Source organism: Kaistella gelatinilytica (assembly GCF_015679325.1).
GTDB classification, from domain to species: domain Bacteria; phylum Bacteroidota; class Bacteroidia; order Flavobacteriales; family Weeksellaceae; genus Kaistella; species Kaistella gelatinilytica.
Genome location: NZ_JADPVI010000002.1, coordinates 288358 through 403700, shown reverse-complemented (window position 1 = coordinate 403700; position 115343 = coordinate 288358). Strand labels below are relative to the sequence as shown.

95 protein-coding genes, 1 tRNA gene and 1 pseudogene (2 of these 97 only partly in view) are annotated in these 115343 nt (G+C 37.1%); 58 read left to right on the top strand and 39 right to left on the bottom strand.

Annotated features, from left to right (window positions below):
- Positions 1-175 carry the 3' portion of a hypothetical protein gene (locus IV494_RS09015; protein ID WP_196079828.1) on the top strand. 398 nt of this gene lie to the left of the window's left edge, so the window shows 175 of its 573 coding nt (coding positions 399-573); the start codon falls outside the window, past its left edge; the stop codon is at positions 173-175.
- 100 nt (positions 176-275) lie between these two features.
- On the opposite strand, the gene IV494_RS09010 is transcribed toward IV494_RS09015, so the two are convergent.
- Entirely contained in the window at positions 276-1103 is an 828-nt protein-coding gene (locus IV494_RS09010) for an alpha/beta fold hydrolase (protein ID WP_196079827.1), read from the bottom strand.
- Positions 1104-1617: 514 nt separating this feature from the next.
- On the opposite strand from IV494_RS09010, the gene rpoB reads away from it, so the two are divergent.
- From rpoB to IV494_RS08985, 5 genes are all read left to right on the top strand, one after another.
- The gene (gene rpoB, locus IV494_RS09005) at positions 1618-5445 is read left to right on the top strand and encodes a DNA-directed RNA polymerase subunit beta (RefSeq protein WP_196079826.1); all 3828 of its coding nucleotides are present in this window, start codon (positions 1618-1620) and stop codon (positions 5443-5445) included.
- A gap of 82 nt (positions 5446-5527) precedes the next feature.
- A complete protein-coding gene (rpoC, locus tag IV494_RS09000) occupies positions 5528-9793 on the top strand; it encodes a DNA-directed RNA polymerase subunit beta' (RefSeq protein ID WP_196079825.1) in 4266 nt (1421 codons plus the stop codon).
- Positions 9794-10039: 246 nt separating this feature from the next.
- Entirely contained in the window at positions 10040-10351 is a 312-nt protein-coding gene (locus IV494_RS08995) for a DUF3467 domain-containing protein (RefSeq protein WP_039353067.1), read from the top strand.
- A gap of 550 nt (positions 10352-10901) precedes the next feature.
- Positions 10902-12119: a hypothetical protein gene (locus IV494_RS08990; protein WP_196079824.1), complete on the top strand. Its 1218-nt coding sequence runs from the start codon at positions 10902-10904 to the stop codon at positions 12117-12119.
- 211 nt (positions 12120-12330) lie between these two features.
- The gene (locus IV494_RS08985) at positions 12331-12612 is read left to right on the top strand and encodes a DUF427 domain-containing protein (RefSeq protein ID WP_196079823.1); all 282 of its coding nucleotides are present in this window, start codon (positions 12331-12333) and stop codon (positions 12610-12612) included.
- Positions 12613-12754: 142 nt separating this feature from the next.
- Here IV494_RS08985 and IV494_RS08980 read toward each other — a convergent pair whose 3' ends face one another.
- Together IV494_RS08980 and IV494_RS08975 are read right to left on the bottom strand one after the other, a co-directional pair.
- The gene (locus IV494_RS08980) at positions 12755-14869 is read right to left on the bottom strand and encodes a helix-turn-helix domain-containing protein (protein WP_196079822.1); all 2115 of its coding nucleotides are present in this window, start codon (positions 14867-14869) and stop codon (positions 12755-12757) included.
- A 95-nt stretch (positions 14870-14964) separates the two neighbouring features.
- On the bottom strand, positions 14965-15888 hold the full coding sequence (locus IV494_RS08975) for a LysR family transcriptional regulator (protein ID WP_196079821.1): 924 nt from the start codon (positions 15886-15888) through the stop codon (positions 14965-14967).
- Between the two features lie 85 nt (positions 15889-15973).
- Between IV494_RS08975 and IV494_RS08970 the strand changes: the two genes are divergently transcribed.
- The 5 genes from IV494_RS08970 to IV494_RS08950 all read left to right on the top strand — a co-directional run bounded on the left by IV494_RS08970 (position 15974) and on the right by IV494_RS08950 (position 20318).
- Entirely contained in the window at positions 15974-17410 is a 1437-nt protein-coding gene (locus IV494_RS08970; RefSeq protein WP_196079820.1) for an NADP-dependent isocitrate dehydrogenase, read from the top strand.
- Positions 17411-17538: 128 nt separating this feature from the next.
- Positions 17539-17823 (top strand): hypothetical protein, encoded by a 285-nt coding sequence (locus IV494_RS08965; RefSeq protein ID WP_196079819.1) that lies wholly within the window; start codon positions 17539-17541, stop codon positions 17821-17823.
- 62 nt (positions 17824-17885) lie between these two features.
- The gene (locus IV494_RS08960; protein WP_196079818.1) at positions 17886-18839 is read left to right on the top strand and encodes an L-threonylcarbamoyladenylate synthase; all 954 of its coding nucleotides are present in this window, start codon (positions 17886-17888) and stop codon (positions 18837-18839) included.
- An 11-nt stretch (positions 18840-18850) separates the two neighbouring features.
- A complete protein-coding gene (locus IV494_RS08955) occupies positions 18851-19711 on the top strand; it encodes a DUF6671 family protein (protein WP_196079817.1) in 861 nt (286 codons plus the stop codon).
- 148 nt (positions 19712-19859) lie between these two features.
- Positions 19860-20318, top strand: a complete 459-nt coding sequence (locus tag IV494_RS08950; protein ID WP_196079816.1) for a hypothetical protein — start codon at positions 19860-19862, stop codon at positions 20316-20318.
- Between the two features lie 65 nt (positions 20319-20383).
- On the opposite strand, the gene IV494_RS08945 is transcribed toward IV494_RS08950, so the two are convergent.
- Positions 20384-20908 carry a gamma carbonic anhydrase family protein gene (locus IV494_RS08945; RefSeq protein WP_196079815.1) on the bottom strand — a complete coding sequence of 175 codons (525 nt, stop codon included), beginning with the start codon at positions 20906-20908 and terminating at the stop codon, positions 20384-20386.
- 186 nt (positions 20909-21094) lie between these two features.
- Here IV494_RS08945 and IV494_RS08940 point away from each other — a divergent pair, with 186 nt between their 5' ends.
- The 3 genes from IV494_RS08940 (at position 21095) to IV494_RS08930 (ending at position 23561) form a co-directional block, all read left to right on the top strand.
- Positions 21095-21973, top strand: coding sequence for a NifU family protein (locus tag IV494_RS08940; protein ID WP_196079814.1), 879 nt, complete (start codon positions 21095-21097; stop codon positions 21971-21973).
- A 168-nt stretch (positions 21974-22141) separates the two neighbouring features.
- On the top strand, positions 22142-23170 hold the full coding sequence (gene hemH / locus IV494_RS08935; RefSeq protein ID WP_196079813.1) for a ferrochelatase: 1029 nt from the start codon (positions 22142-22144) through the stop codon (positions 23168-23170).
- Between the two features lie 13 nt (positions 23171-23183).
- Entirely contained in the window at positions 23184-23561 is a 378-nt protein-coding gene (locus tag IV494_RS08930) for a VOC family protein (protein WP_196079812.1), read from the top strand.
- Between the two features lies 1 nt (position 23562).
- Here IV494_RS08930 and IV494_RS08925 read toward each other — a convergent pair whose 3' ends face one another.
- The gene (locus IV494_RS08925; RefSeq protein ID WP_196079811.1) at positions 23563-24774 is read right to left on the bottom strand and encodes a type IX secretion system plug protein; all 1212 of its coding nucleotides are present in this window, start codon (positions 24772-24774) and stop codon (positions 23563-23565) included.
- Positions 24775-24922: 148 nt separating this feature from the next.
- Here IV494_RS08925 and IV494_RS08920 point away from each other — a divergent pair, with 148 nt between their 5' ends.
- Positions 24923-25558, top strand: coding sequence for an MBL fold metallo-hydrolase (locus IV494_RS08920; RefSeq protein ID WP_196079810.1), 636 nt, complete (start codon positions 24923-24925; stop codon positions 25556-25558).
- Positions 25559-25614: 56 nt separating this feature from the next.
- On the opposite strand, the gene IV494_RS08915 is transcribed toward IV494_RS08920, so the two are convergent.
- From IV494_RS08915 to IV494_RS08865, 11 genes are all read right to left on the bottom strand, one after another.
- Positions 25615-26175: a thioredoxin family protein gene (locus tag IV494_RS08915; protein WP_196079809.1), complete on the bottom strand. Its 561-nt coding sequence runs from the start codon at positions 26173-26175 to the stop codon at positions 25615-25617.
- A gap of 84 nt (positions 26176-26259) precedes the next feature.
- Entirely contained in the window at positions 26260-27159 is a 900-nt protein-coding gene (miaA, locus tag IV494_RS08910) for a tRNA (adenosine(37)-N6)-dimethylallyltransferase MiaA (RefSeq protein WP_196079808.1), read from the bottom strand.
- A 584-nt stretch (positions 27160-27743) separates the two neighbouring features.
- Positions 27744-28085, bottom strand: coding sequence for a YkvA family protein (locus tag IV494_RS08905; RefSeq protein ID WP_039353006.1), 342 nt, complete (start codon positions 28083-28085; stop codon positions 27744-27746).
- Between the two features lie 66 nt (positions 28086-28151).
- Positions 28152-28703, bottom strand: a complete 552-nt coding sequence (locus IV494_RS08900) for a TlpA family protein disulfide reductase (RefSeq protein ID WP_196079807.1) — start codon at positions 28701-28703, stop codon at positions 28152-28154.
- Positions 28704-29267, bottom strand: a complete 564-nt coding sequence (locus tag IV494_RS08895) for a thioredoxin family protein (protein WP_196079806.1) — start codon at positions 29265-29267, stop codon at positions 28704-28706.
- Between the two features lie 62 nt (positions 29268-29329).
- Positions 29330-30391 (bottom strand): chorismate synthase, encoded by a 1062-nt coding sequence (gene aroC / locus IV494_RS08890; protein ID WP_196079805.1) that lies wholly within the window; start codon positions 30389-30391, stop codon positions 29330-29332.
- 115 nt (positions 30392-30506) lie between these two features.
- On the bottom strand, positions 30507-32123 hold the full coding sequence (locus IV494_RS08885; protein ID WP_230380045.1) for an LIC_10190 family membrane protein: 1617 nt from the start codon (positions 32121-32123) through the stop codon (positions 30507-30509).
- A 72-nt stretch (positions 32124-32195) separates the two neighbouring features.
- On the bottom strand, positions 32196-32795 hold the full coding sequence (locus IV494_RS08880) for a YMGG-like glycine zipper-containing protein (protein WP_230380043.1): 600 nt from the start codon (positions 32793-32795) through the stop codon (positions 32196-32198).
- A 148-nt stretch (positions 32796-32943) separates the two neighbouring features.
- Positions 32944-33014, bottom strand: a tRNA-Cys gene (locus tag IV494_RS08875).
- A gap of 48 nt (positions 33015-33062) precedes the next feature.
- On the bottom strand, positions 33063-33572 hold the full coding sequence (locus IV494_RS08870; protein WP_196079803.1) for an RDD family protein: 510 nt from the start codon (positions 33570-33572) through the stop codon (positions 33063-33065).
- A gap of 30 nt (positions 33573-33602) precedes the next feature.
- On the bottom strand, positions 33603-34979 hold the full coding sequence (locus tag IV494_RS08865; protein ID WP_196079802.1) for a DUF4403 family protein: 1377 nt from the start codon (positions 34977-34979) through the stop codon (positions 33603-33605).
- Positions 34980-35135: 156 nt separating this feature from the next.
- Between IV494_RS08865 and IV494_RS08860 the strand changes: the two genes are divergently transcribed.
- Together IV494_RS08860 and ribB are read left to right on the top strand one after the other, a co-directional pair.
- Entirely contained in the window at positions 35136-36161 is a 1026-nt protein-coding gene (locus IV494_RS08860) for an LLM class flavin-dependent oxidoreductase (protein WP_196079801.1), read from the top strand.
- A gap of 173 nt (positions 36162-36334) precedes the next feature.
- On the top strand, positions 36335-37456 hold the full coding sequence (gene ribB / locus IV494_RS08855) for a 3,4-dihydroxy-2-butanone-4-phosphate synthase (protein WP_196079800.1): 1122 nt from the start codon (positions 36335-36337) through the stop codon (positions 37454-37456).
- 122 nt (positions 37457-37578) lie between these two features.
- Here the strand turns inward: ribB and lnt are convergent, their stop codons facing one another.
- From lnt to IV494_RS08825, 6 genes are all read right to left on the bottom strand, one after another.
- The gene (lnt, locus tag IV494_RS08850; RefSeq protein WP_196079799.1) at positions 37579-39216 is read right to left on the bottom strand and encodes an apolipoprotein N-acyltransferase; all 1638 of its coding nucleotides are present in this window, start codon (positions 39214-39216) and stop codon (positions 37579-37581) included.
- Positions 39217-39616: 400 nt separating this feature from the next.
- Positions 39617-39976, bottom strand: a complete 360-nt coding sequence (gene folB / locus IV494_RS08845; protein ID WP_196079798.1) for a dihydroneopterin aldolase — start codon at positions 39974-39976, stop codon at positions 39617-39619.
- 328 nt (positions 39977-40304) lie between these two features.
- Positions 40305-41324 (bottom strand): quinolinate synthase NadA, encoded by a 1020-nt coding sequence (nadA, locus tag IV494_RS08840; protein WP_196079797.1) that lies wholly within the window; start codon positions 41322-41324, stop codon positions 40305-40307.
- 3 nt (positions 41325-41327) lie between these two features.
- Positions 41328-42059: an NAD(P)-binding domain-containing protein gene (locus tag IV494_RS08835; RefSeq protein ID WP_196079796.1), complete on the bottom strand. Its 732-nt coding sequence runs from the start codon at positions 42057-42059 to the stop codon at positions 41328-41330.
- Entirely contained in the window at positions 42056-42619 is a 564-nt protein-coding gene (gene gmk / locus IV494_RS08830) for a guanylate kinase (RefSeq protein ID WP_196079795.1), read from the bottom strand. Before gmk ends, IV494_RS08835 begins: the two co-directional genes overlap by 4 nt.
- Positions 42620-42716: 97 nt before the next feature.
- The gene (locus IV494_RS08825; RefSeq protein ID WP_196079794.1) at positions 42717-43574 is read right to left on the bottom strand and encodes a YicC family protein; all 858 of its coding nucleotides are present in this window, start codon (positions 43572-43574) and stop codon (positions 42717-42719) included.
- Positions 43575-43704: 130 nt separating this feature from the next.
- Between IV494_RS08825 and IV494_RS08820 the strand changes: the two genes are divergently transcribed.
- From IV494_RS08820 to murI, 5 genes are all read left to right on the top strand, one after another.
- Positions 43705-44757, top strand: coding sequence for a PASTA domain-containing protein (locus IV494_RS08820; protein WP_196079793.1), 1053 nt, complete (start codon positions 43705-43707; stop codon positions 44755-44757).
- Positions 44758-44826: 69 nt separating this feature from the next.
- Entirely contained in the window at positions 44827-45885 is a 1059-nt protein-coding gene (locus tag IV494_RS08815; RefSeq protein ID WP_196079792.1) for an RluA family pseudouridine synthase, read from the top strand.
- 49 nt (positions 45886-45934) lie between these two features.
- The gene (locus IV494_RS08810) at positions 45935-46885 is read left to right on the top strand and encodes a PorP/SprF family type IX secretion system membrane protein (RefSeq protein WP_196079791.1); all 951 of its coding nucleotides are present in this window, start codon (positions 45935-45937) and stop codon (positions 46883-46885) included.
- Between the two features lie 156 nt (positions 46886-47041).
- A complete protein-coding gene (gene hemW, locus IV494_RS08805) occupies positions 47042-48166 on the top strand; it encodes a radical SAM family heme chaperone HemW (protein ID WP_196079790.1) in 1125 nt (374 codons plus the stop codon).
- A 309-nt stretch (positions 48167-48475) separates the two neighbouring features.
- Positions 48476-49306 (top strand): glutamate racemase, encoded by an 831-nt coding sequence (murI, locus tag IV494_RS08800; RefSeq protein ID WP_196079789.1) that lies wholly within the window; start codon positions 48476-48478, stop codon positions 49304-49306.
- 127 nt (positions 49307-49433) lie between these two features.
- On the opposite strand, the gene IV494_RS08795 is transcribed toward murI, so the two are convergent.
- The 3 genes from IV494_RS08795 to IV494_RS08785 form a co-directional block, all read right to left on the bottom strand.
- A complete protein-coding gene (locus IV494_RS08795; protein ID WP_196079788.1) occupies positions 49434-50045 on the bottom strand; it encodes an RsmD family RNA methyltransferase in 612 nt (203 codons plus the stop codon).
- A gap of 50 nt (positions 50046-50095) precedes the next feature.
- Positions 50096-50449 (bottom strand): four helix bundle protein, encoded by a 354-nt coding sequence (locus IV494_RS08790; protein ID WP_196079787.1) that lies wholly within the window; start codon positions 50447-50449, stop codon positions 50096-50098.
- Between the two features lie 77 nt (positions 50450-50526).
- Positions 50527-51249, bottom strand: a complete 723-nt coding sequence (locus IV494_RS08785; RefSeq protein ID WP_196079786.1) for a DUF3822 family protein — start codon at positions 51247-51249, stop codon at positions 50527-50529.
- A gap of 160 nt (positions 51250-51409) precedes the next feature.
- Here IV494_RS08785 and IV494_RS08780 point away from each other — a divergent pair, with 160 nt between their 5' ends.
- Positions 51410-51715 carry a DUF6370 family protein gene (locus tag IV494_RS08780; protein WP_230380041.1) on the top strand — a complete coding sequence of 102 codons (306 nt, stop codon included), beginning with the start codon at positions 51410-51412 and terminating at the stop codon, positions 51713-51715.
- 158 nt (positions 51716-51873) lie between these two features.
- Here the strand turns inward: IV494_RS08780 and IV494_RS08775 are convergent, their stop codons facing one another.
- Positions 51874-52368: a Smr/MutS family protein gene (locus IV494_RS08775; protein WP_196079785.1), complete on the bottom strand. Its 495-nt coding sequence runs from the start codon at positions 52366-52368 to the stop codon at positions 51874-51876.
- A 324-nt stretch (positions 52369-52692) separates the two neighbouring features.
- Here IV494_RS08775 and glyA point away from each other — a divergent pair, with 324 nt between their 5' ends.
- The 28 genes from glyA (at position 52693) to IV494_RS08635 (ending at position 83463) form a co-directional block, all read left to right on the top strand.
- Complete coding sequence (gene glyA / locus IV494_RS08770) at positions 52693-53958, top strand: serine hydroxymethyltransferase (RefSeq protein WP_196079784.1); 1266 nt, start codon at positions 52693-52695, stop codon at positions 53956-53958.
- A 545-nt stretch (positions 53959-54503) separates the two neighbouring features.
- The gene (locus tag IV494_RS08765) at positions 54504-54977 is read left to right on the top strand and encodes a regulatory protein RecX (RefSeq protein WP_196079783.1); all 474 of its coding nucleotides are present in this window, start codon (positions 54504-54506) and stop codon (positions 54975-54977) included.
- A 779-nt stretch (positions 54978-55756) separates the two neighbouring features.
- Positions 55757-56401 carry an outer membrane beta-barrel protein gene (locus tag IV494_RS08760; protein ID WP_196079782.1) on the top strand — a complete coding sequence of 215 codons (645 nt, stop codon included), beginning with the start codon at positions 55757-55759 and terminating at the stop codon, positions 56399-56401.
- Between the two features lie 67 nt (positions 56402-56468).
- Entirely contained in the window at positions 56469-57269 is an 801-nt protein-coding gene (locus tag IV494_RS08755) for a polysaccharide biosynthesis/export family protein (RefSeq protein WP_196079781.1), read from the top strand.
- A gap of 6 nt (positions 57270-57275) precedes the next feature.
- The gene (locus IV494_RS08750; RefSeq protein ID WP_196079780.1) at positions 57276-59600 is read left to right on the top strand and encodes a GumC family protein; all 2325 of its coding nucleotides are present in this window, start codon (positions 57276-57278) and stop codon (positions 59598-59600) included.
- An 84-nt stretch (positions 59601-59684) separates the two neighbouring features.
- Positions 59685-61037 carry a nucleotide sugar dehydrogenase gene (locus tag IV494_RS08745; protein WP_196079779.1) on the top strand — a complete coding sequence of 451 codons (1353 nt, stop codon included), beginning with the start codon at positions 59685-59687 and terminating at the stop codon, positions 61035-61037.
- Between the two features lie 90 nt (positions 61038-61127).
- Positions 61128-61976 carry an ABC transporter permease gene (locus IV494_RS08740; protein WP_196079778.1) on the top strand — a complete coding sequence of 283 codons (849 nt, stop codon included), beginning with the start codon at positions 61128-61130 and terminating at the stop codon, positions 61974-61976.
- Between the two features lie 702 nt (positions 61977-62678).
- A complete protein-coding gene (locus IV494_RS08735; RefSeq protein ID WP_196079777.1) occupies positions 62679-63923 on the top strand; it encodes an ABC transporter ATP-binding protein in 1245 nt (414 codons plus the stop codon).
- On the top strand, positions 63911-64576 hold the full coding sequence (locus IV494_RS08730; protein ID WP_196079776.1) for a CatB-related O-acetyltransferase: 666 nt from the start codon (positions 63911-63913) through the stop codon (positions 64574-64576). The genes IV494_RS08735 and IV494_RS08730 overlap by 13 nt, the downstream gene beginning before the upstream one ends.
- A gap of 1 nt (position 64577) precedes the next feature.
- Positions 64578-65519 (top strand): glycosyltransferase family 2 protein, encoded by a 942-nt coding sequence (locus tag IV494_RS08725; RefSeq protein WP_196079775.1) that lies wholly within the window; start codon positions 64578-64580, stop codon positions 65517-65519.
- 2 nt (positions 65520-65521) lie between these two features.
- On the top strand, positions 65522-66382 hold the full coding sequence (locus tag IV494_RS08720) for a glycosyltransferase family 2 protein (RefSeq protein WP_196079774.1): 861 nt from the start codon (positions 65522-65524) through the stop codon (positions 66380-66382).
- Complete coding sequence (locus IV494_RS08715) at positions 66369-67442, top strand: glycosyltransferase WbsX family protein (protein WP_196079773.1); 1074 nt, start codon at positions 66369-66371, stop codon at positions 67440-67442. Before IV494_RS08720 ends, IV494_RS08715 begins: the two co-directional genes overlap by 14 nt.
- A gap of 59 nt (positions 67443-67501) precedes the next feature.
- A complete protein-coding gene (locus tag IV494_RS08710) occupies positions 67502-68644 on the top strand; it encodes a glycosyltransferase family 4 protein (protein WP_196079772.1) in 1143 nt (380 codons plus the stop codon).
- Between the two features lie 2 nt (positions 68645-68646).
- A complete protein-coding gene (locus IV494_RS08705) occupies positions 68647-69534 on the top strand; it encodes an SP_1767 family glycosyltransferase (protein ID WP_196079771.1) in 888 nt (295 codons plus the stop codon).
- Positions 69535-70509 (top strand): glycosyltransferase family 2 protein, encoded by a 975-nt coding sequence (locus IV494_RS08700; RefSeq protein ID WP_196079770.1) that lies wholly within the window; start codon positions 69535-69537, stop codon positions 70507-70509. It begins immediately after the preceding gene.
- Entirely contained in the window at positions 70502-71509 is a 1008-nt protein-coding gene (locus IV494_RS08695; protein WP_196079769.1) for a glycosyltransferase family 2 protein, read from the top strand. The genes IV494_RS08700 and IV494_RS08695 overlap by 8 nt, the downstream gene beginning before the upstream one ends.
- Positions 71506-72663: a polysaccharide pyruvyl transferase family protein gene (locus IV494_RS08690; protein WP_196079768.1), complete on the top strand. Its 1158-nt coding sequence runs from the start codon at positions 71506-71508 to the stop codon at positions 72661-72663. The genes IV494_RS08695 and IV494_RS08690 overlap by 4 nt, the downstream gene beginning before the upstream one ends.
- The gene (locus IV494_RS08685) at positions 72660-73844 is read left to right on the top strand and encodes a glycosyltransferase (protein WP_196079767.1); all 1185 of its coding nucleotides are present in this window, start codon (positions 72660-72662) and stop codon (positions 73842-73844) included. Before IV494_RS08690 ends, IV494_RS08685 begins: the two co-directional genes overlap by 4 nt.
- A complete protein-coding gene (locus IV494_RS08680; RefSeq protein WP_196079766.1) occupies positions 73841-75268 on the top strand; it encodes a glucosamine inositolphosphorylceramide transferase family protein in 1428 nt (475 codons plus the stop codon). The genes IV494_RS08685 and IV494_RS08680 overlap by 4 nt, the downstream gene beginning before the upstream one ends.
- A 23-nt stretch (positions 75269-75291) precedes the next feature.
- Positions 75292-76458 (top strand): glycoside hydrolase family 88 protein, encoded by a 1167-nt coding sequence (locus IV494_RS08675; RefSeq protein WP_196079765.1) that lies wholly within the window; start codon positions 75292-75294, stop codon positions 76456-76458.
- On the top strand, positions 76455-76871 hold the full coding sequence (locus tag IV494_RS08670; protein ID WP_196079764.1) for a hypothetical protein: 417 nt from the start codon (positions 76455-76457) through the stop codon (positions 76869-76871). The genes IV494_RS08675 and IV494_RS08670 overlap by 4 nt, the downstream gene beginning before the upstream one ends.
- 18 nt (positions 76872-76889) lie before the next feature.
- Positions 76890-77099 carry a DapH/DapD/GlmU-related protein gene (locus tag IV494_RS14865; RefSeq protein WP_196080154.1) on the top strand — a complete coding sequence of 70 codons (210 nt, stop codon included), beginning with the start codon at positions 76890-76892 and terminating at the stop codon, positions 77097-77099.
- Positions 77090-77863 carry a glycosyltransferase family 32 protein gene (locus tag IV494_RS08660; RefSeq protein WP_196079763.1) on the top strand — a complete coding sequence of 258 codons (774 nt, stop codon included), beginning with the start codon at positions 77090-77092 and terminating at the stop codon, positions 77861-77863. Before IV494_RS14865 ends, IV494_RS08660 begins: the two co-directional genes overlap by 10 nt.
- 6 nt (positions 77864-77869) lie before the next feature.
- Complete coding sequence (locus IV494_RS08655; protein WP_196079762.1) at positions 77870-78982, top strand: glycosyltransferase family 4 protein; 1113 nt, start codon at positions 77870-77872, stop codon at positions 78980-78982.
- Positions 78983-79005: 23 nt separating this feature from the next.
- Positions 79006-80097 (top strand): EpsG family protein, encoded by a 1092-nt coding sequence (locus tag IV494_RS08650; RefSeq protein WP_196079761.1) that lies wholly within the window; start codon positions 79006-79008, stop codon positions 80095-80097.
- Positions 80098-80991: a glycosyltransferase family 2 protein gene (locus tag IV494_RS08645; protein WP_196079760.1), complete on the top strand. Its 894-nt coding sequence runs from the start codon at positions 80098-80100 to the stop codon at positions 80989-80991.
- Positions 80991-82091, top strand: coding sequence for a glycosyltransferase (locus tag IV494_RS08640; RefSeq protein WP_196079759.1), 1101 nt, complete (start codon positions 80991-80993; stop codon positions 82089-82091). Before IV494_RS08645 ends, IV494_RS08640 begins: the two co-directional genes overlap by 1 nt.
- Before the next feature lie 202 nt (positions 82092-82293).
- Entirely contained in the window at positions 82294-83463 is a 1170-nt protein-coding gene (locus IV494_RS08635) for a glycosyltransferase family 4 protein (protein WP_230380035.1), read from the top strand.
- Between the two features lie 347 nt (positions 83464-83810).
- On the opposite strand, the gene IV494_RS08630 is transcribed toward IV494_RS08635, so the two are convergent.
- The 6 genes from IV494_RS08630 to IV494_RS08605 all read right to left on the bottom strand — a co-directional run bounded on the left by IV494_RS08630 (position 83811) and on the right by IV494_RS08605 (position 89464).
- The gene (locus IV494_RS08630) at positions 83811-84029 is read right to left on the bottom strand and encodes a hypothetical protein (RefSeq protein ID WP_196079758.1); all 219 of its coding nucleotides are present in this window, start codon (positions 84027-84029) and stop codon (positions 83811-83813) included.
- On the bottom strand, positions 84026-84430 hold the full coding sequence (locus tag IV494_RS08625) for a DUF5675 family protein (RefSeq protein ID WP_196079757.1): 405 nt from the start codon (positions 84428-84430) through the stop codon (positions 84026-84028). Before IV494_RS08625 ends, IV494_RS08630 begins: the two co-directional genes overlap by 4 nt.
- Positions 84431-84432: 2 nt before the next feature.
- On the bottom strand, positions 84433-85191 hold the full coding sequence (locus tag IV494_RS08620; protein WP_196079756.1) for a hypothetical protein: 759 nt from the start codon (positions 85189-85191) through the stop codon (positions 84433-84435).
- A 601-nt stretch (positions 85192-85792) separates the two neighbouring features.
- Positions 85793-86086 carry a hypothetical protein gene (locus IV494_RS08615; protein ID WP_196079755.1) on the bottom strand — a complete coding sequence of 98 codons (294 nt, stop codon included), beginning with the start codon at positions 86084-86086 and terminating at the stop codon, positions 85793-85795.
- A gap of 752 nt (positions 86087-86838) precedes the next feature.
- The gene (locus IV494_RS08610) at positions 86839-87687 is read right to left on the bottom strand and encodes an RteC domain-containing protein (protein ID WP_196079754.1); all 849 of its coding nucleotides are present in this window, start codon (positions 87685-87687) and stop codon (positions 86839-86841) included.
- 43 nt (positions 87688-87730) lie between these two features.
- Positions 87731-89464 carry a helix-turn-helix domain-containing protein gene (locus IV494_RS08605; RefSeq protein WP_196079753.1) on the bottom strand — a complete coding sequence of 578 codons (1734 nt, stop codon included), beginning with the start codon at positions 89462-89464 and terminating at the stop codon, positions 87731-87733.
- Positions 89465-90201: 737 nt separating this feature from the next.
- Between IV494_RS08605 and IV494_RS08600 the strand changes: the two genes are divergently transcribed.
- Positions 90202-90624 carry a MauE/DoxX family redox-associated membrane protein gene (locus IV494_RS08600; RefSeq protein WP_196079752.1) on the top strand — a complete coding sequence of 141 codons (423 nt, stop codon included), beginning with the start codon at positions 90202-90204 and terminating at the stop codon, positions 90622-90624.
- Between the two features lie 214 nt (positions 90625-90838).
- On the top strand, positions 90839-91162 hold the full coding sequence (locus IV494_RS08595) for a hypothetical protein (protein ID WP_196079751.1): 324 nt from the start codon (positions 90839-90841) through the stop codon (positions 91160-91162).
- A gap of 53 nt (positions 91163-91215) precedes the next feature.
- On the opposite strand, the gene IV494_RS08590 is transcribed toward IV494_RS08595, so the two are convergent.
- Genes IV494_RS08590 through IV494_RS08580 form a run of 3 tightly spaced genes read right to left on the bottom strand, consistent with a single transcriptional unit; the run spans position 91216 to position 97093 of the window.
- On the bottom strand, positions 91216-92559 hold the full coding sequence (locus IV494_RS08590) for a RagB/SusD family nutrient uptake outer membrane protein (protein ID WP_196079749.1): 1344 nt from the start codon (positions 92557-92559) through the stop codon (positions 91216-91218).
- Between the two features lie 10 nt (positions 92560-92569).
- Positions 92570-95779 carry a SusC/RagA family TonB-linked outer membrane protein gene (locus IV494_RS08585; RefSeq protein WP_196079748.1) on the bottom strand — a complete coding sequence of 1070 codons (3210 nt, stop codon included), beginning with the start codon at positions 95777-95779 and terminating at the stop codon, positions 92570-92572.
- 6 nt (positions 95780-95785) lie between these two features.
- The gene (locus IV494_RS08580) at positions 95786-97093 is read right to left on the bottom strand and encodes a TlpA family protein disulfide reductase (RefSeq protein WP_196079747.1); all 1308 of its coding nucleotides are present in this window, start codon (positions 97091-97093) and stop codon (positions 95786-95788) included.
- Positions 97094-98236: 1143 nt separating this feature from the next.
- Here IV494_RS08580 and IV494_RS08575 point away from each other — a divergent pair.
- Positions 98237-98551 (top strand): hypothetical protein, encoded by a 315-nt coding sequence (locus tag IV494_RS08575; protein ID WP_196079746.1) that lies wholly within the window; start codon positions 98237-98239, stop codon positions 98549-98551.
- A gap of 83 nt (positions 98552-98634) precedes the next feature.
- Here IV494_RS08575 and IV494_RS08570 read toward each other — a convergent pair whose 3' ends face one another.
- Positions 98635-98784, bottom strand: coding sequence for a hypothetical protein (locus IV494_RS08570; protein ID WP_196079745.1), 150 nt, complete (start codon positions 98782-98784; stop codon positions 98635-98637).
- A gap of 135 nt (positions 98785-98919) precedes the next feature.
- Between IV494_RS08570 and IV494_RS08565 the strand changes: the two genes are divergently transcribed.
- Positions 98920-99087 (top strand): DUF3606 domain-containing protein, encoded by a 168-nt coding sequence (locus tag IV494_RS08565; protein WP_196079744.1) that lies wholly within the window; start codon positions 98920-98922, stop codon positions 99085-99087.
- Between the two features lie 362 nt (positions 99088-99449).
- Here the strand turns inward: IV494_RS08565 and IV494_RS08560 are convergent.
- Positions 99450-99869 (bottom strand): annotated as a pseudogene (locus tag IV494_RS08560) (endonuclease domain-containing protein).
- Between the two features lie 376 nt (positions 99870-100245).
- Between IV494_RS08560 and IV494_RS08555 the strand changes: the two are divergent.
- Entirely contained in the window at positions 100246-100791 is a 546-nt protein-coding gene (locus IV494_RS08555) for a hypothetical protein (RefSeq protein WP_196079743.1), read from the top strand.
- A 376-nt stretch (positions 100792-101167) separates the two neighbouring features.
- Here IV494_RS08555 and IV494_RS08550 read toward each other — a convergent pair whose 3' ends face one another.
- Positions 101168-103723 carry a M4 family metallopeptidase gene (locus IV494_RS08550; protein ID WP_196079742.1) on the bottom strand — a complete coding sequence of 852 codons (2556 nt, stop codon included), beginning with the start codon at positions 103721-103723 and terminating at the stop codon, positions 101168-101170.
- 379 nt (positions 103724-104102) lie between these two features.
- Entirely contained in the window at positions 104103-105086 is a 984-nt protein-coding gene (locus IV494_RS08545) for a lipoate--protein ligase (RefSeq protein ID WP_196079741.1), read from the bottom strand.
- A gap of 503 nt (positions 105087-105589) precedes the next feature.
- Here IV494_RS08545 and IV494_RS08540 point away from each other — a divergent pair.
- Together IV494_RS08540 and IV494_RS08535 are read left to right on the top strand one after the other, a co-directional pair.
- Positions 105590-112735, top strand: coding sequence for a T9SS type A sorting domain-containing protein (locus IV494_RS08540; protein ID WP_196079740.1), 7146 nt, complete (start codon positions 105590-105592; stop codon positions 112733-112735).
- Between the two features lie 676 nt (positions 112736-113411).
- Positions 113412-115343 carry the beginning of a T9SS type A sorting domain-containing protein gene (locus tag IV494_RS08535; RefSeq protein ID WP_196079739.1) on the top strand. 2067 nt of this gene lie beyond the right edge of the window, so 1932 of the gene's 3999 nt are visible here — the first part of the coding sequence; it begins with the start codon at positions 113412-113414; the stop codon falls past the right edge of the window.

The window sequence follows — 115343 nt, the reverse complement described above, 5'->3', positions numbered from 1 at the left end:
TGTTTTGGTCTTAGAATCGAACACCAAGGCAATGGTTTTACCACAAGTTGACAAAGTCTCCGATATCCTAAGTCCATCACCGGGAATGATGGTTTATGTAAAAGGAATAAATCCAACTTATAACAAGCGTTTGGCGGTTTACAATGGCACTACCTGGAGTTTTTGGAAACCATAAATTTTTAAATAATCAAAAACCGGCTTCAATTGAAGCCGGTTTTTTTAATTAGTAAACCCAAAAAAAATTTTTAATAGGCTTTCCTGATGTTAAGGTCAAATTAATTCTTCAAAAAATCAACCAGGATTTTATTTAATTCATCTGCATGCGTCACATTCAAACCATGTGGCGCATCTTTTATTATTTTAAAAACATTTTTTGAAATTCCTTCTGCAGCTTGTTTTCCCGCAGTTTCAATAGGAACAATTTGATCTGCGTCCCCATGAACGATCAAGGTTTTTACAGTTACATTTTTTAATTCTGGTCTAAAATCTGTTCCTGCCCAACTTTCTGCGGTTTTTATCGTTGCAAGAGGAGATGCATGAGAGGAAATACTCCAGTCATAATGCAATTGCTGCTCACTTACAGAATGTTTCAACAAGCCAAAATTGTAGAAGTTTTTATGAAATCCTGCCAGAAAGGTCACCCGATCTTTTTTAACCTGCTGCAAAATTCCCATCAGATCTTTTTCCGGAACACCCGCTGGATTGTCATCTGTCTGTTTAACAATAGGAATAATAGAAGAGATTAAAGCGACCTTATCTATATTTTCTGATCCGTACTTTGTCAGATAGCGAACTACTTCTCCACCACCCATTGAGAATCCGAACAGAATTACATTTTTAAGTTCAAGCTCAGTAATAATTTCATGCAAGTCTGCAGTTAAGCCGTCATAATCGTAACCGGTAGATGAAACCGATGACTTCCCGAAACCTTTCCTGTCGTATGCAATGACTCTAAAACCTGTTTCGACAAGTACAGGAATCTGTAATTCCCAGGATTTACTGCTTAATGGCCAACCGTGAATTAAAATGATCGGCTGTCCTGAACCGAACTCTTCATAATAAAATTGTTGGCTTTTGTCATTTTTTGATTGAATATATGGCATTTTTTAAATTTTTATTGGTAATATTACAATCAAGATTTACGCCACCAGGTTTTTAGGGACAATCTTACAGAATTTCCTAATCTCAAATCAGTAAATGTCTGATTTCTTGTATTATAATTTTCGTTATCAAACAAATAGTCGTACATTTGCAGTCCTGTTTGAAGCCAATTATCATATTATCTATTGAAAATCAATAACTTACTCTTTTATTTATTTAAAAGGGTTTTGTCGTTTTCTCACCAGATATTTATAATACCCTTCTTTCAGAAAAAATATTTTGCACTACCCCGTGAAAAGATATACCGGTGTTGCAGTTAGGACTCAGATAAGAGACTAGTAGACAAAAGATAAACGACTTTAAAATATTGTGCAACGAAAGATGAGGCTTCAAACACCATTCAATTTTTTAAGCAAAATATTTAAGTTGAGCATCTTAAAGTCTATTAACTTAAACTCTAAATCCTGATATTTTTTAAACAAAATATTTTTTAACCCTTCATTCTTAAAAATTTTTATGAGTAAATCTAAAGCAGTCGCTAAAACTCAGGGAAACGAAAGAATCAACTTTTCCGTAGCTAAAGGAAAAATTGAAACTCCTGACTTTTTGGACATTCAGATCCAATCTTTCAAAGGTTTTTTCCAGTTGGATACCCTTCCGGAGCAGAGATTAAACGAATCTCTTTACAAAACCTTTCAAGAAAATTTTCCAATCACCGATTCTCGAAACAATTTCGTTTTAGAATTTTTGGATTATCTGGTAGATTCCCCACGTTACTCTATTGACGAGTGTGTGGAAAGAGGTTTAACTTATTCAGTTCCTCTGAAAGCGAGACTTAAATTGTATTGTACTGACCCTGAACATGAAGATTTTCAGACGGTTGTACAAGACGTATATTTAGGTCCGATTCCTTATATGACGCCTTCTGGATCATTTATTATTAATGGTGCCGAACGTGTTATTGTAACCCAGTTGCACAGATCTCCGGGGGTGTTTTTTGGTCAAACTTACCACGCCAACGGAACGAAATTGTATTATTCCAGAATTATCCCTTTCAAAGGATCTTGGATGGAATTTACAACCGATATCAACAACGTAATGTACGCTTACATCGACCGTAAGAAAAAATTACCGTTGACAACGCTGTTAAGAGCGATTGGATACGAATCTGATAAAGACATTCTTCAGATTTTTGACCTTGCCGAAGAAGTGAAAGTTTCTAAAGCAGCGTTGAAAAAAGTAGAAGGCCGTACTTTGGCTGCGAGAGTTTTGAACACCTGGTTCGAAGATTTCGTTGACGAAGATACTGGTGAAGTAGTTTCTATTGAAAGAAATGAAATCATCTTAGATAGAGAAACTGTTCTTGAAAAAGAACATTTAGACCTTATTCTTGATGCTGGTGTGAAATCTATTTTGATCCACAAAGAAAACAGCCACGAATTCTCTATTATTCAGAATACCTTACAAAAAGATCCAACCAACTCTGAAAAAGAAGCGGTTGAATATATTTATCGTCAGTTGCGTAACGCAGATCCACCCGATGAAGAAACAGCAAGAGGAATTATCGAAAAATTATTCTTCTCTGAGCAACGTTATTCATTAGGAGAAGTTGGTCGTTACAGATTGAACAAAAAATTAGGATTAAATATTCCTGCGAAAACTGAAGTTTTAACCAAAGAAGATATCATCTCGATCGTAAGACATTTGATCGAATTGGTAAACGCTAAAGCGGAAGTTGATGATATTGATCACTTGTCAAACAGACGTATTAAGACTGTTGGTGAGCAATTATCAGGACAGTTTGGAGTAGGTCTTTCCAGAATTGCAAGAACGATCCGTGAGAGAATGAACGTTAGAGATAACGAGATCTTTACTCCGATCGACTTGGTAAACGCAAAAACTTTAACCTCTGTAATTAATTCATTCTTCGGAACGAATCAATTATCTCAGTTCATGGATCAAACCAATCCATTATCAGAAATCACGCACAAGCGTCGACTTTCTGCTCTAGGACCTGGTGGACTTTCAAGAGAAAGAGCAGGTTTTGAGGTACGTGACGTTCACCATACGCACTACGGAAGAATTTGTCCGATAGAAACTCCAGAGGGACCAAATATTGGTTTGATTTCTTCTTTAGGAATTTATGCAAAAATTAACACTTTAGGTTTCATCGAAACGCCTTATAGAAAAGTAAACAACGGTAAAGTTGATCTTAAAACTGCTGCTATTTTCTTGAATGCTGAAGATGAAGAAGATAAAGTAATTGCACAGGCAAACGTTGAGATGCTTGATGATGGTACTATTTCTACGGATAGAGTTATTGCTCGTCTTGACGGTGATTATCCAGTAGTTGAGCCACAACAGGTAGATTTAATTGATGTTGCACCAAATCAGATTTCTGGTATTTCTGCTTCATTGATTCCTTTCCTGGAACATGATGATGCGAATAGAGCGTTGATGGGATCGAATATGATGCGTCAAGCAGTTCCATTGTTGAAACCAGAAGCTCCGATTGTTGGAACTGGTTTAGAAAAACAAGTTGCGAGTGACTCCAGAATTTTAATTAATGCTGAAGGAAACGGAACGGTAGAATATGTTGATGCGGTAAAAATTACCATTAAATATGAAAGAAGTGAAGACAGCGATCTTGTATCGTTTGACTCTGCAACGAAATCGTATAAATTAACCAAATTCCGTAAGACCAATCAGGGAACGACCATTACTTTGAGACCAAACGTAAGAGTAGGTGATAAAGTAGTAAAAGGACAGGTTCTTTGTGATGGTTATGCAACTGAAAACGGAGAATTGGCACTTGGACGTAACTTAGTTGTTGCCTTCATGCCTTGGAAAGGTTACAACTTTGAGGATGCGATCGTTATTAACGAAAAAGTAGTTCGCGAAGACTGGTTTACTTCGATCCACGTTGATGAATATTCTTTGGAAGTTCGGGATACCAAATTGGGTATGGAAGAATTAACAGCAGATATTCCAAACGTTTCAGAAGAAGCAACAAAAGATTTAGATGAGAACGGAATGATCAGAATTGGAGCCGATGTAAAACCTGGGGACATTATGATTGGGAAGATTACTCCAAAAGGAGAATCAGATCCAACTCCGGAAGAAAAATTATTGAGAGCGATTTTTGGAGACAAAGCCGGAGACGTAAAAGATGCTTCATTGAAAGCTGATTCATCGTTGAGAGGAGTTGTCATCAACAAAAAATTATTCTCAAGAAATATCAAAGACAAAAAGAAAAGATCTGAGGAGAAATTGAAATTAGAAGAGATCGAAAATACCTACAAAGGTAAAAATGATGACCTTCGAAATCTGCTTCTTGAAAAATTAGGAACACTTGTAAACGGTAAAACGTCTCAAGGAGTTAATAATGATCTTGATGAAGAAATCATCGGAAAAGGGGTGAAATTTACTACAAAATTACTTCAATCTGTTGAAGATTATGTAAATGTAAGTGGAGCAGACTGGACGGTTGATGCTGAAAGAAATGAGTTGATCAAACAATTGATCCACAACTTCAAAATTAAGTCTAATGACTTGAACGGTGTTAAAAACCGGGAGAAGTTTGCAATCTCTATCGGTGATGAACTACCTGCAGGAATCATCAAATTAGCGAAAGTATATGTTGCTAAAAAACGTAAACTGAACGTTGGTGATAAAATGGCGGGTCGTCACGGTAACAAAGGGATTGTATCAAGAATTGTACGTGAAGAAGACATGCCGTTCCTTGAAGATGGAACTCCGGTTGATATCGTATTGAATCCACTGGGTGTACCTTCCCGTATGAACATTGGTCAGATCTACGAAACCGTTCTTGGATGGGCTGGTAAAAAATTAGGTTTAAAATTCGCAACGCCGATTTTCGATGGTGCTAATATTGACCAAATTACAGAATATACCAAGCAAGCGAATCTTCCGGAATTTGGTAGCACTTATCTTTATGATGGTGGTACTGGGGAAAGATTCTCTCAACCTGCAACCGTTGGAATCATTTACATGTTGAAATTAGGACACATGGTTGATGATAAAATGCACGCACGTTCAATCGGACCTTATTCATTGATTACGCAGCAACCTTTGGGTGGTAAAGCGCAGTTTGGTGGACAAAGATTTGGTGAGATGGAGGTTTGGGCATTGGAAGCATTTGGTGCTTCGAATATCCTTAGAGAAATCTTAACTGTGAAATCCGATGACGTGATTGGTAGAGCTAAAACGTATGAAGCAATTGCAAAAGGAGAAGCAATGCCTGAACCAGGTATTCCGGAATCCTTCAATGTATTGTTACATGAGTTACAAGGACTTGGTCTTGATGTAAGACTGGAAGAATAATTTTAAGTTTTAAATTAAAAGTTTTGAATGTTTCATTCAGAAAAAAATCTAAAATCTAAAATCTTAATCTAAAATCTAACAAATGTCAAATAAAAATAAAACAAGTAATTTTACTAAAATTACGATCGGTCTTGCTTCTCCGGAAAATATCCTACAGGATTCCCGTGGTGAAGTTCTAAAGCCCGAAACAATTAATTACCGTACGCACAAGCCGGAAAGAGATGGTCTTTTCTGCGAGAAAATTTTCGGTCCTGTAAAGGATTACGAATGTGCATGTGGGAAATACAAAAGAATCCGATACAAAGGAATCGTTTGTGACCGTTGTGGAGTAGAAGTTACTGAGAAAAAAGTGCGTAGAGAAAGAATCGGACATATTGGTTTGGTTGTTCCTGTAGCTCACATTTGGTACTTCCGTTCTTTACCGAACAAAATTGGTTACATGTTAGGATTGCCTTCAAAGAAACTCGACATGATCATTTATTATGAAAGATATGTCGTGATTCAGCAAGGTATCGCAAAAAGAGCCGATGGTGCTGATTTCGATGATAAAGAATTTTTAACAGAAGAAGAATATCTTGATATTTTAGAAACGCTTCCTGCTGAAAATCAATATCTTGATGATTCCGATCCGAACAAATTCATCGCCAAAATGGGTGCTGAAGCGGTTGAGCAATTATTAAGCAGAATCGATCTTGATGCATTGTCTTTCGATTTACGTCACAAAGCACACAACGAATCTTCTAAACAAAGAAGAACGGAAGCATTGAAAAGACTAAACGTGGTAGAAGCAATCAGAGGTGCAAATACCAGAATGGTTAACCGTCCTGAATGGATGATTATGCGTGTTCTTCCAGTTATACCACCAGAATTGAGACCATTGGTTCCATTGGATGGAGGTCGTTTTGCAACTTCAGATTTAAATGATCTTTACCGTCGTGTAATCATCAGAAATAACCGTTTGAAAAGACTTTTGGAAATTAAAGCTCCTGAAGTGATCTTAAGAAACGAAAAAAGAATGTTGCAGGAATCTGTAGATTCATTATTCGATAACACAAGAAAATCATCAGCGGTAAAATCTGAATCAAACAGACCATTGAAATCACTTTCAGATTCATTGAAAGGAAAGCAAGGTCGTTTCCGTCAAAATTTACTTGGAAAGCGTGTGGATTATTCAGCACGTTCCGTAATTGTTGTAGGACCAAACTTGAAATTGCACGAATGTGGAATTCCAAAAGATATGGCGGCAGAATTGTACAAACCGTTTATCATTAGAAAACTAATTGAAAGAGGAATTGTAAAAACGGTAAAGTCTGCAAAAAGAATCATCGACAGAAAAGAACCTGTTGTTTATGATATCTTAGAAGGTATTATGAAAGGTCACCCTGTACTTTTGAACAGAGCACCTACTTTGCACAGACTTGGGATCCAGGCATTCCAGCCAAAAATGATCGAAGGAAAAGCAATTCAACTTCACCCATTGGTTACAACTGCATTTAATGCGGATTTTGATGGGGATCAAATGGCGGTACATTTACCTTTAGGACCGGAAGCGATTTTGGAAGCACAACTTCTAATGTTAGGTTCTCAGAATATCTTGAATCCTGCAAATGGATCTCCAATCACCGTTCCTTCTCAGGATATGGTTTTGGGTCTTTATTTCATGACCAAAGAATTAGCTTCAACAGAAGACAAGAAAGTATTAGGTGAAGGCTTAACTTTCTATTCTCCGGAAGAAGTAGAGATCGCTTATGCTGAAGGAATGGTAGCATTGAACGCAAAAGTAAGATGTAGATTGCCGATCAAAACAGAAGAAGGAATCGTTACTCAATTGACGGAAACGGTTGTAGGTAGAATTTTATTCAACCAGATCGTACCGAAAGAATCAGGTTACGTTAATGAACTTTTAACGAAGAAATCATTAAGAAACGTAATTGGACGCGTTCTGGCAGATACCGATTTCCCAACAACTGTTCGTTTCCTGGATGATATGAAAGATCTTGGATATGCAAATGCATTCAAAGGTGGACTATCATTTAGTTTAGGAGATATCGCAATTCCTGCTGAAAAGAAAGGAATGATTGCAACAGCAGTAGAAAATGTAGACGAAATTAAGGCCAACTATAACATGGGTCTTATTACAGATACTGAAAGATATAACCAGGTTATTGACGTTTGGACCAATACCAACGCAGGATTAACCGAGATGATCATGAGCAGAATGAAAACCGATCAAGGTGGGTTCAATTCAGTTTATATGATGCTTGATTCCGGAGCAAGGGGTTCCAAAGAGCAGATTCGTCAGCTTTCAGGAATGCGTGGATTGATGGCAAAACCTCAAAAAGCGGGTTCTACAGGAGCTGAGATTATTGAAAATCCAATTGTAGCGAACTTTAAAGAAGGTTTATCAATTTTGGAATACTTTATCTCTACTCACGGTGCTCGTAAAGGTCTTGCGGATACCGCTCTAAAAACTGCCGATGCTGGTTATTTGACCAGAAGATTGGTAGATGTTGCACAGGATGTGATCATTACTGAAAACGATTGTGGAACATTAAGAGGTACTGAAATTACGCCATTAAAGAAAAATGATGAGATCGTTGAAAGAATCTCTGAGCGTATTTTAGGTAGAGTTTCTCTTCACAATATTTATGATCCTGAAACGGATGAAATTATTGTTGAAGCAGATCAGTTGATTAACGAAGCTTTGGCTAAATTAGTTGAAGCAGCAGGAATCGATATGGTTGAAGCTCGTTCACCACTAGTTTGTGAAGCTAAAAAAGGAATCTGTGCGAAATGTTACGGACGTAACTTAGCAACAGGGAAACCAATTCACATGGGTGAAGCAGTAGGAGTTATCGCAGCACAATCCATTGGGGAACCGGGAACTCAGTTAACATTGAGAACTTTCCACCAAGGGGGAACTGCAAGTAATATTACCGAGAATCCATCGATTGTTGCAAGACGTGATGGTATCGTTGAAATGGATGAGGTTAGAACTGTAACTTCAGAAAATGAAGAAGGTAAAAAAGCTGAGATCTTAGTTTCACGTTCTACAGAATTCCGTTTGGTAGCAGACAATGCAGCGAGAACACCTTTAATGGTTGCCGTTGTACCTTATGGTTCTGAATTATTAGTGAAACCAGGTGATAAAGTGAAGAAAGGAGATACCATTGCGAAATGGGATCCATATAATGCGGTAATTATTGCAGAATCTGCTGGTAAAGTAGAGTATGAAGATATTATCCAAGGTATTTCATTCCAGTTGGAAATCGATGAGCAGACAGGTTTCGAGGAGAAAGTAATTTCTGAATCTCGTAACAAGAAAGCTGTACCAACGTTAAAAGTTGTTGATTCCAAAGGAGTAGAACAAAAAGCTTATAACCTTCCAGTCGGAGCCCACCTTATGGTAAACGACGGGGAGAAAATTAAGTCCGGTAAAGTAATGATCAAGATTCCACGTAAATCTGCAAAATCTGGAGATATTACAGGGGGTCTGCCAAGAGTTACCGAATTGTTCGAAGCGAGAAATCCTTCAAACCCAGCAGTCGTTACAGAAATCGATGGTGTTGTATCTTACGGAAAAATCAAAAGAGGAAACCGTGAGTTGATCGTTGAAGCAAAAACTGGAGAGATCTCTAAGTATTTGGTGAAACTGTCTAACCAGATCTTAGTGCAGGAAAATGACTTCGTAAGAGCAGGTTCCCCACTTTCTGATGGATCAATTACGCCAGATGATATCTTGAAAATTAAAGGACCAACTGCAGTTCAGGAATATATCGTTAACGAAATTCAAGAGGTTTACAGACTTCAGGGGGTGAAAATTGATGATAAACATTTCGAAATTATTGTTCGTCAGATGATGACCAAAGTTTCAATTGTTGATGGTGGAGACACTCATTTCTTAGAAGGAGCTTTAGAGCACAAATATGATTTCTTATTAGAAAACAACAGAGTGTTCGGCTTGAAAGTAGTTGTAGAAGCAGGTGATTCGAAAGAATTCAAACCTGGTCAAATGATTACTACGAAAGAATTAAGAGACGAAAATTCTAAACTGAAACGTGAAGATCTTGCGTTAGTAGAAGTTCGCGAAGCATTATCTGCAACGGCAACACCGGTATTGCAAGGTATTACTAGAGCGGCCCTACAAACCAAATCTTTCATGTCAGCAGCGTCGTTCCAGGAAACTACCAAAGTTTTGAACGAAGCAGCAGTTTCAGGGAAAGTCGATTACCTAAGCGGTCTGAAAGAAAACGTAATTGTAGGACACAGAATCCCTGCAGGAACGGGTCTTAAAGATTACCAAAACGTGATCGTCGGTTCTAAAAAAGAATTCGAAGACATTAATTAATACGAGTTTCGGGATGCGGGTTTCGAGTCAAATCAAAATCCGCATCACCTTAACTCAAACTATAAAAATATCAGTATCGAGCTATTACTAATAAATAGCGACCTTTGCTAAGTGAAACGCCTTTGCTTCCGTAATTTATTCGTAAGTAATAAGAATATCTTTGCGTTCCTGGCGTTAAAATAAAGTGGCAATTCAGTTCAGATATTAAAAAAACAAAAATTTATAATTAAAAAATATTTCAAAAAAATGGACAACAATCAAAATCAAAATCAGGATCCAAACAACATCAACATTCAACTAAACGAAATGATTGCTCAGGGAGTTTATTGCAACCTTGCATTGGTAAATCATTCTCCATCAGAATTCGTTGTAGATTTCATCCAGATGATGCCGGGAGTTCAACAGGCGAACGTAAGATCAAGAGTAATTCTTGCTCCACTTCACGCTAAAAGAGTAATGGCTGCATTGCAACAAAACTTAGCAAACTACGAACAACAATACGGCGAAATCAAAGAAATCGAGCCTTTCGTATTAGGACAAAATAACGTACAAGCGTAAATTGATCACTTTGTCAAAGTTTAAATCTTTGACAAAGTTTTACAAATAGAAATCCCGATTCATTCATTTGAATCGGGATTTTTTGTGACCCAATTAGAAGCAACACTATTTTCGCGCTCCCAAAAAGTCTTACGCGCTGTCCGCTCTATCTTTTTTACCTCGTCTGAAGACGAGGCAAAAAAGGATGCCGCTCCCATCACGGCTAGAATTTCTGGAGTTTTTATTAATTAAGGTTACCAGTATCATTCTCGGCTAGAAAAGTTTAGGAAAATAAGTAACATATGAGTTAATTTTTTAATTTTTTTGAGGTCACTCTATACGTTATTTCAGAATTTATAAGAATAAAAAAACCTCACTTTATTCAAGCAAGGTTTTCGATGTTTTAAAATATTAAACTTAATAAAAGCAGTATCACTTAATAAGTTGAAAATAGATTTAATTTCATCATTTGTGTTAGGGTGCAAATTTAAGATAAATTATAAAGCGTTTTTTGTACAATAGTGTACAAAATCCTGTTTATTATCGCTATATTTGATAAGGAAGTAATACTATGAATAAAGAAAATACAATTGTTGATCAGCTTCAGAAGAATGTGATGAGACAGTTCGGTAAGCAAATAAATACCGCGACAGATTGTATCAATTTAGCCAGTTTACTCACACAGAAATTTAATACGAACATCAGCGCACAAACGCTGCGACGGTTTTTTGCTTTGATAAAATCTACTTCAGAATCCAGTCAGTTTACCTTAGATCTTCTTTCAAAATTTTGTGGGTATGGAGATTTTAAGCATTTTAATCATTCTTACAGCAATACAGAATTGGAGCGATTTTTTGGAGATACGCACAATACCAAAGAAAATTATTGGGAAAAAAGTGAACAACTTTGTAAGCAAATCACAAATTCTGCAGAACTTTTGGTCACCACGCATCGTCGTCTCATGTCTTTTCCGATGGCCAGAAAATACTTCATCGAAAATCATCCTTCGCGAGACATGCTTTGCACTGTATATTCCCAGTATTTTTCGGCTTATCTGAAATTTAGTACAACCAACGAGGCAAAAATTTTCGCCTACGGATTTCTTTTCAAAAGTGCTTTCCTGCTTCAGAACAAAGAATTAATGGACTTATATATCAAAAAGGTGAAGGATACTGAACTCACCGAAGAGGTGTATCTAATTCCTGCAGGTTTAAAATATGGCGTTCAATTGCTTTACGCAGATTTTACAGGCAACGAATATTTGTTCAGAAAGTATTTTGCTGAAATGAAAAAGGTGAGATTACAGTATGTAGAAGCTTCAGAAAAGTCGGTCTGCAGCTTTGAGTATACGGTTTTAGAGTCGCTGATTTTCACGAACCGAACCAAAGAAATGAAATTTTTGATCGAGAATAATACTTTTCAAAAAGCCGGTGATAAATATTTTATTCCGTCCCAAAGAAAAAAAACACACGATGAAGTCTGGAAAATTCTTTGTGCAACCGCCTATCAGAAGATGGGTGATCAACAAAATAGCGATCTATATTTGAGTCAAGTGAATCTCGAGAATTTAGGGATTGGCTGGGAAAAATATTATTCGATCATGTATTATTTTGTGCTGTTAAAATCCGCCGATAAACCTGAACAAAATAATATTATTTCCAAACTGCAAATATTAGTTGACAGTACTTATTTCAGTTATTATGAAAATTTACTACGTGATTATCTGGAAGTTTTAGAAAGAGAGGATCAAAAATCCCCAGAAATAAAAAGATTAAAACAGATTGTTTGAATTTAGATAATGCTGAATCGTAGTTCTCTTTAGTACTGGTTAAAAATAGAAGATGAGCTACATGGAAAGTAGGCGATTCATTTAGATAGAGTTTTATCAATACGCCAAAATGGACTTTTAATTAGATAAAATCAATTGAACATTTCGGAATTTTAGAACTATTAGTTCTAAATTTATGATGGATAATTTTAACATTCAAATTTAAAGAAACATGAAAGCAATTTGGAACGGCAAGACAATAGCAGAAAGCAACAAAACGATTGTAGTAGAAAACAATCACTATTTCCCGGAAGACAGCATTAACAAAGATTTTTTTATACTAACCAATCATCACACGTCGTGTCCATGGAAAGGTCAGGCTTCGTACTATAATATTGAAGTTGACGATAAAAAGAATGAGAACGCCGCCTGGTTTTATCCAAGTCCAAAAGATGCGGCTATGAACATTAAAAATTATGTCGCTTTCTGGAAAGGAGTTGAAGTGAAAGAATAAGTTGCAATTATAATTCTCGCTTAAAATACAGAAATCCCGATTCATCAATTTGAATCGGGATTTTTCATTTATAAAGATTTTATTACTAATCACTTTTAAATTCTTTTCGCTTTCATCTGCTATCTTTTTTCTACTCAAAAAACTATTTCTTATAATTAAAATGATTCAGCAACAACCTTATTTCATTAAATTCAAATTCATTTGGCAAAACTCTTTTCCAGTCATTTAAGGTTTCATGGGAAGCTTTTTTAAATTCCTTTTCGAAGGTTTTAATTTTGTCTTTGTCAAAAATCCTTTTAATATCAAGCAAACCCTGTTCGGCGAACTTTGCTAAATGTCCGTAGATCGTTTCCGTAACCAAACCTCTTTCTTTCGCAATTTCAGGAATTGTTTTTCCATCTTCAAAGAGTTGAAAGGTCAAAATATGCGACGGGATTTTTGCGATTTTTGAACTTACCGGAACATCGATCGTTTTGTCAAAGAGTGGCGTTTCTAAGAGGTGAACGGCCTTCAGATCATTCAGGTAATCTTCGAGATCATCCAGAAATACACGGAAATCTTCGTTGTACTGCTTCAAACCTTTTACCCCTTTGCTTTCGGCATAAAACTCTTTTAATGGGCTAAAAACTTTTTCATTGATATTGCTGAAAAAGAAATTGACCGCGCCTTTCGCTTTGGTTTCAATTTCACTCCATTCTTCCTCACCTTCGATGAATTTATGCGTTTTCTGTTGAATAATTTTCTCGAATTTTTCAAAGATCTGTCCAAATTTTGCAACGTCAGGTTTTAAACTGCCGTAAACGAATTTGGCTTTGTCCTGATCCAGAAATTTGCTATATTTTGCACTGTTGTACCACATTTCGAGGGAGGCAGAAATCCATTTGCAATCTAATCGACTCGCAATTTTTTTGATGCTGTAATCGTATTTTTCGGTATTGAGAATTTCTTCAACCCGATCATTGGCATGCGTTTCATCCTGAAATTTAGAAACTCTTTTATCAGAGAAAATAACTTCAGGCGTAATTTTAGATTTTAAAACGATTCCTTCCAAAGTTCGGCACCGCGAAAGTGCTACGTAAACCTGTCCGGAAGCGAAAGATTTTCCGGCATCGATAATGAGACGGTCGAAAGTTAAACCTTGCGATTTATGAATCGTAACCGCCCACGCTAAACGAATTGGGAACTGTTTGAAACTTCCCAAAACTTCTTCCTGAATACTTTTATCTTCTCCCAAAGAATAGCGTTTTTGATCCCAGGTCTCTTTTTTAAGGTGGTAAATCTCATCTTCACCATCGATGATTACTGAAATTTCTTTTTCTCCGACTTCCACAACTTCAGCCAACTTTCCATTGAAATATCTTTTTTCTCCACTTGCATCATTTCGCAGAAACATAATTTGACAACCTTGTTTCAACTCTAAAACTTCCTCGTTTGGATATTGATTTTCATTAAAATTACCCGTAATCTCCGCTTTGTAGAAATAAGATTTTCCTTTAAGTTCTTTTAATTTTTTCAGATTGATTTCGTCCGCCATTCTGTTGTGCGAAGTCAGGTAAACATAAGGTTCATCGGTCGGTTCAAAATCTGGAATATATCTTTCGTTAAGCGTTTCAAAATCGATATCAGAAACGGCACCATCTCTAATTTCATTTAAGATCTCTAAGAATTTTTCATCTTTTTGGCGGTAAACGGTCGTTAATTCTAAAGTAATTAAAGGCAATTCCTTTAAAGCATAACTATCGAAAAAGAAAGGAGAATTGTAATATTGTTTTAGAACATATTCGTCGCGAACAACTGGTGGTAACTGATAAAGATCTCCAATAAATAACATTTGAACGCCTCCAAATTTCTGCTGATTTCGCCGAACCGAACGCAAAGAAAAATCCATCATATCCAAAACATCTGCACGAAGCATAGAAACTTCATCGATGATGATAATTTCTAGTTCTCGCAACAACTTCAGTTTGTCTTTTCTGTATTTGAAATGGTGCATCAGATCAGCGATATTATTCGCCGTATTGCTGTCAACTCTGTCCGTCGTTGGTAGAAAAGTTCTCAATGGAAGTCCAAACATCGAATGAATCGTAACGCCACCTGCATTGATCGCCGCGATTCCGGTTGGTGCAACAACGATATGTTTCTTGTTGGTTTTACTCACAAAATCATTCAGAAAAGTCGTTTTCCCGGTTCCGGCTTTTCCGGTAAGAAAAATACTGCGGTTCGTATGTTCGGCTAAGTTGAAGAGAGATTCGTTCATCGGTCAAATTTAAGAAAATTGGGTTGAATGAACCTAAAGTGTTTTTCTCCTCATGCAAATTGTTTTCTTAATGAGAATTCAAAAAATTTCAGTTTTCAATACAATTCAGACCACATAAATTTACTGTTCACAATGTTCGAGGTCTCCTTTTTCAGAAATTCTAAATAGGCAGCAGAAACCAAAGTTTGCTTTTTTCCTTTCAACCAGATCAAACTCCAGGTTGTTTTGATGGGCAATTCTTTAATGGGAATAATTTGTAATTCTTTTTTTTGTAATTCATTTTTAATCCCGATCAAAGGCATGATCGAATACCCTAAACCCGCTAATAATGATTGTTTTACTGCTTCATTGGAGGAAAGTTCCATTCTTTTGAGAACTGAAATATTATTTTCCGCAAAAAATTTCTCCATTGTTTGTCGTGTTCCCGAACCTTTTTCCCGAAAGATAAGAGGAAGATTTTCAAAAATTTCTTTCGTAGAACTTCCTCTTTTAATTTCTAAATCGCTGCTTCCAACCAGATATAATTTATTTTGAAGGAGATCTAATTTTTCAATGTTTTGAGTTGTTGGTAAAATAGAAACGAGCGCGAAATCCACCGAATTATTTTCCAGACTTTCTAAAACCTGGTATTTATTGGTGACATCCATATTCAGTTCGACGCCGGTATGTTCTTTTATAAATTCCGACAGAAAATAAGGCATCACATATTTTCCCGTTGAGACCACCGAAATTTTTAGTTTGCCTGTTAATCGGCCTTTATATGCTAAAGTCTTGTAATTGATCTCGTGAACTTGATTGATTATATTTTCTGCAGCTTCCGCAATTTCTTTTCCAAAATCGGTGATGTAAATTTTCCTTCCTACAACTTCTGTCAAAGGAATATCAAACTGATCCTGAAAATTTTTGAGCTGTATGGAAACTGCTGGTTGTGTCAAATAAAGTTCTTCCGAAGCTTTGGTAACGCTTTCGGTTTGTACGACTTTTAAAAAGATTCGAAGTTGGTTTAAAGTATAATTCATAAAAATTATTTATGGATAGTATTACAAATATAAATAAAAATATATGAATTAGAAACTCCAAATTTGTCCCATCAAAAAAAATAAAATGACAAGAATTACAGTAGCAAAAGGAGACGGCATTGGACCAGAAATTATGGATGCCACTTTGAAAATTATCATGGCAGCAGGAGCGCAGATCGAGATCGATGAAATCCCGGTCGGCGAAAAAGTATATCTCGCCGGAAATAATAACGGAATTGCCTCCGAATCCTGGGATACGATCAGAAGAAACAAAGTTTTTTTGAAAGCGCCCATCACGACTCCTCAAGGCGGCGGTTATAAAAGTTTGAATGTGACCACCAGAAAATTTCTCGGATTATATTCCAACGTGCGACCTTGCATGAGTTTGTATCCTTTTGTTGAAACGAAACATCATGAAATGGATATTGTCATTGTCCGCGAGAATGAAGAAGATCTTTATGGTGGAATAGAACATCAGCAAACAGATGAAGTTGTTCAGTGTTTAAAACTGATCAGTCGTCCAGGTTGTGAAAAAATCATTCGTTATGCTTTTGAATACGCTAAAGTTTATGGCAGAAAAAAAGTGACTTGCTTCACGAAAGATAATATCATGAAGCAAACCGATGGATTATTCCACAAAGTTTTTGATGAGATCGCTTTAGAATATCCGGAAATCGAGAACGAGCACTGGATCATCGATATCGGCGCGGCTAAAATGGCAGATACGCCAGAAATTTTTGATGTGATCGTGACTTTAAATTTATACGGAGACGTGATCTCAGATATCGCGGCACAGATCGCAGGTTCAGTTGGTTTAGCAGGTTCTGCAAATATCGGCGAAGAATGTGCGATGTTCGAAGCGATTCACGGTTCTGCGCCGAGACGTGCCGGACAAAATCTGGCGAATCCTTCAGGTTTGCTGCAAGGTTCAATTATGATGTTGAATCATATCGGACAAACAGACGTTGCTGAAAAAGTACAAAACGCTTGGTTAAAAACAATCGAAGATGGAATTCACACTTATGATATTTTTAAAGACGGAGTCAGCAAAGAAAAGGTCGGAACAAGCGAGTTTGCAGATGCGGTCATCAAAAATTTAGGTCATGAACCTTCCGTTTTGAAACCTGTCAAATTTGTAAAAGATGCGGTCCTCAATCTACCGAAATATGTAAAGAAACCTGCAATGAATAAGCAACTGGTTGGCGTAGATCTATTTGTCGACTGGAGAGGAACCGATCCGAATGAACTGGCGGAAAAATTACAGAGCATCAATACCGAAAACAAGCATTTGACTATGATCACCAATAGAGGAATTAAGGTTTGGCCGGAAGGTTTTTCTGAGACATTCTGCACCGATCACTGGAGATGTCGTTATCAGGCACAACCGGGAAAAACGCTGTACAAAAATAATATTATCACTTTATTAGCTAAAGCTTTAGACGCTAAAATAGACGTCGTTAAAACCGAAAATCTCTATGAGTTTGATGGTAAAGCAGCGTACTCTTTAGGTCAAGGTCAGTAAAATAAGAATCAAGTTTAAATTTTTTTAGTAATTGTGTGTAAATAAAGTCCGATCCTGTATTGGACTTTATTTTTAAAACTAATACTATTTTTTCTCCGTGCAAAATCTTCAATTCAAAATTATCATTAATGGAACATCAACAAACTTTTACCCTAATTGAGGGCGAATTTTTACCTAAAGAAAGCCGCGAAATACTCTTCAGTATTTACAAAAGTAAAATGCGTTTTCACCGGATGAAAAATTTTAGTTCTCAGGAACGTTTCGGCAGAGAAGATGAATCGGCATTAAAAAGAATTGCGCAACTGAAAGAAACTTTGGAAGCGATTTCAAAAGTGATTGACTCAGCAGAAAAAGAAGGGAAAATTTTAGAAATAAGATCACAAATTTCCCTGCATCTGATCGATGAAAATTGACGACCAACTGCGACAAACTTTAAATGCATTTTTAATAACGAATAAAATACAGAACTAAAATTATGATTTCGAATGAGATTTCCAAAGCGGTTGAAATTTTAAAAGATGAAGAATTGGTCGCAATTCCAACGGAAACGGTTTACGGTTTAGCAGCGAATATTTTTAGTGAAAAAGCGGTAAAGAAGATTTTCGAAATGAAGAAACGACCGTTTTTTAATCCGTTGATCGTTCATATTCACAGTTTGAATCAACTGGAAGAGCTGGTGAAAATCCTTCCTTCGAAAGCGAAATTACTGGCGGAACATTTTTGGCCGGGACCCTTAACTTTAGTTTTAAAAAAAAATGAATCTGTTCCTGATCTCGTTACTGCCGGAAAAGATTCTGTCGCGGTAAGAATGCCGAATCATTCGGTGACATTAGAATTATTACGCTCTCTAAATTTTCCTTTAGCAGCGCCGAGTGCAAATCCTTTCGGTAGTATAAGTCCAACAAAAGCCATTCATGTAGCGGAATATTTTGGGGAGAAATTACAAATGGTTTTGGAAGGCGGCGATTGTAAAAATGGAATCGAATCTACCATCATAGGTTTTGAAGAAGACGAGCCGATTTTATACCGATTTGGCGCGATTTCCACAGAGGAAATTGAAAAGGTTGTCGGAAAAATAATCATTAGAAATAAAGACGAGATCGCTCCAAATGCTCCCGGAATGTTGTTGAGGCATTATGCGCCGAACACGCCAACTTATCTGGAAAATGATGTGGAAGAATTTTTAAAATTATTTCCTGACAAAAAAATTGGAGTTTTGCTTTTTTCTAAAAATGTTCAGGCTTCTGAAGATGTTTATCAAAAAGTTTTGTCTCCAAGTGGCGATCTTAAAGAAGCTGCGGCGAATTTGTACGAATCACTGCATCATTTAGACAAACTTGGATTAGATCTTATTATAGCGGAGAGATTACCTGATTTTGATCTCGGAGTGTCGATCAATGACCGTTTGCAACGCGCTACAGAAAAATAATTAATTTTAAGATGAGTGCTGATACTAAACAAATCTCCTTTAAAGATAGAAGATTAATTATTGCGACGAAACATGGTAAAGAATCTGTGATTGCACCGATCGTGGAAAAATATCTAGGAGCTATCTGTTTTGTTGATGAAAATTTTGATACTGACCTTTTGGGAACTTTTACGGGAGAAATTGAAAGAAAGCACGACGTCATTTCAACAGTAAGAGAGAAATGTTTGAAAGCCATGGAGCTCAATCATTGTGAACTGGGAATCGCGAGCGAAGGTTCGTTTGGTCCGCATCCAATGGTTTTTTTTAGCAGTGCCGATGAGGAATTTCTCATTTTTATTGATAAAAAAAATAATCTGGAAATTATCGTTCGGGAATTAAGTACCGAAACGAACTTCAGTGGTAAATCAATTAAAAATGTTGATGAACTTTTGCAATTTGCAAACTCGGTTCATTTTCCTTCTCACGCAATGATTCTTCGGAAATCGCCCGATGAAAATGACTCTATTTTTAAAGGAATCAATGATATTTCTACACTCAAAGATACCTTCAATAAATTATCAGCAGAATTTCATGAAGTGTATGCGGAAACGGATATGAGAGCAATGTACAATCCTTCCCGGATGAAAGTCATCGAAAATGCGGCGAAAAAATTAGTGGAAAAAATCAATTCTTTATGTCCAGAATGCAAGATGCCAGGATTTGGAATAACTTCTTCCAAAAAAGGTTTGCCCTGTAGTTCATGTCACCGTCCAACACGCTCTGTCTTAAGTTATATTTCCGTTTGCAAACACTGCGACTTCTCCGATGAAAACAAATTTCCACACGACATCATGGTGGAAGATCCGATGTATTGCGATCATTGTAATCCCTGAATAAAACCAGAATCCACATTTTTTATAAAGTTTCTTAAAAATGGAGATGCTTTGTAAGAATTAAACTTTTACAGATGATCTGATTTTATTTGTTGACAATTTTTCTAAAAGGTCTTATTTTTGCACGCAAGTTTAAAAATAATTCAAAATGAGAACGGTCCTAATTCTTGCAATCGCCTCTTTATCTTTGTTCGCCTGCAAATCAAAAACTACGGCAGAAATTACCGATAATCTTCCGAAAGATATCGCTTTAAAACCTGAAAACAATTTGAATCAACAAGCGGATCAGCAACAGTTAAGTGTGCTCATCAAAGAAATTGATTCGATGGCTCAAAGAGAAACTTGCGACGGTTCAGCCAATTTCGCTTACACTGCAATTGGCGCAAAACCATGTGGTGGACCGAGTTCTTATATTGCTTATCCGAAGAAAATTGAAGCAGAGATTTTACCCAAAGTTCAAAAATTTACGGAGATGCAATCAGCCTTTAACAAAAAGTACAAATTAATGTCTGACTGTTCAATTGTCGCTGAACCTACGGAAATAAAATGTCAGGATGGAAAAGCGGTTTTGGTGAACGGCAATTCTTCAGTCGCTCAAGTGCAATAAAAAGCATAATAATTTGCTTTATAAAACCCTGTCAAAGCTTCTATTTCACCAAATAATTTCACGATCTACTGTCCACCTTCTTTGTACCAACCCGAATATTTCACATAATTATTGGCAATGCGATTCACTTCACCTTCCAGTAATTCCTCGGAAATATCTTTGATTTTGTGAGCAGGTGTTCCGGCCCAAACTTCTCCAGATTTTACGTGAGTTCCCTGAATAACAACTGATCCCGCACCAACGATCGAGTTGCTTTCTACGAGGCAATCATCCATCACAATTGCGCCCATTCCGATCAAAACATTGTCGTGGATCTTGCAACCGTGAACAATTGCGTTGTGACCGATGGAAACATTATCACCAATAATAAGCGGAAATTTTTCAAAAGTGCAGTGTAACATCGCATTGTCCTGCACATTTACCTTGTCGCCCATTGTAATATAATTCACGTCTCCCCGAATTACCGCATTATACCAAATGCTGCATTCTTTTCCCATCTTCACATCTCCAATAATTGTTGCCGTTTCTGCTAAAAAAGTATCCGCGCCGATTTGAGGTGTTTTGCCTAAAAGTTCTTTTATTAATGCCATACTATTTTTTTAATTTGATTAAAAGGATTAAAGTTTAGTGTTTCGTAATGTTAAGTACCGTCTTTAGAAAAAATCATTATCTATCATCAGATTTCTCCTGATATCACTCATTGATAAGGTCTAAAACATGACCAATAAAATCTAAATTCTTATCCGTATTTTTGTACTCAAATTTAAGGAAATAAAATGAGACCAATTATTATAGAGCCTACAGAAAACCCAAAAGTGATGAAGTTTGTCGCAGATTACAACTTGATGCCGGGTTCTTTGGAAATAGACCGAAATTCTGATATTTCAGAAATTCCGTTGGCGAAGAAACTTTTCGTTTATCCTTTTGTTGAAAGAATTTTTATCACCGCTAACTTTATTGCTGTTGCAAAACAAGATGGTGTCGATTGGGAAAATGTAGTTGAGCCTTTAAAAGGAATCATCGAAGAGGAATTAGAGGCAAATCCAAGAGTTTATCTTCAGAAGAAAGCAGAAGTTGAGCAGATCTTTGCAGAAATGACTCCAAATCCGATGGTGATGAAATTTGTTTCGACCAGAGTTTTGCTGGATGGTTTTGTGGAAGTCAAAAATATAGAAGATGCAGCAGAAGTTCCGTTGGCAAAAGCAATTTTTGATCAGTTTGAGTTTACAAAAGAGGTTTTTATCTCCGATAATTTTGTGGCAGTTACCAAAAATGTCTCCGTAGAATGGCATGAAGTAATGGTTGCTGTGCGAACTTTTATCACTGAATATTTACAAAATGGGGGTAAAATTTCTAACGCAAGTCCACAAAAGCATGATAGTCCCGTTGAAAATTTAATCAACAGAGAATATACGGAAACCGAACAAAAGATTTCTGATATCTTAACCGAATATGTTGCACCGGCTGTAGAAGCTGATGGTGGAAAAATTTCATTAATGGAATATGTTCCGGAAACAAAGACCGCAAAAATGTTATTGCAGGGAGCTTGTTCAGGTTGTCCAAGTTCGACGGCAACTCTAAAAGGTGGAATAGAAAATCTTTTGAAACAGTTTGTTCCTGAATTGGTAGAGAAAGTAGAAGCGGTGAATGGTTAATGATGGGAGTTTAAAGATGGATGATCATCTTCATTTTGTGAAATAGTTTTTTAAAAATATAATTGTTGCGCCCCGACTTGAACGGAGCTCTTTTTATAAATAATTCGAAGCGGTATTTGTAAAAAAGCGGGAGTGGAAGGCGGAAAAAGGCGTCCAAAGAAATAATAAATGGCAAAGAAAGGAATTTTATTAGTGAACCTCGGTTCACCAAGATCGACGAAAGTAGCAGATGTAAAAGAATATCTGGATGAGTTTTTAATGGATGAAAAAGTTATCGATTTTCGATGGTTTTTCCGGGCTTTACTGGTGCGTGGAATTATTTTGAATACTCGTCCGAAAAAATCAGCTGCGGCTTACGAAACTGTTTGGACGGATGAAGGTTCGCCTTTAATTTTCATTACGGAAAGAATTAAGAAAAAGTTGCAGAAAATAGTTGATGTTCCCGTAGAAATTGGGATGCGTTATGCGGAACCAAGCATTGAAACAGGCATGCGAAAATTGACGGAGCAAGGTGTTACCGAAATTGTTTTGTTCCCACTTTATCCGCAATATGCTATGAGCACTACGGAAACGGTGATTGAAAAAGCCGACGAAGTTCGTAAAAAACATTTTCCTGATATTAAAGTCAATTATATTCAGCCCTTTTATAATCGTGAAATTTATATTGATTGTTTAGCAGAAAGTATTCGGGAGAAATTACCGGAGAATTTTGATGCCTTACAATTCTCTTATCACGGTGTTCCGGAAAGACATATCTACAAAACTGATCCTACAAATACCTGTAATCTAAACGATTGCTGTTCGAGAGATGAAAATCCAAGTCATCAGTTTTGCTACCGTCATCAATGTTTCAAAGTGACGGAGAAGGTCATCGCAAAATTGGGTTTACCGAAAGAAAAAGTCATGGTTACATTCCAATCCAGGTTAGGAAGTGACAAATGGATGGAGCCTTACACCGATGAGACTTTAGAAGGTTTAGGAAAAAAAGGAATTAAAAATCTTGCAATTGTTTGTCCGGCTTTTGTTTCTGACTGCCTGGAAACTTTGGAGGAGATCTCTGTGGAAGGTAAAGAGCAGTTTGAACATGGCGGCGGAGAAAACTTTCATTATATTCCTTGTTTGAATGATGAAGACCGCTGGATTGAAGTGGTTAAAACTCTCTGTGAAGAGAAGTTGCACGAGTTTTATCTGGTTTAGAAAAATTCAGAAGATGGAATTCCGGTATGCGAGACACACGCAGAAAATTGAAAGTATAATCAAGTTTTACACCTCTGTTCTAAGCTTTCAGATTCGCGGCCGATTTAATGATCATGATGGTTATGACGGCGTTTTTCTGGGAATTGAAGGAGAAAACTGGCACTTGGAATTCACGCAAAATAATGAACAACCTATGTCCACGTTTGATGAAGATGACGCCTTAGTTTTTTATCCGAAAACTCAAACATCAGTTGACGAAATTCTGAAGAATTTGAGCATTTTTAAAGTTCCCATACTAAAAACAAAAAATCCTTACTGGAATAATAAGGGTTATTGTTTTGAAGATCCAGATGGATTCAAAATAATTATTTCCACAGAAAAAATAAAATAACTTACCGGACCGGAGTTCGAAATTCTCCGTAACCAATTAAGCCGTCGTAATTTCTACCGAATGGTTGGTAATATAAAAAAGCCTGGTATAAATTTTCTGTCTGCCAAAAACTTCCGTTGATTTCTCCAAAATTTAAAGTTCCATCGGTGTTTTTTGTGGCCAGAATATAATTGTAGAATCCCTGTTTCAAATAAATTTTTGCGATAAATCTTTTTGATTTTTCATCATAAGTCATCTGGTTTTCTTTGCTTGGAATAAAATCATTAAAACCGCCCAAAACATAAATTTCCTGACTGGTTTTTTCAGATTCTAAAGAGAAATAGACCCAGGAATAATCACCTTCTTTATCGGCAATACGCTCGATTCCCAAATCATTTCGTCGGAAATAATAGGCTCCATTCACATCGGGCTGAAATTGATAATTTAACGGAAAAGCCCAAACCGGATACAGGTACGTGTAATTCACCCCTTCCGAAGTTTCGGCTTGTGCAACCATATCGAATGGTTGATTCATATTTTTATTATCGAAATAATAAAACTCATTATTTCCCGGAAAAGATAGATTCAGCTGCTGAAAAAGCAATTTATTTCCCAGCGTTGAACTGGGTTTTTGGTTGTTAACTGCAACATTCCAGTTGTTATTTTGGACCACATTCAAACTGGCTGAATTTGCATTCTGGATCAACGAAGAATTATTTCCCACGACCTGCACTTCAACTCTCTGATTGATATTCGGATTTTTAGCGCTGGAAGTTCTGCTAATATTTAAAGCCACATTTGCCCCATCTTCAACCACACAAAATCTTTTCGTAAAAAGAGGTGAACTCGGAGAATCCAGATAAACGACAATTTCAAAATTACCCGAAATCTTGGGCTGAATTTTACTGTTTGGAAAAGTCAAAGTGTAATTGGTGTAAGCTTGTAAAGTATTGAAAGAATATTGATACTGGTCAATGAGCGCATTCAAACTTCCGTTCGCGAATTCTGTAAAAAACAAACCATCATCTTGCCAGTTCCGGTCAAAATGTTTCAAGGTATATCGATAAACCGTACTCGAGTTAGAAAGGTCATCAAATTTTAGAATAAGTTGCTCATTGAATCCGATCACCGCAGTTTCATCGTTCGTTTTTGGATTAAAAAGCTGAATGCTCCGAATATCCTGGCCGAATAAAACAGCGGTAAAAAACAGGAGTAAAAATTGTAAGTTTTTCATTGAGACGAAGATAATGAATTTTGATGTTGCTTGTTCTATTGATTTGAAAATACCAATTTAGTCTTCCTAACTTAAAATGATGATCATTATTGTTTCCTTTATATTTTTTAATTAAAAATTAGATTCTAAATTTGTGAAAAATTAGAAAATGCTCCAAATCAAATCCTTCCCTTTCAACCCTTTTTCTGAAAATACTTATATCGTTTTTAATGAGCGTAAAAATGCATTTATTATTGATCCGGGAAATTTTAGTGATGAAGAAACAGAAATTTTAGAAAAATTCATTTTAGATAATGATCTGAAGGTGCAGAATATTCTTTTAACGCATGCTCACATCGATCATGTTTTAGGTTTACAAAAAGCCTTTGACAAATACAAAGTTCCGGTTTTAATGCATGAACTCGAAAAAGAAATACTCGACAGAAATCCGATGGATGCGAATAGATTCGGTTTTTTCTTTAAACCTTTTGAGGGTAACATTTCTTATATAAAGGAAAATGAAGTCATTATTTTAGATGAAGATGAGTTTAAAATCCTGCACGTTCCGGGACATTCGCCGGGACATATTGCTTTTCACAATGAACCTCAAAAATTGATGATCTCCGGCGACGTTTTATTTGAAGGAAGCATCGGCAGAACCGATTTGTACAAAGGCAACTCTGAAGAACTTCTAAAAAGTATCAGAGAAAAACTATTTGTTTTACATGATGAAACCAAAGTGTACAACGGTCACGGAAATCCCACGACGATCGGCTTCGAAAAAAAATATAATCCTTTTTTTTAAAGAAAAAAAGAGCCAGGAATTAACCTGGCTCTTTTTACTTGTTACTTTGCTCTTATTTAAGCTTTCCACTTAATATTACAACCCATACTTGGTAACTGCATTTCTTCCTGCGGTTCACCTGCCAGTAAATTTTCGAAAGCGATGATCAGATCTTCTCCCGTAATTTCTTTTGTATTTCCCGGTCTGGAATCATCCATTTGTCCACGATAAATTAAATCTAATTTTTCATCAAAGAAGAAGAAATCTGGCGTGCATGCAGCATTATAAGATTTTGCGATCGCCTGACTTTCATCGTATAAATAAGGGAAATCGAATTTTTTTTCTACCTGAAATTCAGCCATTTTTGCTGGCGAATCTGCGGGATATTTTTCGGCATCATTTGCATTGATGGCGATAAATTCGATACCGCTGTTCTGATAATCTTCGTACAATTCTGCCAGTTTATCGATGATATGAAGTACAAATGGACAATGATTGCACATGAAAATAACAAGCGTTCCTTTTTCGCCTTTTAAATCTTCCAGAGATTGCATTTCATTGCTTTGTGAAGGATTTGGTAGTTCAAAAAAAGGTGCTTTTGTTCCAAGCTCGAGCATATTTGAAGGAGTATTTGCCATAATTTTTAAGGAGTTTATTTGATGAGGTGACGATTTAATAATTATTGATGCAAATATAATGATAAACTAATTCACTGAAAAAAATCAAATTTTCGTATTTAAAAGTGCTAATGATTCTTCCAATGAATTTTCAAAATTTACCCAATTGATATTTTCTTCTTTCCGGTACCAGGTTAATTGTCGTTTTGCAAATCTGCGGGAGTTTTTTTTGATTTCCTCGATGGCAAAATCCAACGTCCATTCCTGCTCAAAATATTTGAAAAGTTCTGAATAACCCACTGTCTGTAAAGCCAGATTATTTTTAAAGGGAATTAAAGATTCCGCTTCCTGAAGCAAACCATTTTCCAGCATCAAATCTACTCGCTGATTGATCCTGTCGTAAATAATTTCCCGCGGCGCCTGAATACCGATTCTGATGACATCAAAATCACGTTTTTTTACCTGATCTTTAATGTTTTCAGTATAGGTTTTGCCAGTTTGCCAGATGACGTCGATCGCACGAAAAAGCCGTCGTGGATTGTCTTTATCAACGAGTTCAAAATATTTAGGATCTAAATTCTGTAGGATTTTCTGTAGATTTTCTATTCCTTCTTCTTCGAAAATTCTTTCTAATTCTTTTTGATTTTTTTCGTCGGCTTCGGGTAAATCATTGAGTCCTTCAAGAACTGCTTTTTCGTACATCATGCTTCCACCGACCATAACCGCAATATCGTGAGTCTGGAAAAGTTCCTCAATTTTTTGGATGGCTTCTCTCTCGAACTGACCGATGGAGTAATAATTTTCTACGGAAAGCTGACCAATAAAATGATGTGGAACGGCAGCGAGTTCTTCAGAAGAAGGAGTGGCAGTACCGATTTTCATTTCTTTGAAAAACTGTCGGGAATCACAGGAAATAATTTCAGTCTCGAAATGTTTCGCGATTTGGATGGCGAGTTTTGTTTTACCGATTCCGGTGGTTCCGATGATGGAGATGAGTTTTTTCACAGCGCAAATTTCCTCATTTTTTTTGAATTAACGGGAAGTGATTTAATTCGGAGTTTTTATGTGGAATTTTAGATGTTTGAATTTTTTTAATAATTGTTGGAAAGGTAATTTTTGGCTAAAGCCGGATTTGAATTTTTCTTTTTTAAACGGGCTAAAGCCCGTTCCTAGTGATGGATCTTTTTCGGAAAATTGTTTTTGGAATTGTATTTGAAAATGGCTGTAATACTAGTGATTTTGAGGAAATTAATAGGATTAAGATTTTCTCCGCAAAAGGTAATGATTGTCGCTTTCAAGTTTTCGTTAAAGGTTTTTTGGGAACCTTGTCAAGGTTTGGAACCTTGACAAGGTTGATTGCAGTGAAATTTTCTGCATAATATTTCGGAAATAATCCAGATCAAAAATGCAATTTGACTTACAAAATACCTGAAATTCCAGCCCCGATTGCAATGAAAATCCTTATACGGAACGAAGTGGAGTAAAAGATTGCAATGGAAAGCGGGTTGTGATCATCGAAGAAAAAACTTCTAATATTGCTCCTAAAAAAAACCACTCAATTTCTTGAATGGTCTTATAAGTTATAAAGTTTATCCTACAATTTCAGCTTCTGTTACTCGCAGATCAGTTGATTTCATGGAGACTTCCCATTCTATGAATTTTTCTGCCTCTGCGATCAACATCGGCATTGCCAATGCGAGCAGCGCAAGATCGTCTAAAACGCCAATAACGGGGATCCAGTCTGGAATGATGTCTAAGGGTGAAATTAGATAAACCAGCACCAGTGCGGGTAAAATCACGTTTTTGAATTCGGGTTTGTAACCGCCTTTTGCCATGGTAGATTTAACCATTCGGATGATCACGGGAATCTTCCTGATAAATCCTTTGTGTTTGAATGCTTCTTTCGCTAATGCTATTTTTGATACTTTCATTTTTGTGTAATGTTTAGATCATACAATTCGCAAATTCTATACCACGATTTCTTAAATGTAGTTAAATTACTTGGTGAAATTATCGATGAATTCGTGAACTGATTTGCTGTTCCAGTCTTTCGAAGCATCTTCTTTCAGTAAAATTCTGCCATTTTTGTATAGTAAAAACGTGGTCGGAAATACTTTCGGAAGAACGTTACTGGAGATCGGACTTTGTGCAATATAAACCGGAACGGTGTATTTATTGTCTTTCATAAACTTCCGAACTTTGTCCTCTTCATCCTGCATTGCGATGAGTACAAAATCTATTTTATCTTTTTTAACGTCATATAATTTCTGAATTGTCGGCCATTCTTCGCGGCACGGAGGACACCAAGTTCCCCAGAAATTCAGAAAAATGAGTTTATTTCCGCGCAAAGTTTTCAGATTAATGTCGGGCGTATTAATTCCTTTCAGCTGAATATCCATATCTGAATCCTGGAGGGTGATCGTATTTTCAATGGCTGCTACAGGAAAAAATAGATCTTTTAATTTGAGTTTTACTTCAGGGAAAATAAAAAGTACCGCAATAAATGCGATGACGATCATGTTGAAAATGTTTTTTTTAAGAAAATTCATTTAGATTAAATTTATAATTTCTTCGATGGCATCTTTGCCTCGGTTTTTCGCATAATAGACCTGCAAGTCATTGTAAAATTCTTCTCTCGGATAGGTTGTCTCGTTTTCTTTGAATTTTTTCAGCAAGTCATTTCCATATTTCGGTCTTGGTCCCCAAACATTTTTTACAGAAAGATCTTTATTCAGAATAAGAACTCTCGGAATGGATTGCGTTCCGTTGGTTAAATACTGATCGATTAAAGAAGGGTCAGAATCTCTCAAAAATATTTTGACTTCATTTCCGGCTGCTTCAAAAAATTTGGAAACTGCAGGAACCGTCGCACTTGCATCGCCACACCAAGGTTCAGAAATGATTAAAATTTTTCCGTCGAAGTTTTTTTCTTTTATTTTTGAAAGTTGATCAGCGTCAACTTTGTACGTTTTTAGTGTTCGTTCCATGCGGTGAAGTCCGAGTTCATAATAATCCTGATATTCATCATTTTTATCGGGGTTATTGCGGTAGCGTTCTTCTGAAATTTTTAAATATTCCTCGAAAGTGAGGGCTTTTTGCCAGTAGTTGTTCATTCTTTTAAATTTTATTCAAATTTCGGTAAAAACCTTTAGATTCAAAGTGACTTTGATCACATTCAGAATTTTCTGAGCTGATTAATTAAAAATAGATCTGCGAGTACGAAAGCTGCTAAATTTTCAACAATAGGAACAGCTCTTGGTAAAACGCAGGCATCATGTCGTCCTTTTCCTTCAACGGTGATGGGATTTCCTTCTTTATCGAAACTTTCCTGCGGACGCAAAATTGTTGCAACCGGTTTAAAGGCGACGCGAAAATAAATATCCATTCCATTAGAAATTCCACCTTGTATTCCGCCTGAGAGATTGGTTTTAGTCGTAAAATCCTCATTAAACAGATCGTTGTGCTCGTTGCCTGTCATTTTTGCCCCGCAAAATCCACTTCCATATTCAAAACCTTTGCAGGCATTAATGTTGAGCATGGCTTTTCCTAATTCTGCCTGTAGTTTTCCGAAAACCGGTTCTCCGATTCCTATAGGTAGATTTTTGATGACACACGTTATTGTTCCACCGATTGTATTTCCTTCTTTCTTAATTTCTTTGATTTTTGAGATCATTTTCTCCGCAGTTTCAGCATCCGGACATCGAACATCATTAGAATCTATCTTCGAAAAGTCTAAATCCTGATACGGTTTTTCGCAGAAAATATCGCCGACGGATGAAACATAGGCGTTGATCTCTACATTTTCCGGGAGAAGTTGTTTCGCTAAACTTCCTGCCACGACCCAATTTACCGTTTCCCGTGCAGAAGATTTTCCGCCACCGCGATAATCCCGGATCCTAAATTTTTGATCGTAGGTGAAATCGGCGTGACTCGGTCGGTATTGTTGTGCGATATGATCGTAATCTTTGGATTTTTGATTTTCATTTTCGATGAGGAAACCAATGGGAGTTCCGGTCGTTTGTCCTTCAAAAATCCCAGAAAGAAACTTTACGGTGTCGCTTTCTTTTCTTTGGGTAACGATTGCAGATTGCCCCGGTTTTCTGCGGTCGAGCTGATGTTGAACTCTATCTAAATCGACATGCAGACCTGCCGGAAAGTTGGTAATAATTCCACCGTATGCGATTCCGTGGCTTTCGCCAAAAGTAGAAAGAGAGAGAAAATTTCCTAAATTAAACATATTACAAAGTTACTTATTTGTGATGAGTTTTGAGTTACGAGTTTCTGATTGTCAAGTTGTAATTCTTTTTTTTTAATAGAGATTTTTTTAGAGGATCTAGCTTCTTTTTAATCAGCTATTTTAGAGATTGTTTAGAGTATTCTTCTAAAACATTTTTAATTTTTAACTTTTCTTCCTGTGAAATTTTTCGCCAGATAAAACCTTCTTTTAATGTTTTTCCTTTCAATTGAGGAAAAATTCCGGCATCTAAATCTTCCTGGATGAATTGAGGGGAAATTGCGGGAAGTGGCGTATCAAAACTAAAGGGGTAATTCTTTACGACATTAAATTTTAAATTACCGATCTGATGGGTCTTGTATTTATTTAATTCAAAGTGAGCAGGTTTGTAAAACTGATTTACATTAAAACCTGTCATAAAACCTCCAAGTTTAAAACTGGGTAACAATTCGGTTACTACAGACGGAAATGATAAAAAACCAGCGAAAAACACAGAAAGCGTTGAAAAGATCACTAACGAAATTTTCTTTGTAAAAAATTCATTCAACAAAATAAAGGTGATCACAAAAAATACATCCAGAAAAAAACGGTATTGCGCGGAAAATAGCAGGACTAAAACTGATTTGATGAAAATTGAAATAAAAAGGATCCAAATAACTTTCGATTTTTTCTTTAAAGAATAGACGAAGAAAATCAGGAGACTCATGATGAAGAGCAAATGAATTTTACCTTTGATCCCATTGAGAAAAAGCCAGTTTTTAATATATTCAAAACCTGAAAATTTATGAATATCAGCATATTGATATTGCATGTCGTACGTTTTCATGATTGCTGTTTCTGAGGAATTCTGCAACAATTGAGGATTTGGTTTCCAGGATAATCCTAAATCTAAAAATTGTACGGGAAAAACAGGAAATCCGAAAGTCCAGCTATTTTTGAAAATAAATAAGATCAATACAAAAATTCCCAAAACAGTAAATTTTAAATTGCTCTTTAAAATGAGCAAACTGTAGAAGAAAGCGAAGATTGGCAACCAAATCATAGTCGGTTTTATCGCAAAAACGAACATAGAAAGTGCAAAAAGCAATGCGCAATTTTTGTTGGAATTAATTATTTCATTGAGGATAATGAGAGAGAATGCGATCACCGGTAGATCGGGACTTGGCGATTGGGTGAGCAAAAATAAAATGGGCAGAAAAAAGAGATGGATCCATGATTTTTTTTCGAACGTGTAAATTAAATACACGATCAAAACCATTACATTAATTCTTAAAAAAGGATCAGCAAAATTGGAAAAACCCGCCTGTAAAATATGCCAAACCGACATTTGACCCAATAAGAGATCGAGATTTGAAATTCCCTGCACCAAACCTATTTGAGAAATCCACTTCACCGTCGGAACGTAGTATCCAAAGTGATCTAAAATAAAAGGGTAGAAGGAACCGAAAAAGATAATGATGAAAACGAGAGGAAGGAAAAGCAATTTGTTTTTGCCGATAAAATTCCAGAACCGTTTGTAGATCCTAAAATAAAAAAAGAAAAACAATCCTAAAATAATGGAAACGCTTTCTACAAATATATTGAGCGGAATGAAAAAAGCCAGAAATGAACAGATCATTGACACTGAAAAAATGCCCATCATCAAATTAATCGCAATTCCTTCTGATAAATTTCCAGCTATTTTATTGAAAAACTGACCAAACCCGCTAAAGACAGGAATTAAAATAACGATCATAAAGAAGATAGAGACCATAAAAAAAGATTGCTTAAAAATAAGCAATCTTTTTTTTATATTATTTGAGAATAATTAATTTCTTGGTTTCACACGACCGTCTTTTCGATCGCCAGCTCTACCGATGGTATAACCTGTTGCGCCACCTACGACACCACCGATTACCGCACCTAGACCACGGTTATTTTTACTGATAATCGCTCCTGCAGCAGCTCCACCCACCGTTCCGATGATGGTTCCTTTTGCAGCTTTACTCATCCCTCTGTTCTGCTGAGTCGTTCCTTGCGATGTTCCTCCAGAGTTACCATTGTTTGAACCGGAGTTTGAATTATTTCGCGGAGTATTGTTTACATAAACCGTTCTCGTTTCTCTGATCACCTTAGGTTTTGAAGCGATTCTTGCTTTTTCTTTTTCTTCTGAAACTTTAGCAACGCTATCCGCTTTTTTCTGAGTCTCGTAAGCCATTTGCTCTTTCTCGATTGCTAATTTTTGTTTTTCAATCTCTAATTGTCTGGATTGAAATTCTATTTTTTGCTGATCTAAAGATTTTTCAGCAACTGAATTATCTTTTGTACATGCAGTCAATAACAACATCGACATTGCACCTGAAAACAAGAAACCTTTGATAATTCTTGTCTTGTTCTGTATCGGTTTTAATTGATTGGATGATTTCATAATTTTAAATTTTAAAATATTATAGATTAACAATATTAAGTGCAACATGCCAAATACGAAACCAATGTACTGTTAAGGAAACGTTAAAAAACTTAAAATGTTTTAAAAAAAGAAGCAAGTGTCTGTACTTTAGACACTTGCTTGCTTGAGGTTCCTAGCGGATTCGAACCGCTGTAGATGGTGTTGCAGACCACTGCCTAACCACTCGGCCAAAGAACCATTTGGGTTTGCAAATATAGGGATTTTAATTTTTGGAGAAAAATTTATTTAAAGATTTTCTTTTACACCGATCAATTCCAGTTCACTTTCGAGGCTTTTTGCGTTTTCAAAACTTCTCTTTCGTACAACAGCGGTATCAGCCAAGTTGTCGTGCCATCCTGTGCTACCTAAGAAAGACAATTGGTCGAAAGGTACTGCTCTTATGAAATTTCTCTTTAGGAAGTCCAGCATTGTAAGTTCGCTCCCATCAGTTTTTACCACTTTGGTTCCGGTGATCAATTTTCCTAAACTTCTACCCTTCGTTGCAAATTCTTTTAAAAACATTATAAAAGCGTAGGCTAAAAGAGTAAAGATTCGATCTATTAATGGATCCATGTTTTCTAATTCATCAGCGGTCTTTTCTATTGCAACTCCCAATATATAATATTTAAGCACTGCAAAAACACCTAATAAAAACCACATGATGAGCAGAGAAAATGCAAAGTCAACGAGATAATTAATGAAACGATAAATTTTTTCCGCCTTATTGCGTTCTATAACCTGTAGAGTTCTTGCCATATTATTTATTTGATTGATTTTTTTTTACGACTAAATACCTTGCACAAAAAGTTTTAATTGCGCTTCTGTATCAATAACGGCTGTAATTCCTGATGGATTAAGGAGGATCTTTGAAGGTGTAAGTTTAAAAACTTTTCCCTGCATTTTCAATCCTTTGTAATATTCTTTATTAAAGGTTTCTTCAATGCTTTTCTTTGAAGAATCTTCCAATTCCGCAGTGGGAATTCCGTATTCATCCTCGATCATTTTTACAATTTTTCTCTGAAACAAAAGTGTCGCCGTTTTATACAGAATATTCTTGGTTTTCAATTTGAAATGGGTGTCGCTCAAAACAATTTTTCGTTTAACTGCATCATAAACAGGAATTCCTGAGATGTATGAAATTCCCTCAACTGTGCCTTCAGTTTTTGCTTCGATCATAATTTTTTCATTCTCGCCGTAAACCTTGATGCCTGTAATTTTAATTTTCGACTTTCCTTCGCGGAAATCAAATTCTTTGCCCAAAAACGTCTTCTCTGCAATAGCTGTAGCTTCGGTGAAAGGAATATTGGCGGTAGTTTGTAAAAGAAATTTAGGCGGTAAATTCTGTAGTGAATTAAAATTTGCGATCGTTTTAATTAAAGTTGAAGCGGCCGGTTTTTCTCCCGAAAAAGTTTCAGAAAAGGTATCGATGCCAATTTGTGCTTCAATTTGATTGCCGTAAAAAATCAAAGGAGTGATGTTAATGCTTATCGGCGTAATTTTCAACCAGGTGTCGTATTCTTCGGAAATGTTGAACGGTTGCGAAAATTGATTCCACGCCATGATCGCATATTTTTGAAAGTTCAGTTGCGTAAGCATCATGTCATCAATCGTTTTACAGAAATCGTTTTGCTGTTTCTGCAAACTCGACTCTACGAGAGAAGTAATAGGAACTTTTATCTGCCCAAAATCTAAAACCGGTTTTGTCACCCATTTAAAACCCATTGGAGTCGTTTTTGTGACCATCGTCCAGTTGTTATTGAAAGTCAGTTGCGAATTAAAATACATCACCGTTTCAAACGTTGTATTTTGATAGGTGTAAAACCCAAAGGTTCCGATCCCTTTTTCTGCCCAGATCTTTAAAGGAACTTCGATGAGAAGATTTTGTTTTGTTCCGCCAACAAGTCGAATAGGTCGGGTTTTCCAGACTTTTACTTTGAATTGATCGTTGTCGTTATCGGTGAAAGAATTATCTTCAAAAATTAAATTTCCCACGGAGGCGTTGATGATATTTCCAATTTCCGCCAGAGGAATTTTTACGGGCATCGAAATGGAAGATTTAATTTTGGGGAAATTATAGTCCGCTTCAGAAGTCATGGTCGCAGTTTGCTGAGCAAAAAGTTTCGAAATTGAAAGAAGGAAAATGAATACTAAAAAATTTCGCATAATCATATTTTTCATTGAAACACAAATTTGCATAAAATTTGGATAATAGATATCAATAATTTGCATCATGTTTTTTTAAGGAGCTGTAAAATTTTCGGATCTTTCTTAAAGGCGTAATTTTGCATTATTAAATAACGATTTTCATATCTTATACCAATGAAAAATTTTGAAATTTCTGTGCTTGATTTAGCACCCGTCAAACAAAACAAAACAATTAATGATACTTTTAAAGACAGTTTAGAATTAGCCCGAAATGCGGAAAGGTTGAATTATAAAAGATTCTGGCTTGCTGAACATCACAATATGGCAAGTATTGCAAGCTCTGCAACTTCAGTTCTGATCGGATATATCGCGAATGGAACCGAAAAAATCCGTGTGGGATCGGGCGGAATTATGTTGCCGAATCACAGTTCGCTGGTTATTGCGGAACAGTTCGGTACTTTGGAAAGTTTATTTCCGGGGAGAATTGATCTTGGAGTTGGAAGAGCGCCCGGCACAGATGGAATCACGGCAAAAGCTTTGGGAAGAAATCCCATGAATATCAACCAACATTTCCCACACCAAATTCAGGAATTGCAAAGATATTTTTCCGTAGAAAATGCTCGAAGTGCAGTTCGTGCAATTCCGGGTGAAGGTTGTGATATTCCGATTTATATTTTAGGATCGAGTACTGACAGCGCGTGGCTCGCTGCGAAAATGGGATTGCCTTATGCTTTTGCCGGACATTTTGCGCCGGATATGATGGCAACCGCTTTTGAAATTTACCGCAGCAATTATGAACCGAGTGAAAAGTTTCCGAAACCTTATATTATTGCCTGTGTTAATGGTATTGCGGCCGAAACGGATGAAGAAGCTAAAAAATTATCCAACACGCTGTACCAAGCTTTTATTAATATTATACGGGACGACAGAAAACCTTTTTCGCCGCCGGTTGATGATATTGAAGCAGTTTGGAATCCCATGGAGAAAGCCCACGTTTTAAAGATGTTGCGCTATAGTTTTATCGGTGGTCGAACAACCATTAAAAGAAAACTGCAGGAATTTCAGGACTATTTTAATGTTGATGAATTTATGATCACTGCTCATATTTACGATCAGGCAAAAAAATTGAAATCTTATGAAATTTTTCGTAATGCGGTCGATGAACTAAATTTGGTGGCTGAAAATCAAAATGTTATTTAAATAAATAATCTTGCGTCCCGGCTTGAACGGAGCTCTTTTTTGGATTTCTTTGAAAAGGACGAAGCCAAGGCAGAAAACCAAAAAAAGCGGGAGTGGAAGACGGAAAGAGACGCCCAAAATAGAATTGTCGGTTGCATTAAAACTCAGTATCTTTGCAAAAATCTAAAAGTAAAATGTCAGATATTCAACTTAATACGATTCCTGAAGCGATTGAGGATCTAAAAAACGGAAAAATAATCATCGTAGTTGATGATGAAAACCGGGAAAATGAGGGAGATTTTCTTTCTGCGGCCGAATTAACGACGCCGGAAATCATCAATTTTATGACGATCCATGGTCGTGGATTAATTTGTACGCCGCTACCGGAAAAACGTTGCGATGAGTTAGGACTTGATATTATGGTTACGCGAAGCAGCGATCCGAAAGAAACTGCTTTTACGGTTTCTGTAGATTTGTTGGGAGCCGGAGTTTCTACGGGGATTTCTGCGAGCGACAGAAGTCAGACTATTTTAGCTTTGATGGATGAAAAAACAAAACCTGCCGATTTTATGCGTCCCGGACATATTTTTCCTTTGCGTGCGAAAAAAGGCGGTGTGTTAAAAAGAGCCGGACATACCGAAGCAGCAATCGATCTGACCAAATTAGCCGGCTTGAAAGAAGGTGGTGTGATCTGTGAAATTATGAATGATGACGGTTCGATGTCGAGACTTCCGGAATTGGTGGAACTGGCAAAAAAGCATGATCTGAAAATTGTTTCTATTGAAGATTTAATTCAATATCAATTAAGAAAGGGAGATTTGATCGAACGTTTGGAAGAAAGAAAAGTGAAAACCCATTACGGTGAATTCGACTTTTTCGCTTTTAAAGAAACAAGTACTGATCAAATTCATTTTGCTTTAACGAAAGGAAAATGGGCGGAAAACGAGCCGATTTTGGTGAGAGTTCAGGCTTCAAATTCTTATTTCGATGTTTTGAGCAGATTAACTGCCGGTGAAAAACCTTTGCTTGAAAAAGTAACTTCTATGATCAACGAAGAAGGAAAAGGCGCGATTATTTTTATTAATAACGTTTCAAACTCTGAAAATACGATGCGCAAATTGCAGCAGTTTTTAGATTTTCAGGATGGTCAGGAAAAACGTCCAACTTTGGCTTCTAACTTTCATGATTATGGAATTGGAACACAGATCTTGAAAAACTTAGGCATCAATAAATTTAGAGTGATCACTCAAAACACCGCGCAGAAACCGCTTGTTGGTGGTTATGATGTTGAGGTGACGGAAATGGTGGAGTTGTAAAAAGAGTCAAGGAAAAAGGAAAAAGAGCCCAATGAAAATTGGCTTCCAATATAAAAGAAAATCCCGATTCATTATTTGAATCGGGATTTTTTTATTTTTAATGAGCGTTGAAATTTGACTAATTATTTCGTTGCTTTTTTTCTGTTTTGAAATTTCTTGATCCAATTGTAAAAAATTAGAAATCCAAATACAAAAATTGAAAATCTGCTTAATAAATCTCCTGCTTTGGAGTAAAAAGTAATTTTATCATAGAGGTTGACCTTTGCAAAAAGAGTTGTTTTGTCACCATAGAAAGTATCTGCAACCACATCGCCTTTCGCATCAATATGCGCAGAAATTCCACTGTTTGCTGCTCTTGCAATTTCGCGGTGGGTTTCAATCGCGCGCAGTCTTGCATACGCCATCAATTGTTGGTGTCCCTGCGTTTCGCCCCACCAGGAATCGTTCGTCATAATTGCTAAGAAATTGGCGCCTTTTTTCACATATTCGGTTACATATTCGCCGTAAATACTTTCATAGCAAATGATCGGGGCAACTTTTCCTTTATTAAAAGGGTTTGTGAAGACTTTTCTTTCCGGATCCGCTGCAAGTGAAGCGGTTGTTCCACCCAAATTGATCATGGCATTTCCGAGAATTGGTCGAAGAACATTGATGTAAGGAAAGATTTCTACGCCCGGAACTAATTTCCCTTTGTGATACACTTCTACTTTTTGATTCGGAATAATTTGAACCGCCGAATTATAACTGTCCACAAAAATTCCCTGGGAAGTTTGATACGCCGTTTTTGACTTCTCACTTTCAATCGGATAAAAACGATGCGAGGAAATTCCTGTTGTAAAAACAGATTTCGGATGTCTTTCTAAAAATTCTTTGATTTTATTTAAAAGTATATTCTGCTCAAAACCGCTTTCCGAAATAGAACCGTAACCTGGAAGAGAAGTTTCCGGACCAATATAATAATCAATCTGTCCTTTTGAATTTTGTTCAGCTAAAGTCAATAAATCATTTAAAATGGTCAAACTGTCTTTTGAATATTTTTCGTTGTAGGGATCTAAATCCGGTTGAAGCATTAAAACGTTGACAGAACCGATCGGTTTTTCATCGAAATTATTGTATTTCATTAAAGAGATCAGCATCGGCACAAAAATCAATATTGCTAACAAGGAAGAATTAATAATGAGCGATTTACGTTTTCGACCGGCTTCCCAAATTCTTAACGTATAAAAAATATAAACATTAATAAGTAGGATCCAGAAACTTCCACCAGTTGAGCCTAAAGTGTCGTACCACTGAATGACTTTCGGATAATCTGCAAAAGCGTTTCCTAAATTCAACCAGGGCCAGGTAAATTCCCAAGACATGAGAAGTTTCTCAAAAACCATCCAGATGGCGACGAAAAATACGAGTCCGAAATACGTTCCCTGCGCATTTTTATACCAGTGATAACATTGAAAAATAAAGGAATATAAGAAAGCATTAAACAAAACCGGAAATACGACCGCCAGTAAAGCATGCGATCCATCGGGATTTCTCGCGCCGTACAACCAACCAGTCGTTACGATATCCCAAATCAGAAAAGTGAGAAAAGTTAAGCCGTAAATGACTCTGCCTTTGTTTTTAATTTTTGAAAATTTTGAAATGTCGTGTTCCATGATGAGAAGTGGAACGAGGGCGAAAAATATAAAGAAGGGAATGCCGTAAGTGGGCCAGGAAATACTGAGTAAAACTGCTGAGAGTAAGGAGAGGATTATATATTTCATAGAATATTTGAACTATTGTTTAAGAGTCAAAGTTAAGCTTAATCAAATAAATGTTAGCAAATGGTGGGAATAATAAAACTTCAAATTAAAGTTTCTTCTTTTTTTACCATTAAGAAATTAAGATGTTCTTTCTTACTGCTTTCATTAAGAAAAATCAATAGATTTTTTTCATTAGAAGGATTAAAATTTCTTGATAGATATTGAAAATTATTTTAAACACATAAGTCACATTAGTTTTAGGAAACATCTACTTTTAAAAGTGCACATAAGTTCCTAAAATCAAAGATTTTCAACTTTGTGTTCTAAATATTCTCAAAGGGAGAACTAATTCTAATGTGACTAATGTGTCTAACTGAAATTAACAACATCTAAATTTCTTAAAAAACTTAATGTTAAAAAATTAAGATTGAAATTCGATTTCCACACTTACACCGTCCATTTCGCCGGGCATTGGTGGATTTGTTTTGGTGATTTTTATTTTAATAAATGAAACTTTTGGAAATTTTAAGGAGATCTTTTTTAAAATTCTTCCTGCAACGTGTTCCATCAATTTTGACGGAATTTTCATTTCTTCATGAATGATATCGTTGATCTCTGCGTAATTGATGGTGTCGTTCAAATCATCAGTTCCAACCGCTTTCCAAAGATTAGCCTGAACTTCTACATTGAGAATATAGTACGTTCCGATGATTGTTTCTTCGGGGAGAACGCCATGATAAGCGTAGATCTTTAGATTTTCGAGGAGTATTTTTGATGTCATTTTAGTCATTTTATTTTAACGGAATAACTGTGGATTTTTATTGATAATTATCCGTAAACATTATAATCTCACAAATGTTAAACTAAAAACAGAGATTTTCTTCAATAGGATTTTTTCAAATGTTTTTTTCTCAAGGATTTCAGGTTTTGACATTTAAAATTTTATAAGTTTTGGCTAAAGCCAGATGATTTTTTTTATTAAAACGGGCTAAAGCCCGTTCCTATTGAATAATGTCATATTTCTAATAGAAAACTCTTCAAAAGTGTAGGATGATATCTAGGATTTTTCCGAATTAATTTCCACATTACTACATTATTAAATCACCAAGTTATTTAACAGTCGTCGAAAGTTCCAGCATTGCTTCAATCGGTTTCAAAGCTTTTAATCGTAATTCTTCGTCCATCGTGATTTCCGGTAATTCGTATTTCATGCACAAGTACAGTTTTTCAAGTGTATTTCTTTTCATGTAGAAACATTCGGAGCAGTTGCAAGATTCATCAAAAACCAAAGCAGGCATCAATTTTTTGTGTGGTGCGCGTTTTTGCATTTCGTGGAGAATTCCTTCTTCCGTTGCGACGATAAATTCCTGAGCATCGTCTTTTTCCACAAAATTCAGGAGCGCAGAAGTAGAACCAACAAAATGAGCCAAATCTAAAACTGATGATTCGCTTTCCGGATGTGCGATGAGCTTTGCGTGCGGATTTTCTGCCAGTTGTTTTGCGATTCTTTCCATTGAAAAAGCTTCGTGCACGATACAGGTTCCATCCCAAAGAATCATGTCGCGACCTGTTTTCTTGGCTAAATATTTTCCTAAATTTTTATCGGGCGCGAAAATGATCGGTCGGTCTTTTGGCAAAGCTTTAATGATGACTTCAGCGTTCGAACTCGTTACAATAATATCAGATTCGGCTTTTGTTTCTGCGTTACAGTTGATGTACGTTGCGATTAGAGCATTCGGATATTTCTCCCGCATCGCGCGCAAACCTTCGCCACTGCAGCCATCTGCTAGCGAACAACCCGCTTGAGTATCAGGAAGAACTACTTTTTTGGTCGGATTTAAAATCTTTGCTGCTTCTGCCATAAAATGAACGCCACAAAAAGCGATCATATCAGCATCGGTATCCTTTGCAGCTCTCGCCAATTGTAAAGAATCACCCAAATAATCCGCAATATCCTGAATTGCGGCAGGTTGATAATAATGCGCCAAGATCACCGCATTTTTTTCCTTTTTTAACTCCAGAATCGCTTTTACCAAATCGTCTCCCTGAGGAATGATGAGGTCATCAATTTTTAAAAATCCTCTTACCGGAAGATTGGCTTTTGCGTTATTTAAATTTTCTGTGCTCATTGCTTAAAAATATTTAGGATTCGGATGTATAAATGTATAATTAAAATCTTGAATGAAATGTGCGGAAGAAATAATTCTTTGTTTATTTTCGCTTGAAAGAGCTGTGTTTTCTTCTGTTTGAATATGTAAAATCTCAGCTATCGATGGATGTTCCGGAGCGACGATATTGTAAGTTTCAGATTCTTTGTCGGAATTAATGACGAGTTCTACCATTGCTAAAATATCTTCGTAATGAATGTAATTGGCTTTCTTTTGAGGGTTTTCCGGACTTCTGTTTTTGAACATATTTGATAAGGCGCGCTCATCGCCCATTAAACCTCCAAAACGTAAGATAGTTGTTTGCGGATATTTTTCTCTCACTAAATTTTCTGCTCTTAGAATATCTTGACGTAAATTCTCTGTTTCTTTTTCCGTAAAAGTTCTGTTCTCCGTTGGATAAATTCCGGTGGAACTGAAAAGAATGGTTTTTGGGAATTTCTTTTCCAGTTTTTTAAATCCCTCTAACCAACTTTCCCGGGAAATCGGCATGCTGAAAATGGCAACATCAACGTTATTTAAAAAATCGAAATTTTCGGTCGTATTAAAATCGAGAACGTGAACCTCCGAAGCTGCGTCTTTTAATGAAGCTACTTTCTCCTCAGAAGTGGTGGTTGCAATAACTTCGTAATTTTTTTCCGTTAAATATTTGGCTAATCTTTTTCCGACCCAGCCGCAACCGATGATGGCAATTTTCATGAGCATAAAAAATTTTCAATGATATTTTCAATGTCTTTCTTCGCAGCATCCAGATCCTGGTTGACGACAATTTTGTCAAACTGGTTTTTAAAAGTCATTTCGTGGGTCGCTTTTTGAACGCGGGTTTTGATGGTTTCTAAATCATCTGTTCCGCGTGCTATTAAACGAAGTTCGAGCTCGGCAACAGAAGGCGGCATGATGAAAACAGCCATTGCTTGGTCGCCGAAATATTTTTTAAGGGAAATTCCACCTTTCACATCCACATCAAAAATGACTACTTTTCCGGCTTTCCATATTCGCTCTACCTCAGATTTCAAAGTACCGTAAAATTTATCTTCGTACACTTCTTCAAATTCTACAAAGGCGTCTTCTTCGATTTTTTTTCGGAAATCATTGGGATTCAAAAAGTGATAATCTATAGCGTCCTGTTCTTCTCCACGCGGATTTCTGGTGGTGCAGGAAATTGAAAACTGCAGTTGCGGAAATTCCTGCAAACAATGTTTGACCAAAGTTGTTTTTCCGCTTCCGGAAGGTGCTGAGAAAATGATGACTTTTTGCATAAATTATTGTTGGTGAGGGATCTTTGAAGATGGAAGCTGGAAGAAGGTTCAGTTTTAAGGTCTATTATCTATCCGTCTGTTATCTTTTGGCCTAATTTTAAAGTACGTTTAACGTTTGTTCCTTAATTTTTTCCAGATCATCTTTCATCATGACAACGAGTTTCTGAATTTCTGCGTGATTGGCTTTTGAACCCAAAGTATTGATTTCCCGCCCGATTTCCTGGGAAATAAATCCGAGTTTTTTACCATTAAAATCTTCACTGATCATGACTTCCTGGTAATATTTTAAATGCTGCGTCAAACGAACTTTTTCTTCAGCAATATCTAATTTCTCCGTGTAATAAGCCATTTCCTGATAAAAACGCGTTTCATCGATCTGGTCAAATTCGTTGAGTGATTTGCGGTATCTTTCCTTCACACTATCCATTCTCACTTCTTCGTAAGGTTCTACCTGAGAGAGATAGCTTTCAATTTTTTTAATGTTTCGTTCAAGTTCATCCTGTAGAATTTCGCCTTCCGTTTTGCGGAAGTTTTCAAATTTTGTGAGCGATTCATTCAAAACTTCAATTAAAAAAATCCACTCGTCTTCATTGAGTACATCCGCTTTCGAAGAAATAACATCAGGCATTCTGATGGCCATTTTCAAGTATTCGAAATCGGGACCGTCGCCAGCAATTTTCTTTAATTCATTCATATAAGAAGTGACCAGATCCTGGTTAATGTTGACGTCGCTGGAATTATCTAAACTTTCAACGTTGATATAGCAATCTACTTTTCCACGCAGCATTCGGTCATTGAGCATTTTTCGGATCTCAAATTCCTTTTCTTTATATCGCAAAGGCATTTTGATATTGAGGTCAAAAGATTTGCTGTTCAGTGATTTTACATCGATGGTCAATTTCTTACCTTCAAATACACCTTCGCTTCTTCCGAAGCCGGTCATGGATAGAATCATGGATTTTCTTTAAGAGACAAAGGTAAATATTTCAAAACTTTTAGCCTTAAAAATTTAAGATGAAAAATTTAAGCATGATTTCAGAAAAGATAATTTTATATATTTGCATTTATAATAAAGATTTAGAAATATGCTTAAATCGCTTTTCCATTGGAAAGTCTTGGTGAATGTCTTGGTTGCTGCTCTGGTTTTCACCGGATTGGTTTGGTTAACTTTCCGTTGGTTAGAGATTCACACGAATCACGGCAAAGAGATCGCAGTACCAAATGTGATCAACAAATCGGTTCACGATGCCATAAAAATTCTCGACGATTCCGGTTTGGAATATGAAGTTGACAGTTTTAAATATGATCCCAGATATCGACCATTCCAGGTTTTACAGATCTATCCTTCGCCGGGTTCCCGTGTAAAAGATGGACGAACCATTATTTTAAAAGTAAATCCAAAAACATACGCACAAGTTTCGGTACCAGATATTCTTGATCGGTACAAAGGTTTGGCTTTTCGTCAGTTAGAACAGGTTGGGCTAAAAGTGGGCGATACTATTTTCGAGCCAAGTATTCAAAGAGATGCCGTGATCAGAATGATGTATAACGGTACTGTAATTAAACCAGGTTCTCTTTTGTCCAGGTTTTCTACCATCGATTTAGTCATTGGTTCAGGCCCGAAACGAAATATCGGTGTTCCGAGTTTGGTCGGTTTAACCGTTCAGCAAGCCAAAGCGATCATTGCTCAGAATTTATTTGAAGTTGGTCTGGTCGAATTTGATGACCAAAAGAATGATGAATCTGATATAGTTTATTATCAGGATCCGGCTCCCTACGATGTTCGGGATCAGGGAATGCAGATCGATATTTGGGCCAGTAAAAAAACACCCGCCGAAATGGGAGCGAAAATTTCTCAGCTTAATTCCATTTACAGGATAAAAATTGATACTTCTGCAGCATACAGAAAATATGAAGAGCCCGTTTACAGAGAGCCTGCTCCTAGTAGGGTGGAACCATCTGTAGAAACGCCGGTTCCGGTTCCGCCTAAAAGAGAAACCGTTCAGCCTGAAGTCAAAAAGCAGGAAGCTCCCAAAAAAGTTGAAGTCAAAACGACAACTACCAATACTACGCCTTCAAAAACAACTCCAGCTAAACCTGTAGAAAAGCCAAAAGCCAGAAAGGTGATTGTTGAGTAGTTTTATAATAATTATAAAAATCCTAAAGCTTCAACCGAAATGTTGGAGCTTTATCTTTCAAAAAATAAAATGATCGAAGAAAGCGAAAATTTTGCCGACGAAGAATTAATTGATCAGGAGTCTAATGATGCTGAATCTGAAGGGCTTTATGAGCATCTTTCGCTTAAAGTAGATCCTGGACAGGAAAAAATGCGGATCGATAAATTTCTGGTTAATTTTCGTCAAAATTCTTCCAGAAATAAAATTTCCCAAACCTGTCGTGCCGGAAATGTAGTGGTGAACGGGCATCCCGTAAAGCAAAACTACCGTGTAAAACCAGGAGACGAAATATCGGTCCTGCTGACGAAACCACCGCGGGAAAATATTATTATTCCACAAGATATTCCTATTAATATCGTTTATGAAGATGATGACGTGGTCGTTGTAGATAAAGCAGCCGGAATGGTTGTACATCCCGGTCACGGGAATTATGACGGCACTTTGATCAATGCGCTGGCTTTTCACTTCGAAAAAAACGGTATGAAATCTGACCTTGATCGGGTCGGTCTCGTTCATCGGATCGATAAAGATACTTCCGGTTTATTAGTCATTGCGAAAAATGAATATGCCCTAAGTTTTTTGGCGAAACAATTTTTTGACCGAACAACGAAAAGATTATACTGGGCGTTTGTTTGGGGAAATATGGCAGAAAATGAAGGAACGATCACCGGCAATATCGGCAGACATTTAAAAAACAGGATGCAGATGGCGGTTTTTCCGGAGGGAGATCTAGGAAAACATGCAGTGACGCATTATAAAGTTCTGGAGCGTTTTCGATACATCACTTGGGTCGAATGTAAACTTGAAACGGGAAGAACGCACCAGATCCGCGCGCATTTCAAACATATTGGTCACACCTTGTTTAATGATGAAAGATATGAAGGAAATCAGATTTTAAAAGGGGTCAATATGCCGAAATACAAGCAGTTCATCAAAAATGTGTTCGAAGTTTTACCGCGTCATGCGCTTCATGCACACACTTTAGGATTTGTGCATCCCGTGACAAAAGAGGAAATGTATTTTGAAAGTCCAATGCCGCAAGATATGGACGAAGCGATAAATAAATGGAGAAATTATATAGAATCTTAATTCCAGTAAAAGTTTTTTTATATTTGCGCAAATTCACGCATCATTAATTATGAGAAAAATATATACGTTAATTTTCGTGGTTGTTTTTTTAGGAATCTACAAAAGCCAGGAAACACTGCCTTACTACCAACAATATTTGATTGAAGGCGACTTCCTTTTCAACCCTGCGCTTTATGGTAAAACCGACGATGTGGTGCTGAATTTGAATTATCAGAAGCAGTTTTCGCAGTTTGATCAGTCTCCGAATGTGCAGTCTGTCGGAATGCATGCTAATGTTTTTGATCGGGTAGGAGCAGGTTTGTCTTTTTTCCGGGATCAAAACGGTCCTATTTCTTCCAACGGAATTTCTGCGGGAGCTTCCTATTTTATTCCTATTGATGATGATGGCGAGCGAAAAAGTCAGTTTTCCTTTGGTACCAATGTGAGTTTTTACAATATGAATATTGATCTGGCGATGCTGAATCCGAAAGATCCGGGAGATCCGACGCTGTCTTCAGATACCAATTCTTTATTTTTAGTTTACGCTAATTTAGGTTTGGCGATCACCTACCGAAACTTTTTTGCAGGAGTTTCTGTGAATGATATTGCCTTGACCAACGATATTCCTATTGTTAATGGAATTGAGCCAGAACCTACCAAATTTATCATTAATACCGGTTATGATTTACATCTGAATGAAGATGTATTTGTGACGCCCTCTGTTTTAATGAATTTCAACACCAATTCTTCGCGAATCATGGATTTCAATTTAATGGGAACTGTTTTATCCGATAAGAATTCTTTCTCCGCGGGCGCAAGTATGCGAACTGCAAGCAATCAGTTTGGGAGCCAAAATCTGGGTATTTCTCCCATCATCAAAGCTACGGTGAGTAATTTCTTTTTCGGTGCGAGTTACAATTTTGGACTTTCGGATATTCAACAGTACGCCGGAAGCAGTTTTATGCTCAGTGTCGGTTACAAATTCGAAAACTTCATCAACACGAGAGGATACCGTTATTAATTGCATGTTTTTGAGTAGCTGCTTTTTAATGATAAAATGATAAGTTATCGGTTGTTTTAAATATTAAAAAATTCATCATTCACCCTTCACCATTCAGATCCTTTGACTCTTGGACAAGTCGCGACTTGTCCCTACAATACTTGGCTCTTCTTAAAAATGATTTACCTCCACATTCCTTTCTGCAAGCAAAAATGCAGTTACTGTAACTTCCATTTTTCAACTTCTTTAAATTATAAAGAAGAGATGATCGCTGCGATAAAAAAAGAAATTTTTCTTCGTAAATATGAGTTGGAAAGCAAGAATTTAAAATCCCTTTATTTTGGTGGTGGAACGCCTTCCATTCTTAAAGTAGATGAACTTCAATCGATTATTGATGAGGTTTTAAAACATTTTTCCTTTGATCCCAATATCGAAATTACGCTAGAAGCCAATCCCGATGATCTGGACAAAAATTTTCTGAAAGACTTATCACATTCTCCGTTTAACCGTTTGTCAATAGGAACGCAGAGTTTTTTCGATGAAGATTTGAAAATGATGAATCGCGCCCATAATTCCGGTGAAGCTGAAAGTTCCATTAAAAGAGCGCAGGATTTTGGTTTTGAAAACATCAGCATCGATTTAATTTACGGATCGCCGACTTCTAATTTTGAGATCTGGAAAAAAAATCTTCGGAAAACGATAGAACTTCAGGTTCCGCATATTTCTTCCTACGCGTTAACCGTGGAGCCAAAGACAGCTTTAAATACCTGGATCTCGCAAGGTAAAATTGCTGCACCGCAAGAAGCTGAGCAACATCAGGAATTCTTTTATATGACCGATTTCTTGAAAGATCATGGTTTTGATCACTATGAGATCTCGAACTTTGGAAAGCCCGGTTTTCATTCTAAACACAATTCTGCGTACTGGAAATATGAGGAATATTTAGGAATCGGACCTTCAGCACATTCGTATAATGGCCGTAACGAAAGAAGCTGGAATATTGCAAATAATCAATTGTATATTAATTCTTTGAATCAAAATAAATTGACGAAAGAAACCGAAATTTTATCTGAAAAAGAGCAGTTCAATGAAATGTTGATGATCGGTTTAAGAACAATTTGGGGGGTTGATCTGTCTTCTTTAAAGGAGAAATTCAGCGCAGAACTTTTAGAATATTTTCAAAGTGAAATCAAAAACAAGGTGGAAGACGGCTTGTTGAAAATCGAAAATGATCATCTGATGATCCCGGAAAAACACTGGTTTCTTGCGGATGGAATTGCGTCGGATCTGTTTATGGTGTAATGGTACAGATAGCTATTAACGGGTCACTCCTACGGAGTTTGGTTTAATTAAAATGATTGCTACAAAGAGGTCACTCCTCCGGAGTTTGATTTTGGTTTAATTGAAATGATGGCGACAAAGAGGTCACTCCTCCGAAGTTCGATTTCGTTCGATGATGTTTACAAGAGTTCACTTCTAAGGAGCGATTTTCAGGTATTGACTGATTTATTTGGCCAAGTCGCGACATGTCCCTAGTTGGGTATTTTCACTTTTTCCCTGGCTCTTCTCATTCTTGAGTCTTTATTCGTATTTTTGTAAAAATTTCTTCCTTTGAAAACTAAAAAACAGGATTTCAGCCATCTTTCCGCCAAGCAACCTATTGGAATTTTTGATTCCGGAGTGGGTGGGTTAACCGTCGCCAAGGAGATCAAACGATTGTTGCCCCACGAAGATCTCATTTATTTTGGGGATACCAAACATCTTCCGTATGGTGATAAATCGAGAGAAGCCATCGTCGGATATTCTACGAAAATCACAAGTTTTCTGCTGGAAAAAAATTGCAAAGCCATTGTTATTGCGTGTAATTCTGCCACTGCAAATGCTTTAAAAGAAGTTTTAGAACTCGTCAATGAAAAAGTTCCCGTCATCGATGTGATCAATCCGGTAGCTGAAAAAGTTTCCTATGAGATTCACAATAATGTTGGCGTCATAGCGACGAAAGCCACAGTAAATTCTGGACTGTATAAAAAATCCATTCGCAAACACAATAAGTTTATCAAGGTTGATGAACTGGCGACACCACTTTTGGTTCCTGCTATTGAAGAAGGTTTCAGAAACCATCCGATCACGCATTCCATTATTTATAATTATTTGAGCAACAATAAATTAAAGAATATAGAAACTTTGATTTTGGGGTGTACGCATTATCCGCTTCTAATTAATGAAATTAAACAGTATTACGGAAATCGTGTTCGCGTCATTGATTCGCCGAGTATTGTGGCGAATCAGCTGAAAATGATCCTGGAAAAACACCATCTCTTAAATGATAATAATCCAAAGCCAAAATATCATTTTTATCTGTCAGACATCACCAAAAACTTCGAAAAAATATCTAAGAAATTCTTTGGAAAAAGCATTGATTTAGAAATGAAGGTGCTTTAAGTGCCTTTGCAATCATTTAAACCACAAAAGTCACAAAACGCAGATTGGTGAATAGTTTAACATTATACTTTAAAAAAGTAAAAAAAATTGAAAAATCTATAGATTTCTACCTTTGTGTAAATTCTGTTTATAAGGTTGTCGAATCTTGGTCTTCTTCCGGATTGTGTGTCTCTGGTTGCTGTTCATTCGGTTTAAAGAAAGAGAAACTCACATTTCCATATTTTCGCGTATCGGTTAAATTGGGGTGTTCCAATTTCGTGCGGCTTTGATGTTCCAAAATAAATACGCCATTTTCCTTCAAATAATTATTATTTAAAACGAGGGAGATCAATTCGTTGTACTTGCTGATCTCGGTCTCAAAAGGAGGATCGGCAACGATGATTTCGTAAGATTTTCGTTTTCTGTTTTTCTTTAGATAGTCGAAAACATCAGCTCTCTGCACATTGACTTGCGATCCCATTTCCAGTTCTGTTGCGGTAGCATTGATAAAAGCCGAATGTTTCGGATTCATTTCCACCGAAGTCACATCTTTACACTCTCTGGACGCAAATTCCAGAGAAATTGAACCAATTCCCGCAAACAAATCGAGCACAGAAATCGAAGCAAAATCGAGTCGGTACCGGTTTTCAATAATACTGAACAAAGCTTCTTTTGCGAAATCAGTTGTTGGTCTTACATCGAAATTTTTCGGAGCGGAAATTCTTTTGGCTTTCCATTGGCCACTGATTATTCTGTACATTTAGATGTAGGGTGTTAGATGTTTGGTGTAGGGTGTTTGAAACTTTGTTATTAATCTAATTTATTTCTGAAAGCGATAATGTGATTCATGATTTTATATGATTCATTATACAGTTCTATAAATGTTTCCTCTGTGATATAATTTCTGTATTTTGCTTTATAAAGGCAGGTTACAACTTCTGCGATGGAACGTATTGAATATCCTAAAAACCTTCTAAACTCAGGATTGCGTTGCAAAATGCTGCCTTCTGAGATATTGAGAGAAATAGAATCCGAAGCTCTTCTGATTTGTGAAATAAGATTAAAAACTTCATCTTTCGGAAATTTTGAAGAGCAATGGTAAATCTTTTCAGCGAAACTCATGGAGTCTTGCCAAATAATTAATTTTTCAAATTTGAAACTCATCTTGTATTTTTAATAAAATTACAAAATCACATTTACTATTCCGAAATTGTCACCCATCATCCATCATCCAGCACACATCATCTCGCAGTTAAAATAAAGTTCTTCTGCGGAATATTATCAAAAACGATCTTCAGATTCTTCACAAACTTCTTTAATTCTGAAATAAAAGTTTCATTTTCTGTTGTTTCGCCATAGACAAAAAATTGGGTTTCGTCCGTTCCAAAACCGATCTTGCTTAAGGTAAACATGATGAAATATAAAAAATCAACTTCCGAAGTCACGTCCAAATTGTTATAAAGAATCACTTTTCTCTGGTCAAAAGCAAAAAATTCACATTGATGATGATAGAGATTAATGTGGATCTCTTTTTTATTTTTTACAGAAATATTATTCAGGAATTGTTCGCCCGAAAAATTAAACTTCGTCGGAATCGCCAAACCTTTAATTTGATCATAAGCCGATTTCGGAAAAGTGTAATAAAACTGAACGCCAAATTTCTTGTTTACAGACAGCATCAATTCTTCTTTTTCCTGATCAACAGGCGCATTAAAAGCAATCAGATCAAATCCCAGATCATGCTGGGAAAAACCTTCCGGCATTAAAGTAAAATGATTCAGCGCAGAGATCACGGTAATTTCTTTGAAATTTTTCTGCGCCAAAATTCCCTGCAATTTTTCGGACAGGAAATTTTCAGGGGATTCTTCCTCTCTAAAAAAAGAATTTTCGGCGGAAACAATTTTGTTTCTTGAGATTTGATTTTGAATACCGTCTTTGGTAAAAAGTAATTTGAGTTGTTCCATGCTTTACGAGCGCAAATTTATTAAAATTAATCGGCTTTTGAAATTTTCTGAATTTTAGATCGTTATGAGCAAAATCATTCCCTCCTTCAAAAGGTAATTGCTATCTTTACCAAGGACTAAAAGAAGATCAATTTTAAATTATTATTCAAATTTATAGCTTATGAAAAAAGTATTTTTTGTTTTTTTACTGATGTTTTCGGTAACTATTTTTGCTCAGAAAATTGAAAAGCAAACTGTCGACGCCGCTTGCGGAATGTGTCAGTTCAAAGTGAAATCTGAAAAAGGTTGCGCCGTATTTGTAAAAATCGAGGGCAATCTTTACCCTGTAGAAGGAATGGATAAAAAAGTTTTTGGTGATGCTCACGCAGATGACGGTTATTGCAAAATGATCAAAAAAGCAGTTGTAAGCGGAGAGATCAAAAAAGGAAAATTTTATGCGACCGCTTTCAAATTTGTGGAAAGCTAGAGAGCGTGAAAGAAGATGGGAGAGGGAAGATAGCGTGATGATTTGTCGATAAGGGTTGCTTCGTCGTCCCTCCTCGCAATGACGCGGACGTCGAAATACGTACCATGAACCATGAACCACGAAACCCGGATCTCGCAACCCAACGTGTAACCCTAACTTTAACGAAAATAAACCAATACTGTACCCGATTGATGGTGCAGTATTTCTTTGTTATGAAACTCCAGATTGGTCTGGCTTTCTAAAACATCCAATACCATTTGCTGTAAAACACCATCACCAATTCCGTGGATGATCTCCAGTTTTTTTAGATAATTTTTACGGCAATAGTCTAAAGTTTGAAGGAGTTTTTCTTTTTGGAGGAACAGTCTTTCGAAGGAATCGTAGTTGCCGGTATTTTTGACTAAGTTTTCAAAATGGAGATCCAGAACGAAAGGCTTTTTATCGTGTTTTTTAGAAATCGGTTTTGAAACTTCTTTTTTCTGGATGGTTTTCATCTGGTCATAAATTGCTGCTTCCTGCAGAACTAATTCCGATGCATTGTATTCATATTCAAAACCGTGTTCATCTTGAATGACCACTTTTTTATTATTTATTCCTACGATTTTTCCTTTCAGTTGATCGTCAATAACAGAAACCAAATCTCCTATTTTCATGCTCTGCATTATTGCGCAAAATTAAGGAAAATGCAAGATGTAAAATCACGAAAGTCTTAAAATGTAGTTCTTAGAAGAATTATTTAGCGGAAAACGATTTGCGGGAATTTTCCGATCGCAATGATTAGATTTAAACGCACCGAATCAAAATAATTGATCCAATCCTTGGCAATTGATAAAATTTGGCTATAGCATCATCGTTCACCTTCCAACCTCAATTATACAACATCCAACATTTTCAACCTGCCTCTAAAATCTTCCCGAAAATTTCCATAAATTTGAATCTTCATTAAAGAATTTAAAATAAAACATCAATTATACAATATGGATCCAATTTTTGACCTTATCGAACAGGAAAGACAAAGACAAACTCACGGCGTTGAACTTATCGCTTCTGAAAATTTTGTTTCAGACAATGTGATGAAAGCAGTCGGGAGTGTTTTGACCAATAAATATGCAGAAGGTTATCCCGGCAAGAGATATTACGGTGGTTGCGAAGTGGTAGATGAAGTGGAAACTCTGGCCATCGAAAGAGCAAAAGAACTTTTTGAAGTCAATTATGCCAATGTTCAGCCCCATTCGGGTTCTCAAGCCAATGCTGCGGTCTACCTTTCTATTTTGAAACCAGGCGATAAAATTTTAGGACTCGATTTATCCATGGGTGGTCATTTGACCCACGGTTCATTCGTTAATTTTTCCGGAATTCAATACAGTGCGAATTTTTATGGAGTGGAAAGAGAATCTGGGTTGATCGATTATGAAGCAATGCGTCAGAAAGCTTTAGAAGTTAAACCGAAAATGTTGATCGCAGGTTATTCTGCCTATTCCAGAGATTTAGATTTCAAAAAATTCCGTGAAGTTGCAGATGAAGTTGGCGCTACATTATGGGCAGATATTGCACACCCGGCTGGATTAATCGCAAAAGGATTATTGAGTTCTCCTTTCGAACACTGTCACGTTGTTACGACCACGACGCACAAAACTTTGCGCGGTCCAAGAGGTGGATTGATCATGATGGGCAAAGATTTCGAAAATACATACGGACATAAAACTCCAAAAGGCGACATCAAAATGATGAGTCAGGTTCTGGACAGTTCTGTATTCCCAGGAATTCAGGGAGGTCCGTTAGAGCATGTGATCGCAGGAAAAGCCGTCGCATTTGCCGAAGCCATTGATCCCAAATTTGAAGTTTATGCGAAACAGGTTGTTGCCAATGCACGCGCTTTAGCAAAAGCCATGATCACCAACGGATTCGATATCGTAAGTGGTGGGACTGATAATCACTTGATGCTTGTCGATCTTCGCAATAAAAATGTGAATGGTAAAGAAACCGAAAAAGCTCTGGTTAAAGCCGACATCACGTGTAATAAAAATATGGTTCCGTTCGATGATAAATCAGCCTTTACAACATCCGGAATCCGATTGGGAACTGCCGCCATCACCACCAGAGGTTTAAAAGAAGCCGATATGGAAGTTTTAGCCGGTTTGATCAATGATGTTGTAATGAATATTAATGATGACCGCAAAATCGCTGAGGTGCGCACGAAAGTGAATCAAATGATGGAAGGGAAGGCTTTGTTTAATTACTAGGTGAAAGCTTGATGTTGGGTAATGGATCGTCTATATTTAACTTTACGCTATATTATCCTATTTACATTAACTGTTTTGAGCGTTATATTATTTGTAGTATTATAATTTCATCGTTAAATTATTAACAACGATTTTACTCAAAGCTGAAGATTTAAAGCTTAATTCACGAACTTTAAAAAAGTGATAAAACGCTAGAAAAATAATATTTGTCAAGCAAGATATTATTTTGAAATTTACTTATCGGGTTTTGAAGAAAAATCAAACTCTTTTTCCCCGGCCCTAAACAGGAGTAAATTTGATTTTTTTTGAGACAAATAAATCCAATGTTGACTTTTTTTTGCTTTTGTTTGAAGGTAAAATTAAAAAATGAACGAATTGAATTAATTAAAGACAGGGATTTCTTTCCCAGAAACTTTTACACCAACTAAAAAAAATCAGTCGAGTCATTCAGCTGATTTTTTTTAATTTTGACAACTAATCAACTAATCAACTAATCAACTAATCAACTAATCAACTAATCAACTAATCAACTAATCAACTAATCAATGGAAAAAAAATCCTACACTTTCCTCGAAATTAAACAGAAAATGGTCAACTACTGTGTTTATCAGGACCGCTGTCATCAGGAAGTAGAGCAGAAGATGTGGGATTTTCTCTTGATTCCCGAAGCGAAAGAGGAGATTCTTCTTTATTTGATGAAAGAAAATTATTTGAGTGAGGAACGTTTTACGCGAAGTTATATCAGGGGAAAATTTTACATGAAATCCTGGGGGCGCAATAAAATCCGAAATCATCTTAAATTTAAAGGCGTTCCGGAGAAATTGATCAACAGTTGCTTCGACGAAATTGAGGACGAAGATTACCATAAAATCTTAGCCAAACTCTATGAGGATTACTATTCGAAAATAAAAGGACTGCAGGTTTATCAGAAAAAATCAAAAACGATCAAATATCTGTTGGGGAAAGGGTTTGAATATGAAGAGATCACGGAGATTATTAAAGAGAGGGAAGAAGAGTGAGGGGTTTTGGAAGATGGAAGATGGAAGAAGGGAAGAGCCAGGGAAAAAGTAAAAAGAGCCAGGGAAAAAAATTAAATTCTTTTACCCCGTCCCTAAAGGGAGTAAATTTGATTTTTTCAGAAAATTTGATTCAGGAACGGTCATTACTAGAGAAGATGCGGATTTCAGTAGTCCTGAAAGGCCGGCGAGCTATAGCATAGGATGAAGTCCTGTGAATTAAGAAGAATTTGGTAATTGAGGAGCCCTGAAAGGGCGAAATCAAAAAAGCATCTATCCCCTTTTCTCCGATCTTAAATATTACGGTATTTAATTTTTCAGAAAACGCGATTTATAAATTTTGTGTTGCAATTATTTTTGAGTTTGTTGTTTGAAAATAAAAATCACATTCTTTTACCCTGACCCTAAGAGGAGTGAATTTGATTTTTATAGAAAAGTTGATTCAAGAACAGTCATTGTTAGAAAAGGAGAGGTTTTCAACAGCCCTGAAAGGGCGTCAATCAATAGCATAGGATGAAGTCCTATGAATAATGGAACATTTTATAAATAAGGAGCCCTGAAAGGGCGTAATTAAAATTTGCAAGATGTAAATTTTTCATAGGAAGACTATTCGTAAGTTGACCAACTGGTTGAGACCATTATTAATTTAAATGTTTTTAAATCAATTTTACGCAAACTCCGCAATATTTAAAGGGAGATTAAAAAAATTACCTCTTTATTTGAATAATTTTAATTAATTTGCACCGATATTTTATCTAACTAATAGCCATATTGATCAATCAATGAAGAAACTTAATATACTCATCGCCTTTTTCCTAGTGATGATGGTGAGCGGACAGGATACTTTTAAGTACGGAGTAACCGGCAATTTCCACAAAGGGTCTATCGTTGGCGTACATGATGTTTCTAAGGGAGCCTATGGCGGGAGTTTAGGGATTTTTGCACAATGGTCTCTTGTAGAAAATGATGTTTTTGACTCTGCGTGGCTTTATATTATGCCACAAATCGAGTACAGTATGCAGGGAGAAATCGCAAAAGCTGAGGAAGACCGATTTGGGATTCAGGAATTTGATCATGATTATGTGGCCATGCAAGTTTATCTGCGGTACTTTTTCCACCAGGGAAATATGAAAAGAGATGTTTATCTTTTTGTGGGACCCAGAATCGAATATCTGGTAAGAGAAAAAAGAAAAGTTGATCCGGCGTATGACCTGGCGTATTATCAATATAATTTAGATGATAAATTGAGTAAATTCGGTTATGGCGTGTCATTTGGGGTCGGTTTAAAGCTAAGTCTAAAACTGGAAACATTTATCCGGTACGATCAGGGCTTCAGCAAGGTGTATCCAAATAACAATAATAATTTTACCTACAACCGTCTTTTAGCGGTGGGACTTAATTATTACATTAATGAAAACTGGTGGTAGAAATGAAATAGAGTTAAGATTACGTCCACCTAAAATATCTTTACTTTTGTAGTCTTAAAAATAATCAATGAAAAAATACTTTCCGGTATTTAGTGCTATCATTACAATCTTTCTGTTATTCTCCTGTAAGCCGAAGAAAAATATTATTTATCTATCTAATAATAACTTTGAACAGGAGGTTTCTCAGGCGAAATATGCAGGACTTCACATTCAGGAGGGCGATAAACTGCAGATTTTAGTTTCCGCATTTGATGATATTGCAGTTAAACCTTTTAATATTTCTACTATGGCAAGTACGGGTAGTGCAGGATCCGGTACAGGTGGTAGCGCTTCATCTACGCCTTCCGAATATATCGTTACTTCCGAGGGGCAAATCATATTCCCCGTTTTAGGGTCCGTTTACTGCAAAGGCATGACCAAGCAGCAGCTCAAAGCAGATCTGGAAAGCCGTTTGAAAAGATATTTGACCGATCCGATGGTCACCATTACTTTATCCAACTTTAATTTCAGTGTTTTGGGAGAAGTAGGAGGCCCCGGTCAGAAAACCAGTCCATCTGAAAAACTCAATATTTTACAGGCCATTGCTTTATCAGGAGATATTAAGTATGAGGGTAATAAAACCAACGTGAAACTGATCCGATATTCCGAGGAAGAAGGTAAGGATAAAGTGATTTCCCTTGATCTTTCAGAAGCCTCCATTGTGAACTCGCCTTACTATTATCTTCAGCAAAATGACATTCTCTATGTAGAGCCAGACCGCAATAAGCAGGTTTCTGTGAATACGAGTTCTAGTGTTGATAACTGGATCAGGTATGGCGGTATTGGTTTGGGATTACTCACTTTGATCTTAACATTAACCCGAAAATAAGAATTGATGGAACTGCTGGAAAATTCTACGTCGCAGAAACGAACGAAGACGGTTAATATTAAAAAAGAGATCGGGAAATATCTAAAGAAATGGCCCTGGTTTTTGCTCAGTCTCGCCCTTTTTTATGGTGGAGCTAAGATCTATCTTAAATATACCCAGTCCCAATACAGTTCAAAAACTTCACTCAAACTGCGAGAATCAAAAGGAAATGGTTCGGCGGCGCTCAGTGATCTAAAAAATTTGGGAATGGGGGTTAGTGGTGATAATGAACTGCAGGGAGAAACCACCATTATCGTTTCGAAGCCAATCTTAGAATCGGTAGCGAAAAACCTCAATTTAGGCGTCAGTTTTTTCAGTCTGGGCAAGATCATCGAAGTGGAACTGTATAAAGACAGTCCGTTAACAGGTAAAATAATCAAAGTTGATCAGCCTGATCAATTTTCTTCCGCCACTTATACCATCATTCCGGTAGGAAAAAATTCCTATAAACTGGAAGGATCGAGTACGCAGTATCGTTTTGGCAGACCGGCTCAATTTCCTTTTGGTATCGTGCAGATCGATGCGCAACCGGGGGTGAATTTGGCAGACCCTATCAAAGTAGTGTTCCGAAGTATGAAAAACGCTGTTGCGAATTTGGAAAGCAGAATTTCGGTGAGCTTACCGGAAAATAAAGGTCTACTTATGGATGTCACCATGGTTGGTCCTATCCCGAAAAAGTCGGAAGATATTCTCAATGAACTGGCGAAAGAATATATTATCGATGGCGTCAACGATAAAAATCAGGAAGCGCAAAATACTCAGGACTTCATTAACGAACGATTAGAGGTGATTACGAATGATCTGTCCGGAATTGAGGGGGAAAAGGAACGGTTTAAACAGACGAACCAGATCACGAATCTTGAAGCACAGGGTGGTATGGCTGTAACCAAAGCCGAGGAGAATACCAAAATCATTTTGACACAGAAAATGCAGTTGGATCTGGTTAATTCAGTTCTGGCCGCAAGTGCAGGTGAACAACTCTTGCCGTCAGGTATGGGCTTAACATCGGGTGCAGAAAATAATATTACAGAATACAATGCCCTTTTACTGACGCGCAACCGCGTGCTTAAGCAGGCTACGGGGGAAAATCCGGCAGTTATCGAAATGAATAAACAGATTTCGGTCATCAAAAATTTACTTCGCAAAAACTTGATCGAATCCCGCGAAAATTTGCAGCTCCAAATTGCACAAGCCAATGCGCAGCTCAATCTTGCGAAAGGAAATATCAGCAAGTTTCCCACGCAGGAAAAAATGTTCAGAAGCATTGACCGACAGCAAACCCTAAAGGAGCAGCTTTATCTTTACCTGCTTCAGAAAAGAGAAGAAAATGCCATCACTTTGGCCGTGACGGCACCGAAAGCAAAAGTTATCAATCCTGCCTACACGACAGGTATTGTGCAGCCCAATATTAACAGGATCATGAACGGTGCTCTGACCGCAGGGTTTCTGTTGCCTCTTATCTTCTTTATCCTCTGGAATTCTTTAGACACGAAAGTGCATACCAAAGAACATATTCTCGCGCTTATGCCATCGTCGGCATCAGTTATAGCAGAAGTCCCGGAAAAACATGAGGAGAACGAGATCGTACATCCGAACGATTTCTCCACTTTTGCCGAATCCTTCCGAATTCTGAGTTCCAATTTAAAATACTTATTAAAAGCAAAAAAAACGGCGCAAGGTGATGTCATTCTGGTCACTTCTTCCATTAAAGGAGAGGGAAAAACGACGATCTCTATTAACACTGCGCTCACTTTAGCCGGAAAAAATAAGGTACTCATCATTGGAGCGGATATTCGAAATCCACAGCTGCACCGTTTTGTAAAAGGGAAAAATATCGGTTTAACAGATTATCTGGTTTCCGATCAAACCGTTCCGGATTCTTATATTATCAATAGCCGTGTGAATGAAAATCTAGATGTGCTCTTCAGTGGTCAGATCGCGCCGAATCCGAATGATCTTCTAGACATGCCAAAATTTGCTGACATGATCACCTATCTGAAAACTAAATATGATTATATCGTTTTAGATTCTGCGCCCGTAATGCTGGTGAGTGATACGCTGCAGTTGGTTGATAAAGCCGATGTTTTGATCTACGTTGTACGCTCAGAATTCACTGAAAAAGGGATGATCGATTTTGCAGCCGGCTTCCAGATCGAAAATCAGATCGAAAATATGGCCTTCGTGCTCAACAGTGTGAAACCTGAAAATACGAAATATGGTAAAAAATATGGATATGGTTATTATTCCTATACCCATGATGAGAAACCGAAATGGTGGAAGAAATTTATTTAAGTTGTGAACGAGTAGACAAGTGAACTTTTGAACCAGTCTCATTTTCACAAATCGCAAATTCGCAAATTCACAAGTTCACAAAATATGAAACAAAAAATAGCAATCATCGGTCTTGGTTACGTGGGTCTTCCTTTAGCGCGTTTATTCGCCACAAAATATCAGGTTGTAGGTTTTGACATCGACTCCAAACGGATTGCTGAGCTTAACAGCGGAACTGATAAAACACTGGAGGTTGAAGACGAAATTTTGCAGGCGGTTCTGGTATCTGATTTTAAGGCGGCGGAAAAAGGTCTTATTTGCTCGTCTACGTTAAAAGATATTGCCGATTGTAATTTTTATATTATTACGGTCCCAACTCCTGTTGACAAAAATAACCGTCCCGATCTGACCCCCTTACAAAAAGCCTCACAGGCCGTGGGAAAGGTTCTGAAAAAAGGCGACATTGTCATTTATGAATCGACGGTTTACCCCGGCGTCACAGAAGAAGAATGTGTACCTATTTTAGCAGAAAGTTCGGGATTAACCTTTAACAAAGATTTTTTTGCCGGATATTCTCCGGAACGGATCAATCCTGGTGATCGGGAAAAAACGGTGGAGAAAATTATGAAAGTAACTTCAGGATCCACTCCTGAAGTGGGTAAAATTGTAGATGATCTGTATCGCTCCATTATTTTAGCCGGAACGCATATGGCACCTACCATTAAAGTTGCTGAAGCTTCCAAAGTCATCGAAAATGCACAACGGGATATCAATATCGCCTTTGTTAATGAGCTGGCAAAGATATTCTCCCTCATGGATATTGATACGCATGAAGTTCTGAAAGCTGCGGGTACAAAATGGAACTTCCTTCCCTTTAAACCAGGACTGGTGGGTGGACACTGTATTGGCGTAGATCCTTTCTATCTGGCGCAGAAAGCGCAGGAGATCGGCTATTATTCAGAGTTGATTTTGGCCGCGCGACGTCTTAATGATTCCATGGGATCTTTTATTGCTTCCCGTGTGGTGAAACTCATGATCAAAAAAGGAATCCAGGTGAATGGAGCTAGTATTTTAATGCTTGGCATCACCTTTAAAGAAAACTGTCCCGACATTCGGAATACCAAAGTGGTGGATGTCATCCGGAGTTTAGAAGATTACGACATCAAAGTCACCATTTACGATCCCTGGGCGAATCCTGCGGATATCAAACAAGAATATGGTCTTGATTCTCTTACGGAATTAAACGAACACATGAATGAGAATACACCTGAACGAGAAGAACCGGTAGACTCACGAGTTCATAAGTTCACAAGTTCACAACCGCCGAAGTTCGACGCTATCGTACTTGCAGTGGCGCATGATCAGTTTCTCGAATTAGATCTGGAATCCCTTAAAAAAGAAATTGCCATTGTGTATGATGTTAAAGGAATGCTTCAAAATGCCGATGCGAGACTCTAAGCTTTTAAGCACCAAGTAATCAGTAGTAAGGAAATAAGTTTTTATTTTTTATTACCACCCAACACCTGTTAGCTCTCACCCCCTTATCCTATGACCAAAGAACAACAACCAACCTATTTCATCAACTCCAAACAATCCGTCTTTTCTCTCAACTTAAAAGAAGTCTGGGATTACCGCGATCTCTTGCTTATGCTGGTGAAGAAGGATTTTATTACCTTCTATAAACAAACCGTTCTCGGACCCCTCTGGTTTATTGTACAGCCTTTGATGACGACGGTGATCTATATGATCCTCTTCGGAAGTATTGCCAAATTATCTACGGATGGGGTTCCGCAGGTTTTATTTTACCTTTCCGGAATTACGGTCTGGAATTACTTCTCCGAAAGCTTAACGAAAACCTCCAGTGTCTTCACCGCCAATGCCGGAATGTTTGGAAAAGTATATTTTCCGCGTTTGATCATGCCGCTTTCTATCGTTGCGTCTTCTTTGATGAAATTTGCTGTACAGCTGGGGATATTCATTATTATCCTTTTGTATTATGTCATTTTCACGAACACCGTACAGCCTAACTGGTGGATTCTTTTCACCCCCGTTCTAATCTTATTAATGGCGATGTTTGCTTTGGGAATGGGCATGATCTTCTCCTCTTTAACTACCAAATACAAAGATTTAACCTTTCTCTTAACTTTTGGCATACAGCTCTTTATGTATATCACGCCTGTCGTTTATCCCATTTCTGCACTCCCGGAAAAGTTTCGTTTTCTCGTCTATTTGAATCCATTGTCCTCTATTTTTGAATGTTTTCGGTATGCCTTTTTGGGTTCCGGAAGTTTTCATCTGATGAGTATTGTATGGAGCAGCATTGTTATCACGGTCCTTCTCATTATAGGAACGGTTATCTTCAATAAGGTAGAAAAAAGTTTTATGGATACGGTGTAAAAGAGCCAGGTAAAAAGTAACAAGAGCCCAATGGAGGGCGGTGTTGGGTTCTTGAGTGTTTGAGTATTTGAGTTTTGTTTATATAAAATTTGCATTTAAATGAAACCTCTTCGCCGTTTTTATGACCACTTCGTAGAAGTGTACTATTTGTAGAATTGGTACCGCAATTCATAAAATTGAGCTCCGTAGGAGTGACCTCTTTTGTGGGAAATGAAATTATTTGCCTCGGCCCATGCTTCGACAGGTAGTTCGGCAAGCTCAGTATGGCACTCAGCATAAAAAAGGGTGGGAATTTATTTTTATAGAAAAGAGAGTGATTTTAACAGCCCTGAAAGGGTCGTCATCAACAGCATAGGATGCAGTCCTATGAATTAAGAATGATCCAGTAATTGGGTAGCCCTGAAAGGGTGAAATCAAAAATCGAATTTCTTTTTCGCCAACTCTTACTTCGACAGGTACTTCGGCAAGCTCAGTATGGCACTCAGCATAAAAAAAAGGAGGGAATTTGATTGTTAGAAATTAAAAACATCGGTCGGTCTTGAACGCAATTGTGGACGTTTCTCATTTTTCTGTAGAAAACGGTAATCATCTTAGGACCATGACCAAAATTGTAATGGTTTATCAGATTTGAATTTTTATATTTGCCTGTAATTATTAAATGATACCCATTAAAGATCACCCAACCTCTAATACCGCTCCCTTTTGAATCCCAATACCGCCATCATCGCCGAAAACATCTCCAAACAATACCGCCTCGGTGAAGTAGGAACCGGAACATTGATGCATGATCTCAATCGTTTTTGGGCAAAAATGCGGGGAAAAGAAGATCCTTTTTTAAAAATTGGAGACAGTAATGACCGCAGTAGTAAAGGAGAGAGCGAATATGTGTGGTCTTTAAAAGACATTAATTTCGAAATTGAAAAAGGCGACGCTGTTGGTATTATTGGCCGAAACGGTGCGGGAAAATCTACGCTCTTAAAATTACTTAGCCGTGTTACGAAACCAACGACGGGACATTTTGAAGTTCAGGGGCGTATTGCTTCTCTGCTGGAAGTTGGAACAGGTTTTAACCCAGAAATGACAGGTCGCGAAAATATCTATTTGAATGGGGCCATCTTAGGAATGCGCCGCCAGGAAATTAAAAGAAAGTTTGATGAGATCGTTGATTTTGCAGGCGTAGAAAGATATATTGATACCCCTGTAAAACGCTATTCTTCTGGTATGTATGTACGGTTGGCTTTTGCCGTTGCGGCACATTTAGAATCGGAAATTTTGATTGTAGATGAGGTTCTTGCGGTAGGGGACGCCGAGTTCCAGAAAAAGTGTTTGGGAAAGATGAGCGATGTCTCTAAAGGAGAAGGAAGAACCGTTTTGTTTGTAAGTCATAATATGGGTTCAATACAGGAGTTATGTAGCAGTATTATATATCTAAAAAATGGAGAAATAAATTTTTCTGGATCAGTAAATGAAGGAATGAATCAATATTTAAAAACGCGAGAAATTCAGCAATCTTATTATAATGCTCCCAGCAAGAATAACAATGAAAGTTATTTTAAAAAAGTTATTTTAATGAATCAACTTGGAAATAATGTTAGTAAGTTTAAAACCTCTGAAGAAATTTTTATTGAAATTGAAGTTGGATTAAATAAATTTTCTATCAATTCATCTTGTTATATCACGATTAATAACTCATTGGAACAGAAGGTTTTTTCAGTTGAAAGAAATTTAAATACTGATGCAAATGTTTTTAAATTGCAAATTAATAGACACTTTTTGAGAAATGGTAATTATTCTTTAAATTTATTATTACATGTGAGAAAAAATAGAATTATTGAATTAATTGAGAACGTATGTTCTTTTGAAATTCTTGATGATTCATCTCCAATGATGGGATATGGAGAATTTAATCATGGTACTGTTTTAGGAAATTATAGATGGATCGATTAAAATTTTATTTACGTAATATACTTTTTAAAATTGTACCTGAATTAAGCAATGTTGTTGATAATAATATTGTTTGGAATTCAGTTAGAAATATTAAACATAATTCCGTAATATCACCAAAAGCATATATTGGCGAGATTTTCTCTCTAGTGGATTCTAAAATTGGCGATTATACTTCCATTTCAGCAAATTCTAAAATTTCTTTTACGGAAATTGGAAAATTTTGTTCAATTGGTCCAAATTTTATTTCAGGTTGGGGGATACATCCAACAGACGGAATTTCAACTTCACCTTTATTTTATTCAAAATCTCACGCAACAGGAAATACTTTTTCTGAAATAAATAAAATTCAAGAGAGATTACCTGTTGTTATTGGTAATGATGTCTGGATTGGAGCTAACTGCTTCATTTTAGACGGTGTTAAAATTGGTAATGGAGTTATTATTGCAGCAGGTGCAGTTGTTACAAAGGATGTTGAAAATTTTTCAATTGTTGGTGGAGTTCCAGCAAAGGTCATTAAATACCGCTTTGAAAAAGAGGACATTGAAAAGCTTGAAATTTTAAAATGGTGGGACTTTGATAATGAAAATTTGAAGAATGTAGAACGTTACTTTTTTGATATAAATGCATTTTTGAAACATTATAAAAAAAATTAACATGATTTCAATTGTCACTGCATATTATAATAGAAAGAAACTTTTTATTAATACTTTGAACAGCATTGTAAATCAAAATTTTACTGGAAATTTCGAGGTTATCGCTGTAGATGATGGAAGTGATGAGAATGAACGCCTGGAAGATTTACAAGAAATTTATCCATTTCTAAGGGTTATTTATCTTGAACCCTCAAAAAAATGGTACAAAAACTCTTGTATTCCTTTTAATATTGGCTTTGCCGCTGCGAAAGGTGATAAGATTATCATTCAAAATCCTGAATGTCTTCATGTTGATAATATTTTAAATTACACAGAAAAAAATCTTGTAAAAAATAAATATATTTCTTTTGCTTGTTTTTCATTAGATAAGACTAATACAGAAATTGTCGAGGAAATTATCTCAGATAGAAATAAACTGAAAAATATAATGGAGCAGAATAATTTTCGCTTCAAAATGGATGGGGAATTAGGTTGGTATAATCATTCTGAGCATCATCCTGTTTTTTACCATTTTTGTTGTTGTATTACCAAAGAGGACTTATATGATTTAGGTGGATTTGATGAGAGATATGCCTTAGGTATTGGTGTTGATGATAACGAATTTATATACAGAATTAAGCAGAAAGGAATCGTGATGAAAATTGAAGATAATTTATCAGTATTACATCAGAACCATTATAATCATCTTATAAATGCGGATAAAATATTTGCTCAAAAAAGTATTGATTATAAGAGAAATTTCGAATTATTCGAAAATGTAACGAAGTCGAGCAAGCTGTGGAAAGCAAATTATTTAGGACCTTCTGTAAACTTAGAGCCGTCAACAATTGCAGAAGACTACCAAAACGAAATTAACAAGACAATCGTCGAAATCATACAATATCGATTTTCCAGAAAAATAGCTTTAATATTACTGAATTTTTTAAAAACAATAAAATACTAGAAGTGAAAGTACTAGTTTCCATCATCATCCCTTGCTACAATCAAGCGCAGTACTTAGATGAATGTTTGAAATCTATTCTAGATCAAACGTACGAAAATTGGGAATGTTTAATTATCAATGATGGCAGTCCAGATCACACCGAAAAAATTGCAAAAAAATGGGTGAAACGAGACAAACGGTTTAAATATTTATATAAGGAAAACGGAGGAACCTCGTCAGCAAAAAATTTCGGGATTAAGGCAGCGCTCGGTAATTACATTCAAATTTTGGATTCTGATGATTTGTTAGAAAAAGATAAAATATTCGCCCAAGCTACATATTTTGATAACGATATTGATCTTATTATTTCTGGGTACAGATATTTTGAATCAAAAGATGGAAGAGATGCGAAAAAAATATTTGGAAGGCAAAATTTCCTGCCAGAGGTATGTCTTACGGTGCAAGACACAGATATTTTAAATCTGTTTTCTGTTAAAAACCCTTTTGTTATAAGCGCTCCTATCTACAAAAAAAGCATATTTGAAAAGGTTGGATTATTTGACGAACGTTTATCAGCTCTTGAAGATTGGGAATTGCATTTACGATGTGCTTTACACAATATGAAATTCCAGCACTCAGGATATTTAAAAAATAGTTTATGTTTAATAAGATTACATGAAAATAGTGCAATGCGGAATAACCAAAAAATGCAAAAAAGTTATATAAACTTTGTAGAGATTTGCAATTTGAATCCCCTATATGTTGAAAAATTGGGATTTCGGAAATTACCTGATCAAAAAAGGTTACTTAATTATATTTCATTATTTTTTCCTCCAATCATTAATGTAGTTTTAAATAAAATTAAAACCCATGTCAAAAAATAAAATAAAATTCCTCGCCTACTACCTTCCACAATACCACCAAATCCCTGAAAATGACGAATGGTGGGGAAAAGGTTTTACCGAATGGACCAATGTGAAAAAAGCTAAACCTCTTTTTAAAGGGCATCAGCAACCCATAGAGCCAGGAGAATTGGGATACTATGATTTGCTTCATACCCCAAACATCCAAAAAGATCAGGCAAAGCTTGCGAAAGAATATGGCTTAGATGGTTTTATATACTACCAGTATTGGTTCGGAAATGGGAAAATGCTCCTAGAAAAACCGGCAGAAAATATGCTGAAAGACAGAAGCATTGATATGCCATTTTGTTTTTGTTGGGCCAATGAAACATGGAAAGGTATTTGGCACGGTTTGGATAACCCAGATACATTAATTGAGCAAACTTATCCAGGCGAGGAAGATTATATTAATTATTTTAATTATTTATTGCCTTTTTTCAAAGATGAACGGTATATTAGAGTTGATGACAAACCCCTTTTTGTAATTTATGATTCTCTTGAACTTCCTGCGGAATTTATTAAATTATTTCGTCACTTAGCGATACAGAATAATTTAAAAGGAATTTATTTTATGGCAAGCAATCGCGGTAGTAATACTATAGATTACAGAACTAAAGGTTTCGATGCAAAGATTTCGGGGGATTACAATGTGTTGCTTGATACCGAGATAAATAAAGCACGAAAAGTGAATTTATTAGATAAGTTGTTACGAAAAGTTTATTTAAAAAAACGGAATCCGATAAAATTGTTTTATGGAAAGTTTTTCCGAAAACTTCAATATTCTACGGCAAATGTTGATACTTTTCCGATGGTTTTACCCAACTGGGATAACACTCCTAGAAGTAAATTAAAAGGATTTTTATTTGCAAATTCTTCACCCGAATTCTTCAAGTTGGAAATTGATAAAGCGACGCAATTTCTTACTAAACATGAATATACTGACAAATTTATTATTATAAAGTCTTGGAATGAGTGGGCCGAAGGTAATTACATTGAGCCAGATCAATTTAATGCGAATAAGTGGTTAGAAGCCCTCAAATAATTTGATCTAATATCGAATAAAGTAGTTTTTTTGTAAAAATGTGAGAGATTGAACGAATGATGAAAAATTTTAAAATTGGATACTTTTGTTTACAGAATCCAGAGAATAAAAGGGTCTGGTCAGGAACGCACTATTCTTTGATGAAGGCAATTGAAAATGCAAATTGCGAAGTAGTTAATCTATCTCCCATTATTTTTCCACGATCTTACCACCGACTCTTAACTTTGTATAATAAGATTCATCGCTTGTTCAGTAAAAAGCTAATCAATGAAGAGTTTACGATCCTTTCTGCCATTTATTCCGCCATTTATTTTAAAAAAATAATTAAAAATAAAGAAATCGATATTTTATTCTGCCCTGCTGCAAGTGCACAAATATCACTATTACCGACGAAAATACCGATCATATTCTTCAATGATAGCACTTTCGATCAGCTAAAGAACTATTATATTAATTTCAAATATTTTTCAAATTATTCTTTAAAAATTAGTTCACTCCTTCAAAAATTAGCCTTGAGAAAATCGGCTAAAATAATATTTTGTTCTTCTTGGGCTTCCAAATTTGCAATAGATCACTATCATAAACTAGCAGATAAAACGATCGTGTATCCTCTAGGAGCAAATATGATGGTACCTTCATTTATTCCTAAAAAAAATGATGAGGGCGAAATTAGTTTTCTTTTTGCTGGCCTAAACTGGGAACGAAAAGGTGGTGATTTAGTTGTAGAAACCTTAGAGATTTTGCGGAATAGTGGTTATAGGGTCATTTTACACTGCGTTGGAGTTAAGCCTCCAATTCAGAAAGATTATATCTTATACCATGGTTTTTTAGATAAAAATAATCCTGCGGAGTATAATAAGCTTTCAAAATTATATACGGAGTCACATTTTTTATTTGTACCGAGTAGAGCAGAGTGCTATGGAGTTGTCTTTAGTGAAGCTTCAGCTTACGGTCTGTACAGTTTTGCAACTGAGACAGGTGGTATTCCTTCAGTTATTAAACAGGGGATAAACGGCTCCTTATTTAATTTAGATTCAAAACCTACGGATTACGCAGACCAGATCGCAAGCATTTTGAAAAAACCGGAATCAATTGAAGAATTGTCACAAAGCGCTAGAAAATACTACGAAAGTACTTTAGATTGGTCTCTGTTTTCAGAAAAATTTAATCGACTTTGTCATCAAATTGTAAATAAAAAATAGATATGATTCGTATCAAAAAAAATCTTTATTACTATTTCTGGCTTTGTCGATCTTACAAATTACGGAGAAAATTCCCTGCATTTGATATTTTAAATACTTCTGAAACAATTTCACATATAATAAAAAATAGAAAAAGTATATCCCGCTTCGGCGATGGAGAATTTAGATTGCTGTTGCAAGAGCGAGATATTTATTTTCAGGCGCTTACCATTGATTTAGCGTTGAGGTTAAGAGAAGTTCTGGCTTCCAACGTACCCAATTTATTGATTGCAATACCTGGAACATTTACCTCGGTAAAAAATATCAAACATGCGTCGAAAGTCCACTGGATTAATTTTATTAATTTGTATGGTGAAAAATTGACACCCTATCTAAGGTTAGATAAAACTTATGGAGACTCTTTAATATCCAGATTCTACATGGATTGTAAAAATAAATCAAAAGTAGAAAATACCGTGCAACAATTAAAGAGAATCTGGGAGAGTGAAGATGTGCTCTTTGTCGAAGGAGAATTATCTCGCTTGGGGATTGGTAATGATCTGTTTAACAATGCTAAATCAGTAGAGAGAATCATTTGCCCTTCGGAAAATGCTTATGCCAGTTATGAAGAGATACTCCACAACGTAAAAAAGTTTGGTAAATCTAAATTAATCATTTTAGCACTAGGGCCCACTGCAACTATTTTGGCGCATGATTTAGCAAAAGAAAATTTTTGGGCTTTAGATTTAGGTCATATTGATATTGAATACCTATGGTACAAAATGAAAGCTACAGAAAAAATACCCGTTGGAAATAAGAAGTCTGCCGAAGTTTCTGAAGATTCTAATTTTGAACTTTCAGAAAGTGAAAATATCACTTACCAAACTAGTATAATATTTAAAATTAGGTAAGTGAAACTATCCATTATTATTCCGGTTTTCAATTCCGAAAAGTATCTGAATGAATGTTTGGCAAGTGCATTTTCTCAGGATTTAATGGCATCGGATTATGAAGTTATCATTATCAACGATGGTTCGACCGATAGAAGCAAACAGATCATTCTTAATTTTAAACTGAATCATGAAAATTTAATTTTCGTAGATCAAAAGAATCAAGGTGTTTCCACCGCACGAAATGCAGGACTAAAGATAGCATCGGGTGAATATATCACTTTTATGGATTCTGATGACAAAATTGTTCAAGATTCTTTATCTCAAATGATAGCCTATATTGAAAAATATTCTCTTGACATCCTCTATGGAAAAATTGAAACTTACGACGAACAAGGAAATTATTTAAATTTTTTTACTGCTATCGGTGAGATTGATAATGTAAAAAAAGGATTTGAGCACAAGCGGAGGACATTTCCGCCTACATTTTACCAGAAGGAAATTATTAAAGAATTATCTTTTAATTCAAAAATTTCTTTTGGAGAAGACACCGTTTTTAACGCCAAAGCACAAGCTTTTGCAAACCGCGTTAGTTATTTTGATTTACCCTATTATCAATACACGGTACGGGAAAATTCTCTAAGTAAACAAGGTGATTCAAATAAAGCCTTCGAGGGATTTTTATTAGCAATAAAAGATGTACGCGAATTTCAAAATGCGAATTTTCACCAAGATATGGAAGCTAAAAATTATTTTGATAAAGTGTATTTCATTTTTGTGACTCGTATTGTTGAACTTAATATATTTCCCACCATGCATAAAGTAAAATATCTACTTTTGAAGAACTTTTTAGTAGAGCAGGAACTGAATTACATTTTAAATCCACTACAATTTAAATATCCCTACGTTCATCAATCATTTTTTAGATTTGCAACCTATCAGAAATTTTTAAATTTGAAGTCGAAAGTTTACCGATTACTATATAAAAATGCCTAAGGTTTCCGTCATTATTCCTGTTTACAATACTGCCAAATATTCAGAAGAATGTTTGGAAAGTGTTATTCGGCAGACTTTTACAGATTTGGAAATTATTTGTATTAATGATGGTTCAATTGATTCATCCCTGCATATTTTAGAAAAATTCGCAACACTAGATTCCCGTATAGTAATTATTGATCAAAAAAACCAAGGCGTTTCTGCAGCACGAAATGCAGGCTTAAAAATTGCTAAGGGTAAATATGTAGGTTTTGTAGATTCAGATGATACGGTTACTCCGGATTATTTTCAAACACTTTATGAAACCGCGGAACAAACTCGGAGCGATCTTGTATTTTCAAAATTAGAAAATAAAAATGACGGACTTGAAAAAAATAGAGTCTATGACAGATCAGAAATTTTGCAAATTATTTTACCCACCTACTTTAATGGCGATTTGCTAAATTCAATCTGGAATAAACTATATCTTAATGAAATTATTACAGCGCATCAGATCAGGTTTTTACCTGGTAAAAAATTGGGTGAGGATGCGTTATTCAATCTGCAATTCTTAGAATTTACTTATAAAATGTATTATATCGACTATTCCGGTTATCATTATAGAACAGTAAATGGAAGTGCTACAAGAAATGTCTTTGTACAAAAATATTTGGAAGATGCAGTTGAATTTTTCTTAGAAGGTCCAGGTAATTTTGTTAAAGAAAACATCAATTATCAAAAACTTCAGCAATTAAAATCAACCCGATTTGTTAATTATACCATGTCTTTGGTTTATATTTACAGCGAACCGAAAAATGGACTAAATATTTTTCAGAAAGTGGAAAAAATTAGAATTTTAGTCAATAATGAAACGGTTTCAACAGTTTTTAACGAAACAGATATTGCAAAACTATTTCCTAGTTTTGGACCGTATCAAAACCAAGTATTTAAGTCCATCGGTAGAAAAAATGTTTTGAAATTATACCTATTTTCACTTTACAGTTATTTAAGAAATTTATGAAAATTCTTCTCTTTTTCCATGGTGGCAGTAAAAACAGAGGTTGCGAGGCGATTATTCGAACCGCAGTTCAATTGTTGCGAACCAATCCGAAAATTACAAAAATTGCTTTAGCAACCGGCGATCCGGAGTCTGACCGTCATTTGAGTGGAATTGATGTTTTGCATCTGGATCAAAATTCGAAAATAGATAAATATTCATTGGGTGGACTTTTAAATGCAATTCATATAAAATTTTTGAAAGATGAATCGTATGCCTTTCGGAAAATTCACGAAAGTATTATTAAATTAATTCCACAGTACGATATTTTTCTTTCTATTGGTGGTGATAATTATTGTTATGGAGAACAACCCGGAATTTATGAAATAGACCGACAGATAAAAAAGGCAGGTAAAAAATTGGTGCTTTGGGGTGCTTCCATTGGTGCAGAAGATCTTTCACCGCAAAAAATTGAAGATCTAAAATCATTCGATCTTATTCTTGCCCGCGAAACTTTAACACAGAAAGTATTGGAAAAGGCAGGTCTGGAAAATGTAAAACTCGTTGCAGACGGTGCGTTTTTATTAGAGAAAAAAGAACTTCCTCTACCAAAAGCCTGGAGTGCTGGTAAAACGGTGGGTTTTAATTTTTCGCCTTTGGTTTTTAAGAAAAATTCGAAATCAAAAGCTGCTGCATTTGCCTTACTTCTTCATATTTTAGAAACCACCGATTTTACCGTTTGTCTGGTTCCCCATGTTATTATTCCGGGAAACAATGATCATGAAATCCTGCAGGAATTTCATAAAAAATTTCATGATTCTGGTCGGGTGTTTTTACTTCCGTCGGATTTGGATGCTACAGAATATAAAGGATACATTGCCAAAATGAAATTTTTCATCGGCGCCAGAACGCATGCGACAATTGCAGCCTATTCCAGCGGTATCCCAACGATGGTTCTTGGGTACAGCGTGAAATCGAAAGGGATTGCGAAAGATATTTTCGGCGAAGAAAAACTCGTTCTCGATCTGTCGGAAATTTCAGATGCTGGAAAACTGATTGCAAAATTTGAAGAAATGATCAGTGAAGAGGTGACTTTACGGGAAACGCTTCAACTGAGAATTCCAGAAATTAGAAAGAAGGCTAAAAAAGCGATTGATTACGTTATAAAAATCGTATGAAGAAAAAAATCCTTTTTGTAATACCCAATCTCTTAGTTGGCGGAGCCGAAAAAAGTCTTGTAAATTTACTGCATGAATTGGATTACAGTACCTATGAAGTTCATGTATTCATGATGGCAAAAACGGGGCTTTTTATTTCTCATTTGCCAAAAGATGTCATTGTACTTCCTGAATCATCCGCTTTTCAAATATTTTCTAAGCGTTTTCCCATTGCATTGATTACATTTCTGTTAGAGGGGAAGTTCGAACTATTCTGGAATAAAATACGGTTTACTTTTTTTAACCGCACGATCAAAAATCCCATATTGGCAGAACAGAAAAGCTGGAAATTTTTAAAATATTTTTTTGATTCTTTTCCTCAAAAATATGATGTCGCTATCGGTTATCTGGAGAAAAATGCTAATTATATTGTGGCTGATTGTGTGAAATCTGAAAAAAAAATAGGATATATTCATACTGATTATAAAAGCATGGGAATGTTTCCTGAATATGACCGTCCGGTTTTTAAAAAATTGGATTATATCATCACTATTTCGGAAGGTTGTGTACAAACATTAAAGAATATTTTTCCCCAATTTGAAAAAAAAATTCAATTAATAACAAATATTAGTTCACCTAAGACAATTTTTGAATTGGCTGCGGTTCCCATCAAAGAAAAATTAATGCGGTTATCTATTATATCTTTGGGTAGACTCACGGCACTGAAAAATTTCGATTTGGCTATAAATACTGCGGCTGTGTTGATTGACAGAGGTTATGATTTTGAATGGAATATAATTGGTGAAGGGGAGGATCGTGAACTTTTAGAAAAACTCATCGTAAGCAAAAAATTGACAGGTATTGTTAAATTGTTAGGTCTGAAGGAAAATCCGTATCCCTATATTGCAAACTCGTTGCTATATGTGCACCCGTCAAAATTTGAAGGAAAATCCATTGCGATCGACGAAGCTAAAATTTTGCAAAAACCAATTGTTACAACTAATTTTCCAACTGTTTATGATCAGATTGTGCATGGTGAAACTGGTTTAATAAGTGACATGAATGCTACCGCCTTAGCTGATGAAATTGAAAAACTAATGAATGATGAAAATCTGCGGAACAAATTCGCAAATAATCTCTCGAAAGAGAAATGGGGTATAGAGCAGGAGGTTGAAAAATTTTATCAGTTAATTGAATCATGAAGATTCTTTTAATTTTTGGTGATAAATTGTATCACTACCAAAAGCAAATTTTGGCAGGACTTTTAGAATTGAAAGACCTTGACATTTCCTTGTTGTCCTGTAATGACGATATCAAAATCGCGAAAGATTCAAAATTTATAAGAACTGTTAATAAGCGATTTCCAATTATAAAGACCGATCCTTATTCTTTTGAAAACGCAAATGATTTTATTTCTGTTTCCACTCAAACTACAGTCTTTCAGGCAAGTTTTTGTTACGATTATGTTTTAAATTTTTGTGAATCTAAAGTTATCACAGATTTTAAAATAAAGTTTAGGTCCATTTTAAAACCAATGCTTGACGTTAGGAATTGGTATGCAGCAAGCATTAATAAACACGCGGATACAACGATTAAGTTAGAAATTTCTTCCGACAATCAAAATTTTATTTTTTTTAAAAGCCTTTCTTTTTCTACGGAAACAGGAACTTATAACAATAGAGACAAAGCACTTTACTATTTTTCTTATTTGGTTAAAAGTATATTTAATGAAAATAGTTTTATAGTAATAAAATCAGAAACAAAGGATTATACTATTTATAAAAGTTTCCTATATCATGCTAAACTTTTAAGGATCATATTTGCCAGAAAGTTTTCAAAAGTGCAATTTAACTGGAAGGTCGCAGTTTTAGAAAATAATGTACCCCAGATCATAACGCCGGAAGCCGGGGATTTTTGGGCAGATCCTTTTATTGTAAAAGAGCTGGATAATAACTGGATATTTTTTGAGGAGTTCGATCGTAAAACCAAATCAGGAAAAATTTCCGTGGTCAATCTTAAGGAAAAGAAGACTTCACAGAAAGAAACGGTTCTTGAAAAACCCCATCACTTATCTTTTCCAAATGTTTTTAAGTTTCTAGACGATTACTTTATGATGCCGGAGGAAAGCGAATCCGACGAGCAGAATATTTATAAAGCGACCCAGTTTCCCTATCGATGGGAAAAACACAAGACGATTTTTAAAAATATAAAAATTGTTGACCCTGTTTTTATATATAGTGAGGGAAGATATTGGCTTTTTTTTAATAAAATTGAAAACTTTGAATACGAAAATAATGAGCGGTTGTACCTGTATTCTTCCCCTGATCTTTTTTCTGAGGAATGGGAAAGTCACCCACAAAATCCTGTTATAATTGATAAAACAAAAGCCAGAAATGCTGGCAATATAACGAAACAGAACGGTGAGTTTATTAGAGTTTCCCAAAATTGCAAACAAACTTATGGGGAAAATGTTTCTAAAAATAAGATCACTGAGCTCTCAGAAAAAATATATCGAGAAGAAAGCTTATCTTCCGGGTGGAATTTTCAAACCTTTCATGGTTTTCACACCCTTAATACGGCAGAAGATATGACCATAATTGATTTATTGATAAAAGAAGTAAAATAATAGTAATTAAGATACTGATCAACATGTTATACGTCTTATTATTTACAGTTCTTGCAGGAATTATTATCTTACTGATCGATGTAATACCCGAATTTTACAAGTGGCAAAGTCGTATTCACATTGGTAGGTTTAGCAATGTTAACGAGTGGCAGGAAAAAGTGCTGCACACTTCTAAAAAATGGTTAGCGAGTCTTCCTACGGTTAAGTTGACCGATCAAAACCGTCTAGTTTTTATTGATGTTTTACGCGGAAATTATAAAAGAGCCTCCCTTCAATCCTGGCAAGAGGGAGCTTTAGTTTTAGGTTTAACAGCGTACGTGAAAAATAGCAATGATCAAAAAGTTCAGCGTCAAGTTGAAACCTATATCTCCAAAAAAATGACTTCCTCTGGACATTGGAAAATTAAACCGACTGAAACAGATCAAAGTTTGTTAGCGTATGCAATGCTACAAATTGATTCTATTAATCACCATAACTTTAAACCTGCATTTGACGAGACTTATCAAATGATAATTTCCTTAAAAGGTGAAGATGGAACAATCGCTTATAAAAATCATGTCAGCGAATTCCGCTTTGTGGATACTGTCGGTTTCATCTGCCCTTTCTTAGTCAATTATGGAGTGCTCTTCGATATTCCTGAAGCAGTAAATTTAGCAGTCAAACAAATTAAGGAATATCAAAAATGGGGCATGATGCCAATCCAAAATATTCCTTGTCACACTTATAAGATAGATAGCAAAATTCCTGTTGGACTTTTTGGGTGGGGAAGAGGACTCGGTTGGTTTGTTATTGGTTTAATAGACTCATGGCATGCAATTCCTGATAATCACCCTTTAAAAGCGGAAATAAAAGAAATAATCATTAAGACAGCGCATTCAGTTTTTCCCTTCCAAAATGAAGATGGTAGCTTTCCCTGGTTACTTTTTGATCCCGGATCCAGAGCAGATTCTTCCGCAACAGCAACTTCAGCTTGGTTTTTCACTCTTGCTGCAGAAATTCCGGAGATAAAAATAGAATGCGTTCTTGCTAAAGAAAAGTGTATGCGTTATTTACAGTCTGTTACGCGGCGGGACGGGACGGTTGACTTTTCGCAGGGAGATACCAAAGGAATCGGAGTATATTCCATGAATTTTGACCGGTTGCCTTTCACACAGGGTTTTGTCTTAAGAACTTTAAATAAATTGCCATGAAAGTCCTGATTAAAGTGCTGATCAAGAATTTTTTTAGCATTCGTGTTCGAAATCTTTTCATTAATAACCAGATTAAAGGAGAAAGGGGTAGAGACTCATTCATTTTAGCTTTTGGGGATTTTAAATATGGTGCAGAAAAAGGTGCGAAAATAAATATAAGTAATGGTCAACTTGTTTTTAATAAAATTTTCAGTAAACCCGATCATGAAAAGGGTGTCTTAAAGATGATGGAAAATTCAACAATCAATGTTAAAAATAATTTCGATCTTTTTTCTGGGCATCATATCATTTTGATGGAGAACGCAATTTTGAATTTGGGAAGTGGCTATATCAATTATAATTTAAAGATCAGATGTCACAGCGAAATCACTATTGGCGAAAATGTAGCTTTTTCAGAAAATCTGATCATTTAGGATTCTGATGTACATGAAATTTTAGGAAAAGAAACTCAAAAAACACAACCTGTACGAATAGGTAATCACGTTTGGATAGGAATAAACGTTACTATTTTGAAAGGAGTAACGATTGGAGATGGTGCCATTATAGCAGCTGGTGCAGTGGTAACAAATGATATTCCCGCAAAATGTCTGGCAGGAGGCGTGCCGGCAAAAGTAATTAAAGAAAATGTTGAATGGAAGTAAGGAATACTATATTAGATCAAAGAATCCCGAAAATCATCCATTACTGTTGGCTAAGTAATGAGCGATTTCCGAAAGATATCGCTGCATTCATCGCATCCTGGAAAAGAATTCTTCCCGATTATGAGTTTATGTTGTGGGATTTACAGCGCGATCAGGTGGGTGAAAACAGGTGGGTGCGACAGTCATTTGAAGCAAAAAAGTATGCCTTCGCAGCTGACTACATTAGGATTTATGCATTGCACCAATATGGAGGTATTTATTTGGATACAGATGTAGAAGTGCTTAAAAAATTTGATGATCTTCTCCATTTGCCCTATTTTGCGGGAACAGAAGGTGGTAAGTGGATTGAGGCAGCGATTTTGGGATCTATAAAAGGTGCAGATTGGCTGAAAGATATTTTATTTTATTTTGATCAGCCTTTCGTGAATACCGACGGAAGTTTTGCAATGATCACTTTGCCACAGGTAATGAACCAGTATATTGAGAAAAAACGAAAAATTGTTGTGGCAGAGAAGGGGGAAATTTTGCAAAATATTAGCAGGAACTATAATTCCCACTTTTATATCTTTGAAAAAGATTTTTTCAGTCCAAAAGACATGGGAACTGGCGTCATTACGACAACAGATAATACCTACGCGATCCACCATTTTGCCATGAGTTGGATTCCTGCAACTGAAAAGTTTATTCCTAATCTTAAAAGGGCAATGATTAAATTATTTGGAGTGAATAGAATTAGTGCTCTTATTAGATTAATAAAGAAATAAGTCGAAATGAAAATTCTTTATCTTACGGATCAAACATTTCTACACGGTGGCGTTGAAAAAGTTCTCTCCCAAAAAGCCAATTATCTCGCCGAAGTTTTTGGGTATGAGGTAACCATTGTAACCTATAGACAGCAAGGAAATAACCCAATTTACCCCTTTAGTGATCAAATACAATGTATTGATTTAGGAGTGAATTATGAAATTGCGAAAAGCTATTTTCATGCTGATAATTTTAAAAAAATACGGCATCATTTTTCAAGTTTAAAGCGCGTTTTAAAAGAAGTAAAACCTGATGTTATTATTAGTTGTAGTTACGGGCCCGACTTTTATTTTCTCCCCTTTTTGGACACACAAATTCCTAAGATTAAGGAGTTTCATTCTTCGCGCTACTTTTATGCGTCTGCTCCCAAACCCTTTAAAACAAAATTATTGCAACAATTGACTTTGGTAGCTGAAAAAAAATACGATGCATTGGTCGTTCTAAACGAATCAGAACGCCAGTTTTATAATAATAAAAATATCAATGTAATTCCTAATCCTGCAGAGATTTCTGGTGTCAGAGCAGACCTTACTTCCAAAAAAATTTTGGCAGCTGGTCGTATTTCCCCGGTGAAGAATTTTGGCGATCTCATCGATGCTTTCGCCCGAATTGCGAACGATGATACAGAATGGGAACTGCACTTTTTTGGAGAGGATTATATAGGAACACAAGCGACATTAGAAAAGAAAATTACGGAGTATGGTTTGCAAACTCAAATTAAATTCATGGGTATTGCTCCTGATCTGAAAGTTAAAATGCAGGATTACAGCATTTATGCGATGACTTCCGAAAGTGAATGTTTTCCAATGGTCTTGCTGGAAGCACTCTCTCTAGGAATGCCTGTGATTTCTTATGATGCTCCTACCGGACCGCAACATATTTTGATTAATAATGAGGATTCCTTTCTTGTTCCTTATAAAAATTTAGATATTTTTACAGAGAAATTAAGAGAGATGATACAAACCGATAGTTTGCGCCAGCAAATGGCAGCAAAAGGACGGGAAAATGTCCAGCGCTTCGGTATTGAGATCGTCATGCAACAATGGACAAATTTATTCATTTCATTAATTAATAAATAATAAATTAATCTTAATCCAATTCCGTGTTTGACTGGATCCCCGCACAATCATATACCGCCATTTATTATAATGTATTGTTGATTATCGCATTACTCATATCCTTTCATGCCCTAATTTTTGATGTGAATGATGAACAGAGTATTAACTTCTTTTATTCTTTTGGATACGCAGTCGTATTAACTTTGATTTTGTATATGGGTTTACGACCTATAAATAACGATTATTTTGGAGATACTCAAAATTATGCGAGAGTCTATGATTTATTGCAAAAAGGTGTTGATGTCAAAATAAAAAGTGATTATTTATTTAACTATTTAATGAAATTCAGCAGCAATATCATGAGCATTAATAGTTTTTTTCTCATGGTAGATGTTATGTATGTAATTCCCTGCTTTCTTTTTTCCCGCAAATATTTTTCCCGTTATTGGTTCTTTGCAATGTTCATGTTAATAAGTTCTTTTTCTTTTTGGTCTTACGGTACCAATGGATTGAGAAATGGATTGGCAACTTCTTTTTTTTTAATGGGCCTGTATTTTTATGATAAAAAATACTGGATGTACTTTTGGTTTGGTTTGGGTTTTTTCATGCACGCTTCTCTCGTTATTCCTATTGCAGCCTTTATCGTTTCGGGTATTTATAAAAATCCTAAAGTCTCTATTTACATTTGGTTCTTAGCTATCCCTCTTTCTGTAGTAGGTGGGAGTTCTTGGTCTTCCCTGTTCGCAACATTAGGAATGGAAGACCGTACGAGCGGATATCTTAATAATGTGATCACCGCCGGAGACGAAGCTTCAGCCACAGGTTTTCGGTGGGATTTTCTGGTGTACAGTGGATCAGCCGTTTTTACGGGAGCTTATTTTATTTTCAAGAAAAAAATTACGGATCCCTTTTATGTCCATGTTTTTGGCATGTACTGTATCGCCAATGCGTTCTGGATTCTCGTGATCACGGCCGCATATAGTAACCGTTTTGCTTATCTTTCCTGGTTTCTTATGCCTGTTATATTCGCGTATCCCATGTTTCGTTATAAAATCTGGAAGGAGCAATACAAGATATTTGGTGCTATTTTATTCGTTTATTTTATGTTTACCTATTTTATGAATGTAATCAAATAAATGATGAGAAAATTAACCGTTTTTACACCCACTTTTAATCGGATTCATCTGCTTCCCCGATTGTACCAAAGTTTACAGGAGCAAACTGATAAAAATTTTATCTGGATGATCATTGACGATGGTTCCACCGACGCTACGGAAGATCTGGTGAAAATCTGGCAACAGGTGAATGCCATTGAGATCGTCTATTTGTATAAAAAGAACGAAGGCATGCATTCTGCCCATAATGTGGCCTATGAAAATATAACAACACCTTGGAATACCTGCATCGATTCTGATGATATGATGTCTGGGAATGCTATAGAAAGTATTTTAAATCATCTGGAGGACATTGAAAATGATGATGATTTCTATGCGGTAGTCGGTCTGGATGCAGATCAGAAAGGAAATCTCATCGGCACTCCCTTTCCGCAATATTTAAAAAAGATAAGGTTCAATGAAATTTATTTAAAATACCGCCTTACAGGCGATAAAAAAATTGTCTATAAAACAGAGATCATGAAAAAAGTTCCGCCATATCCTATTTATGAAGGTGAACGTTTAGTTCCCTTGGATTATAAATCTCTCTTGGCCGATCAATTTGCGTATATAAAACCAGTGAATGAAATTTGGTGCATCGTAGAATATCAGGAAGATGGTTCTACCCGAAATATGCTCAAACAATACCGCAGAAACCCACGTGGATTTGCCTTCTCCAGAATCTCCCGCATCGATTATGGACTTACTTTTAAAGAGCGATTTAAAAATGCAGTTCATTTGGTATCCTCTAATTTATTTTCTAGAGATTTCTCCTCACTCTTTAAAACAAAATATACTTTTTTAGTGCTTGTTGCTATTCCTGCAGGAATTTTTCTTAATTTCTACATACGCTTAAAAACCAAAAGAAACTGCTAATGAAAATCCTGCATGTCATTAACAGTTTAGCTACAGGCGGTGCCGAGAAATTAGTCGTCGATACTTTGCCTCTTTATGCAGAGCACGGAATAGAAATCGATTTATTATTACTCAACGGAACAGAATATCCTTTCTTTAAGGAATTGGCTTCTTTAAAATGTTGTGGAATTTTTACTTTAGGAATGGGCTCAGTTTATAATCCGCTGCACGTACTTAAGATCATCCCGTTCCTGAAAAACTATGATGCTGTTCATATTCATCTTTTCCCTGTCCAATATTGGGTGGTCTTGGCGAAAATATTTTCCAGGTCAAAAACAAAATTAATTTTTACAGAACATAGTACTTCAAACCGCAGAATCCAGGGAAATGTTTTCATGCGTTTCACTGATGTGATTTTTTACCGGCAATACAATAAAATAATCTGTATCACCGCAAAGATTCAGGAAATATTGCAGTATTACACCAAATTGGATAATAAAAAATTCGTAGTAATTCAGAATGGAGTAGACCTCAGCAAAATATCACAGGCAATTCCTACAGACAAACGGCTGTTGCCAAATGACTATACTGATAATAATTTGTACCTCATCCAAGTGTCTTCTTTTCAAGAACCAAAGGACCAGAAAACCCTCATCCGTGCGATGACCTTGTTGCCCAATCACTATCAATTAATTTTGGTTGGAGTAGGACCTTTAAAAAAAGAATGCGAGGATTTAGCAGCTAATCTTGGTTTAAAAAATCGTGTTTCTTTTTTAGGAACAAGAATGGATGTAGCTGCCTTATTGAAAATGGTCGATATTATTATTTTATCCTCAAAGTACGAAGGATTATCTTTATCCAGTATTGAAGGAATGGCTTCGGGTAAGCCTTTTGTGGCGAGTGATGTTCCGGGTTTAAAGGAAGTAGTTTCCGGTGCAGGTATACTTTTCCCAGTTGGAGATGAGAAAAAGCTGGCAAAAGAAATTCTTCATTTGTCCAATGATCCAGACCATTATGCTGCTACCGTGGAAAAATGTCTTGCCCGTGCAAAAGAGTATGATATTTCAAAAATGGTGGCTGAACATATTAATTTGTATGAAGAGATTCTTCGACAACAGTAAGCACATTTTCTATACGCTCTGCTGTCTGCTTTACTAATATTTTATTGTGAAGCTATTTTTGATCAATCTGATTTGATATATTATATGGGTGAATATACAGGAGAAAAATAATGCCCATCGAGGAGTGTTCACAACCTCAACCTCCCGAAATGCAACCGTTTACAGAAATTCTTATCTTTGCTCAATAAGCTTACACTTTAAGTTGAAAAAACTCTTCCGTATTTCTACCGTTCCCATGTCGCTCAATATATTATTGAAGGACCAACTTCGTTACCTGAGTGACTTCTATCAAGTCACTGCGATTTCTGGAGCAGGTAAAGATATGGATGAAGTTCTGGAAAGGGAGGGGGTAAAGGTCAAAGAAATTGAAATGTCGCGGGAGATCTCCATTTTTAAAGACTTTGTATCGCTCATTACACTCTATTTCTATTTCAAAAAAGAAAAGCCAGATATTATCCACTCCATTACTCCAAAAGCCGGGCTTCTTTCGATGGTGGCAGGAAAACTGGCAGGAGTTCCTGTAAGAATGCACACTTTTACGGGATTAATTTTTCCCAGTAAAAAAGGAATTTTAAAAGAAGTTCTCATCTGGATGGATCGCTTACTGGCAATGTGTGCGACTCATATCTACCCAGAAGGAAAAGGGGTACAGGAAGATCTGATCAATTATCGTATCACCCGTAAGCCGCTTAAAATAATTGCTAATGGAAATGTGAATGGCATCGATACAGCTTATTATAACCGTGATCAGATTTCATCCACCCAGGAAAAAGACTTAAAAAACGAACTCGGAATATCAGAGAACGATTTCGTCTATATTTTTGTAGGCAGGCTCGTGAAAGACAAAGGGATTAATGAGCTTGTTGCCGCATTTAAAATACTCTCCAGCGAAAGATCATTAACAACGCTAGCCTTTCAGCCTGAATTACTCCTTGTCGGACCCTTTGAGCCCGATCTTGATCCACTTCATCCAGAAACGTTAAACGAAATAGAAACCAATCCCCACATCGTTGCGGTGGGTTTTCAACAGGAAGTTCGTCCTTATTTTGCCATCAGTCATGCTTTGGTCTTCCCCAGTTATAGAGAGGGTTTCCCCAACGTGGTCCTGCAAGCAGGTTCTATGGGTTTGCCGAGTATCGTTACTGATATCAACGGGTGCAATGAAATTATTCAGGACGGATTCAACGGACTCATCGTACCTCCCAAAGATGTACATTCCCTGCAGTCGGCTATGGAAGAACTTCTGCTTAAACCTATTCTTTATGAAAGACTAAAAAGCAAAGCTCAGGAAAGTATTTTGCCTTATGAACAAAAGGCAGTTTGGGACGCGATGCTGGCGGAGTATCGGGAAGTGGCGAAGGAGCGTGTTTGAGTGACGCTTCGACTTCGCTCAGCGACCGCCGCTGTGAACTATGGTGGCGCAATGGTACGGCTTTTAAATTAGCGCTATCGGTTTAGAATACACGATATCAGATCAGGTCATGTTGAGAGTGAGGCAGAAAAAAGGTCTCCTTGTGGGAGACCCTTCTGGTAGTTACTTCATTTTTTCTCTGAGGTAACCGATGAGGTATTTCAGTCCGAGCGTAAAGAGGTAACTGGCAGTGCCTCCAATACCTGCCAACAGTACTGTTTTTACAATCTCTTCATTCTGTAGCTGCACGAGGATAATGAGCACCATACCACAAGTGGTGCTGATGCGTTGTGCAGCATCAAACTGTATCACGGCTTTTCTTCTTTTACCACTGCGGTCTGGCTCACTGCACTGGCGATACCGCCGGCAAGGGCTGTATATCCAGCAATAGTGATGAGAATCGCAGGGAGAGGAATCACTGCAGTAGAAATTACTGCACTGACGCCTGTTAAAAGCAGACCGAAATTTCTGATTCGCTGAAAGAACCTTGGAGTGGGTTCCTGTAAACGATTGATGATCTTTTTCATGATCTTTTATTTTTTATGGTTAGCTGTAGTGTCTTACCTTTATCCAAAATCGGATAGAGGTGATCTTTCATTCTTTGCAAAGCAATCCGTGAGGAATTGCCTTTTCCTTCTCCCGTGTGCTGCAGCACAGGTGCAATACATCCTTGTAATTCTTTGAGCGCATCGTTGGCTGGGTGAATGAGGATGTTGCTTCTCCCCTTTACCCCTAATACTTCAAAATGCCATTTGAATTTGGGGCTGTAGCGCTTTCGTAGGATGTAGGTTCCTTCAGGAATGCAAGAGATCCGTTGTGCATTTTCTACCCAGGGCAGTTCAATGGTTTTACCCCATTCTTTTCCGTCTTTACACAGTATTCCGTTGACTCCTTTAGAACGATACGTGCGGATGAGCTGGATTTCCATCGTTAAGGTGTTCCATCCACTTTTACGATCTGCAGGGCATTGTAAGCGCCGTTTTTCAGTTCATAAAAAGTACCGTTGACTTCCTGATAAAAGCTGATGCCGAAAACCAAAAACAACGGATTGGTTGAGGCTGCGGGCAGATTGTTAATCAGCTGTAAGGGAGTGGTCAACACGGAGTTTAAAGGAAGCACTGGTGTTTCATTTCTCTCAGAAGCATAGGTTTCGCTTTCAAAATTAATGTCCATTGCTCCGGAAGACATTTTGTAGTGGGTGCTTCCCGCAGGAGCAATCACGCTGTCAGTCGGAACATAGGCTTCAATAGCTATGATTGCATCTCCTGTTACTCTGTCTAAAGTTGCCGTAAAAGGTGCGGCGATGGAGGTACCGAGTTTGCCATGGATATTGAATTCGAAGCCCTGAAGCAATTCCGCTTCACCGTCGATGACGTTTCGCAGTCCGCGGGGATTGACGGCATCCATCTGGATGACCTTCACCATTTCTTTGGAGAGTCTGCTGACCATTCTGGAGTCGGAAGCCTTGCGCAGGAGGCTTTGCATTGAGTTTCGCAGGGTTTTTCCGGCCTTGCCGGCTCTTCCGAACTCTGCCATGTTTTCGCGGGTGCGTTGAAATGCGGGATCGGTGCGCATTCTTTCTGCGGAGATGCCGCCTTTTTCACGGGCCATGTAGCCGTCTTTGGTACGGTAGAAGGTGATGTCACCCATGGTACCTTTCAATTTGATCAATCCTTTTTGTCTTGCCATTTTGTTTGTTTTTAAAAAATTAAGAATCAGATGTTGAGGTACACCTGCTTAAACCTGTTGTGATCACGGGGCAAAATTTGACAAAAAATAGATGTGAAACAAGTAATAGTGCCGGTTACGGCTGATTCTGCCGATTGATGCCGATATGGATGAATGTGCCGGAAAGGGTGGTGTTTGCCGAAAAGGGAGGGATGTCAGATTGTTAGTAAGTGCCTTTTTGATGCATTAAGGTGGGGGATGGGTGGGGGATGGGTGGGGGATGGGTGGGGGTGGGGTGCGAGGGTTCGGGATTCGGGGTGCGAGGTTCGTGGTTCTGGTGGCTGAGCCTGTCGAAGCCACGCGATTTAGAATTAATTTTAATTTAAATTTCTTCTTACTTTATTCTTCTTACTTTTTGCTTCATCATTTTTATATTTTTTATAGGAATCAGCGAACCATTTTCAATGGTTTGTCTTGACACAAAAAGTAACAAAAAGGTTAAGACTGGATCTTTTTACTAAAAAAAGAAAATTTCTTATGAGAAAATCCCCAAAACTCGGGCGGAAAGATGATGGGTTTTTGTGTTTGAAATTTGTTGCCGCCACTCAAACAATGGGGATTTTTAGATGTTGTCAGTTGAAATTGGTCGTTGGAAGAAATTTCCTTTTTTCTTAACGTAAAAATCTCCTGGGTCGTGTTGGAATGCTTTCAGGTTGAGGTTGAGATGGTGATTGGAAATGGTATTAGCACAAATTGAAAGAAAGCTTCCTGCTTTTTTTATGTTGAGCCTGTCGAAGTAAGGGTTGGGAAAAGGACCTTTCTGGTTGGGATTATTTGTGTTCGTGGTGTTGAAGTAAGTAAATTCTTTTATTCTTCTTACTTTTTGTTTTGACACAAAAAGTAACAAAAAAGTCAAGACTGGATCTTTTTACTAAAAAAAAGGGAATTTCTTCTGAGAAAATCCCCAGAACTCGGGCGGAAAGATGATGGGTTCTTGTGTATTGAATTTGTTGCCGCCACTCAAACAATGGGGATTTTTATGTGGTTTATAATAACAAATAATTGTTGGAAGAAATTTCCTTTTTTCTTCACGTAAAAATCTCCTAGGTCGGGTTGGAATGCTTTTGAGGTTGAGGTTGAGGTTGAGGTTGAGATGGTGAGTGCGGTTATTGTTTAGTTGCGGATGAAGGGTTGCACTGATTCGTAGGATAGGCCCATGTAGGTGCAGAATTCTTCGACGGTGAGGAACTGATGGTCTGGTTTATTGAGAACGGTTTTGATTTTATGAATAAGATCACGACTGTATCTTTCGCTTTTTCCAGTGATGCACTGGATGTCTTTGGGGTATATGCAGAGGCGGAGCGGTTGTGGTTTCATGGGTTCTCCCGTGTTTGAAACACAAAGGTTGTTTAATAGAAGATATTTTATTCGGTAGGTTTTCGGTAGTACGTGAGAAAAGTTATGAACAGTGGCGGGGTTCGGGGTGCGAGTGGCGAGATGCGAGGTGCAACGTTCGGGATGCGGGATTCGGGATTCGGGATTCGGGGTGCGAGATCGGGGTGGAGGGTTGGAATTGGGTGTTTGGTTGTAGGGGTTGCTTCGTCGTGATTCCTCGCAATGACCGGGGTACTTTTTACTGGGTTGTTGAAATGAGGTTGTTGGGATTATTTATTCGTCGAAGCTTTCCAGATAATTGGTGAGGTTTTCGGTGAGGAGGTGGAGGAATTTTGCTTTGTCGTTTTTTCTGGAGCGGATCTCGATCAAAGTCTTGTGGTAATTGCCCAGGTCAATTTCAAAATTGTTTTCGAACCATTTTATGGTTTCGGAAAGATCCTTATTTCCGCCGTTTAAGCAGCGGGTTTGGTGCAGTGCAACGACTAATTCGGTGAGGGCGACTTTTGAGGCTGACCATTGAATGTTGCTGTGGGATCTTTCTTCGTCGGTATGGCTATTTTTAAGTTTGCTCAATTCTGCACGTAAGAATTTTTCGTAGGAATCATTGGCAATCATCTGAGAAACTAAATGGTCATGGGAGGAGGAAAAACGATCATCGTAGCTGTGGATATCAATTGATAATTTTACATCTAAATCATATTTGAACCGCAAGAAATATTTGCTGTCGAGATAGGTTGCATTTCTTCTGCAGTAGCTTATAAAGTCTTTGTTTTCCAAGGAAAAATACTGCAAGTGGTCAAATTCATTTTCAAAGACTTTCCGTTTCAATTTATCACCGGAGGAAGGAAGCGCGGAGAGAAAGGAGACTAATTTGGAATAGTAAATAAAAGAGCCAATCAATTTTGGCTTCAGTTTTTTGAAGAAGGTGATCTCATTTTCCCAACAGTCAAAATCGTGGATGATGACCCAACCCTTTACCGTGCGGATGGCTTCATCGGTCGCGATTAAAGCGAACTGTGCTTCCTCCAAAGGATGTTTCTTTTCTGTTTTGAGTTCATTGATTTTGTTTTCAAGATCAGACCAAAGTTTACTGGTCTTTGCAATAAGTTGTAACGAGTTCATAAACACGATATTTTTTTAGAGGTTTGCAGTAATTCGGACGGAACTAAGACTTTTTTAATTCTTCTTTTCTTTGATTAATGAAATCAGTAGGTCTAATTCCGTTTATTTCATAGAACTGATTGGAAAATTGCTGTCGTGATTTTATACCACAAGATTCAGCTAAAGCCTCAATGGTGTATTTCAAGTATTTTTTATCATGGTAGAGTAGCTCAGTAATATAACTGATGCGCAAAACTTTTAGGTATGAATTAAAATTCATGTCCTTATGTTCATTGATGACGTAAGACAAGTGGCTGCCATTTGTGTTGAGTTTAGCAGCCAGACTTCGAATGGTGAGGTTCTTCTCTATAAATTTATTTTCATGTTCAAATTCAGTCAGTTTATCCAATATTGAATCTACAATATCGGGACTGTAATCGTGCTTCCGAACAGTGCTTTGGGGATTTGACTGGGTTTCATCATGAAAAGGTTTGTTTTGAAGCGTAAGCAATACCTTTTTATAATTTTGAGAGATTCTTTTTTGTTTTTGGAAAAAATATAAAAGAATGATTAGAAGCAGCAGGGTAATCACTATACTAATAACTCTAAAAGTATCATCTGTTTTCTTTGATTTCAAAAGTTTTTCTTTTTCTAAACGCAACGTTTTGGTGTCATATTCCCGATAAATTCTGGAAGAGAGGACCGGGAAATCTTTGGTCAGAATTTCATCCACCTTTAAGAGTTGACTGGTGTAATATATTGCATTTTCGGGATGGGTATTAAAATCGGTTTTTTTCAACAGCAGTTCGTAAGCCGCCCGTAGCTCGGGAAAAATACTTTGATTCTGATTGAATAAGGAATCCACTTTTTGCAGGTAAGCAATTCCTTTACCGGTTTCCTGCAATTTCAAATAAGCACTTCCTAAATAAAAATAAGTAAGGGCTAAAGGTGAATCTTCTTTTTTCTCCTTTATAATATTTGCAGCGACGAGTAATGTATCAATAGATTTCTGATATTCTTTCCTGAAGTACGATCTGATCCCCAGCTCTTTCAAGAAGTACCCTTTCTCCTGCCGAAATTCGGGCAATTGGCGATATGGGACCGTAAGGTAGAGCAAACTGTCTGATTTTTTCCAATTTTTTAGTTGACGATTAATGATAATCATCTGGTGAATAGTATTTAAATAACCTCTGGTATTATTATATTGAAGATTTGGGTTTTGGGAAGGATTTAAGTTATTGCGAAAAAAGATATTGCATTCCCCGAAACAGGTGAGTGCTTCTGGATAATATCCCAGGTAACTTTTTACTATACCGATATGGTATTTAATTTTATTGAGCAAATAAAGGTCCTGATCATTCGCCGCAAAACTTGAAGCAAGGAGGTATTGATGAAGTGCCCTTTTATAATTTTTGAAGTTAAAATAAAACACGATCCCTTTGCCCAAGTACGATTTGCTTATTAAAGCTGAATCTCCTGTTTTGATTGAGGCAATAATGGCGCTGTCAGCATATTTTAATTTCTGTTCACCAGTGGAGGAATAATAAAGGGCGTCTTCATAGGCGTAGGTTAGGTGACGAAAATTCTGATTCTTCTTTGCGCTATCAATGCTGCGATTAACAAAATGAAGTGCCCGGGTATCATTTTCGGAAAACTGCTCGTACGTTCTCTGGAGTTTCGTATACTCCACGACGCTGTTTTGCGCAGAAAATACTGTGCTTATCAGTAAAAAAAGAAATAAAAGATTTCTACACATTGTTCCCACATTATGAGTAAATCTGATGGTCGCCCCATTCATTATCCACTTTGTGCAAGCGACTTTATAAGGATGAACTAAATTACATTAATTATTGATATATCCGCAATATAATAGTATAAATAATGGTAAATATATACAAATTGGTACGTAATGATGTATGTATTCATTCAGTAATCTTTTTTTTGTAAATGTTTTTGAATCTACATTTACTCCAGAATTCTCAATTTAAAATCGGCGCCGATATCACTTTTTAAAAATTAACATTATGAAAAAGTCTTTCGCAATTTTAAGTATTTTTTTACTACTGAGTTCCTTATCGTGTCGAAATGAGTTCGATCACAAGGAGGACTCAAACAGGCCAATGCAAGGAAGCAAGAAGGAAAAGTTTTATTGCAAAGATTCTACGGGTGCTTCACAAGTGGATGGAGAAAAAGAACCACCCCGCAAAGATCTGCAACAATGGCGGCAAACCCCTTAGGTTGTTTTTGTATAATGGATTATTCTCTATCCGATCACAAAGGCAGTGTGACTGCAAGGAGTGGCGAAAGGTGTCCTTGCAGTGGAGAATGGGAAATTATAGGGTTGGTTACGACTTCAGCTGTATTCGCGAAGGATCAGGTATTACCGGAGTATTTCGGAAAGAAGATCTGGTGGCTTCTGGTGAGGCGAGGGTGAGGCGGGGAGTGAATGGGGCTCAGCGCAAGTGGATGAGTGGGTGAATAAGCAATCGGTAATAAGTAATGGGAAAGACCTTAATGAAAAAACTATCATTTATTATGAAATCAATTTTTAAAAGGACGGTGACCGTCTTAGCGTATTTTTTTGTTGTAGTGTTTATTTATGCTACTGTACAAAAGGTTTTTGATTTCGAAACTTTCAGCAATCAGCTCAACGTGGCACCTCAACTTGGAAGTTATGGAGCAATGGTTGCCTCTCTTATCGTCATTCTGCAGGTGCTCATTGTGGTTCTGTTTTGCTGGAGAAAAAGCCGGTTTTTTGGATTTTCAATAACCGTTGTAATGCTTGGTATTTTCAGTATTTACATGGCGGTGATCTTATTGCAGAAGACTCTTCCCTGTGAATGTCTCGGTATTATTAAGGGTCTCAACTGGAAGCAAAATTTTGCATTTACCCTTTTTTTACTTCTTATCGGTGTGATGGGTCTCTTGGGCAGCGCACAGGAAAGAAAAAAGAAATGAGCAAATGGAAGTGTACCTCTTTTTTAGTCTGGAATGTTGCAACATTTAGAAGGAGCAGTCAGCAGACCATTGATGTTGACTCCAATGTACGTGGACAAATCGAAGGGTTTTGAAGCGGTACATCTGCACATCTGTCGAGGGGACAGAATATTTAATCAAACAAATTCATTTGAGTTTTTACGGTAATCTTTTTTATTAAAAAAAGACCAGTATTATGAAAACATTTAAGTTTTTAAAAATCAATTTTATGCTTGTGGTGGCTTTGCTTACTGCAGGAATTACAATGTCCTTTAAACTGGCGGAAAAAAATTCCGCTGATACCGCTTACTATTATATAAGCGAAGATATGAGTGAAGGCTCATTTCATAATGTCAATAACTGGACGACTGCGTCGAGTGGAGGAGCAGACTGTGTAACCACAGGTGACCGCCCCTGTAAAGTAATTGTACCGGAAAACAGTTCCCTTGGGAGTGTTTTAGGTTCAAAAAATAATTCGCAGGTATTAGCAATCTCAGTTAACAGAAAGTTAGAACCTTAAGTAGTAAGGTCATTTTTAAGATGAGGTGGGAAGAAATTTCCCACCTCATTATTTTATCTAGGATTTTGAGGCATTCCTGTTTGCTTAATAATATCCTCCGGAATTGCTACCGCATATCTAAGGTCGTTTGGAAGTAAGGTATATGATAATCCATTTACAGCTCTTTGCAGAATAATATTCCGTCCATCGCGGTTGTATCTTTTCAGATCTGCCCATCGTAAACCACGAAACAGTAATTCTTTACGTCTTTGTTTACCAATTATCTCCAATGCATTTTCTCTGCTGTCTGCGGTTAAGTTCGTAAAAGTACCGGTTTTCCATCTTTGAATTAAAAGTTGATTTAATTTTGACATGGCGTTATTAATATTATTCAGTTGTGCAAAGCTTTCTGCAGCGATCAAATATAATTCATCAGTTGCCAACGGTGATGTTCTGGAGGAATTACCAGAATAATTTCCTTTGAATAGAATTTCTCCGACCGCATTCGTTTTAAAAAAGATGGTTTTCCGCAAATCATTGTTTTCGTACGAATTGTATGTAGAAGCCGGGATTTTTGCTGTATTGCTTGATAATATTGGGGAGTAGGCGATACTTGTGGGGAGCAATACTTCTGTATTCATTGCCTTTATCGGATAAGAATTTGCTGCGTTGAGATCATTGAAATTCATTAATTGACCATTTATTGATAATCCGGCATTCGCAAAAAGGAGTGCGTTGGTATAATCTCCCATATACAAATATGTTCTTGCTAAAAATCCTAAGGCGGTTGCTTTTGAAGCCCGTGTTACTGCAACCTGCGTATCTGGTAAAAGTGATACAGCGATGTGGAGATCGTTTAAAATTTGATCATACGTTTGCTGTAGATTAGAGCGCACAGAAGGAAGATTTACATCTGGGTCTAATCGTAACGGTAATCCCAAATTAGTATTGGAAGTGTTTTTATTATAGGCTAAACACCATATCTGTGCTGCTTCCAGATAGATAGAAGCACGGAGGGCCAAAGCCTGCCCTCGTACGTTATCAGCATTCGCAATATGATACTGATCAAGATTATTCAGGACGGTGTTGCAAATATTTATTCTAAAAAAGCAACTTTGCCAATCGTTACCACTTGCTCTGGCTACTAAATTAGGTTGCCACGTATAGAGGCGCTTGTCAGCATCATAACTTACGCCATTAAAATCGGTATTGGTGATGTAAATATCATCTGAAGAAATTTCTCCGCTGATGCTGTTTCCGCCCAATACATTAGAAATTTTATCTAAAAGCGCCTGGTTATCCTGTAATGTTTCGGGCGTTACTAAACGGGTATCCGATTTTTCTTCCAGAAAATCTCTACATGCAGTCATTGAAAACAAAAATGTTATCCAAAGCAGTATTGTTATTTTATTTTTCATTTTGATCATTTTAAAATTGAGCACGCAGCCCGAGTGAATATGAAGTTACAGGTTTTAACGAATAGGTTCCCCAGTTGTAGTCAGGATCTATGCCTGCTTTATTCGCCTTCCAGAGTATTCCGAGGTTATTAATTGCGCAGTATAGGTGCACATTTTTGAAGGGTGTTTTTTTAAGCATTTTTTCCTTTAGATGGTAGCCGATGTTGAGATATTGCAATCGGATATGGTCTCCTTTTTCAACCAGGACTGCTGAGCCATTATAAAAATCATCCCTTGCGGAATTGGCGGTCAACTGCAGCGAGGGTACATTTGTGAGGAGCTCATCTCCAGGATTTTGCCATCTTTTGGCATAGTCGCTATTACCATCGCGACTTGTAATAAGACTGGTGTAATTGATTGAATTTCTGCGAAACCAATAGCCTAATTTGTAGGTGATGCCGAGATCTAAACTGAATTGCCTGTATCCAAAGGAATTGATGAAAGAGCCAAAAGAGGTGGGTATTGCTGAACCAAAATATTGCAATTCCTCAATGCCTTTGTCTGAGGCCATTATCTCGGCATATTCTTTACTAATTTCGCCATTCAAATATCCTCTAGCCTCCCCCGTAGCAGGATCGAGACCTGCCCATTTGTAGGCAAATACTGAATAAACAGGAAGACCCACAACACCGGATATGGGAGCTGTATTGCCTGCGGCGGCTATGAAATCGCTGGCAAATGTAGTAGGAAGATAATACTCTGTGACTTTATCATGACAGGAGCTGAAATTGATGATGGAGTTCCATTTTAATTCTTTATCGATATTTTTTGTTTTCAGTTCTATATCGAGTCCATTTCCCTCGATGCCTGCAACATTCCATAAAAGGGTGGTTACTCCCGTTGTGTAATCAATGGGAGCCTGGCCAAACAAATTGCTGCCTTTTTTGGTGTAATATTCGACTGAGCCTGTGATCCGGTTATTCTTGGTTGTGAAATCCAACCCTATATTGATCATTCTCAGCATTTCCCAACGCAGTTTGGGATTGAAATACTGGTCGATTCTTGCGGTTGGTCCACCGGTGTAAACAGATACATCGGGATCATAAGCAATGGTGGTGACTGCGACCATTGCAGGATCTATATTCCCACTAAAACCAAGGGAACCCCTTAATTTGAGGAAAGGCAGGGCGGTGAGCTGATAAAATTTTTCGTTGGAGAGGTTCCAGGCAGCGCCTGCTGACCAAAAGGGATTCCACTGTTCATTTGTTTTCAAGCCGAAAAGGTTACTGGCATCACGTCGCACACTTCCGGAAATAATATATTTTTTATCAAAAGTATAAACAGCATTCGCATAAAAGGAGAGGAAATTAAAATTGATCTGGCGCAATGAACTGTTTTTTTCGATAAAGCTATTTTCGCCGGTTATAAAATTGGGATATTGCTGGGTATAATCTACGACAGCGGTTGACAAATCATGGGGATTATAACCGTAGTAGCGGTTGCTTTCATAATCTGTGACCGTTTGGCGAATCTCCCCTCCGGCTATTGCAGAAATATTATGTTTGTTGAAGGTATTGTTGTAGTTCAATTGTCCCCTCCAATTATTTATTGCAGTCAGGGTATTTCCTTTATCGAGAATACCCCCTTTCGGAATGATGAATTTTATGGTGCCAGTGGAATTAAGCTGGGCAAAACTATTGATCATATATCTCGTATTATAACTCTCTTCATCATTTAATGCTGTGTTTTGTCCATTGAGACTTTGGTACTGGTATTTAATATCAACATCTAATCCTTTGAGAACTTTATAATTAAGACCGGCATTGATTATTATTTCAGTGGTTTTATTTTTTGTTTTTGTGTGCTGCCAATCGGTAAGCGGATAATAATTCCAATCGAGTAAGCCTTGACCCCGGAGGCTATTTTTATAGTTTTGATCAAAGATGGAATTTACGATCAAAGGATTGCCCTGATTATCTGCAAATTCTAAATAAGGAATTTTCCAGTTTCCTTTCATGGTTATGGTGTTGTAGGCACTTCTTCCGCTGTTGGTGTCGGTATTGGTGAAATAAACGCCCGTTGTTACGATCAATTTATCAAACGGTTTCCAGGTATTTTGAAGTCTGGTATTGAGCCGCTGGTATTTCTCGCCAAGATTTCCCGTATTGTCATCAAAACCGAGGAAAGAAGTCCAGGATAGATTAGAAGAACCCGCAGATACGTTTAATGCATATAAATTATTTTCCAGAGGCAAGTACATGTATTTCCGATATTGATCGCGAACATCAATAGTACGAAGTCGGTCTATTTCCTGCATTGCCTGCTGGTGAGAAATGAGCCCTTTCTTTTCTTTGTTAAGCAGATCAACAACTGGTGTAAGGACAGGATGACTGGGAGAATTGATATCACTGTTGTAGTAACCTTTGTTAAAAAGCTGCATTTCAACATCAATAAAATCTGAAGTTGAGATCTGTCTGCTGTAGGATAGATCGGGTTTTGAACTAACCGTTAGATTTGAGGTAAGTTCGACGGAGAGTGGTTGATTAAATTTTGAATTTTTTGTAGTGATGACAATAACGCCATTCGCAGCTTTAGCACCCCAAATACTGGAGGCAGCAGCATCTTTTAAAACGGTAATATTTTCTACCATATTAGGATTAATGCGACTGATATCTCCTTCATAAGGAAAATTATCTACGACAATCAGAGGCGTTCGCGGTCCATTTAAAGTACTGAGTCCTCTTATCATGAGTTGTCCGTTTTGAGTAAGACCGGTACTTACGGTCATTCCACTAGTTATTGCGGGAAGTCGATCGATAATATTGGTGGTTACCTGTTGTTGTAATAGTTTGTTATCTACAGCGGAGAAGGAACCGGTGGCTCGTTCTTTCGAAATTTTCTGGTATCCGGTGGAAAGATTTACTTCCTGTATATCTACTACTTTGGGTGTCAGCAACAGGGTGAGTAATTTTGTTGCTGGATAAGATGTCGTTACTTCCCGCTTATTGTAACCTGCGCCGGAAATGGTTAATGTTATGGATTTTGGACTATTATCCGCTATGGTAATGTTGAAGCGACCGTCATTATTGGTGAGGGTGACTGCCTGCGTCGCGGGAACTGCAATTCGAATTCCTGCTATGGGTTTGGCTGTGGTAGAATCTAATACCACACCCGTTAATTGCTGTTGTGCGAATATCATCGTGTAGCAGCAGATTATTGGTACTAATAAATATTTTTTCATGGTATGTTATGGGTTTATGATTTTTGAATCTTTCAAGATTAGCATCAAAAGGTTTCGATCGGTCTCTTCTAAAGTCAAATCGTAGCCTAAAAGTTCTTTCTGAAGCGTTTTCAGGTCGTTTATGTTTGAAAAATGCAAATCTATTTTTCCCTTATAATCTGTTTCATCAACTACAGGAAGAGGGGTGATGTCATATTTCGCATTTAGGGAAGAAAGTAAAAAGTCGAAAGTAGTATTCTGTAATACTGAGGGGGTTTTTAGAAAACGATCGATGGTAGTACCGCCTTTGGTGGCGATCTTATCTTTGGAAGAAGTGCGTTTCAGTACAAGACATCTGGTTGGTCTTTTCTGAAGGAGGGCGGTATATTCTGTATTTTCATTAATCATGCGCAACATTCTGGTATAAAGAGAATCGGACTGTGTTTTAGGAATTATATAATCAATGTTATATAATTTGGCAGCGGTTTCTTTCTGATCCATACCGGTATTGAAATCAATATCTTCTGGATGTTTTAGGAGATTGACGAGTCGTTTTATACTAAAGTTCTCGCCACGCCGGGTGAAAAGCTCATCACCAACAGCATTATAAATCTCCATTAAAGAGAGGTTGGTAAATTGGCGACCATAGGTTTTGCCCTTTTCTCTGTGAAACCAAGTACCATAGCTAAATGATCTAATTCTGCCTTTTGAAATAAAGGTATAACCCAACAATTCAGCGTTCTTTTCCTTATCGAAATTCTGGGAGAGCATGAGGGGTCGGCTTTTTTCTGCCTGTACGACGGTTTCTAAGGAAGATTGCGCGTGGGTGATGATTTCGGTAATGGCTTTTTCAGTAACCTGTTCTGCATCGGTCGTGTTGAGCAGTTTACCGTTTTTAATCCAGATTATGTAGGGAACTCCTCTGTGTGGAAAGAGGGTGTGGAATATTTTGTCTTCTGCCAGTGAAATGGTTTTGCTATAGCGTTTTCCATTGGTGGAAGAAAAGAATTTTTCCAAGACGGTACGATTTTCATTGGACACGGCTAAGATTTTTATCTGAGAGCCAAAGTGTTTTTGCAATTCTTCCATTTTGGGGAAATTTCGCAAACAGCTGCTGCACCAGGTATTCCAGAAATCGAGGAGAATAAGTTTGTCGCGGTCTTTTGCTAATTCGAAGATTTTCTGGGGTGCGTTCAAGACCTGCAAGGGCATTGACCATACTTTTTCAGGAATTTTATCTCCTATTTTCAGGGGTTTTTGCTGTGCAATACCCTGCAGAAAGAGTAGTGTGATAAATGTTAGGGAAAGAAAGTCCCTGCAAAACTTATTTTTCATAGTTTTGTAATGGTTTTTAGTTATACTTTAATTAAGGCCTTGCTCTTTCCTGCGGCTGCAAACTTGGGGAAAGGGCTTTTTTTATGGGGTGCGAGTTGCGGGGTGACGCTTCGGCAGGCTCAGCGCAAGTGCATGCCGTAGCTCTTGAATATTTAGGGATCCTTGTTGTATGTGGTTTTCATTGGTATTTTTTTATTGGTTATTGTGGCTTCGGCTCCGCTCAGCCACCGTGCTTCGAATCTGCTCAGCCACCATTTCAAATCAGATTTGCTTTAGGGGAAAACGGTGGGAAAATTTCTTATGAAGAAAACGCTTTCCCGCTAAAGACAAATCCTTGAATTGTGGGGTGTTTGGTGTTGCTTCGGCAGGCTCAGCACAAGTAGGTGCTGGATGATTGGTGTTTGATGTTTGGTGCTGGATGCTTGGTGTTTGGTGCTGGATGCTTGGTGTTTGGTGTCGGATGTTTGATGTTATTTATTCTTTACCCATTCATTACTGTTGTCTTAATCAGATTTGCTTTAGAGGAAAGCTAATGAAACACAAATGATGAAAAAAGGTGCTTTCCTGCTAAAGGCAAATCCTCTGAAAAATAGTGATATGAAGTTTTTTTTGATGTCAAATATTCCCCTATACTGTAAGCTCGGCTTGGCTTACAAGGTGAATGGTGCATCATGGTGAATTTAAGTATCGTTGAAATATTGGACGTATTTTTTCATGATTTGGAGCATGAAGGTTAGTTTAGATCTGGGTTTTTGAAAGAACCCAATTTCCCGCGAAGCTTTGAAGCCGCAATGGTTTGAACCATTGTAAGTGTCGTTCAACTATGTGTTATAGAAAGCGGGCTTAGTAATTGAGAAATCTGAATACAAAACAACGTGGGTCTCAACATATCTAAACTGAGGTACTGGTATACCGTGCAACAGATAAGTGAGCCCACGCCTAGGTCGTGAGCTACTATACTTATCGTCTCGCTGCTTTAAATTACCAGTTTTCAGTTTGAGAGTCTAAGCAATAGCTTCTATATTTTTGAAGTATCGCAAAAATATATAATTCTTTTGATTATATATTATGCCAAATATAGTATTATTTTTCGATACGGCAAAGCGTACCGAAAAATAATTTATAAAATCTTTAATTGCATTTGTGAAAATTGAGGAGCAAACATATATTAAAATTAAAATTGCAATTAGTTTAAATAAACTTTTAAGTTGCAGCAAAGACTCCATTGAAACGAAAGAAGTAAGTAACTATACTAAAAGCTATAACAAAATTGCCCTGAGTGCCGATTTAAGAAAAGCAACAGTTTCAGATATTTTTAACGCTAAATCAAATTGCCAAATTGCAAGTTTATTTCCCATTATTCAAGCAATGGGATATAGTATTACTGACTTTGCGAAAGTTTATGATGATATTTCAGATTCAAATATCAAAAAATTCTTGTCGCAACAAAAAAAATAACTTTTTACCAAATTACAGAATGTCCTAATTAAAGTTTTGATGATTTATAAATTAGTTTAATTTTCTGCACCCAGACATAAATTTTATTTTCCAATTTTCTGATAATATCTTTCTGTACATTGTTGCATAATTTCTTCAGTTTCTATTAAATCGTTTTGAAGCGTGTTAATCCAGATAACGAGCAGGAGTATAATTACTGTGGCAATGATGTTGTATATTTTTAGGGTTTTCATGAGATTAGTTTTCGCAAATATATCATTGAAAAACTTTGTATAGAAAGGGTGTAAAGACGCTTTTTTTTGCTTTTATGGGAAACTGTAATTGTTTCTTATAAAACTTGCTTACTTTTATTAATTAAAACAATTACAATGAGTGATGATTTAAACAAAAAAAGACCGCAAGATGCCTCTAAAATTAACGTACACGAAACGTGGGAGTTAAGTTATTGGTCAAGTAAATTTGGTGTTACCAATGAACAGTTGAAAATGCAGTTAAGACTGGTGGGACTTCTGCAGCAGCAGTTAAGAGCCATTTAGGAAAATAATATGTAAATTATTTGAATGGTAAATAAATTTATTCTATAAAATTATCCTAACGAGAGTTGGGATTATTTTTTAAAAAGGCGGGAGTTGCCGGTTCGATTCTGGCAGGTGGTATTTTGACTGTAGGGAATCTTGTACTGATCAACCACCCCGACCCTTCATCGAAGATGAAGCGCCACCCCTCCGGAGGAGGGGAATTGGGCTTTGCCTTTTTTTTGGCTTTGCAAGGGATACGTTGTTCATTCTTGTTATATCGTCATTCTCGGGAATAGCGATTCCCCTCCTTTGGAGGGGTGTCCTTCCGCTCGCCGAAGGACGGGGTGGTTTATCCACGGGATGAAATACTCATTCTATTATCACGAATGAATTCCATAGTTTTCAATGATAAAAACTTCCAACTCCCGAGTAGCAACCTCCATATTATTTAAAACATCGTGGTTGGTGATCCGAAAGACTTTTAGACCATAGCTTTCTAAGTCTTTTTGGCGCCTGTCATCGTATTCTTTTTTGTGGTCATGGATCAAGCCATCAATCTCAACGACCAATCCCAATGTTTTTACTTAAAAATCAACGATGTAGTTTCCGATAATTCGCTGGCGGTCGAAATCAATTAGATGAAAACTATTATTTCGGACCTGTTTCCAAAACAGGACTTCACATAGGATGCGGGCTTTTCTTTTTCCGGGCAGCAGTGGCTTTAAGTTTTTATTATAGGGCAGATGCTCTACAAAATTACGGCGGATGGCGATATTGTTGATGGAGGTTATTATTTCCATTTTTTTTCGAATTAAACTGTGTTTTATTGCGCTATCCAAAGGGGAGGTGTGGAAAAATTATAGGGGTTCTTTGGGTTTTGAAAGATAAAGTTAAAGAAAATTATTGGGAGTTGAGGAGGGGTAAGGAGGGGTGGGGAATATGGCGAGCACACCGGGTAAGGATGCGGATTAAATACCCCGGAGAATTATGCCGATCAACCACCCCGATTAACCACCCCGACCCTTCATCAGAGATGAAGCGCCACCCCTCCGGAGGAGGGGAATTTGGGCTATGCCTTTTTTTGGGTTCGCCTCCGGTCAGCGAGCAATAAAGATCTGTTTAACGACTAATCCAATCTTCCCACAAAACAGTATCTTCGTTCAACAAATAAAGATTATGAAAAAAATAGTATTTTCAGTGTTGACGCTAGTGGTCTTAAACTCCTGTATTGTTACTACGGCCGCAAAGGCAGTAACAGGAGTGGCGAAAGTCGGCTTCAAAGCTGTAAAAGGAACGGTAAAAGGAGTCAGCTGGGCGGTAGGAAAAGCGAAGGGGAAAATTGATGAAGACCGTATTGATGGCACGTGGAAAGTGGTTGGCGTTTATCGGGGCTCTTTTGAAGATTTTGAAAAAGATCAAAATCCGGAGAGTACGTTTACTACTACCTGTACCGAGGGTTTTGATCAAATTGAGTTCAATTCCAGAAAATCTAAATTCAAACCTATGCATTGCAGTGCTAGTGAAGAAGACTGGGTGAAATATTCTTTCGATTTTGGTAAAAATCCTTTAAATAAAGAAAGAGTGAATTACATCACTTATAATTCCACTAATTATATTTCTGTGATCGACGTTAGTAATACAACGATGGTTTTAGAACGCAATCTGATGCCGAAACTGAATTTTTCGAACGCTACTTTATTTCTTTTGGAAAAGGTGAAATAGAAGCGGGGAAGTTTTACTGAGTTTAATAACGACAGGCGAGGATAGGGTCGTAAAGTGGAGATTAAAAATCAAAAGTTTTTAGCTCAGTAGTACGGGATTGCTTCGTTGCTCCACTGCGTTTCGCTCCTCGCAATGACGGTGTGGCTCAGAATGGTGGGTTTGCTTCGTCGCTGCACTGCGTTTCGCTCCTCGCAATGACGGTTTGTTTAAATTTTTGCTCCTCGCAATAACGGATTGTTTAAAGTTTTGCTCCGCGCAATGGCGGATTGAATACTGTTTCGCTTCTTGCAATGGCGGCATAAAAAAATCCGGAAGAGGTAAATCTTCCGGATTGTTATTAATAATTTCATGTTACGTCTAAAACGACATTCAGTTATTATTTTTTGATCACTTTTACACTCGTACTTTCTGTATCAGAATTTACTTTGATAATGTAAGTTCCTTTTGCAAAAGCACTGATATCGATCGTTGAACTCTTAGCTGTTTTATCCAGGTTGAAACTTTTAATTAATTGACCGGTTGCAGCATAGATCTGTGCATTGTTCAATTTTAACTGTTTGTTATTCTGGATCGTCAGTATCCCTGAAGTCGGATTAGGGAATACCTGCACTGCATTGTTCATGGATAGATTTTCAACAGCCAATAATGGGTTATCACAGTTGTAAACGTAGATCTCGTCTAAATACCAACCATCGATCCCGTTGCAGCCATCGGTTCCTACTTCAAATCTGAACTTGATGTTCGATGCTGAAACCACGCCAATTTTTGACAGATCGATAACACTTTGTCCCCAACTTCCGCCAAGTGAACCGCCATCAGTACCGGTAAATGCAGCTTGTCCTTTCAGTGGGTTGTCGCTTTGTGTCGTACCATCTAAAGTGCTGTTGTAAGCATTTTGAGTGAAAGCAGTTTTTGGAAGCAAAGTCCAGGCACCACCATTCAGGCTGTACTTAATGTTTCCACCGTCCCATTTCGCTTCAGTAGCCACATAGTGATTAAATGCCATCTGGTAAATTCCCGTCGTAAAAGTTGGGAAGGTGATCAGTGGACTTTCTAAACGTAAAATACCATTTTGCATACTGGTCGTACAGTTTCCATTAACCGGATCTGCGCCGAAGATGGCTTTCCCGGTTCGGCCTTTTGGTAAATTCGATTTAATGATCCAATCTCTATTTTCCCAGGAGGAAGGATTTGTTGGAATGTTGTTAACCGTCCAGTTACCTAATCCATTTTCCCAGTTTTCACTGAACAAAGCACCTGAAATGGCAGTTGCGCAAAGATCCGGAGTTGCTTTTAAGATTGGAACATAGTTACACTGCGTATTAGGAGAAGTTCTTAACTGTACAGCAAGGATGGCATTCTTCAAATTTTGAATGTCGCTTGCTGCCCAGGATTGTCCACTTAATCCCGCAGGAATAAGCGTTGTTGAAATTCCCTGCAAATTAATGCCAATCAGGTCATTTGCTGAAGCTTCTAAAGCATCTGCGAAAACAGCGAAATCACTGGTTGGTGTTAAATAGTTTTTTTGAGCTCTCCACCACAAGTGTGCAGCTTTCACAAAACCAATTCCATTAATGGTATATCCGTTAAAAGTTCCACCATCTACCAGTAAAGCATATAAGTGATTCGTTACGCCAGAATTCCGGTGTACACCGCCAGAATCTCCTGTACCACAATAGTAAGAAGTATCTATAACACTTGCAGGATTGCTGTTACACTTAGGATTCCACATATCGCGAATTGGAGCACCAAACGCGGTTGCTTTTTCTCCCATTTTCCAGCGAATACTTTCTGAACAGTTGGTTGTTGTACGAACCGCTAAATTTTCACCATCGTCGAAATATCCGTTTAAAAGGTCAATTGTTTCACCCCAAACATCAGAATAAGATTCATTTAAAGCACCAGACTGGTACTGGTAAATCAGACCACTTGTATATTCGGTGTAGGCGTGTCCCCATTCGTGTGCTACTACATCATCTGCGGCAACTCCGGTACAGTAATTGGCTGTAGAACCGTTCCAGTTTGCATTAGGGCAGGAAATACCAGGATCATTGTTCACCGTCACCATACTGCGGTCTGCACCGTTGTAGGAAACATAATTAAAGGCATTTTTAAAGAAATTATAAACGTGTTCAGCGGTTACCACTTCACTCTGCTGCCATTGATCTAAAGCTCCCGGGAAGACGTCGCCTTCCTTCCATTTTAGGTTAGTAGCATTGGTATTGGTTTCATATAATTTTCTATCGATCGGATGAATTCCCGTAAACTGTTCTACCAGTTCGCCGGTCTGTGCATCGATGAATAAAAATTCTCTGACATCGCTTTTGTTGGTTACTTCAACCTCATACGCCAGATACGAAACCACTTGTCCGCCCTGTACCATGTTTTTTGGGAATATCAAGAGATTATTCTTTGCAATTTCCAAAGGGTTTTTGGAAGTCGTAATGTTTTGATCCTTAACTAAATTTGCAGCAATTGCGCCTGCTTCTGCGGGAGAAATAGAGGCAACTGTACTTACTTTAATATTAGAGATCGTATTTCCGTTCAGTGATGATAATTGTCCTTTTCCATTAAAATGAAATTTCAAAATACCGTCGTACACTGGGATACCGTTATAACTTTGTCTGTAAATAACATTCTGCAGACCATAATTGTCTGTTGTTTCTTCTACGAAAACCATTTCTTTATCAGATTTCAAGTTGAAAGCTTTAAAGTTAGCTGCTAAGAATTCGCTCACTTTTCCTGTTGGGTTCGCTGCTTTTAAGTGAAGCCCTTCTGTATTTTCGAACCTCATAAAGTTCGGATTTGCAGTGCTGTTACTTATGGTAACCATAGCATTACTTTGCTGTTTTAGCTTTGTCAATTCCTTCGATTCTTGTGCAAAAACGCAAGCATAAGATAAGGCTAAAACAAAAATTAGTGTTCTTTTCATAAATATTTTTGATTTGTAGCAAATATAATGCATTGTTAGAGATCAGCTTTATGAAATAGAAAAAAGATTCCGAAAATTTAAAAGAAACTTTTAAAGCATTGTGGCTAAGCTATTTTAAGAAAGAATTTTGTTAGAAAAAAGTCAGGAGTTTGGATGTAAATTAGAGATTTTAATAATTTATCCACTTTAAATAATAACCGAAAGTGCACTAATTTTTGAATAATAGTATAAAAGTATTCTATAAAGTCTCCAAAAAAGACATTCGGAAATGGAGTAGTTCATAATTCTAAATGGATCATGCTTCATTCGACAAAACCCGAGAATTAGGAATACGTAATTTCCCTGGGTCTTTTAACTTTTATCCTGGCTCTTACAATCCTTATTTAAACCCCTCCAAAACTTCTTCCAACGTCACTGTTCCAAAAAATTGAGTTAGATCGATCTTTGTCAATAATTGATAAAGTTCTTTTGTATCATGTTTTTTTCCGAGGAGCATTTCTTCCAGATCTTCGATTGGCATGGAGGCGAAAAAGTCTCCAAATATCTTGGCTTTTTCTATGATACCCTGGACAACATCGAGATGGACTTCTATAAATCCTGCCGGAATTTTAATGGCTTTCTTAAAGTTGTAGTTGGGCGAAAATCCGAAATTCCAGTCCCAGGTTTCGTATTTCTCCTGTTGTAGTTTTTCAATGCCCAAAATATCTTCGGCACTGAATTCATACTTTTCTGCGGTGGGATTGTTTTTGATGATCTGGGCGGTCAATAAATCCTTCAGCTTTTCAGTGGTCGTGTCTTTTGGCAGGTATTCGATGAGGTTGGTTACTCTGCCGCGGTTTGATTTCGTCGCTTTATCAATGAATTTGAGTGGATTCACTTTTAATGCTTCATCTAAAACTTCCATTTCGGAATCGAGCAGAATGGTGCCGTGCTGGATCATTTTTCCATGTCGCGCGAGTTTCGCATTGCCACTGAACTTTTTACCGTCTACAAGCAGATCATTTCGCCCTTTTAATTCGGCAGGAACGCCTAATTCATTGAGCATTTCCAACACCGGTTTAGTAAAAAAAGAGAAATCGCCGAAATCATTTTGGCCTAAAAGGGTGTGGAAAGAAAAATTAAGATTCCCCAAATCGTGGTAAACGGTTCCGCCACCAGACATTCTGCGCACGACCTTAATTCCTTTCTCTTTCACGTAATCGAGGTTAATTTCCGCCAAAGTATTCTGGAATTTCCCTACGATAATGGAGGGAGCATTCACGTAAAGCAGAAATATATCTTCGGAAGGAAATCTTTTCAATAAATATTCTTCAGAAGCAATGTTGAAATAGGCGTTATGAGAGGGGGAGGTGATGAGGAGCATGGTTTTTTTACAAAAATAGGGAAAAATTTGTGGGGCGGGATGTGGGGTGTGGGGTGTGGGGTGCGAGGTGTGGGGTACGGGGTGCGGAATGATGGGGGTATTTGGTTAGAAGGGTTGCTTCGTCGTGCCTCCTCGCGATGACGGGGGTGCGAGTTTCGAGTTTCGAGATGCGGGTTGCGGGGAGTTGGGAGATGGAAGCGGGATGGGAGACGGGGGTTTTTGGTTGGAGGGGTTGCTTAGTCGTGCCTCCTCGCAATGACGGGGGTGCGAGTTTCGAGATGCGGGGAGATGGAAGCGGGTGGGACATGAGGGTTTTTGTTTAAAGGGGTTGCTTCGTCGTGCCTCCTCGCAATGACGGGGGTGCGGGTTGAGAGGTGCGGGTTACGAGGTTGAAGAGATTGGTATGAAAGTAAAAATTTATTTGTAATTTTTTCTGCAATGTTACGTATGCTTAATCTATTGAAACCGAATTTGTTGTAGCTTTACAGTCACAAATTTAAATGATGAAAAAACCTTTACGCTCTCGTATGCTTTTTGGTGCGCGATGTTCTGCCCAAAATTCTTTCTCAAACCCCTTTCAAAAATATATTTTCTTGTTGGTTTTTATGCTGAGCTCGGTGGGAGTTTGGGCGCAGATTACAGAAGGTTTTGAAAGTGGACTTAGTACTGTCGGTTACTCTGCAAGTCAAACCCTTTCAAGTGGAACATGGACTTCAAATGGTAATTCACTATTACGTTCAACAACAAACTACGCAGGTAGTTATAGTTGCCAAGTAAAAAGTGGTACTGCTAATTATGTTTCAACTCCTAGTTTAAATACTTGTGGTACGGTAACTTTTTGGTTTAGCGGTGGTACGCCAACTGTTAAAAAGACAATTAGCGGTACAACAACTGCATTGACTGCAACATCAGGTGCAACATCAGGGACTTTTACACAATATACTGTAACCGTTAACGATGCAAGTTCTGCAATTGTAATTTCTATCTATAATAGTGCTGCAACTTCATTTTTAGATGATTTTGCTTCGACTGCCCATTCAGCTGGTATCACTTCCACAACATCAGGTAATTGGTCATCAACTTCAACTTGGGTTGGGGGTGTCGTTCCAACTTCGGCAGACAATGCTATTATTGCAACTGGTCATGTTGTTACAATGGATAGCGGAACCTATTCAACAAGAAATTCTGGTACTACTACTACTGTAAATGCTGGTGGAACTTTGGCAACAGATGTAACTTATACCAATAATGGTGCAACCACAATTAACGGTTCTTTTCAATTGAATTCTAGTAGTTGGGCGACTGGTGCAAACAATTTGGTATATGGCTCGAACGGTACTTTGATATTTAATACGGCTTATGGAGCAAATAGTGGAACTTATTGGCCAACTTCTGGTGGTCCGGTAAATGTTACGGTAAATTCTAGCAGTCCTTTAGATTTAGGTTTTGCAAGAACCGTTACCGGTTTATTTCAAACTTTTTCAGACATAAAAAACCCAGGAAATATAACCATCGGAACGACAGGAACCAATAGTACTTTGCAATTAGATGCAGGGTATTCATTTTCCGGTACTGGAAGTCCGGTTTATGGTGATGCCTCCTTGTTAAAGTATAATTCTGGTGGAACTCCGCCACGTAGTGTAGAATGGACTACAGCAACTTCGGGAGCAGGATATCCGGCAAATGTGCAAGTTTCAAACTCCACTACTTTAGATATGGGTTCTTCTGTTGCACAATGTTTTGCAAGTGTTACAGTAGATGCAGCTTCCCGCATGAATTCAACCACTGGAAAATTAGCCGTTTTAGGAAATGTAACCAATAATGGAACCTTATTTTTAGGAGACGATATCATTGTAGGAGGTAACTGGATAGTTGGTTCTGCTGGAAGTCAATTAAATAATAACAAAGCGGTATTCTTTACTGGATCTTCTGGAAATCAAATAATAACAAAAACTGGTGGTGGTGATGTTTTCTTCGACTATCTAGTAGTAAATAAATCAGCTGGTAATGTGCAATTAAGTTCTTTGCCAGCAACAAAAATTGTTATTAATACTGCGACGAGTGGTGCGAATATTGTGCAAATTGTAAACACAGGTAGTTTAGATTTAAATGGTCAATCATTAATTCTTAATAATACTTTTGGAAATATACTGGTAAATGGGGGTATTAGAAATATTATTTCTAGCAGTGCAAATGCATATCTGATCATTAATGGAGGAAAAGCAGTAATAGGTTCAGGAACGTTAGTTCTTGGACCAAACGTGACCACTTTTTTAAATAGTAGTTTAGATTTTGGGTCAAACAAAACAACTATTAATGGTATTCTTCAAATAAATTCAGGTGGATCTGCGAGCAGTGCGCCGATTTATTCCAATGCATCATTATTAAAATACAATGCGACCGGGACGTATGGAAGAGGACTGGAATGGAGTACCACTTCTGCCGCAGGTTTTCCGTACAATGTTCAAGTGTCTAATAATACAGTTTTAGATTATCCGAATACAGCGGGTGGTGCTTTTTCTACTAATTTAGGTCTTGCCAATAATTTAACTATTGAAAGTGGATCCTCACTTTATATGGATTATGGAGGCGGTGGCAATAAATCTGGGAAGCTGTTTGTGGGTAAAGATTTATCACTCGCAGGTAATTTATCACTTGGAAATGCAGTGGGTGGAGATTTATCAATAGCAGGAAATATTACACGTACTGGAGGAACTTTTAACGGAAACAGAAGAGCTATTTATTTTACAAAAACGGGTACGCAAACTGTGTCCTCTACTACGGCATTAGATTTACCTTATGTTGTTTTTCAGCCCTCTTCTGGTAATACAACGGTTCAGTTAGTAAATGATATCACAGTTTCTGCACCATCAGGAGGAAACGCTATTTCGTTTAGTGGTGCAAGTGATATTTTTGATTTAAATAGCAAAACTCTTACTATCGGTACTACTGGAGTTGCAAACGCAATCAGTGGTGTAGGTACTTTTAAAGGAACTACAACTTCTAACCTCACTTTATTAGGAATTGGAAGTATTGGAAATCTTAATTTTACCACAGGTTCTACTATTTTAGGAAATTTAACTCTAAATAAACAAGGTGGCCAAATTGGTGCAGTCTTGGGAACAGATTTAAGCGTGAATGGCATTTTAGATTTAACCAATGGTATTTTGGACACCGGTAGTAAACAACTCCTAATCACTCTTGCAGGTTCTATTACGAACGCCTCTTTTTCTAATTACATTATTGCGGATAGAACTGGGGGTGGTTCTTTAAGGAAAAATGTTAACGCAACAGGTTTATATACCTTCCCAATTGGCGATGCTGTAGCTTCTCAAGATGGATCACAATATTCACCCGCCACCGTAAATATTACCGGCGCAACAATAAACGCAGGTGCTTTTTTAGCTCTAAATGTAGAAGACAACAAAGAACCAAATAATGATGCAGATGTTAACTTTATTTCGCGCTACTGGAATTTGAACGGAGATAAAATTACTAACGCAACCTACAATTTTACTGGAACTTATCTTGATGCCGATATTAATGGAACTGAAGGGAATAGTATTTCCGGCAGATATGCAAATAGCACCTGGACAACTGGAAGTCCACTTGCTTCTAATACGGTTTCTCTAACAGGTTTGACAACGGCATTAGGTGTAATTAGTACCACTGCGGACTCGAATCATTTTACAGGTGGAAATCCTTTTAAGAAAGCAGAAATTAATATTAAACAAGGAACAACTACCTATTTAACAGGAGATACCTACAATTTTGCCAATACCGTTGCTGGGAACTATACCGATGTTACTTTTACCATAGAAAATTTAGGTCTTCAAAATCTAACAATGACAGCAGCAACTCTAACAGGAACTGGTTATAGTTTATTTTCTAATTATTCCTCACCAGTTACAGGCGGCTCTTCGACTACATTTGTAATTAGATTTATGGGAACTGCTTTAGGAACTGCAATACCAGGAAGTATCAGTATTCCAAATAATGATACCAGTGGAAGTGAAGATCCGTACGTTATTAATTTTACCGTAAATACCATTGCAAGTTCTGCAACGGATATTGTTACCGTAGTTTCGGAACCGGCTACAATTTCTTCAACTGTAAATAATGCTACAATTTCTACGGTTACTGATGGAATTCAAGCATGGCAATTTACAATTCGCGATGGTGGAGCTTCAGCCCCCGATGCAGATAATTTACCTTCGATACTCACCGCTTTAAATATTGGTCAAGGAACCGGAAATCAAGTTTCTACTTGGTCTGATGCGATACAGTCAGTTGCACTGTTTGATGGAAGCACTAAAATTGCAGACGGTATCGTAACAGGTACTCAAATACAGTTTTCAACTTTGAGCTTTTCAGTAGCTGATAATACTTCAAAAACTTTATCCGTACGTTTATCTTTAAAATGTCCGCTTGCAGGATCCGTAGCCGATGGAAATGATTTTGTATTCACTATTCAAAATGCAAATGCCACATTTTCTGCAGCTGGTTCTAGTAAATCCGCTTTTTCTGCTGCCTATTCTGTAAATGGCAAAAATGTAATTGATGTTGTTGCAACCAAATTATTGTTTACCTCGCAACCAACAACTACAGCTCTAAATGATGGCATGAGTGATGTAGTAGTTTCTACAACAGATGCTTGCGGTAATTTAGACAAAGATTTTTCCGGCTTGGTTTCTATAACCAGTTCGGGAACAATGACGGGTTCTCCAGTTTCTGTAAGTGCATCAGGAGGAAAAGCAACTTTCTCTGGCTTAATTCATTCTGCTATTGGAACGGGACTTCAATTGACTGCAACTTCCGGCGCATTTTCTTCATTAAGTGCTGCTTTTGATATTGTAACGCCAACCGTGTTAGAAGCAGGTGATTTGGCAATATTGGCTGTAAATGTAAATATAGATGTGCCTGGTAATGATGAAATCGCTTTTGTGGCATTTAAAGACATTAACCCCGGAACCAAAATATTTTTAACAGATAATGGCTACGAAAGAGAATTCGCTAATCAGTGGGGAGGAACAGAAGGAGTATTAACCATCACAAGAAAAAATTCTGTTTTGCCAAAAGGATCTATAATGGTAATCAGAACAAATCAAGCTGCAGGAAATGTCACGTTACCAATACAATTTGATGTGTACACCTGTGGTGTTTTAGATAATAGTTGGAGTAAGACCGCATTGAGTGGTGGTTCTATTGGCGGTTTTAATTTGAATCCGGATGATGATATTTGGATTATGCAGGGAGGTAATTGGATAAACAATACCAATCATCACTCTACCTACACTGGGAATGTGCTCTACGGCTGGACTGAAAGTGGTTGGCAGACTTCCCCAGGTGGAGCTTCTGAGAGTACAAAATGGTCAACACTTTACCCTAATTCTAAATGTTTTTCGACAGTTGCTCCGACGGGAAATGGTTTGGTTAAATTTAATTTAGGAACTTATACTTCAATTACAACCAATGGTCAGTTAGATTGGATTTCTTTAATTGATAATCCTTCGAACTGGACCACGTATGCAAATACTGCCGCCTATAATGCAGGTGGTTATGATTATTTTGGAAACACCACTTGTACGCCGATTACGGTAGCAAACAATACTATTTTTAATGGTAAATGGAAAGGGTTAAAAAATGTCAACTGGTTCGATTGTTCTAACTGGGACGCTTTAAAAGTTCCAAATGAAAATATTAATGTAACCATTGATCCTTTGGCACCTAATAATATTGTTATTAGCGCCGTTGCCGCAGATTCGGATTTGTATGGAGATATTGCAAAAGCAAAAAATCTGACCATACCGTCTGGTAAAAAAGTTAGTATCTTGAGCACAGGAGACCGGTTAGATATATTTGGTAATTTAACGATAGCTTCGGGAGGAACACTAGATATGACAGGCACTGGCAGTATTGTAAATATTACAGGTGATTGGGATCGGAGTACCACAGGAACTTATACACCTGGAGGGACGGTAAGTTTCAATGGAAATGCACCGCAAATCATTAATCAAAACATTCATACCAATGTAGAAACTTTTGGTAATTTTGTTCTGAATAATAGTTTTGATACCAACGTTTCAAATAATTTTATCACAACAGGAGATCTAAATTTGGCTGCTGCGAAAAGTCTACGAATCGCACCAAACGACTTTGTTCAAGTTCAAAATAATATTACTAACAGCGGTTCAATTCTCATCGAAAGCGATGGTAATCTCCTTCAAAAAAATGATGCAGGAACTTACACTGGAAATGATCTTACGGCAAAAAGGGATTTAATCCTTTCCAGTACCAGACAACAATACAATTATCTGATCTCACCCGTATTAAATCAAAATCTAGCCGGAATTTACAAAGACGGAAGTGGAAGTGCAGTTACTGTTCCTGTTATTTTTTATCACAGTGAAGCCAATAACAGATTCTATAACTCTACAGGCGCTTATATAAAAGGCAGAGGTTTAGCCCTAAAAGAACCTTTAGCAGGTACGGCGCCAAATGGTTTTGGGTCAGGAACAGGCATCATGAATGCTGCTTTTGTAGGAAAACCGACAAATGGTTCGTTCATGTATGGCATTGTAAACAGCAATATCGCCGATACGAACCGGGGTTATAATTTAATCGGAAACCCTTATCCTTCTAATATTGATTTGAATATTTTATATAGTCTGAATGGCGGTGCGGGAGGAGATATGGGATCGACGGTTTATTTCTGGGATAATAAAGCAAATACGCAAACAACGCAACAAGGAAATGGTTATGGAGGCCAAGCTTACGCCATAATCAATTTACCAGCATCTACTGGTATTAAGGCAACGGGTGATACCGGAGCAGGAGGTTTGAAAATACCAACCAATTTTGTAAAAACCGGGCAAGGTTTTATGGTGAAATCAAAAGTTTACGCTACGAATCTTACCTTTAATAACAGCATCCGAACTGCAGACAATGGAGCAACCAAATTTTTTGGGAAAAATGCAGGAACCACTTCGGAGCCAATTGACCGTTTCTGGTTAAATATGATCACTCCGTCGAATATCGCCTCCAATATTGCCATCGTCTATTTTGCGGAAGGTAATAATGCGTTCACTGAAGATGACAGCAGGTCTTTGGGGGGATCAGATGCGCTGTACAGCATAATTCAGGAAGAAAAAATAGCCATCAATGGCCGAAGTAATTTTGTTGATTCTGATATTATTCCCTTAGGAAGTCAACATTTTGTGACGGGCAATTATAAGATCGAACTCGCAGAAAAAGAAGGAGTTTTCAACAATGGGCAACATATTTACCTGAAAGATCTGCAAACGGGTATCATCACAGATCTGAGTGCAGGAAGCTACACCTTTGCGGCAAACGCAGGCGAAAGTACGGGCAGGTTTGAAATTATTTATAAACCAGAAACGGTTCTTGCCACCGAAACTTCTGCCTTGAAAGAGATTCTGGTTTACCGCGATTCCGACCGAATGGTTATCAAATCGCCGAAAACAATTCTGGAAGTTCAACTGTTTGATGCCACAGGTAGATTACTGCATTTTCTAAAACCCAACGCTAAAGAAGCGATCCAGGATATTACGGCTCTGGCTTCGGGAGTGTACCTCTTTAAAATTAAAACTGCAGACGGTGGCCTGTTTACCCGAAAATTTATCCGCTAGTTTGTAGTGCTTTCCATTTAAAAAATCCTCTTCGGAGGATTTTTTCTTTTTAACGTTAAAATTGAAAATTTTTTTTAAAGGTTGATTTGCTGATCCCTCTGTTTTTATAAAAAATCTCACCCTTAGAAGGAGGTAAATATTTCAGTCGGTACTACTGTATTACGCTTTAATTTATCATTTTTTTGATTGGCATCAATCTAATTATTTCTCTTTTTCGTAAATAATTTTGGATTCATCAATAGCAATTAGGTTAAACACATTTTTTTAGCATGTTATTCTGAAGGAGTGGATTTCAACATTCAGTTTTGAGTCCTGCAGATGTGAACAAAATTCAGAAGTACTTATTAAAAATTCTTCAGGTGCAATTTAATTTACTCCAGAGATCAGGTAAAAAATGCTCTGGAAGCAGGTTTTGTTTAAATATCATTTTTTAGGAAATCAATATTATTATGAAAGAATTTGCCAGTAGCGCTTTAAATCAATGGTTACGAATGGTCTCCAAATGATACAATAAAATGAATCATTTTTTGTGCTTCACTCATAACTCATATCGAAAAGTTCTATAAGATTTATCCCCCAAATGGAATTAATTTTGACGGCCGATAAAAATAAATCATCCGGTGCATACGCGGTGTATCAATAAAAATAAAATATGAAAAAAAACTACTTTTTCAAAATGAAGACTAGCAAAATTTATTCGTCGTTGACGGGTCGTGCATTAATCTTACTGGTACTTCTTCTTTTTACTGGTAAAGCTTTTTCGCAATGTGCTTACACCGGAACGCCATTAACACAAGCAGGCACAGACCTTACTTTTTGTGTTGATACTAATTCCATTAAAAGTGCATCTATGAATGCCGGACAATATGTAGTGCTCAATGTAATAAAAGGGTTTCGATATACTTTTACAGTTGGGAATGTTTTTGTTAATGATAATGAAAATCTGACGCTTCTTAATGCCGCAGATAATTCAAATTTGGGTGCCACAGGTTTTAATTCTGGTGGTACTGGCGCAACAATTAATTTATGGCAGGCCACTTTTTCAGGAAAGATAAAAGTGTTATTGTCAAGAGGTAATTGTGTTAATGATGGTACAACAGGTGGTTCCATAACTATTTCGTTAATGTCCCTCGGAAACACGCAAGATGATCAAAATGCGTTCGGTACGGATCAGTGGATCGGTCACGTCTACAACTGGACCGGTGGAACTCCTCCAGGTGGATCTGCTTCGCCTTCTGCTCCAGCGGCGACAATACCTTTCGATGCAGCCAATTACGTGGGATATTATAATGTGCCTACAGAAAGTTTTACGGAGACTTTTGGGGGAGATGCAGTCTGCTTTCCAGTGCTTTCCGCCGGCGTAAACAGTGTAAATATTCTTACCCAGACCTTTGCTGTACGTTATAAGATGAGGTCTACAAAAAAAGGATGTTATTTTCTAAGTGTAGCGGGTGATGATGGAGTCCGTGTTTATGTGGATAACGTACTGGTTTTTAATGGATGGAAAGAGCAGGCTGTTGCTACCTATTGTAATAATTTAATTTATTTAAAAGGAGATAGCGATATTATTCTGGACTACTATGAAAATGGTGGACAAAATGTAGTGTCCTTTAACCTGACACCTTTTAATCCTGCGTCTAATACGATTGCTGGTTCGTTAACACGAACCGTCTGTTCCGGAGTTTCACCGGGTCTTCTGGATGCGAGTTCTTTTACATGTACAGGAAATAATGGCATTTCATACCAATGGCAAATTTCAACAGATAATGTAAATTTTACCGATATTGCCGGCGCAACTGCTGAAGATTACACGCCTCCGCCGGTAACTGCAACCACCACTAACAATATTCGCTATTTTAAAAGAATACTGAAAACGACGGTTTCCAATGCCTCTGCCTGTCAATTAGATACCAATGTCATTACGGTGATCACAGCATCCAGTACCGCACTTACGGTCAGTCCTGTTTCCGGAAATGCTGCGCAATGTCCTGCACTTACCGGACAAATTTACAGCATTCCGGGTGGCACGAATGCTTTAAATTTTGCCTGGACTGTTCCTACAGGTTGGAATATTACCAGCGGACAGGGAACTAATTCAATCTCCGTTACAACAGGAACTTCCGGACAAAACGGAAATATTTCGGTTACCGCTTCCAATGGTTGCGCTCCCAATGCCGTGAGTACTTTAGCAGTGAAGGTAAGCGCCACTAATACCGCCGGTGTTGCCTCTTCGACTCCTACCATTTGCATCAATACGCCAATTACGAATATTACGCATACCACCACTGGCGCGACCGGCATTACAAGTAATGGAATTAGTGGAGCTAATGGATTGCCTGCAGGTATTTCTGCCTCATTCGCAACCAACACCATCACCATCAGCGGAACTCCAACGGTCTCCGGAACATTTGATTACAGCATTTCCCTGACTGGCGGTTGTGGAGCGGTCGAAGCCAAAGGACGGATCACCGTTACTGCAAATAATACTGCCGCCGCGGCTTCTTATAATCCAATAATCTGTAAAGGAACAGCGCTAAGTCCAAATATTACGATCGCGACGACGGGTGCTACAGGAATTGGTACTCCAACAGGTTTACCATTGGGAGTA

Excerpts from the sequence above, each read along its gene's own strand:
- IV494_RS09010 (WP_196079827.1), bottom strand. The coding sequence starts at position 1,103 with ATGCCATATATTCAATCAAAAAATGACAAAAGCCAACAATTTTATTAT.
- rpoB (WP_196079826.1), top strand. The coding sequence starts at position 1,618 with ATGAGTAAATCTAAAGCAGTCGCTAAAACTCAGGGAAACGAAAGAATC.
- rpoC (WP_196079825.1), top strand. The coding sequence starts at position 5,528 with ATGTCAAATAAAAATAAAACAAGTAATTTTACTAAAATTACGATCGGT.
- IV494_RS08995 (WP_039353067.1), top strand. The coding sequence starts at position 10,040 with ATGGACAACAATCAAAATCAAAATCAGGATCCAAACAACATCAACATT.
- IV494_RS08990 (WP_196079824.1), top strand. The coding sequence starts at position 10,902 with ATGAATAAAGAAAATACAATTGTTGATCAGCTTCAGAAGAATGTGATG.
- IV494_RS08985 (WP_196079823.1), top strand. The coding sequence starts at position 12,331 with ATGAAAGCAATTTGGAACGGCAAGACAATAGCAGAAAGCAACAAAACG.
- IV494_RS08980 (WP_196079822.1), bottom strand. The coding sequence starts at position 14,869 with ATGAACGAATCTCTCTTCAACTTAGCCGAACATACGAACCGCAGTATT.
- IV494_RS08975 (WP_196079821.1), bottom strand. The coding sequence starts at position 15,888 with ATGAATTATACTTTAAACCAACTTCGAATCTTTTTAAAAGTCGTACAA.
- IV494_RS08970 (WP_196079820.1), top strand. The coding sequence starts at position 15,974 with ATGACAAGAATTACAGTAGCAAAAGGAGACGGCATTGGACCAGAAATT.
- IV494_RS08965 (WP_196079819.1), top strand. The coding sequence starts at position 17,539 with ATGGAACATCAACAAACTTTTACCCTAATTGAGGGCGAATTTTTACCT.
- IV494_RS08960 (WP_196079818.1), top strand. The coding sequence starts at position 17,886 with ATGATTTCGAATGAGATTTCCAAAGCGGTTGAAATTTTAAAAGATGAA.
- IV494_RS08955 (WP_196079817.1), top strand. The coding sequence starts at position 18,851 with ATGAGTGCTGATACTAAACAAATCTCCTTTAAAGATAGAAGATTAATT.
- IV494_RS08950 (WP_196079816.1), top strand. The coding sequence starts at position 19,860 with ATGAGAACGGTCCTAATTCTTGCAATCGCCTCTTTATCTTTGTTCGCC.
- IV494_RS08945 (WP_196079815.1), bottom strand. The coding sequence starts at position 20,908 with ATGGCATTAATAAAAGAACTTTTAGGCAAAACACCTCAAATCGGCGCG.
- IV494_RS08940 (WP_196079814.1), top strand. The coding sequence starts at position 21,095 with ATGAGACCAATTATTATAGAGCCTACAGAAAACCCAAAAGTGATGAAG.
- hemH (WP_196079813.1), top strand. The coding sequence starts at position 22,142 with ATGGCAAAGAAAGGAATTTTATTAGTGAACCTCGGTTCACCAAGATCG.
- IV494_RS08930 (WP_196079812.1), top strand. The coding sequence starts at position 23,184 with ATGGAATTCCGGTATGCGAGACACACGCAGAAAATTGAAAGTATAATC.
- IV494_RS08925 (WP_196079811.1), bottom strand. The coding sequence starts at position 24,774 with ATGAAAAACTTACAATTTTTACTCCTGTTTTTTACCGCTGTTTTATTC.
- IV494_RS08920 (WP_196079810.1), top strand. The coding sequence starts at position 24,923 with ATGCTCCAAATCAAATCCTTCCCTTTCAACCCTTTTTCTGAAAATACT.
- IV494_RS08915 (WP_196079809.1), bottom strand. The coding sequence starts at position 26,175 with ATGGCAAATACTCCTTCAAATATGCTCGAGCTTGGAACAAAAGCACCT.
- IV494_RS08905 (WP_039353006.1), bottom strand. The coding sequence starts at position 28,085 with ATGAAAGTATCAAAAATAGCATTAGCGAAAGAAGCATTCAAACACAAA.
- IV494_RS08900 (WP_196079807.1), bottom strand. The coding sequence starts at position 28,703 with ATGAATTTTCTTAAAAAAAACATTTTCAACATGATCGTCATCGCATTT.
- IV494_RS08895 (WP_196079806.1), bottom strand. The coding sequence starts at position 29,267 with ATGAACAACTACTGGCAAAAAGCCCTCACTTTCGAGGAATATTTAAAA.
- aroC (WP_196079805.1), bottom strand. The coding sequence starts at position 30,391 with ATGTTTAATTTAGGAAATTTTCTCTCTCTTTCTACTTTTGGCGAAAGC.
- IV494_RS08885 (WP_230380045.1), bottom strand. The coding sequence starts at position 32,123 with ATGATCGTTATTTTAATTCCTGTCTTTAGCGGGTTTGGTCAGTTTTTC.
- IV494_RS08880 (WP_230380043.1), bottom strand. The coding sequence starts at position 32,795 with ATGAAATCATCCAATCAATTAAAACCGATACAGAACAAGACAAGAATT.
- IV494_RS08870 (WP_196079803.1), bottom strand. The coding sequence starts at position 33,572 with ATGGCAAGAACTCTACAGGTTATAGAACGCAATAAGGCGGAAAAAATT.
- IV494_RS08865 (WP_196079802.1), bottom strand. The coding sequence starts at position 34,979 with ATGCGAAATTTTTTAGTATTCATTTTCCTTCTTTCAATTTCGAAACTT.
- IV494_RS08860 (WP_196079801.1), top strand. The coding sequence starts at position 35,136 with ATGAAAAATTTTGAAATTTCTGTGCTTGATTTAGCACCCGTCAAACAA.
- ribB (WP_196079800.1), top strand. The coding sequence starts at position 36,335 with ATGTCAGATATTCAACTTAATACGATTCCTGAAGCGATTGAGGATCTA.
- lnt (WP_196079799.1), bottom strand. The coding sequence starts at position 39,216 with ATGAAATATATAATCCTCTCCTTACTCTCAGCAGTTTTACTCAGTATT.
- folB (WP_196079798.1), bottom strand. The coding sequence starts at position 39,976 with ATGACATCAAAAATACTCCTCGAAAATCTAAAGATCTACGCTTATCAT.
- nadA (WP_196079797.1), bottom strand. The coding sequence starts at position 41,324 with ATGAGCACAGAAAATTTAAATAACGCAAAAGCCAATCTTCCGGTAAGA.
- IV494_RS08835 (WP_196079796.1), bottom strand. The coding sequence starts at position 42,059 with ATGAAAATTGCCATCATCGGTTGCGGCTGGGTCGGAAAAAGATTAGCC.
- gmk (WP_196079795.1), bottom strand. The coding sequence starts at position 42,619 with ATGCAAAAAGTCATCATTTTCTCAGCACCTTCCGGAAGCGGAAAAACA.
- IV494_RS08825 (WP_196079794.1), bottom strand. The coding sequence starts at position 43,574 with ATGATTCTATCCATGACCGGCTTCGGAAGAAGCGAAGGTGTATTTGAA.
- IV494_RS08820 (WP_196079793.1), top strand. The coding sequence starts at position 43,705 with ATGCTTAAATCGCTTTTCCATTGGAAAGTCTTGGTGAATGTCTTGGTT.
- IV494_RS08815 (WP_196079792.1), top strand. The coding sequence starts at position 44,827 with ATGATCGAAGAAAGCGAAAATTTTGCCGACGAAGAATTAATTGATCAG.
- IV494_RS08810 (WP_196079791.1), top strand. The coding sequence starts at position 45,935 with ATGAGAAAAATATATACGTTAATTTTCGTGGTTGTTTTTTTAGGAATC.
- hemW (WP_196079790.1), top strand. The coding sequence starts at position 47,042 with ATGATTTACCTCCACATTCCTTTCTGCAAGCAAAAATGCAGTTACTGT.
- IV494_RS08795 (WP_196079788.1), bottom strand. The coding sequence starts at position 50,045 with ATGTACAGAATAATCAGTGGCCAATGGAAAGCCAAAAGAATTTCCGCT.
- IV494_RS08790 (WP_196079787.1), bottom strand. The coding sequence starts at position 50,449 with ATGAGTTTCAAATTTGAAAAATTAATTATTTGGCAAGACTCCATGAGT.
- IV494_RS08785 (WP_196079786.1), bottom strand. The coding sequence starts at position 51,249 with ATGGAACAACTCAAATTACTTTTTACCAAAGACGGTATTCAAAATCAA.
- IV494_RS08780 (WP_230380041.1), top strand. The coding sequence starts at position 51,410 with ATGAAAAAAGTATTTTTTGTTTTTTTACTGATGTTTTCGGTAACTATT.
- IV494_RS08775 (WP_196079785.1), bottom strand. The coding sequence starts at position 52,368 with ATGAAAATAGGAGATTTGGTTTCTGTTATTGACGATCAACTGAAAGGA.
- glyA (WP_196079784.1), top strand. The coding sequence starts at position 52,693 with ATGGATCCAATTTTTGACCTTATCGAACAGGAAAGACAAAGACAAACT.
- IV494_RS08765 (WP_196079783.1), top strand. The coding sequence starts at position 54,504 with ATGGAAAAAAAATCCTACACTTTCCTCGAAATTAAACAGAAAATGGTC.
- IV494_RS08760 (WP_196079782.1), top strand. The coding sequence starts at position 55,757 with ATGAAGAAACTTAATATACTCATCGCCTTTTTCCTAGTGATGATGGTG.
- IV494_RS08755 (WP_196079781.1), top strand. The coding sequence starts at position 56,469 with ATGAAAAAATACTTTCCGGTATTTAGTGCTATCATTACAATCTTTCTG.
- IV494_RS08750 (WP_196079780.1), top strand. The coding sequence starts at position 57,276 with ATGGAACTGCTGGAAAATTCTACGTCGCAGAAACGAACGAAGACGGTT.
- IV494_RS08745 (WP_196079779.1), top strand. The coding sequence starts at position 59,685 with ATGAAACAAAAAATAGCAATCATCGGTCTTGGTTACGTGGGTCTTCCT.
- IV494_RS08740 (WP_196079778.1), top strand. The coding sequence starts at position 61,128 with ATGACCAAAGAACAACAACCAACCTATTTCATCAACTCCAAACAATCC.
- IV494_RS08730 (WP_196079776.1), top strand. The coding sequence starts at position 63,911 with ATGGATCGATTAAAATTTTATTTACGTAATATACTTTTTAAAATTGTA.
- IV494_RS08725 (WP_196079775.1), top strand. The coding sequence starts at position 64,578 with ATGATTTCAATTGTCACTGCATATTATAATAGAAAGAAACTTTTTATT.
- IV494_RS08715 (WP_196079773.1), top strand. The coding sequence starts at position 66,369 with ATGTCAAAAAATAAAATAAAATTCCTCGCCTACTACCTTCCACAATAC.
- IV494_RS08710 (WP_196079772.1), top strand. The coding sequence starts at position 67,502 with ATGAAAAATTTTAAAATTGGATACTTTTGTTTACAGAATCCAGAGAAT.
- IV494_RS08705 (WP_196079771.1), top strand. The coding sequence starts at position 68,647 with ATGATTCGTATCAAAAAAAATCTTTATTACTATTTCTGGCTTTGTCGA.
- IV494_RS08695 (WP_196079769.1), top strand. The coding sequence starts at position 70,502 with ATGCCTAAGGTTTCCGTCATTATTCCTGTTTACAATACTGCCAAATAT.
- IV494_RS08690 (WP_196079768.1), top strand. The coding sequence starts at position 71,506 with ATGAAAATTCTTCTCTTTTTCCATGGTGGCAGTAAAAACAGAGGTTGC.
- IV494_RS08685 (WP_196079767.1), top strand. The coding sequence starts at position 72,660 with ATGAAGAAAAAAATCCTTTTTGTAATACCCAATCTCTTAGTTGGCGGA.
- IV494_RS08680 (WP_196079766.1), top strand. The coding sequence starts at position 73,841 with ATGAAGATTCTTTTAATTTTTGGTGATAAATTGTATCACTACCAAAAG.
- IV494_RS08675 (WP_196079765.1), top strand. The coding sequence starts at position 75,292 with ATGTTATACGTCTTATTATTTACAGTTCTTGCAGGAATTATTATCTTA.
- IV494_RS08670 (WP_196079764.1), top strand. The coding sequence starts at position 76,455 with ATGAAAGTCCTGATTAAAGTGCTGATCAAGAATTTTTTTAGCATTCGT.
- IV494_RS08660 (WP_196079763.1), top strand. The coding sequence starts at position 77,090 with ATGGAAGTAAGGAATACTATATTAGATCAAAGAATCCCGAAAATCATC.
- IV494_RS08655 (WP_196079762.1), top strand. The coding sequence starts at position 77,870 with ATGAAAATTCTTTATCTTACGGATCAAACATTTCTACACGGTGGCGTT.
- IV494_RS08645 (WP_196079760.1), top strand. The coding sequence starts at position 80,098 with ATGATGAGAAAATTAACCGTTTTTACACCCACTTTTAATCGGATTCAT.
- IV494_RS08640 (WP_196079759.1), top strand. The coding sequence starts at position 80,991 with ATGAAAATCCTGCATGTCATTAACAGTTTAGCTACAGGCGGTGCCGAG.
- IV494_RS08630 (WP_196079758.1), bottom strand. The coding sequence starts at position 84,029 with ATGAAAAAGATCATCAATCGTTTACAGGAACCCACTCCAAGGTTCTTT.
- IV494_RS08625 (WP_196079757.1), bottom strand. The coding sequence starts at position 84,430 with ATGGAAATCCAGCTCATCCGCACGTATCGTTCTAAAGGAGTCAACGGA.
- IV494_RS08620 (WP_196079756.1), bottom strand. The coding sequence starts at position 85,191 with ATGGCAAGACAAAAAGGATTGATCAAATTGAAAGGTACCATGGGTGAC.
- IV494_RS08610 (WP_196079754.1), bottom strand. The coding sequence starts at position 87,687 with ATGAACTCGTTACAACTTATTGCAAAGACCAGTAAACTTTGGTCTGAT.
- IV494_RS08605 (WP_196079753.1), bottom strand. The coding sequence starts at position 89,464 with ATGAATGGGGCGACCATCAGATTTACTCATAATGTGGGAACAATGTGT.
- IV494_RS08600 (WP_196079752.1), top strand. The coding sequence starts at position 90,202 with ATGAAATCAATTTTTAAAAGGACGGTGACCGTCTTAGCGTATTTTTTT.
- IV494_RS08595 (WP_196079751.1), top strand. The coding sequence starts at position 90,839 with ATGAAAACATTTAAGTTTTTAAAAATCAATTTTATGCTTGTGGTGGCT.
- IV494_RS08590 (WP_196079749.1), bottom strand. The coding sequence starts at position 92,559 with ATGAAAAATAAAATAACAATACTGCTTTGGATAACATTTTTGTTTTCA.
- IV494_RS08585 (WP_196079748.1), bottom strand. The coding sequence starts at position 95,779 with ATGAAAAAATATTTATTAGTACCAATAATCTGCTGCTACACGATGATA.
- IV494_RS08580 (WP_196079747.1), bottom strand. The coding sequence starts at position 97,093 with ATGAAAAATAAGTTTTGCAGGGACTTTCTTTCCCTAACATTTATCACA.
- IV494_RS08570 (WP_196079745.1), bottom strand. The coding sequence starts at position 98,784 with ATGAAAACCCTAAAAATATACAACATCATTGCCACAGTAATTATACTC.
- IV494_RS08565 (WP_196079744.1), top strand. The coding sequence starts at position 98,920 with ATGAGTGATGATTTAAACAAAAAAAGACCGCAAGATGCCTCTAAAATT.
- IV494_RS08555 (WP_196079743.1), top strand. The coding sequence starts at position 100,246 with ATGAAAAAAATAGTATTTTCAGTGTTGACGCTAGTGGTCTTAAACTCC.
- IV494_RS08550 (WP_196079742.1), bottom strand. The coding sequence starts at position 103,723 with ATGAAAAGAACACTAATTTTTGTTTTAGCCTTATCTTATGCTTGCGTT.
- IV494_RS08545 (WP_196079741.1), bottom strand. The coding sequence starts at position 105,086 with ATGCTCCTCATCACCTCCCCCTCTCATAACGCCTATTTCAACATTGCT.
- IV494_RS08540 (WP_196079740.1), top strand. The coding sequence starts at position 105,590 with ATGAAAAAACCTTTACGCTCTCGTATGCTTTTTGGTGCGCGATGTTCT.